This window comes from Marmoricola sp. Leaf446, from assembly GCF_001424755.1.
GTDB lineage: Bacteria > Actinomycetota > Actinomycetes > Propionibacteriales > Nocardioidaceae > Marmoricola.
This window is the reverse complement of record NZ_LMRF01000006.1, coordinates 208,394-320,776: the sequence shown is the minus strand read 5'-3', so window position 1 is coordinate 320,776 and position 112,383 is coordinate 208,394. Positions and strand designations below refer to the sequence as shown.

At 72.7% G+C, this 112,383-nt stretch carries 113 protein-coding genes, 1 tRNA gene, 1 other RNA gene and 1 pseudogene (2 of these 116 only partly in view); 72 read left to right on the top strand and 44 right to left on the bottom strand.

Features of this window, described 5'->3' with window-relative positions; translation table 11 throughout:
* Both ASG49_RS16180 and ASG49_RS16175 read left to right on the top strand, forming a co-directional pair.
* Positions 1-19 carry the 3' portion of a DUF3850 domain-containing protein gene (locus ASG49_RS16180; protein WP_056543885.1) on the top strand. Its footprint begins 305 nt before the window's first position, so 19 of the gene's 324 nt are visible here — the last part of the coding sequence; the start codon falls outside the window, past its left edge; its stop codon occupies positions 17-19.
* Between the two features lie 700 nt (positions 20-719).
* On the top strand, positions 720-1,595 hold the full coding sequence (locus ASG49_RS16175) for a tyrosine-type recombinase/integrase (protein WP_056543882.1): 876 nt from the start codon (positions 720-722) through the stop codon (positions 1,593-1,595).
* 993 nt (positions 1,596-2,588) lie between these two features.
* Here ASG49_RS16175 and ASG49_RS18750 read toward each other — a convergent pair.
* The 4 genes from ASG49_RS18750 to ASG49_RS18745 all read right to left on the bottom strand — a co-directional run bounded on the left by ASG49_RS18750 (position 2,589) and on the right by ASG49_RS18745 (position 5,025).
* Entirely contained in the window at positions 2,589-3,605 is a 1,017-nt protein-coding gene (locus tag ASG49_RS18750) for a hypothetical protein (protein WP_156384391.1), read from the bottom strand.
* Entirely contained in the window at positions 3,571-3,969 is a 399-nt protein-coding gene (locus ASG49_RS16165) for a nucleotide pyrophosphohydrolase (RefSeq protein ID WP_056543876.1), read from the bottom strand. The genes ASG49_RS18750 and ASG49_RS16165 overlap by 35 nt, the downstream gene beginning before the upstream one ends.
* A 466-nt stretch (positions 3,970-4,435) precedes the next feature.
* The gene (locus ASG49_RS16160; protein ID WP_156384390.1) at positions 4,436-4,654 is read right to left on the bottom strand and encodes a hypothetical protein; all 219 of its coding nucleotides are present in this window, start codon (positions 4,652-4,654) and stop codon (positions 4,436-4,438) included.
* Between the two features lie 101 nt (positions 4,655-4,755).
* On the bottom strand, positions 4,756-5,025 hold the full coding sequence (locus ASG49_RS18745; RefSeq protein ID WP_156384389.1) for a ribbon-helix-helix protein, CopG family: 270 nt from the start codon (positions 5,023-5,025) through the stop codon (positions 4,756-4,758).
* A gap of 427 nt (positions 5,026-5,452) precedes the next feature.
* On the opposite strand from ASG49_RS18745, the gene ASG49_RS16155 reads away from it, so the two are divergent.
* From ASG49_RS16155 to ASG49_RS16120, 8 genes are all read left to right on the top strand, one after another.
* A complete protein-coding gene (locus ASG49_RS16155; protein ID WP_082534206.1) occupies positions 5,453-6,232 on the top strand; it encodes a CpaF family protein in 780 nt (259 codons plus the stop codon).
* The gene (locus ASG49_RS16150; protein ID WP_056543870.1) at positions 6,232-7,077 is read left to right on the top strand and encodes a type II secretion system F family protein; all 846 of its coding nucleotides are present in this window, start codon (positions 6,232-6,234) and stop codon (positions 7,075-7,077) included. The genes ASG49_RS16155 and ASG49_RS16150 overlap by 1 nt, the downstream gene beginning before the upstream one ends.
* Positions 7,074-8,000: a type II secretion system F family protein gene (locus ASG49_RS16145; protein WP_056543867.1), complete on the top strand. Its 927-nt coding sequence runs from the start codon at positions 7,074-7,076 to the stop codon at positions 7,998-8,000. The genes ASG49_RS16150 and ASG49_RS16145 overlap by 4 nt, the downstream gene beginning before the upstream one ends.
* A gap of 26 nt (positions 8,001-8,026) precedes the next feature.
* A complete protein-coding gene (locus ASG49_RS16140) occupies positions 8,027-8,206 on the top strand; it encodes a hypothetical protein (RefSeq protein ID WP_056543863.1) in 180 nt (59 codons plus the stop codon).
* Positions 8,178-8,609 carry a TadE/TadG family type IV pilus assembly protein gene (locus tag ASG49_RS16135; RefSeq protein ID WP_235562130.1) on the top strand — a complete coding sequence of 144 codons (432 nt, stop codon included), beginning with the start codon at positions 8,178-8,180 and terminating at the stop codon, positions 8,607-8,609. Before ASG49_RS16140 ends, ASG49_RS16135 begins: the two co-directional genes overlap by 29 nt.
* Entirely contained in the window at positions 8,606-9,043 is a 438-nt protein-coding gene (locus ASG49_RS16130; protein ID WP_056543860.1) for a hypothetical protein, read from the top strand. The genes ASG49_RS16135 and ASG49_RS16130 overlap by 4 nt, the downstream gene beginning before the upstream one ends.
* A complete protein-coding gene (locus tag ASG49_RS16125) occupies positions 9,040-9,474 on the top strand; it encodes a pilus assembly protein TadG-related protein (RefSeq protein ID WP_235562129.1) in 435 nt (144 codons plus the stop codon). Before ASG49_RS16130 ends, ASG49_RS16125 begins: the two co-directional genes overlap by 4 nt.
* A gap of 141 nt (positions 9,475-9,615) precedes the next feature.
* Positions 9,616-10,554: an alpha/beta hydrolase fold domain-containing protein gene (locus tag ASG49_RS16120; protein WP_056543854.1), complete on the top strand. Its 939-nt coding sequence runs from the start codon at positions 9,616-9,618 to the stop codon at positions 10,552-10,554.
* On the opposite strand, the gene ASG49_RS16115 is transcribed toward ASG49_RS16120, so the two are convergent.
* From ASG49_RS16115 to ASG49_RS16090, 6 genes are all read right to left on the bottom strand, one after another.
* Positions 10,551-10,733, bottom strand: coding sequence for a DUF1059 domain-containing protein (locus ASG49_RS16115; protein WP_056543851.1), 183 nt, complete (start codon positions 10,731-10,733; stop codon positions 10,551-10,553). The genes ASG49_RS16120 and ASG49_RS16115 overlap by 4 nt on opposite strands.
* Entirely contained in the window at positions 10,730-11,608 is an 879-nt protein-coding gene (locus ASG49_RS16110; protein WP_056543849.1) for a HAMP domain-containing sensor histidine kinase, read from the bottom strand. Before ASG49_RS16110 ends, ASG49_RS16115 begins: the two co-directional genes overlap by 4 nt.
* Positions 11,609-11,766: 158 nt before the next feature.
* The gene (locus ASG49_RS16105) at positions 11,767-12,495 is read right to left on the bottom strand and encodes an anti-sigma factor (protein WP_056543847.1); all 729 of its coding nucleotides are present in this window, start codon (positions 12,493-12,495) and stop codon (positions 11,767-11,769) included.
* Entirely contained in the window at positions 12,476-13,060 is a 585-nt protein-coding gene (locus ASG49_RS16100) for an RNA polymerase sigma factor (RefSeq protein ID WP_056543844.1), read from the bottom strand. The genes ASG49_RS16105 and ASG49_RS16100 overlap by 20 nt, the downstream gene beginning before the upstream one ends.
* Positions 13,061-13,106: 46 nt before the next feature.
* Entirely contained in the window at positions 13,107-13,748 is a 642-nt protein-coding gene (locus tag ASG49_RS16095; protein ID WP_056543841.1) for a fasciclin domain-containing protein, read from the bottom strand.
* A gap of 104 nt (positions 13,749-13,852) precedes the next feature.
* Positions 13,853-14,653 (bottom strand): SDR family oxidoreductase, encoded by an 801-nt coding sequence (locus tag ASG49_RS16090; RefSeq protein WP_056543837.1) that lies wholly within the window; start codon positions 14,651-14,653, stop codon positions 13,853-13,855.
* A gap of 113 nt (positions 14,654-14,766) precedes the next feature.
* Here ASG49_RS16090 and ASG49_RS16085 point away from each other — a divergent pair, with 113 nt between their 5' ends.
* Together ASG49_RS16085 and prfB are read left to right on the top strand one after the other, a co-directional pair.
* The gene (locus tag ASG49_RS16085) at positions 14,767-15,039 is read left to right on the top strand and encodes a hypothetical protein (protein WP_056543834.1); all 273 of its coding nucleotides are present in this window, start codon (positions 14,767-14,769) and stop codon (positions 15,037-15,039) included.
* A gap of 11 nt (positions 15,040-15,050) precedes the next feature.
* Positions 15,051-16,169, top strand: a complete 1,119-nt coding sequence (gene prfB / locus ASG49_RS16080) for a peptide chain release factor 2 (RefSeq protein WP_056543832.1) — start codon at positions 15,051-15,053, stop codon at positions 16,167-16,169.
* An 11-nt stretch (positions 16,170-16,180) separates the two neighbouring features.
* Here the strand turns inward: prfB and ASG49_RS16075 are convergent, their stop codons facing one another.
* Together ASG49_RS16075 and ASG49_RS16070 are read right to left on the bottom strand one after the other, a co-directional pair.
* Positions 16,181-16,393 carry a hypothetical protein gene (locus tag ASG49_RS16075; protein WP_056543828.1) on the bottom strand — a complete coding sequence of 71 codons (213 nt, stop codon included), beginning with the start codon at positions 16,391-16,393 and terminating at the stop codon, positions 16,181-16,183.
* A gap of 11 nt (positions 16,394-16,404) precedes the next feature.
* Entirely contained in the window at positions 16,405-17,292 is an 888-nt protein-coding gene (locus tag ASG49_RS16070; RefSeq protein WP_156384387.1) for a hypothetical protein, read from the bottom strand.
* 131 nt (positions 17,293-17,423) lie between these two features.
* Between ASG49_RS16070 and ASG49_RS18965 the strand changes: the two genes are divergently transcribed.
* Positions 17,424-17,867 carry a MarR family winged helix-turn-helix transcriptional regulator gene (locus ASG49_RS18965; RefSeq protein ID WP_056543821.1) on the top strand — a complete coding sequence of 148 codons (444 nt, stop codon included), beginning with the start codon at positions 17,424-17,426 and terminating at the stop codon, positions 17,865-17,867.
* Positions 17,864-18,373 (top strand): DUF2306 domain-containing protein, encoded by a 510-nt coding sequence (locus ASG49_RS18960; protein ID WP_056543818.1) that lies wholly within the window; start codon positions 17,864-17,866, stop codon positions 18,371-18,373. Before ASG49_RS18965 ends, ASG49_RS18960 begins: the two co-directional genes overlap by 4 nt.
* Here the strand turns inward: ASG49_RS18960 and ASG49_RS16055 are convergent.
* Genes ASG49_RS16055 through ASG49_RS16040 form a run of 4 tightly spaced genes read right to left on the bottom strand, consistent with a single transcriptional unit; the run spans position 18,370 to position 21,034 of the window.
* Positions 18,370-18,693: a hypothetical protein gene (locus tag ASG49_RS16055; RefSeq protein ID WP_056543814.1), complete on the bottom strand. Its 324-nt coding sequence runs from the start codon at positions 18,691-18,693 to the stop codon at positions 18,370-18,372. The two genes, ASG49_RS18960 and ASG49_RS16055, sit on opposite strands and share 4 nt — an antisense overlap.
* 52 nt (positions 18,694-18,745) lie before the next feature.
* Positions 18,746-19,321 carry an antibiotic biosynthesis monooxygenase gene (locus ASG49_RS16050; RefSeq protein WP_056543811.1) on the bottom strand — a complete coding sequence of 192 codons (576 nt, stop codon included), beginning with the start codon at positions 19,319-19,321 and terminating at the stop codon, positions 18,746-18,748.
* Complete coding sequence (locus tag ASG49_RS16045; protein WP_056543808.1) at positions 19,318-20,379, bottom strand: NADP-dependent oxidoreductase; 1,062 nt, start codon at positions 20,377-20,379, stop codon at positions 19,318-19,320. Before ASG49_RS16045 ends, ASG49_RS16050 begins: the two co-directional genes overlap by 4 nt.
* A 31-nt stretch (positions 20,380-20,410) precedes the next feature.
* Positions 20,411-21,034, bottom strand: coding sequence for a hypothetical protein (locus tag ASG49_RS16040; protein ID WP_056543805.1), 624 nt, complete (start codon positions 21,032-21,034; stop codon positions 20,411-20,413).
* Positions 21,035-21,128: 94 nt separating this feature from the next.
* On the opposite strand from ASG49_RS16040, the gene ftsE reads away from it, so the two are divergent.
* The 10 genes from ftsE to ASG49_RS15995 all read left to right on the top strand — a co-directional run bounded on the left by ftsE (position 21,129) and on the right by ASG49_RS15995 (position 29,175).
* Positions 21,129-21,818, top strand: a complete 690-nt coding sequence (gene ftsE / locus ASG49_RS16035; protein ID WP_056543802.1) for a cell division ATP-binding protein FtsE — start codon at positions 21,129-21,131, stop codon at positions 21,816-21,818.
* Between the two features lie 10 nt (positions 21,819-21,828).
* Positions 21,829-22,746, top strand: coding sequence for a permease-like cell division protein FtsX (ftsX, locus tag ASG49_RS16030; RefSeq protein ID WP_056543799.1), 918 nt, complete (start codon positions 21,829-21,831; stop codon positions 22,744-22,746).
* 52 nt (positions 22,747-22,798) lie between these two features.
* Positions 22,799-24,034 (top strand): M23 family metallopeptidase, encoded by a 1,236-nt coding sequence (locus tag ASG49_RS16025; protein WP_056543797.1) that lies wholly within the window; start codon positions 22,799-22,801, stop codon positions 24,032-24,034.
* 43 nt (positions 24,035-24,077) lie between these two features.
* A complete protein-coding gene (gene smpB, locus ASG49_RS16020) occupies positions 24,078-24,554 on the top strand; it encodes an SsrA-binding protein SmpB (protein WP_056543794.1) in 477 nt (158 codons plus the stop codon).
* Between the two features lie 41 nt (positions 24,555-24,595).
* Entirely contained in the window at positions 24,596-25,465 is an 870-nt protein-coding gene (locus ASG49_RS16015) for a trypsin-like serine protease (protein ID WP_200936355.1), read from the top strand.
* A gap of 68 nt (positions 25,466-25,533) precedes the next feature.
* A complete protein-coding gene (locus ASG49_RS16010; RefSeq protein WP_056543791.1) occupies positions 25,534-26,379 on the top strand; it encodes a trypsin-like serine protease in 846 nt (281 codons plus the stop codon).
* The gene (locus tag ASG49_RS16005; RefSeq protein WP_056543788.1) at positions 26,376-27,320 is read left to right on the top strand and encodes an amidohydrolase family protein; all 945 of its coding nucleotides are present in this window, start codon (positions 26,376-26,378) and stop codon (positions 27,318-27,320) included. Before ASG49_RS16010 ends, ASG49_RS16005 begins: the two co-directional genes overlap by 4 nt.
* 59 nt (positions 27,321-27,379) lie before the next feature.
* Positions 27,380-27,749, top strand: a transfer-messenger RNA (tmRNA) gene (ssrA, locus tag ASG49_RS18405).
* A gap of 152 nt (positions 27,750-27,901) precedes the next feature.
* Positions 27,902-28,318, top strand: coding sequence for a hypothetical protein (locus ASG49_RS16000; RefSeq protein ID WP_156384386.1), 417 nt, complete (start codon positions 27,902-27,904; stop codon positions 28,316-28,318).
* Positions 28,315-29,175 carry a hypothetical protein gene (locus ASG49_RS15995; RefSeq protein ID WP_156384385.1) on the top strand — a complete coding sequence of 287 codons (861 nt, stop codon included), beginning with the start codon at positions 28,315-28,317 and terminating at the stop codon, positions 29,173-29,175. The genes ASG49_RS16000 and ASG49_RS15995 overlap by 4 nt, the downstream gene beginning before the upstream one ends.
* A gap of 35 nt (positions 29,176-29,210) precedes the next feature.
* Here ASG49_RS15995 and ASG49_RS15990 read toward each other — a convergent pair whose 3' ends face one another.
* The 3 genes from ASG49_RS15990 to ASG49_RS15980 form a co-directional block, all read right to left on the bottom strand.
* On the bottom strand, positions 29,211-29,879 hold the full coding sequence (locus tag ASG49_RS15990; RefSeq protein WP_056543781.1) for a methionine ABC transporter permease: 669 nt from the start codon (positions 29,877-29,879) through the stop codon (positions 29,211-29,213).
* Entirely contained in the window at positions 29,876-30,904 is a 1,029-nt protein-coding gene (locus ASG49_RS15985) for a methionine ABC transporter ATP-binding protein (protein WP_056543778.1), read from the bottom strand. Before ASG49_RS15985 ends, ASG49_RS15990 begins: the two co-directional genes overlap by 4 nt.
* 50 nt (positions 30,905-30,954) lie before the next feature.
* Positions 30,955-31,893, bottom strand: a complete 939-nt coding sequence (locus ASG49_RS15980) for a MetQ/NlpA family ABC transporter substrate-binding protein (protein ID WP_056543775.1) — start codon at positions 31,891-31,893, stop codon at positions 30,955-30,957.
* A 347-nt stretch (positions 31,894-32,240) separates the two neighbouring features.
* Here ASG49_RS15980 and ASG49_RS15975 point away from each other — a divergent pair, with 347 nt between their 5' ends.
* On the top strand, positions 32,241-32,873 hold the full coding sequence (locus ASG49_RS15975; protein ID WP_056543772.1) for a PepSY domain-containing protein: 633 nt from the start codon (positions 32,241-32,243) through the stop codon (positions 32,871-32,873).
* 16 nt (positions 32,874-32,889) lie between these two features.
* Here ASG49_RS15975 and ASG49_RS15970 read toward each other — a convergent pair whose 3' ends face one another.
* The 5 genes from ASG49_RS15970 to ASG49_RS15950 all read right to left on the bottom strand — a co-directional run bounded on the left by ASG49_RS15970 (position 32,890) and on the right by ASG49_RS15950 (position 36,329).
* Positions 32,890-33,072, bottom strand: a complete 183-nt coding sequence (locus ASG49_RS15970; protein ID WP_056543768.1) for a hypothetical protein — start codon at positions 33,070-33,072, stop codon at positions 32,890-32,892.
* A gap of 63 nt (positions 33,073-33,135) precedes the next feature.
* Positions 33,136-33,531 carry a Fur family transcriptional regulator gene (locus tag ASG49_RS15965; RefSeq protein ID WP_056543766.1) on the bottom strand — a complete coding sequence of 132 codons (396 nt, stop codon included), beginning with the start codon at positions 33,529-33,531 and terminating at the stop codon, positions 33,136-33,138.
* Positions 33,518-34,513: a metal ABC transporter permease gene (locus tag ASG49_RS15960; protein WP_056543763.1), complete on the bottom strand. Its 996-nt coding sequence runs from the start codon at positions 34,511-34,513 to the stop codon at positions 33,518-33,520. The genes ASG49_RS15965 and ASG49_RS15960 overlap by 14 nt, the downstream gene beginning before the upstream one ends.
* On the bottom strand, positions 34,513-35,349 hold the full coding sequence (locus ASG49_RS15955) for a metal ABC transporter ATP-binding protein (protein WP_235562128.1): 837 nt from the start codon (positions 35,347-35,349) through the stop codon (positions 34,513-34,515). The genes ASG49_RS15960 and ASG49_RS15955 overlap by 1 nt, the downstream gene beginning before the upstream one ends.
* A complete protein-coding gene (locus ASG49_RS15950) occupies positions 35,346-36,329 on the bottom strand; it encodes a metal ABC transporter substrate-binding protein (protein ID WP_056543757.1) in 984 nt (327 codons plus the stop codon). Before ASG49_RS15950 ends, ASG49_RS15955 begins: the two co-directional genes overlap by 4 nt.
* Positions 36,330-36,424: 95 nt before the next feature.
* Between ASG49_RS15950 and ASG49_RS15945 the strand changes: the two genes are divergently transcribed.
* The 5 genes from ASG49_RS15945 to ASG49_RS15925 all read left to right on the top strand — a co-directional run bounded on the left by ASG49_RS15945 (position 36,425) and on the right by ASG49_RS15925 (position 41,203).
* On the top strand, positions 36,425-36,736 hold the full coding sequence (locus tag ASG49_RS15945; RefSeq protein ID WP_056543754.1) for an antibiotic biosynthesis monooxygenase family protein: 312 nt from the start codon (positions 36,425-36,427) through the stop codon (positions 36,734-36,736).
* Between the two features lie 85 nt (positions 36,737-36,821).
* A complete protein-coding gene (locus tag ASG49_RS15940) occupies positions 36,822-38,234 on the top strand; it encodes a glycine--tRNA ligase (RefSeq protein ID WP_056543751.1) in 1,413 nt (470 codons plus the stop codon).
* Between the two features lie 47 nt (positions 38,235-38,281).
* The gene (locus ASG49_RS15935; RefSeq protein ID WP_056543748.1) at positions 38,282-38,950 is read left to right on the top strand and encodes a hypothetical protein; all 669 of its coding nucleotides are present in this window, start codon (positions 38,282-38,284) and stop codon (positions 38,948-38,950) included.
* Positions 38,951-39,065: 115 nt separating this feature from the next.
* Positions 39,066-40,196 carry a tRNA dihydrouridine synthase DusB gene (gene dusB / locus ASG49_RS15930; RefSeq protein ID WP_200936396.1) on the top strand — a complete coding sequence of 377 codons (1,131 nt, stop codon included), beginning with the start codon at positions 39,066-39,068 and terminating at the stop codon, positions 40,194-40,196.
* A 122-nt stretch (positions 40,197-40,318) separates the two neighbouring features.
* Positions 40,319-41,203: an SH3 domain-containing protein gene (locus tag ASG49_RS15925; protein ID WP_156384384.1), complete on the top strand. Its 885-nt coding sequence runs from the start codon at positions 40,319-40,321 to the stop codon at positions 41,201-41,203.
* Between the two features lie 34 nt (positions 41,204-41,237).
* Here the strand turns inward: ASG49_RS15925 and ASG49_RS15920 are convergent, their stop codons facing one another.
* Positions 41,238-41,888 (bottom strand): TIGR03085 family metal-binding protein, encoded by a 651-nt coding sequence (locus ASG49_RS15920; protein ID WP_056543742.1) that lies wholly within the window; start codon positions 41,886-41,888, stop codon positions 41,238-41,240.
* 91 nt (positions 41,889-41,979) lie between these two features.
* Between ASG49_RS15920 and ASG49_RS15915 the strand changes: the two genes are divergently transcribed.
* From ASG49_RS15915 to ASG49_RS15890, 6 genes are all read left to right on the top strand, one after another.
* A complete protein-coding gene (locus ASG49_RS15915; RefSeq protein ID WP_235562127.1) occupies positions 41,980-43,860 on the top strand; it encodes an ABC transporter ATP-binding protein in 1,881 nt (626 codons plus the stop codon).
* A complete protein-coding gene (locus tag ASG49_RS15910; RefSeq protein WP_369814237.1) occupies positions 43,857-45,704 on the top strand; it encodes an ABC transporter ATP-binding protein in 1,848 nt (615 codons plus the stop codon). Before ASG49_RS15915 ends, ASG49_RS15910 begins: the two co-directional genes overlap by 4 nt.
* Before the next feature lie 80 nt (positions 45,705-45,784).
* Positions 45,785-46,156: a phosphoribosyl-AMP cyclohydrolase gene (hisI, locus tag ASG49_RS15905; protein WP_056544933.1), complete on the top strand. Its 372-nt coding sequence runs from the start codon at positions 45,785-45,787 to the stop codon at positions 46,154-46,156.
* The gene (locus ASG49_RS15900) at positions 46,153-46,827 is read left to right on the top strand and encodes a Trp biosynthesis-associated membrane protein (RefSeq protein ID WP_056543739.1); all 675 of its coding nucleotides are present in this window, start codon (positions 46,153-46,155) and stop codon (positions 46,825-46,827) included. The genes hisI and ASG49_RS15900 overlap by 4 nt, the downstream gene beginning before the upstream one ends.
* Positions 46,828-46,864: 37 nt before the next feature.
* A complete protein-coding gene (locus tag ASG49_RS15895) occupies positions 46,865-47,101 on the top strand; it encodes an HGxxPAAW family protein (RefSeq protein WP_056543736.1) in 237 nt (78 codons plus the stop codon).
* Positions 47,102-47,199: 98 nt separating this feature from the next.
* Positions 47,200-47,607 carry a DUF2752 domain-containing protein gene (locus ASG49_RS15890; protein ID WP_056543733.1) on the top strand — a complete coding sequence of 136 codons (408 nt, stop codon included), beginning with the start codon at positions 47,200-47,202 and terminating at the stop codon, positions 47,605-47,607.
* A gap of 41 nt (positions 47,608-47,648) precedes the next feature.
* Here ASG49_RS15890 and ASG49_RS15885 read toward each other — a convergent pair whose 3' ends face one another.
* Positions 47,649-48,158, bottom strand: a complete 510-nt coding sequence (locus ASG49_RS15885) for a DUF4190 domain-containing protein (protein WP_082534202.1) — start codon at positions 48,156-48,158, stop codon at positions 47,649-47,651.
* 168 nt (positions 48,159-48,326) lie between these two features.
* On the opposite strand from ASG49_RS15885, the gene trpC reads away from it, so the two are divergent.
* The 8 genes from trpC to pyk all read left to right on the top strand — a co-directional run bounded on the left by trpC (position 48,327) and on the right by pyk (position 60,532).
* Complete coding sequence (gene trpC, locus ASG49_RS15880; RefSeq protein WP_056543731.1) at positions 48,327-49,121, top strand: indole-3-glycerol phosphate synthase TrpC; 795 nt, start codon at positions 48,327-48,329, stop codon at positions 49,119-49,121.
* Positions 49,118-50,413, top strand: coding sequence for a tryptophan synthase subunit beta (gene trpB, locus ASG49_RS15875; RefSeq protein ID WP_082534201.1), 1,296 nt, complete (start codon positions 49,118-49,120; stop codon positions 50,411-50,413). The genes trpC and trpB overlap by 4 nt, the downstream gene beginning before the upstream one ends.
* Positions 50,410-51,204 (top strand): tryptophan synthase subunit alpha, encoded by a 795-nt coding sequence (gene trpA, locus ASG49_RS15870; RefSeq protein ID WP_056543729.1) that lies wholly within the window; start codon positions 50,410-50,412, stop codon positions 51,202-51,204. Before trpB ends, trpA begins: the two co-directional genes overlap by 4 nt.
* Positions 51,197-51,850, top strand: coding sequence for an SCO family protein (locus ASG49_RS15865; RefSeq protein WP_056543727.1), 654 nt, complete (start codon positions 51,197-51,199; stop codon positions 51,848-51,850). The genes trpA and ASG49_RS15865 overlap by 8 nt, the downstream gene beginning before the upstream one ends.
* The gene (gene lgt, locus ASG49_RS15860) at positions 51,847-52,743 is read left to right on the top strand and encodes a prolipoprotein diacylglyceryl transferase (RefSeq protein WP_056543724.1); all 897 of its coding nucleotides are present in this window, start codon (positions 51,847-51,849) and stop codon (positions 52,741-52,743) included. Before ASG49_RS15865 ends, lgt begins: the two co-directional genes overlap by 4 nt.
* Positions 52,744-52,990: 247 nt before the next feature.
* Positions 52,991-57,439, top strand: a complete 4,449-nt coding sequence (gene gltB / locus ASG49_RS15855) for a glutamate synthase large subunit (RefSeq protein WP_235562166.1) — start codon at positions 52,991-52,993, stop codon at positions 57,437-57,439.
* A complete protein-coding gene (locus tag ASG49_RS15850; RefSeq protein WP_056543719.1) occupies positions 57,432-58,898 on the top strand; it encodes a glutamate synthase subunit beta in 1,467 nt (488 codons plus the stop codon). Before gltB ends, ASG49_RS15850 begins: the two co-directional genes overlap by 8 nt.
* Positions 58,899-59,089: 191 nt before the next feature.
* Positions 59,090-60,532: a pyruvate kinase gene (gene pyk, locus ASG49_RS15845; protein ID WP_056543716.1), complete on the top strand. Its 1,443-nt coding sequence runs from the start codon at positions 59,090-59,092 to the stop codon at positions 60,530-60,532.
* Between the two features lie 37 nt (positions 60,533-60,569).
* Here pyk and ASG49_RS15840 read toward each other — a convergent pair.
* A tRNA-Leu gene (locus ASG49_RS15840) sits at positions 60,570-60,643 on the bottom strand.
* A 247-nt stretch (positions 60,644-60,890) separates the two neighbouring features.
* On the opposite strand from ASG49_RS15840, the gene ASG49_RS19425 reads away from it, so the two are divergent.
* The gene (locus ASG49_RS19425; protein WP_056543713.1) at positions 60,891-62,222 is read left to right on the top strand and encodes an ABC transporter substrate-binding protein; all 1,332 of its coding nucleotides are present in this window, start codon (positions 60,891-60,893) and stop codon (positions 62,220-62,222) included.
* A gap of 679 nt (positions 62,223-62,901) precedes the next feature.
* On the opposite strand, the gene ASG49_RS15830 is transcribed toward ASG49_RS19425, so the two are convergent.
* The 4 genes from ASG49_RS15830 to ASG49_RS15815 are packed head-to-tail and all read right to left on the bottom strand — an operon-like array spanning position 62,902 to position 67,081.
* Positions 62,902-63,846, bottom strand: a complete 945-nt coding sequence (locus ASG49_RS15830) for an ABC transporter ATP-binding protein (RefSeq protein WP_235562126.1) — start codon at positions 63,844-63,846, stop codon at positions 62,902-62,904.
* Positions 63,843-64,790 (bottom strand): ABC transporter ATP-binding protein, encoded by a 948-nt coding sequence (locus tag ASG49_RS15825; RefSeq protein WP_056543711.1) that lies wholly within the window; start codon positions 64,788-64,790, stop codon positions 63,843-63,845. The genes ASG49_RS15830 and ASG49_RS15825 overlap by 4 nt, the downstream gene beginning before the upstream one ends.
* A gap of 34 nt (positions 64,791-64,824) precedes the next feature.
* On the bottom strand, positions 64,825-65,799 hold the full coding sequence (locus tag ASG49_RS15820; RefSeq protein WP_056543708.1) for a branched-chain amino acid ABC transporter permease: 975 nt from the start codon (positions 65,797-65,799) through the stop codon (positions 64,825-64,827).
* Positions 65,800-65,812: 13 nt separating this feature from the next.
* Positions 65,813-67,081: a branched-chain amino acid ABC transporter permease gene (locus ASG49_RS15815; protein WP_056543705.1), complete on the bottom strand. Its 1,269-nt coding sequence runs from the start codon at positions 67,079-67,081 to the stop codon at positions 65,813-65,815.
* Between the two features lie 317 nt (positions 67,082-67,398).
* On the opposite strand from ASG49_RS15815, the gene ASG49_RS15810 reads away from it, so the two are divergent.
* Positions 67,399-68,037, top strand: a complete 639-nt coding sequence (locus tag ASG49_RS15810) for an ANTAR domain-containing response regulator (RefSeq protein ID WP_056543703.1) — start codon at positions 67,399-67,401, stop codon at positions 68,035-68,037.
* A gap of 61 nt (positions 68,038-68,098) precedes the next feature.
* Here ASG49_RS15810 and ASG49_RS15805 read toward each other — a convergent pair whose 3' ends face one another.
* A complete protein-coding gene (locus ASG49_RS15805) occupies positions 68,099-68,866 on the bottom strand; it encodes a DUF554 domain-containing protein (protein WP_056543702.1) in 768 nt (255 codons plus the stop codon).
* Between the two features lie 84 nt (positions 68,867-68,950).
* Between ASG49_RS15805 and ASG49_RS15800 the strand changes: the two are divergent.
* Together ASG49_RS15800 and polA are read left to right on the top strand one after the other, a co-directional pair.
* Positions 68,951-69,538: pseudogene (locus ASG49_RS15800) on the top strand (N-acetyltransferase family protein); the annotation flags it as partial.
* 74 nt (positions 69,539-69,612) lie between these two features.
* Positions 69,613-72,312: a DNA polymerase I gene (gene polA, locus ASG49_RS15795; protein WP_056543696.1), complete on the top strand. Its 2,700-nt coding sequence runs from the start codon at positions 69,613-69,615 to the stop codon at positions 72,310-72,312.
* 26 nt (positions 72,313-72,338) lie between these two features.
* Here polA and ASG49_RS15790 read toward each other — a convergent pair whose 3' ends face one another.
* On the bottom strand, positions 72,339-73,610 hold the full coding sequence (locus ASG49_RS15790) for a lipopolysaccharide biosynthesis protein (protein ID WP_056543693.1): 1,272 nt from the start codon (positions 73,608-73,610) through the stop codon (positions 72,339-72,341).
* Between the two features lie 79 nt (positions 73,611-73,689).
* Between ASG49_RS15790 and ASG49_RS15785 the strand changes: the two genes are divergently transcribed.
* Both ASG49_RS15785 and ASG49_RS18735 read left to right on the top strand, forming a co-directional pair.
* On the top strand, positions 73,690-75,402 hold the full coding sequence (locus ASG49_RS15785) for a hypothetical protein (RefSeq protein ID WP_056543690.1): 1,713 nt from the start codon (positions 73,690-73,692) through the stop codon (positions 75,400-75,402).
* A 67-nt stretch (positions 75,403-75,469) separates the two neighbouring features.
* Positions 75,470-75,616 (top strand): hypothetical protein, encoded by a 147-nt coding sequence (locus ASG49_RS18735; protein ID WP_156384383.1) that lies wholly within the window; start codon positions 75,470-75,472, stop codon positions 75,614-75,616.
* A gap of 46 nt (positions 75,617-75,662) precedes the next feature.
* Here the strand turns inward: ASG49_RS18735 and ASG49_RS15780 are convergent, their stop codons facing one another.
* Positions 75,663-76,817: a glycosyltransferase family 4 protein gene (locus ASG49_RS15780; RefSeq protein WP_056543687.1), complete on the bottom strand. Its 1,155-nt coding sequence runs from the start codon at positions 76,815-76,817 to the stop codon at positions 75,663-75,665.
* A gap of 36 nt (positions 76,818-76,853) precedes the next feature.
* On the opposite strand from ASG49_RS15780, the gene ASG49_RS15775 reads away from it, so the two are divergent.
* Entirely contained in the window at positions 76,854-77,618 is a 765-nt protein-coding gene (locus ASG49_RS15775; protein ID WP_056543684.1) for a class I SAM-dependent methyltransferase, read from the top strand.
* On the top strand, positions 77,615-81,775 hold the full coding sequence (locus ASG49_RS15770) for an alpha-(1->3)-arabinofuranosyltransferase family protein (protein WP_056543681.1): 4,161 nt from the start codon (positions 77,615-77,617) through the stop codon (positions 81,773-81,775). Before ASG49_RS15775 ends, ASG49_RS15770 begins: the two co-directional genes overlap by 4 nt.
* Here the strand turns inward: ASG49_RS15770 and ASG49_RS18955 are convergent.
* Together ASG49_RS18955 and ASG49_RS18950 are read right to left on the bottom strand one after the other, a co-directional pair.
* Positions 81,676-82,890, bottom strand: coding sequence for an acyltransferase (locus tag ASG49_RS18955; RefSeq protein WP_162244537.1), 1,215 nt, complete (start codon positions 82,888-82,890; stop codon positions 81,676-81,678). The two genes, ASG49_RS15770 and ASG49_RS18955, sit on opposite strands and share 100 nt — an antisense overlap.
* A complete protein-coding gene (locus ASG49_RS18950; RefSeq protein WP_162244536.1) occupies positions 82,887-84,644 on the bottom strand; it encodes a hypothetical protein in 1,758 nt (585 codons plus the stop codon). The genes ASG49_RS18955 and ASG49_RS18950 overlap by 4 nt, the downstream gene beginning before the upstream one ends.
* A gap of 285 nt (positions 84,645-84,929) precedes the next feature.
* Between ASG49_RS18950 and ASG49_RS15760 the strand changes: the two genes are divergently transcribed.
* Positions 84,930-85,850 carry a DUF3068 domain-containing protein gene (locus tag ASG49_RS15760; RefSeq protein ID WP_082534197.1) on the top strand — a complete coding sequence of 307 codons (921 nt, stop codon included), beginning with the start codon at positions 84,930-84,932 and terminating at the stop codon, positions 85,848-85,850.
* A gap of 55 nt (positions 85,851-85,905) precedes the next feature.
* On the opposite strand, the gene ASG49_RS15755 is transcribed toward ASG49_RS15760, so the two are convergent.
* The gene (locus ASG49_RS15755; RefSeq protein ID WP_056543674.1) at positions 85,906-86,706 is read right to left on the bottom strand and encodes a class I SAM-dependent methyltransferase; all 801 of its coding nucleotides are present in this window, start codon (positions 86,704-86,706) and stop codon (positions 85,906-85,908) included.
* A 44-nt stretch (positions 86,707-86,750) separates the two neighbouring features.
* Between ASG49_RS15755 and ASG49_RS15750 the strand changes: the two genes are divergently transcribed.
* Positions 86,751-87,650, top strand: a complete 900-nt coding sequence (locus ASG49_RS15750) for a phosphotransferase family protein (RefSeq protein ID WP_056543670.1) — start codon at positions 86,751-86,753, stop codon at positions 87,648-87,650.
* Positions 87,651-87,819: 169 nt separating this feature from the next.
* Positions 87,820-89,304, top strand: a complete 1,485-nt coding sequence (gene rpsA / locus ASG49_RS15745; RefSeq protein ID WP_056543667.1) for a 30S ribosomal protein S1 — start codon at positions 87,820-87,822, stop codon at positions 89,302-89,304.
* 69 nt (positions 89,305-89,373) lie between these two features.
* Here rpsA and ASG49_RS18730 read toward each other — a convergent pair whose 3' ends face one another.
* Genes ASG49_RS18730 through ASG49_RS15735 form a run of 3 tightly spaced genes read right to left on the bottom strand, consistent with a single transcriptional unit; the run spans position 89,374 to position 91,470 of the window.
* On the bottom strand, positions 89,374-89,529 hold the full coding sequence (locus ASG49_RS18730) for a hypothetical protein (protein ID WP_156384382.1): 156 nt from the start codon (positions 89,527-89,529) through the stop codon (positions 89,374-89,376).
* A gap of 43 nt (positions 89,530-89,572) precedes the next feature.
* Positions 89,573-90,178 carry a mismatch-specific DNA-glycosylase gene (locus ASG49_RS15740; protein WP_056543664.1) on the bottom strand — a complete coding sequence of 202 codons (606 nt, stop codon included), beginning with the start codon at positions 90,176-90,178 and terminating at the stop codon, positions 89,573-89,575.
* Positions 90,178-91,470: a class I adenylate-forming enzyme family protein gene (locus ASG49_RS15735; RefSeq protein WP_056543661.1), complete on the bottom strand. Its 1,293-nt coding sequence runs from the start codon at positions 91,468-91,470 to the stop codon at positions 90,178-90,180. Before ASG49_RS15735 ends, ASG49_RS15740 begins: the two co-directional genes overlap by 1 nt.
* A gap of 71 nt (positions 91,471-91,541) precedes the next feature.
* Between ASG49_RS15735 and ASG49_RS15730 the strand changes: the two genes are divergently transcribed.
* Complete coding sequence (locus ASG49_RS15730; RefSeq protein ID WP_056543658.1) at positions 91,542-91,802, top strand: DUF3072 domain-containing protein; 261 nt, start codon at positions 91,542-91,544, stop codon at positions 91,800-91,802.
* An 87-nt stretch (positions 91,803-91,889) separates the two neighbouring features.
* Complete coding sequence (coaE, locus tag ASG49_RS15725) at positions 91,890-92,501, top strand: dephospho-CoA kinase (protein ID WP_200936354.1); 612 nt, start codon at positions 91,890-91,892, stop codon at positions 92,499-92,501.
* Here coaE and ASG49_RS15720 read toward each other — a convergent pair.
* Positions 92,498-93,451, bottom strand: coding sequence for an RNA polymerase sigma factor RpoD/SigA (locus ASG49_RS15720; RefSeq protein ID WP_056543655.1), 954 nt, complete (start codon positions 93,449-93,451; stop codon positions 92,498-92,500). The two genes, coaE and ASG49_RS15720, sit on opposite strands and share 4 nt — an antisense overlap.
* Positions 93,452-93,683: 232 nt before the next feature.
* Here ASG49_RS15720 and ASG49_RS15715 point away from each other — a divergent pair, with 232 nt between their 5' ends.
* Genes ASG49_RS15715 through ASG49_RS15705 form a run of 3 tightly spaced genes read left to right on the top strand, consistent with a single transcriptional unit; the run spans position 93,684 to position 95,876 of the window.
* Positions 93,684-94,394, top strand: coding sequence for a 5-oxoprolinase subunit PxpA (locus ASG49_RS15715; protein WP_056544918.1), 711 nt, complete (start codon positions 93,684-93,686; stop codon positions 94,392-94,394).
* Positions 94,391-95,011, top strand: a complete 621-nt coding sequence (pxpB, locus tag ASG49_RS15710) for a 5-oxoprolinase subunit PxpB (protein ID WP_082534253.1) — start codon at positions 94,391-94,393, stop codon at positions 95,009-95,011. Before ASG49_RS15715 ends, pxpB begins: the two co-directional genes overlap by 4 nt.
* Positions 95,004-95,876: a biotin-dependent carboxyltransferase family protein gene (locus ASG49_RS15705; RefSeq protein ID WP_056543653.1), complete on the top strand. Its 873-nt coding sequence runs from the start codon at positions 95,004-95,006 to the stop codon at positions 95,874-95,876. Before pxpB ends, ASG49_RS15705 begins: the two co-directional genes overlap by 8 nt.
* Here ASG49_RS15705 and ASG49_RS15700 read toward each other — a convergent pair.
* Positions 95,863-97,230, bottom strand: coding sequence for a DNA polymerase IV (locus ASG49_RS15700; protein ID WP_056543650.1), 1,368 nt, complete (start codon positions 97,228-97,230; stop codon positions 95,863-95,865). The genes ASG49_RS15705 and ASG49_RS15700 overlap by 14 nt on opposite strands.
* A gap of 116 nt (positions 97,231-97,346) precedes the next feature.
* Here ASG49_RS15700 and ASG49_RS15695 point away from each other — a divergent pair, with 116 nt between their 5' ends.
* Together ASG49_RS15695 and ASG49_RS15690 are read left to right on the top strand one after the other, a co-directional pair.
* Positions 97,347-98,357 (top strand): DUF4192 domain-containing protein, encoded by a 1,011-nt coding sequence (locus tag ASG49_RS15695; RefSeq protein WP_056543647.1) that lies wholly within the window; start codon positions 97,347-97,349, stop codon positions 98,355-98,357.
* 41 nt (positions 98,358-98,398) lie between these two features.
* On the top strand, positions 98,399-99,877 hold the full coding sequence (locus ASG49_RS15690) for a hypothetical protein (protein ID WP_056543644.1): 1,479 nt from the start codon (positions 98,399-98,401) through the stop codon (positions 99,875-99,877).
* On the opposite strand, the gene ASG49_RS15685 is transcribed toward ASG49_RS15690, so the two are convergent.
* Positions 99,874-100,356 (bottom strand): hypothetical protein, encoded by a 483-nt coding sequence (locus ASG49_RS15685; protein WP_056543641.1) that lies wholly within the window; start codon positions 100,354-100,356, stop codon positions 99,874-99,876. The genes ASG49_RS15690 and ASG49_RS15685 overlap by 4 nt on opposite strands.
* Before the next feature lie 77 nt (positions 100,357-100,433).
* Here ASG49_RS15685 and ASG49_RS15680 point away from each other — a divergent pair, with 77 nt between their 5' ends.
* Both ASG49_RS15680 and ASG49_RS15675 read left to right on the top strand, forming a co-directional pair.
* On the top strand, positions 100,434-100,994 hold the full coding sequence (locus ASG49_RS15680) for an HhH-GPD-type base excision DNA repair protein (protein ID WP_056543639.1): 561 nt from the start codon (positions 100,434-100,436) through the stop codon (positions 100,992-100,994).
* 190 nt (positions 100,995-101,184) lie between these two features.
* Positions 101,185-102,381 carry an RNA polymerase sigma factor gene (locus ASG49_RS15675; RefSeq protein ID WP_235562125.1) on the top strand — a complete coding sequence of 399 codons (1,197 nt, stop codon included), beginning with the start codon at positions 101,185-101,187 and terminating at the stop codon, positions 102,379-102,381.
* A gap of 104 nt (positions 102,382-102,485) precedes the next feature.
* Here ASG49_RS15675 and ASG49_RS18725 read toward each other — a convergent pair whose 3' ends face one another.
* A complete protein-coding gene (locus ASG49_RS18725) occupies positions 102,486-103,100 on the bottom strand; it encodes a hypothetical protein (RefSeq protein ID WP_056543636.1) in 615 nt (204 codons plus the stop codon).
* A 224-nt stretch (positions 103,101-103,324) separates the two neighbouring features.
* On the opposite strand from ASG49_RS18725, the gene ASG49_RS15665 reads away from it, so the two are divergent.
* From ASG49_RS15665 to egtC, 8 genes are all read left to right on the top strand, one after another.
* A complete protein-coding gene (locus tag ASG49_RS15665) occupies positions 103,325-104,689 on the top strand; it encodes a glutamine synthetase family protein (RefSeq protein ID WP_056543635.1) in 1,365 nt (454 codons plus the stop codon).
* A gap of 57 nt (positions 104,690-104,746) precedes the next feature.
* Positions 104,747-106,108 carry an aldehyde dehydrogenase gene (locus ASG49_RS15660; protein WP_082534194.1) on the top strand — a complete coding sequence of 454 codons (1,362 nt, stop codon included), beginning with the start codon at positions 104,747-104,749 and terminating at the stop codon, positions 106,106-106,108.
* Positions 106,109-106,171: 63 nt separating this feature from the next.
* A complete protein-coding gene (locus ASG49_RS15655) occupies positions 106,172-106,951 on the top strand; it encodes a 3-oxoacyl-ACP reductase (RefSeq protein ID WP_056543632.1) in 780 nt (259 codons plus the stop codon).
* Positions 106,951-107,670, top strand: coding sequence for a gamma-glutamyl-gamma-aminobutyrate hydrolase family protein (locus tag ASG49_RS15650; protein WP_056543629.1), 720 nt, complete (start codon positions 106,951-106,953; stop codon positions 107,668-107,670). Before ASG49_RS15655 ends, ASG49_RS15650 begins: the two co-directional genes overlap by 1 nt.
* Positions 107,671-107,772: 102 nt before the next feature.
* Positions 107,773-108,912: an aminotransferase class V-fold PLP-dependent enzyme gene (locus ASG49_RS15645; RefSeq protein ID WP_056543627.1), complete on the top strand. Its 1,140-nt coding sequence runs from the start codon at positions 107,773-107,775 to the stop codon at positions 108,910-108,912.
* Positions 108,913-109,075: 163 nt separating this feature from the next.
* Entirely contained in the window at positions 109,076-110,428 is a 1,353-nt protein-coding gene (egtA, locus tag ASG49_RS15640) for an ergothioneine biosynthesis glutamate--cysteine ligase EgtA (protein ID WP_082534193.1), read from the top strand.
* Positions 110,421-111,779, top strand: coding sequence for an ergothioneine biosynthesis protein EgtB (gene egtB / locus ASG49_RS15635; protein ID WP_235562124.1), 1,359 nt, complete (start codon positions 110,421-110,423; stop codon positions 111,777-111,779). The genes egtA and egtB overlap by 8 nt, the downstream gene beginning before the upstream one ends.
* On the top strand, positions 111,780-112,383 hold the 5' portion of the coding sequence (egtC, locus tag ASG49_RS15630) for an ergothioneine biosynthesis protein EgtC (RefSeq protein ID WP_056543624.1). 89 nt of this gene lie beyond the right edge of the window; only the first 604 of its 693 coding nucleotides appear in the window; the start codon lies at positions 111,780-111,782; the stop codon falls past the right edge of the window.

The window sequence follows — 112,383 nt, the reverse complement described above, 5'->3', positions numbered from 1 at the left end:
GCGACAGGCCACCGCCTGAATCCGGGTTGGATTCGCTAGCGCATCCCTTGCGTGCTGACGAACTTGAGAGTCCGCTGCCTAGTCACTGAGCGCAATCCGAACGCCCAGCCTAGTCGGCCCACTGACCCCGGACGGCGTGATGTCTGCCGCCTGACGAGCCCCTACTGCGCGAGCCAAGCGAGTTGGTGGGCGTAGCGAACGGGTCCGATCTGGAGTTACTCGTGCAGGGCAGCGTGCCGGGTCTCATCGTCGGGAGGGTGAGCTGCGAGAAGGCTGCAGTCCCACGGCAACGTCCTGCGTGCCACGGCGGCGAGACTGAGCTGGTGTCCCCTCCGGGCATCCAGTGCGTGTATGCGTGCCGCCGGCGTCGCCGCGGCATGACCTTCGGGGCGGTGTCGCGGACCACGTTCCCTGGGGACCCTCACACCGGCGTCCACGCCCGCGTTGACCAGGCAAACGCCAGCCCCGTACTGGGCGTTACCGTCCGTTGCGCGTGGACCGTCGAACCGCTCGAGCGGGGCCGTAGCGGAGCGCCGAAACGGGTTCTCCAGTGCCGGAGAATTGACTCTACGGCGAGCAAACGATGACCGCCGTGTGGCCCCGCTCATCGGGATGCTGGAACCCGACCGGAGCGCCATCGCCGTAGTGGCGTCGCGGTCGCGTCTCAGAAACGTGCACGCTCTCTTCCGGTTTTTCGCCGATGTCGTGCCTGCTGGTGCATGACCTATTTCAACGACGCCATCGAAGTCCGCAACGTTTACCTGCTGCCTTACGTAAAGAACACGCGTGAGACCTACACGTATCAGCTCGACCGCTGGCTCCGGTGGTGCGCCGACAACTCGCTCGAGCCACTTCTGGCGCGACGCACTGATGTAGAGGCCTACATCAGGCACCTTCACGAGGGAGAGAATCAAGCGATCTCGAGCGTGCACACGGCCCTGGTCCCGGTGAGGGGGTTCTATCGGTTCGCCTTCAATGAGGAGATCATCGCTAGAGACCCCGCGGCCTTGGCTCGTCGACCGAGGCTGTCCCGGGGTGTGCGTGACACCGTTGGCTTGGACCGGCGTGAGATGAGATCTCTCCTAGACACTGCATTAAGGCGGTCAGGCCGAGATCAGGCCCTCGCCTACCTTCTGACGTGCATGGCGCTGCGATCCAGCGAGGCATGCTCGATCCAGATTGAGGACTACCAGCAGCTCCTGCGAGGGCACCGCATTCTGTGCTTCACAGGTAAGGGGTCTGTGCCCGCGCGCATGCCGATCCCGGTACCGGTTCTCCGGGCGCTTGATGCAGCAGCCGGTGGCCGAACCCACGGCCAGCTCCTATGCGGTCGCGACGGGCAGGCATTCTGTCGGCGAGGTGTGTACCGCGTGATCGCAGCGCTTGCACGGGAGGCCGGCATCACGGCGCGGGTGACGCCGCACCTTCTGCGTCACAGCTCGATCACTAACGCATTAGAGGCCGGCGCCTCACTCCGCAAGGTCCAAGACCTTGCACGACACTCGGACCCGCGAACAACCATGCACTACGACCGCAACCGGACCAGTTTGGACGACCACGCCGTGCACTCACTTGTGGCCTTCATTGCCGGATGAGTCGTCACACCCCACCGGTGCCTCTGGCGCGCGTGAGGATGGTTCTGTTTCTGAGACCGGACCGACAGCCTTTCCCCGCCCGTAACTCGTCCGGCGGGACGAGTGGCATATCCACGTGACTGCCCCATGGTGACATGGCTCCTTGCGCGGAAATTCTCGGTGCTCTGACGTTCTGCGCCCGACACTGCGGGCATGACACGCATTAGAGACTGGGGCATTGGCCGAGGACGACGTCACGGCGTCGCTCGCCATGGGCGCCCGTTGAGCAGATGGAGGCCGCAGACTCGCCATGTGGCGACGTACTGGGCGCGTACATAGCGTCAGCATGAAGTCATGTAGCGCACGGAGTTTGTTGCGAAGTGGCTCGCCTCGGCTTCTAGTCCGCGAGACTCTGGGGGTGGAAACAGCGACTTGGGAGTGCCCGCAGTGTCGTCGGGCAGTTGCCCAACGCCTCAAGACGTGTCCTAGGTGCGCAGGCGCCTCGGCGTCTCAACGCCCGACCGCCTCCCCCGGTGGTCGGGAGGTCCGGCTGCTCACCCTGCACCAGGTCCCCGGCATGACCGCCACGTCGGTGGGGACGACGCTCGCCGCCACGGGCGAGCGAATCTGCGGTGCTTCGAACAGCAGCGACTCGGAAGGGGCGAGAACTGCTGACACCTACGGGGAGGCCATCACTGCTGCTCGTCATGTAGCGGAGTTGGCCCTCTGCAGGCGTGTTGCCAAGGTGGGTGCCGAGTTCGGCTTGGGTCTCACCTTCGAAACGGCGTCGGTCGTAGCTGAGGACGGGTTCCATGTAGCCGTGACGGCATACGCCACCCCTTGTCGGCTGGAGAGAACTGTGGAGAGCCCTGCAGCCAGAGGAGCAGGGCCCCAGCTCAGCCTCGGCCTGGGGGTCAGCTATATCGACCTGTCGTAAATCGCATTCACGGCGGACCAGGAGAGACACGAGTGCGACCAACTGGGCCTGGCAATCGAGGGTTGTACACGTGCGCATTACATTGTGAATGCCCGGGTCCGGTGCCACGCGAAAAATCCGACCCGGTGGGTGTTCGCTGGATCCCACGCACGGCACACTCGCGGGGTGTCTACAAATTGACGGAGGTAGTCCGCCACAGCACCAGTCGCAGGTCCCCGATCGGCCACGATGACCAGGCCGCTGGCGTTGACAGTCAATAAACCCTGTTCGTACAGCTGGTCGCAGCCGAACGTGCAAGCTGCCATACCGATGTCGGTCACCCGATTACGTTCGGCGTCGCTGCACTCGCTCCGCGGCTTGATATGCGCAGCCCACACGAACATCGACGGATAGACGCGTAGGCAAAGAGCGCATTCGGTCTGAGCACCGATCACGACGTGCCTGCGGATGCGTGCCTGCTCGCGACGAGCTCTTGCCATTCGATCGATATCGGTCTGGGTGTCATCCGCATCATCAACCGCCGTGGGCGCTTCAACCGGCACCGGTGCCGCGGTCCGCACGGGAGTCGTAGGAGTCCCGAGTTCCCTTGCCATCGCGGCGGCCCGCGCGTCTGTGATTACGTTCCAAGACTGATTGTCGAACTTGCCGGAGCCGACGCCTAGAAGTCGGGTTTGCATCGTGTCGTAACGAACGGGCCTCGCGAGTGCAACTACGTCGGTCAGGGCATAAATCAACTGAAAGGGCTGCTGGGCACCACCGGACACTTCGAAGGTGCCCCAGTGCATCAAGCCTGCAACGGCTGGGCTCTCCAGTGTGTGCACTACTCGTGCTGTTGCCCTGAAGGCCCCGTTCCAGTTGAAGGCGACGATATCGCCCGGTGAGATCTCCGCGAACTTGGCGCGCTTACCATCTTTGGCTCCCGGGTTAGTCCCGTAGAGCCTGAGAACACCGTTGTCGATCGCCGGCGCCACGAATTTCGAGTCATCGCCGAGCGCTTCTTGCAACGCTGAGTCGAACTGCACACCGCTAAGGACAGTTCGTTGCAGGTTCGCTTGCGCGTCAGCTCTCGCTGCTGGATGGATGATCACGTTCACTGATGGGCCCCTCACCGTAGGTGTCGTACCTGTCGAGCCGTCCGCGCGTCAGGTCCGATGGGTAGCGCGATTCGTTGCGCGAGATCTTCAGGCGCGCCGATTCGACGAGATCTACTCCGAGCCTGTCCGCGAGAAGGTTCAAGTAGATAAAGACGTCAGCAAGTTCGTCGCGGACGGCGTCGGCGCTTGCGCCCTGGGCGCATGCCTCCGCCTCCTCGAAGGTCATCCACTGCATGACGGAGGTCAGTTCGCCCACTTCCCCCGCCAGTGCCATGACTAGATTTTTCGGGTTGTGGAACTGCTCCCAATCCCGATCACGCACGAACTGGTGTAGTTGCCGCGAGAAGTCTGCGTCGGTACTCACCGTCCAAGGCTATGGCGAAACAGCCAGTTCTCTACGTAGGCCGCTCGCCGCAGTCTCCTGGGGTTGCAGACGACACCATCCAGCGGGTAGGTCGGCCTGACTGGTCCTGCTGGACATCACCGGCAAGAAGACGGCCTTTGGCCCATCGACGTCAAGCTGGGTAGGTATGCGTCCCTGCGGAAAGTCGGCGGCCTGGTTCGCCGTCAGCATGGACCGCAAAGGAGCCGGTCTCAACGCGAAGCGCCGGGGGGCGAACGTCGGGACCTCGCAAAACGCCTTCGTTGGACCGCCGAGGCGGCCAACGTGTGCAACGACCCGAGTGCCCCGGACCTGACGTCGCGCGGCCTGAGCATTACGTGTAAGGGCAAAGGGTGTCACGATCTCGATCGCTTGGCCCGGGCCCAATCCCTGGGAATGCGGCCCGGGCGCTAGCGTCAAGACAAGTCAGTTAGGCGGTCGTCGCAGATCATCCACCGTGGTGCTTGATGATGTACTCGATGCCCTCACGCACGACCGCATTGGTTGCCCCGGAGATCATCGCCTTAATGATCTGCCCGGCCCGGAAAGAGTGCCCCAGGTTGTCGGGCAAGCCGGGCGGAGAGGCGTCGGAGTCCTCGATCTTCTTCTCGTTGCTCGCTTCCTTCTCGGTGGGGTTCTTCGGGTTTTCCTGGGTGCGGTCGCTCACGGCCATCACCCCTTCCTTCAGAGGTCAACGCCCTTTACGTCGACCACATTTGTGGGCTGGATCCATCCCTCGCAGCGAGCGCGGCAGGTGGATCACAGCTCTCACGCTGAACGCGCCAGCGTCTCCTCAGCCTCGTTAGTCCCTGCGACCAGCGCTGTGACTGCGGCTCGGACAAGGTCTGACCTACTCAGATCGATACCGTTGTCGCGTGCCTGTGCAACGAGTGCGTCGAGACTCTCTGCCGTCTCATCGGTGACTCGGACCTGAAGCGTGGTCGTCAGCTTTCGGGCAGGTGCGAACGCGCCTAGAGCTGAAAGCACTGCAGAGCTGAATTCCGCCTTCTCGGTCTGTTCGGGTGTCTTGTTGGTCATCGTCTTACCTCTCTGTGGGCCTCTACTGGCCTCATCTATGGACGGAGCTGCAACTCCGTCTCTCTTTCCGGTCACGACGAAGTGTACTACAGATTGCATTGCGCCCGTAGTACGACTCGTCATACGCACGCATCGGCCGGAAGCACCGGAGCACACTTCCCCACCCTGTCGGCCTTCGTGGCCGCGTGGGTCATGCCGCCATCGTCTGCGCTGGCTCGTCCGCGGCGTCCCCCGCGCTCCTCGTGGAACATCGCGAGTTCAAACAGTGGTTGGCGACGCGCCGTGACAAGTTGCGCGCACGGATCGGGCGCCCAAGTCAGCCGGTCCGTCAGTCCGCAGATAGTCCGCAAGACCTTCACAGACCGTCACCAGCACTCAACGAGGTCAACGGTGTTTTCGCAGTTCAGGGCGCTATCGGCCCGCCTCCGTGCAGGTCAGTGCAGGGCTGCGTAATTTCATCCGCAAGTTCGTGCTGCGTGCGGCGCGGCTCGCCGACCTGGTCCGGCTGGGGTCGCTGACCACCCAGGCGGCGCAGTTCCTCGAGGCCGCGGTGCTGGCCGGGCAGAACATCGTCGTCGCCGGGGCGACCCAGGCGGGCAAGACCACGATGCTCAACTGCCTGGCCTCGGCCATCCCGGGCGGCGATCGGATCGTCTCGGCCGAGGAGGTCTTCGAGCTGCGCTTCGGTCACCCCGACTGGGTCGCGATGCAGACCCGGCAGGTGGGGCTGGAGGGCAACGGCGCGGTGACGTTGCGCGACCTGGTCCGCGAGACGCTGCGGATGCGGCCCACCCGCATCATCGTCGGGGAGGTCAGGTCGGCGGAGAGCCTCGACCTGCTGCTCGCGCTCAACTCCGGCCTGCCCGGCATGGCCACGCTCCACGCCAACAGCGCCCGCGAGGCGCTGGTCAAGCTCTGCACGCTGCCGCTGCTGGCGGGTGAGAACATCTCGGCCCGGTTCGTGGTGCCCACCGTCGCGAGCTCGGTCGACCTGGTGGTGCACCTCGGCATCGACCTGGGCGGCACCCGACGCGTCAACGAGGTCGTGGCCGTGCCCGGACGGGTCGAGCACGACATCGTCGAGACCGAGCCCGTGTTCTTCCGTCGCGACGGCGAGCTCGTCCACGCGGGCGGGATGCCCACCCGGCTCGACACCTTCGAGCGCGCCGGCGTCGACGTCCACCGCATCCTCGGGGGAGGCGGCTGATGGGTGCTCTCCTCGGGCTGGTGCTGGGCGTCGGGCTGCTGCTGGTGTGGTCCTCGACGTGGCCGGCCGCGCCGCCGCGCACCCGCGAGCCGCGGTTGCAGCCCCTGCTCGCCCGGGCCGGGCTGCCCGACGTGAGCCCGGCGGGCTTCGTGGTGGTGTGCGTCGTGACCGCCGTGGCGGCCACGACCGTCGTGCTGCTCGCCTCGCGGACGGTGCCGGTCGCCCTGGCCTTCGGTGTCATGGGCGCCTACCTGCCGGTGGCCCTGCTGCGCGGCCGGGCCGAGCGGCGGCAGCGCGAGTTCGCCGAGGTCTGGCCCGAGGCGGTCGACAACCTGGCGTCGGCGGTGCGGGCCGGCATGTCCCTGCCGGAGGCGCTGGCGGCGCTCGCCGAGCGCGGGCCCGAGCCGCTGCGGCCGGCGTTCGCCGGGTTCGCGCTGGACTACCAGGTCGGCGGGCGGTTCGCCGTCGCGCTGGACCGGCTCAAGGAGCGGCTGGCCGACCCCGTCGGCGACCGGGTCGTGGAGAGCCTCCGGGTGGCGCGCGAGGTCGGTGGCGGTGACCTGGGCCGGTTGCTGCGCAGCCTCTCGGGCTACCTGCGCGACGACGCCCGGACGCGCTCGGAGCTGCAGTCCCGACAGTCGTGGACCGTCAACGGCGCCCGCTTGGCCGTTGCCGCCCCGTGGCTGGTGCTGCTCCTGCTGTGCTTCCAGCCCGACGTCATCCAGCGCTACGCGACCGGGGCCGGGGTGGTGGTGCTCGCGACGGGCGGCCTGCTGTGCGCCGCGGCGTACCGGCTGATGGTGCGGATCGGCCGGCTCCCCGTCGAGCGGCGGATCCTGTCGTGACGCCGCTCCTCGGAGGCCTGCTCGGCGGCGCCCTCGGTGCCGGGCTGTGGCTCGTCGTCGTGGCACTGCTCGACGCCCGTCGTACGCCGATCGCGGTGCGCGTGCTGCCCTACGTGCGCGACCTCCCGCGCCCGGCGTCGCTGCCGGCGCCGCCGGCGTCGTCCAACGCCTTCGCCGGGGTGTTCGGACCGCCGCTGCAGGCCGCGGGACGGGCGGTCGAGCGCGTCATGGGCGGCTCGACCTCGGTGCGGCGCCGGATCGAGCGGGCCGGCCTGGAGATCGACGTCGCCCAGTTCCGCGTCGAGCAGGTGGTCTGGGGCCTGGTCGGGTTCACCCTCGCCGCGGTGCCCTCGGGCCTGGTGGCGGCCACCTCGCCGGAACGGTCGGTGCCGCTGCTGGTCTTCTGCGGCATCGCGTTCGTCAGCGGCGTGCTGCTGCGAGAGAACCGCCTGAGCGCCCAGGTCGCGGCCCGCGAGCGGCAGATCCTGCAGGAGTTCCCGACCGTCGCCGAGCTGCTGGCCCTGGCCGTGGCGGCCGGGGAGAGCCCGGTCGCGGCGCTCGACCGCGTCGTGCGCCGCTCCTCGGGAGAGCTGTCCGCCGAGCTGGCGCGCGTCCTCGCCCACGTCCGCACCGGTACGCCGATCACCCGCGCCTTCGACGAGATGTCGGCCCGCTCCGGTCTGGCCGTGGTCTCGCGCTTCGCCGAGGGCGTGGCCGTCGCGGTCGAGCGCGGCACCCCGCTGTCCGACGTCCTGCACGCCCAGGCCGGCGACGTCCGCGAGGCCTCGCGACGCGCCCTGATCGAGACCGGCGCGCGCCGGGAGGTCCTGATGATGGTGCCCGTCGTCTTCCTCGTGCTCCCGACCGTCGTCGTCTTCGCGTTCTGGCCGGGCCTGGTCGGCCTGCGCCTGGTCGTGCCCTGAACCGTCACCACCCACCTGGAGGAACCGTGCGACACCTGCCCACCCCCCTGCAGCGGCTGCGTCGGCCGCGCGACGAGCGCGGCGACGTGCCCGGCTGGGTCCTGATCACGGTGATGACCGCCGGCCTGGTCGCCGGCCTCTGGGCCATCGCCGGCTCGCAGCTGGGCGCGATGCTGCGTGAAGCGCTCGCCTCGGTCTCGGGCTGAGCCCGACCGGTGGCGCTGCGACGAGGCCGGCGCCGCCGTCGTCGACTTCGTCCTGGTCAGCATGGTGCTCGTGCCGCTCGTCCTGGGCCTCGTCCAGGTCGGGCTGGTGCTGCACGTGCGCAACACCCTGACCGCCGCCGCGACCGAGGGTGCCCGTTACGGGGCGACCCTCGACCGGGGTCCGGCCGACGGGGTCGCCCGGACGCGCCAGCAGGTGCGCGGTGCGATCGCCGACCGGTTCGCCCGCGACGTCTCCGCGCGGCGCACGACGACCGGGGGAGTGCCGACCGTCGAGGTCCGGGTGCGGGCCGTCGTGCCCCCGCTCGGGCTGTGGGGACCGGGCGTCTCGCTCGACGTCGAGGGCCACGGGGTGCAGGAGCCGCTGCTGCAGGGCCGGCCATGAGGGCGCGCGACGAGGAGGGGACGGCGGTGATCGAGTTCGTCTGGCTCGCGATCCTGCTGCTGGTGCCGCTGCTCTACGTCGTGCTGACCGTCTTCGAGACCCAGCGTGCGGCGTACGCCGCATCGGCCGCGGCCCGCTCGGCCGGTCGGGCGTTCGTGACCTCGCCCGACCAGGCCTCGGCGTACTCCCGGGCCCAGGCGGCCGCCCGGCTGGCGTACGCCGACCAGGGCCTCACCGACGCGCCTCGGGTGCAGATCACCTGCCGGCCGGCGCCCCGTGACTGCCTCACCCCCGGGTCGGTGGTCCGCGCGGAGGTCCGCTCCTCGGTCGACCTGCCGCTGCTGCCGGCGGTGTTCGGGTCGCAGACGCCGGCGATCCGGCTGCAGGCCGACCACCAGGCGCCGTACGGCACCTTCCGGGAGGAGCGCCCGTGAGCCGGCCTCGCGACGAGCGCGGGTCCATGACGCCGCTCATCATCGGCTTCACGGTGGTGGTCGCGCTCGTGGTGGCCGTGGTCGTCGACGCGTCCGCGGCGTACCTCCGACGTCAGGGCCTCAACGCCACCGCCGACGCCGCGGCCCTCGCGGCCACGGACGGGCTGCAGGGCGAGCAGGTCTACACGAAGGGCCTGGGTCGGCGGGCCGAGATCGACCCGCAGGCGGCCCGGCAGTACGTCGCCACCTACCTCGCCGCCAGCGGCGCGTCGCAGCGCTTCCCCGGCCTGTCCCACTCGGTGCGCACCACCGGTGACACCGTGATCGTCAGTCTCGCCGCCCCGACCGACCTGCCGCTGCGTGTGCCTGGCGTGGGCGAGCAGGTCCGGATCACCGGCCAGGCCGCCTCGGTCGTCGTGGTCTCCGACTGACGCCGCACCCACACCCGAACGACGATCAGTTCAGCACCCTGCGCCGACGCCCAGGCGGGGACCCACACCCGGCGACCGCGAACTGATCGTCGGCCGGGTGCGGCTCGACCGCACCTCACCGGACCGTGGGAGCCTGCGCCCATGAGCTGGCAGATGCGGGGCGTGGGACTGGTGCTGCGGGTGACCCGGAAGCCGCGGATGGCGACCGTGGGCCGAGCCCGGAAGCGGCTCGCCGAGCCCAAGGCCGATCCGTCGCCGCCGAAGCGGTTCCGGGACCGCCACGACGTGCACGAGGCCGAGGTCGGTGGGTTCCGGGTCTACCTGATCGAGCCGGTAGGCCCGCCGGTCAGCACGGTGGTCTACCTGCACGGCGGCACCTACCTGTCCGAGATCGCCCCGCAGCACTGGGCGTTGGTCTCGGCGGCGGTCGACGCCGGCTGCCGCGTCGTGGTGCCCCTCTACGGCCTCGCGCCCGACCACACCTGCGACGACGCCTACGCCTTTCTGCTGCCCCTGTGCCGTGAGCTGGCGACCGATCCGGGGACGCTCGGGAGACCGTGGCGCGTGCCACCCTCTCCCGAGTCCCACCAGGACGCGCCGGTCGACGCCGGGGGAGGACTGGTGCTGGCCGGCGACTCCGCCGGGGGCGGGCTGGCGCTGGGACTGGCGCAGGTGTTGCGCGACGAGGGCGTCGACGTCGCACGGCTGGTGCTCATCGCGCCGTGGGTCGATGCGACGCTGACCAACCCCGACATCGACCGCGTCGACGACCCCTGGCTCTCGACGCCGGGCGCCCGCGAGGTGGCCCGGGTGTGGATGGGTGGCGGCGACCTCCGTGACCCGCGGGTCAGCCCCCTGCTCGGCCGGCTCGAGGGGCTGCCGCCGATGACGGTGTGGATCGGCACCCGCGACTCGCTCCACCCGGACACGCTGCTGCTGGTCGAGCGCTGCCGCGAGGTGGGTACGCCGGTGACGCTGCACGAGGTGCCGGGTGCCGTCCACGTGCACCCGCTGACCCCCACCCCCGAGGGCCGGACCGGCACCCGCGAGGTGGTCGCCGCGCTGGTGGGGAGCCGCTAGGCCGGTGCCTGCACGATCTTGCCGTCCACGGCCGCGAGCACCTCGGGCGTGATCTCGGTGATGCCGTGGTCGGCGGCCGCGTGACGGGCGACCTCCTCGAGCAGCAGGCTCTTGTCGGTGTTCTCGAAGCTGGCGGCGCAGCCGGGCATGACGTCGCCGCAGGCAAGGCGGAAGATCATCGGAGGGTCCTCGGTTCGGGGGAGGGGAGGCGCACCCAGAACACGGCGCGCTCGGAGTCCTGCTCGAGCCCGACGGTGCCGCCGAGGGCGACGCTGAGGGCGCGGGCGAGGTAGAGACCGGTGGAGACGCCGGTCGCGTCATCGTTGCGGTCGAAGGGCTCGAAGAGCGCGTGCAGGGTGCGGGCGGGGATCGGCTCGCCGGTCCGGACCACCCGCAGCTCGACCCACATCCCGGTGTCGCGGACCTGGAGCTCGCGTCGCGTGGGCCGCGGGGTCATCGCCGCGGCCGTCCACAGGTCGCGCACGACGCGCGCGGCCAGGCCGGGGTCGGTGTCGACCCGGGCGTCGAGGTCGCCGCTCGGCGCCACCTCGCCGTCGGGCACCAGCGCGAGGGCCGACACCGCGCGGCGGGTCACCCGCAGCCGCCCCAACGACGCGGCGGCGAGGTACTCCACCTCCTGGGTGCGCTCGGCCAGCAGCGCGAGCGCGGCGCCGAGCTTGCCGACCGTGGAGGCGGTCATGTCCTCGGGGAGGTCGCCGTCGGCCAGGATGTCGGTCCAGCCCTGGGCGACCGCGAGCGGCGTACGGATCTCGTGGGCGAACGCGGCCAGGAAGCGGTCGCGCTGCTGGGCCAGGGTCGGGTCGGGCCGGTTGGCGAGGCCGGCGGCGCCGGCGTCGGTGAACAGCCGCACCCACCGGTGGACCACGGCCGGCTCGAGGCCCGCGCCCCGGGCGACGCCGGCCACGGAGGCGCCGCCGAGCACCTGCAGGACGCAGTCCAGCCGGCCGTCGGCGTCGGCGCCCTCGACCGGTGCGCCGTCGACCGTGGCCCCGTCGTCGGTCGCCAGGGGGCTCGCCGTCCGTGCTGCCGTCATCGCTGCTCTCTCCCGCCTCTCGTCGCCGACCGAGCGTGGCAGCACCCATGCATGCGAGGTGGGTGAACCGACAACCGGGTGGGGGTGGACTAGAGCGTGTCGAAATGCCAGGCATGGCCGAGCGTGAGCGGGGTAAGGCCCGTCAGCCCGTACGCCGCTCAGACGTCGCCCAGTCGTCCTCGCGCCAGGGACCGCCCGGAGTGGGCCGGGTCGCCGTCGTCCTCGAGCGAGACGTCGACCGTGGTGTAGCCCTCGCGCAGCAGTGCGCCGGGGAGCGGGAAGGTGCCGCTCTCGCCGCTGCCGAGCGTGCCCAGCGAGACCAGGCCGCGACCGTCGTCGTGCAGCAGCCACACCTCGTGCCACCCGGCCTCGTCGCCGAGGTCGGCGGCGGAGATCCGCAGCGCCAGCGCGCCGTCGGCGCGCACCACCTCGGCCTGGCCCCGGGACGCGTCGCCGTCGACGGTGGTGAGGTCGGCGAGCGCGACGACCTGGTCCTGCACCCGCGGCGGGTCGGGCACGAGGGTCCGCCCGTAGGCCAGCCCGGCACCGGCGGCCAGCACCAGCGCGGCCGCGCCGGCGAGCAGCCGGAGCGCCCCCCGGCGCCGCGGGTGGTGCCGTCGCGGGGCGGTCGACCCCGGGGCCGGCTCGACGGGCGGTGCGTCGTCGGCGGCGATCTCGCGCTCCACGGAGCGCCACACGCCCGGGCCGACCGGCGGGGCGGAGGCGGGGGTCGCCCGTGCCCGGCGGACGACGGCCTGCAGCGCCTCGACCTCGGCGGCGCAGTGCGCACAGGACTCGGCGTGGCTCCAGGCCGACGGCGGCAGCTCCGTCTCGTGGTCGCCGAGCGCGACGGCCGCCAGGTCGTCGTCATCGAGGTGCGTCGTCATGGCTCACCGCCAACCGGTCGCGCAGCTGGAGCAGCCCCCGGCGGACGTGGCTCTTGACCGTGCCAAGCGGCAGGCCGAGCCGGCGGCTGATCTCGGCGTGGGTCTGGTCCTCGAGGAAGGCCAGCCGCACGACGGTCTGCCGCGGTTCGGGGAGGGCGCCGAGGGCCTCCTCCATGGTGAGCGCCTCGAGGAACTGCTCGGTGCCGAGGACCTCGACCCGGTCGGCCTCCAGCACGTCCTCCTCGGACGCCATCCGGGCCAGGCGGCGGGACTCGCGGGACCGGTCGGCGAAGCGGTCGGCGATGCGGTGCCGGCAGATGCCGACCAGCCACGCGGGCAGGGCGGTGTCGGAGGGGCGCAGGGTCTCGCGCGAGCGCCACGCCGAGACGAAGACCAGCTGGGTGACCTCGTCGGCCTCGTGGGGGTCGCGCAGCGCCTGCCACGCCAACGAGTGGACGAGCGGCGACCACCGGTCGAACAGCTCCTCGAGCGCGTCGTGGCGACCGTCCCGGAGTGCTGTCGCCAGGTCCACCACGGCGCTGCCGCGCAGTCCGCTCCCGGTCATCGACCCAGGGTAGCGATCGCGCGGCAGCGCGCGTGGTGGTCCGGACTCACAGGTCGGCGGGGCGGAGGACCCGGTTGACGGCGTGCGCGATCTGCTTGTTGCCGCGGTTGAGGTCGAAGCGGACGATGCGCGGGTTGTAGGCGTTCGGGTCGCGGTCCAGGAGCACGACGCGTCGCGGGCTGCGGCGTACGTCCACCGTGACGGTCGGGCCGGCGGCGGTCGTCAGCCGGGCGCCGTCCGAGGCCAGCGCCGCGCGACGGTCGATCGTGCTCCCCGGCACCACGTGGTAGAGCAGCACCTGCTCGACCGTGTCGATGCCGAGACCGGCCACGGCCTCGAAGACGTGCCGCTCGCTGCGGACCCACTTCCCGGTCAGCGCGTGGACCAACCGACGGAAGGCGCGGTCGGTCGGCACGAACGCGGTCAGCGGCTGCGACCCGTCGGCCAGGACACCGACAGCGCTGTCCGGCTTGGCCTCGAGCACGGCCAGCACGGCCTCGGTCGTGACGTCGTAGTCATGGGCGTTGCGGTCGAAGCGGTTGCCGTCCGACGTGAGCACGGTGGCGAGGCTGCGGTTGCCGGAGGGCGCCGCGGCGGTGGCCTGGGTCGTGGCGGAGGCGGGCGAGAGGCCCGTGGCCAGCAGGGCGACCGCGACCGTCCCTGCTGCCCGGGTGAGGAGCTTGCTCATGTCGGAGGTTCCTTTCGACGTCAGGTGCCCGGTGGCTCCCTGTCCTGACGTCTCTTCCGACTCCGCACCCCCCGTGGATGCACGCGTGGTCGTCGCCGTCCGCCTCAGTGACCGGCCAGGTTCTTGTTGACCGCGCGCGTCAGCCAGGCGGGGGAGAAGCGCGAGCCGAGCGCCATGGCGCGGGTCTGGGCCCCGACCGTGAAGTGCACCTGCTTGGCCAGCCGGCGGGGCAGCGGCGGGTCGATGGCGCCGACGATCGCGTCGGCGACGTCCTGGGGGCCGAGCTTGATGCCGAGCCGGTCGGTCGTGCCGGTCTTGATGTCGTCGGTCATGGCGGTCTGCACGTAGAGCGGCCAGATGGCGGCGACGCGGATGTCGTGGCGCTTCCACTCGATGTCGAGGGCCTCGGTGAGCCCGCGCACGAAGAACTTGGTGGCGCTGTAGTTCGCGATCTCGGCCTGGCCGTAGATCGCCGAGGCCGAGGCCAGGTTGACCGCGACCGAGCCCGGCGTCGCCTTGAGGTGGCGGAAGGCGGCGTGCAGGCCGTTGACGACGCCCTTGGTGTTGATGTCGATCTCGCGGTGCTGCTTGGCCACGTCGATCTCCTCGAAGCGGCCCGCCAGCAGGATGCCGGCGTTGTTGACGATCGCGTCGAGCCGCCCGGTCTCGGCGACGAACCCGTCGACCCGCTCGGCGAACTCCGCGGCGTCGGTGACGTCGAGGTGGCCGGTGAGGATGCGCCCGGGGAGCCGGCCGGCCTCGTCGGCGAGCGTTGCCAGCCCGGTCTCGTCGAGGTCGAAGGCGCCGACGGTCCAGCCGTTGCCGGCCAGGGTCAGGGCGGTACGACGGCCGATGCCGGCGGCGGCTCCGGTGATGACGACGGTGCGGGTGGTGCGTGCGCTCACGATGTGACTCCTCGGTAGGTTGCCCTTGTCCTACCCCCTCGCCCACGGCCGGCAACGTGAGTCCCGTCTCGTGGACGTCGTGCACGTGTTCGAATCGGTGGCATGATGGTCCGGTGCGAGGCGGCTACGGATCGGGCGACCACGGCACGCTGGCGGACCGGGTCGCCGGCCGGCACCACGAGCCCGCGGTGAGCCCGGCCCCGCCCGTGCCGCAGACCCCTGCCCGGCACTGCCGCGTCGACGGCGAGCCCAGCCTGCTCGTGGAGTGGTGCCGCACCGAGCGCGGGTGGGAGGGGCGGGTCGTCTCGGTGGTCTGGGTCGACGCCGTCGGCTGGGCCACCGTCGCCCGCTGGCTCCCCGCGGCCGACATCGAACCCGTCCCGTAGCCTGTCGGACTGTGGCAGCCACCGACTTCGACTCCGAGATCAAGCAGCTCCAGGCGACGATGAAGACCATCGGCTCCGTCCTGGACGTCGACGAGATGCGCCGCGAGATCAAGGACCTCGGCGAGCAGGTCGCCGCCCCCGACCTGTGGGACGACCAGGCCAACGCCCAGAAGGTCACCGGCAAGCTCAGCCACCTCCAGGGCACGCTCGACCGCTTCGAGAGCCTGTCCAGCCGCATCGAGGACCTCGGCGTCCTCGTCGAGCTCGGTCAGGAGGAGGGTGACGCCGACTCGATGGCCGAGGCCGAGGCCGAGCTGCTCAAGCTCCACAAGTCCGTCGAGGCGCTCGAGGTCCGCACCCTGCTCAACGGGGAGTACGACGTCCGCGAGGCGCTCGTGACGATCCGCTCCGGCGCCGGCGGCGTGGACGCGGCCGACTTCGCCGAGATGCTGATGCGGATGTACACCCGCTGGGCCGAGCGCCAGAAGTACAACGTCGAGGTCTTCGACACCTCCTACGCCGAGGAGGCGGGCCTGAAGAGCGCCACCTTCGCCGTGCACGCGCCGTACGCCTACGGCCACCTCTCCGTCGAGGCCGGCACCCACCGGCTGGTGCGGATCAGCCCCTTCGACAACCAGGGCCGTCGCCAGACCTCCTTCGCCGCCGTCGAGGTGGTGCCGGTGCTCGAGCAGACCGACGAGATCGACATCCCCGACGAGGACATCCGCGTCGACGTCTACCGCTCCAGCGGCCCCGGCGGCCAGTCGGTCAACACCACCGACTCCGCCGTCCGGCTGACCCACATCCCGACCGGCACCGTCGTGTCCTGCCAGAACGAGAAGTCGCAGCTGCAGAACAAGGCCAGCGCGATGGTCATCCTCAAGGCCAAGATCCTGGCGCTGAAGAAGGCCGAGGAACGGGCCCACCTCGACTCGCTGCGCGGCGACGTGCAGGCGAGCTGGGGCGACCAGATGCGCAACTACGTGCTGAACCCCTACCAGATGGTCAAGGACCTGCGGACGGAGTTCGAGGTCGGCAACCCCCAGGCCGTCTTCGACGGCGACATCGACGGCTTCCTCGAGGCCGGCATCCGCTGGCGCCGGGGCGCCGAGCAGGCCGAGAACAGCTGAGGCGCCACCGCTCAGCGGGGGTCGCGCTCCCGACGCAGCTGCTGCCGGTAGGCGCGCGCCGCGCCGCCGGCCATCGCGCTCATCACGGCCGTGGCCAGCACCAGCACCCCGTCCAGCTCGATCAGCCCCACCGCGTCCAGGACGATCGCGGTCACCGGCACCAGCAGCCAGCCGAACGCGATCCAGGCGTAGTCCTGGCGGCTCGGCCGCTCTCGGGTCGCCATGCTTTCCTCCGTCATCGCACGCGTCGGATCACGTAGATGACGAAGTAGAGCACCTGCCGCACCAGCCAGCGCTTGGTCGCTCCGAGCAGGACCTTCCACGCCCAGTAGCCGACCGGGCCCACCAGGCAGGATGCGATGGCATTGAGCACGTAGTCACGCTTGGACGACGCCCGTCCCTTGTAGATGTCGATGAGGGCTGTCGACGCGATGCCCGAGAGGGCGCCAGCCGCGCACTGTCGGGCGGCGGCGGCGATCACGACCGCCCACACCGGGTCGGCGGTGACCGGGTAGGCCACGTCGTCGGCGGCGTCGTGGTCGACGACCTGGCGCAGGGTGGTGCCATCGACCTCGAAGTGGGTCGGCACCGGCGTGCCCTCGGCGTCGACGGCCCACGCGGGTGCGGCGGTGGCCAGGGGCGTCCCCTCGGAGTCCAGGGCCGTGACGGAACCGGTCGGGCTCAGCTGCAGCCGGTCGGTGTCCCCGGTCACCGGGAAGTCGAAGGTCGTGGTGGCCGACTCGTCCTGGATCAGCACCAGGGCCCGGGCGCCCGTCGCAACCGGCTGCACCGCCACCGAGGTGCCGTCGGAGGCACCGTCGTAGAGGGTCGTCACGCCGTCGTCGAGGGTGCTGCCGCCGCCCGTGGCGGGCAGACCAAAACCGAACCTCTCGACTGACGCGGCGATGCGCACGTCCTCGTCACCGGTCAGCGGTTCGAGTACGAGATCGCTCGGAACCGCCTCGTCGGCACCCATCTCGCGCAGGGCTTGGTCGATGGTGGTCTGCTCGGGGGCCGGCAGGTCGCTGGCCGCGGAAGCGGGCAGCTGGGTCGTCGCCAGCGCCACCGATGCCGACAGCAGCACCAGTACGGCGCGCGCAGAAGTTGTCGTGAACAAGGTCATGTCATCCCCCCGGGTCTCAATATGTGGACGGGACAGTAGCGGCCGACTCGTATCTGGCCAGCCCCTGATGTGGTGCGACGTCCATAAGGCGCGATCTTGACATAGCAAGTTGCGAACGCAAGTATGTAGTCATGAGCCCGTACGACGCCGAGCCCGCCCACCAGCTGCACGTGCTGGTCAGCCGGCTGGACCGCAACGCCGACCAGCGGCTGCGCGAGTCGACCGACCTGACCTACCAGAAGTTCCTGGCGCTGCTGACCGTCCGCCGGCTGGGGGAGACGGGGCCGGTGACCCAGCGGGCGCTGGCCGACGCCGTCGGGCTGACCGAGGCGGGCGCGAGCCGGCTGGTCGGCTCCCTGCGCGACGCCGGCTGGACCGACGTACGCCAGGAGCCGGGGACCGGCAACCGCCGCAGCCTGGTGCTCACCGGGCCCGGGTCCGACCAGGTGGACCTCGCGCTGCAGCTGCTGGAGGGGTCGTTCGCGCGGCTGCTGAAGGCGGCCGACGTCGAGCCCGACGAGCTCGCCGGCCCGGTCGGACGCCTGCTCGCCGCCATGGACGGGGGCCCCCGGTGAACGCCGGCTGGACGCTGCTGGTCGGCACCCACGCCTTCGCCGCCACGGTCGCGCTGGTGCTGGGCGGGGTGCAGCTGTTCCGGCCGACCAAGGGCGACCGGCTGCACCGGCTCGCGGGTCGGGTGTGGGTGGTGCTGATGGTCTACGTCGCGGTGACGTCGTTCTGGATCCGCGACATCCGTGCGGGCCAGCTGAGCTGGCTGCACGTCCTGTCCACGGTGACGCTGGTGACCGTCACGCTCGGCATCGTCCACGCCTGGCGCGGCAACGTCGAGGCCCACCGACGCAACATGCGCGGCAGCTGGTTCGGCCTGTTCGGCGCGGGGGTCGGGGCCAGTGCGGTGCCCGACCGCCTGCTGCCGCAGCTCGTGGTCACCTCGCCCGGAGGGGCGCTGCTGGCGCTGCTCGCGGTGCTCGCCACGACGGTGCTGGTGCTGGGGCTGGCGCGGGTCGTGCCCGAGCCGCGGCCCGTCGTACGCCGTCCAGAGCGGCAGCGAGCCGCCTAGCCGTCGAGCGCCTTCTCGAGCTCGGCCTTGCTCATGCCCGAGCGGCCCTCGACGTTCTTCTTGCGCGCCTCCTCGTAGAGCTGGGCCTTGGTGCGCCCGCCCTCGCCGGAGTGCGAGCGCAGCCCGCCTCGACGGCCCGAGGAGATGTCCTCGGTCGAGGTCCGGCTGGCCTCCTCGGACTCACCGGCGCGGGCACGCTCCTTGTTCACGGTGCGGGCCGCGATCTCCTCGGCGGTGGACTCGTCCTTGCCGCGCTCCTCGAGTCCCTCCTTGATGTGCTCGTACTGACGCTCGCGCTTGTCGCTCCAGGCCTTCGGCACGACGGCTCCTCTCGCAGGTGTCACTCGCAGGGTCCGCCCTCGCGGTACCCCGTCAGCGGTGCAACCACCACTCGAACCGCTTGGTCATCCACGGCAGCAGGGCGTAGGTCATGATCGGCGTCGCGACCAGGGTGGTCACGAAGGTGCGCACCACCAGGGCCAGCTCGAGGCCGGTGGCGCTGAGCAGCGAGCCGAGCACCAGCGACAGCGGGAAGAAGGCGAGCCAGATGACGGTGGCCTGCTTCCACCGCGGCGGGGCGGGGGCGGCGGGACGAAGGTCCTCGACGTCGCGCGACGCCGGCTCGTCGAACCACCCCTCGATGCCCGTACGCCGCTCCACCCGCGACTCGCCGACCAGACCCTGCGCGGAGCCGAGCCACCAGGCCCGCTGCGGCGAGGACTCCCACGCCTCCAGCGAGGCGTGGTCGGCGAACCGGTAGAGCATGTGCCAGGCGTCCGACCCGGGGGCGGGTCGCACCCAGCCGGTGCCGAGGAAGCCCTCGAACCGCTCGGCCAACGACGACCCGGCCCGCACCCACGCCACCATCTGGGCGGCGTTCTCGGGGGCGACGTGGCGCACGATCGAGACGGTCACCGCCCCGTTGAGGGCACCGGCGACCTCGCTCACCGGGTCGGGTCCTCGCTGACCTGCACCACGAGCTTGCCGAAGTTCTTGCCGGTCAGCAGCCCGCGGAACGCCTCCGGGGCCGACTCCAGGCCCTGCACGACGTCCTCGCGGTAGCGCACGGTGCCGTCCGCGACCCAGCCCGACATCTCGCGCACGAAGTCGCGACCGTGGGAGGCGGTGAACTCGTTCTGGATGAAGCCGCGGACGGTGAGGCTCTTGCGCAGCACCAGGCCCATGAACCCGGGGAGCCGGTCGGGGCCCTCGGGGGCCGAGGTGGCGTTGTAGGAGGAGACCAGCCCGCAGACGGGGATCCGGGCGTAGGTGTTGACGTGGCGCAGCACCTCGCGGGTGACCGGGCCGCCGACGTTCTCGAAGTAGACGTCGATCCCGTCGGGCACGGCCGCGGCGAGCTCGTCGGCGAAGTCGGGGGAGCGGTGGTCCAGCGCGACGTCGAAGCCGAACTCCTCGGTCAGCGCTGCCCGCTTGGCCTCGCCGCCGGCGATGCCGACCGACCGGGCGCCGCGCGCCTGGGCGATCTGGCCGACCGCCGACCCGACCGGGCCGGTGGCGGCGGCCACGACCACCGTCTCGCCGGCCTGCGGCTTCCCGATCTCCAGCAGTCCGGCGTACGCCGTGAAGCCGGGCATGCCGAGCACGCCGAGCGCGGTCGAGATCGGGGCGCGCGACGGGTCGAGCCGGCGCAGGCCGGTGCCGTCGCTGATCGCGTGGGTCTGCCAGCCGGAGTAGGACAGCGCGACGTCGCCCGCCGACCACTCGGGGTGGCGCGACTCCTCGACGACCACGACGGTGCCGCCCTCCATCACCTCGCCCACCTGGACCGGGGCGGCGTACGACGGGGCGTCGCTCATCCGGCCGCGCATGTAGGGGTCGAGCGAGAGGTAGACGACCCGCAGCAGCAGCTGCCCCTCGGCGAGCGCCGGCAGGTCGACCGGGCCGATGTCGTAGGTGTCGTCCCCGGGCTCGCCGACCGGGCGCTGCGCGAGCCGCACCTGGGTGGAGCGGACGGGGGACGGGGTGGTCTGGTCGGAGGAGGTCATCCCCCCAGGATGCCCCCTGGACGGGGCTCGGTCAGGACGCGGTGTCGAGGGAGTTGACGAGCGTCACACACCACTGCTCGGCCCGCTCGTCCTCCACCTCCGGACCGGTGAGCTCGCAGGTCAGCCAGGTCTGGCCGAACAGGCCCGCGTGGCGCACCCGGCGACCGGAGCCGGTCTCGCAGTCCTGGAGCAGCGACGGCGACCCGAAGTCCGGTCCCTGTGGCGTCTCGCAGCCCCGCTCCCGCCCCGCCTGCCGTACGACGCCGCGCGCCAGCGCGGGCGTGACGGGCCGGGCGAAGACCCACGCCCGGGCGGTCACCTCGCCGCGGGTCCACGCGCAGCCCAGCTCCTGCACCACCTGGGTCGCCTCGGACCCCGACGCCCCCGGAGCGGCCAGGTCGAGGGTGTCCCCGTTGCCCCAGGAGGCGCCGTCCTGGGCGGGTCCGCCCAGCGCCGCGGCGACGTCGGGCTCGGGGACGAGCGAGCAGAACGCGATCCGCGGCAGCTCCACCGAGGCCGTCTCCAGGTCGGAGATCGGGGTGGGGGAGGGTGGGGGCGAGGACTCCGGGGAGCCGGAGGTGCAGGCCGTGGCGAGGAGCAGCGCCGGCACGAGGAGCGCGGCCCCGGCGGCGCGACGGGCCGAGGAAGCGCACATGCGGGCAACCGTAGGGCCCAGGACTTAGCGTTACCAGCGGTCGGACGCAGCGTCTGCGTGCCCCTGACATCCCCGACACCGGCCCACTCCTGCCGTGATCAGATTCGAGAACGTCACCGCCACCTACCCGGGACACCGCGCCCGGGCGCTGGACCGCGTCAACGCCATCATCGACGAGGGCGAGTTCGTCTTCCTCGTCGGCGAGTCCGGCTCGGGCAAGTCGACCTTCCTGCGCCTGGTGCTGCGGGAGATCCGCGCGAGCCAGGGCGAGGTCTGGGTCGACGGTCGCGAGCTGGGCAAGATGCGCGGCTTCCGCGTCCCCCGGCTGCGGCGCACCGTCGGCACCGTGTTCCAGGACTTCCGGCTGCTGCCCAACAAGACCGTGGCCCAGAACGTCGCCTTCGCCCTGCAGGTCATCGGCAAGCCCAAGGCGCAGATCAACCGGCTGGTGCCCGAGACGCTCGAGCTGGTGGGCCTGGACGGCAAGGGCCGCCGGATGCCCGACGAGCTCTCCGGCGGCGAGCAGCAGCGCGTCGCGATCGCCCGCGCCTTCGTCAACCGGCCCAAGATCCTCATCGCCGACGAGCCCACGGGCAACCTCGACCCGGCGACCAGCATCGGCATCATGAAGCTGCTGGACCGCATCAACCGCACCGGCACCACGGTGCTCATGGCCACCCACGACGTGGAGATCGTCGACCAGATGCGCAAGCGCGTCATCGAGCTCGACGGCGGCTCGGTCGTGCGCGACCAGCTGCGCGGCGTCTACGGCCACACCTACTAGGAGTCCGCTCGTGCACCTCCGCTACGTCTTCTCCGAGACCCGCACCGGCCTGCGCCGCAACGTGTCGATGTCGATCGCGCTCGTCGTGACGATCTTCGTCTCGCTCACGCTGGTCGGGATGGGGCTGCTGCTGAACTCCCAGGCCGACAAGGCCGAACGGTTCTGGGGCTCCAAGCTGCAGATCACCGTGTTCATGTGCAACCAGAACAGCCAGGTCCCGACCTGCGACGGCGAGGTGACGCCCGAGCAGAAGGCCGCCATCGAGCAGACCGTGAGCACCAACCCCGAGGTCGCGTCCTACTACCTGCAGACCAAGGAGCAGGCCTTCGAGACCTGGAAGCGGGTCTACCTGTCCAAGGACAAGTCCGAGCAGGAGATCTACTCCACCGTCACGGCCAAGGACATGCAGGAGTCCTACTGGGTCAAGCTCAAGGACCCCAACGAGTTCCAGGGGATCTCCCAGGCGCTGACCGACCAGCAGGGCGTCGCCGCGGTGCGGGACCTGCGCCAGGTGCTCAAGCCGATCTACTTCTGGATGGAGGTCATGAAGTGGGGGGCGATCGCGGTGGCGGCGTTCCTGCTGCTGGCCGCGATCATGCAGGTCGGCAACACGATCCGGATGGCGGCGTACGCCCGGCGCAAGGAGATCGGCATCATGCGGCTCGTGGGGGCCTCGCGGCTCTACATCTCGCTGCCGTTCCTCATCGAGACGCTGGTCGCCGCGCTCGTCGGGGTGGGACTCGCGGCCGGCACGCTGCTGGTCTTCATGTACGTCGTGATCTACGGGATGCTGCGCCCCACCTCCAACATCGTGGAGTGGGTCGACTGGCAGGACTCCTTCCTGGCCATCGGCGGCGTGGCGGCGCTCGGGCTGGCGCTGACGCTGCTGCCGACACTCGTGATGACCCGCAAATACCTCAAGGTCTGAGCCCGGTCGGTTACGGTCGCCGGGCCTACTTCCCCAAAGATCGGCAGACTCGGTGCCTCGTCCCCTTCCCCGGACGGCGCTCACCGCGATCCTGGCCCTGTCCAGCCTCGCCGTGACCGTCCCGCTGGCCTCGGCCGACGACCTGCGCGACCGCGAACGCGACGCGCGGGGCAGCGTCCGCTCGGCCCAGGACGACCTGCAGGAGTCCTCCGACCAGCTGTCCGCGGCGGCCAGGAAGCTCCAGGCGGCACGCGAGCGGCTCGGCGGGGCGCAGCGCAGGCTCGAGACGGCGCAGTCGCAGCTGGGCGAGGCGCGGCGGCTCGACCAGGAGATGCAGGCCCAGCTCGAGGCGGCCGAGATCAGGCTGGAGCGGGCGCAGGCGGCGCTGGAGCAGGCGCGTGAGCGCGTACGCCGGCAGCGGGCCGACATCGGCCGGCTCGCCGCCAACATGTACGTCAACGGCGACCCCCAGCTGATGGGTCTCGCGGTGGTGCTCAACAGCCAGGACCCCGCTGAGGCCACCAGCCAGCTCAACACCGTCGACTCCCTGATGAGCCGCCAGGACAACACCCTCGACGTGCTGCGCGAGGCCCGCGCCGAGATGGTGGCGGAGGAGCAGAAGGTCGAGGCGGCCCGCGCGGTCGTCGCCGAGCAGCGTGCCGCGGCCGCCGACAACCTCGCCCTGCGCCAGGACCTCGAGCAGCAGGCCGCCTCCGCCCGCACCGAGGTGGCCACCCTGGTCAAGGGACGTGCCGCCGCCACCGCCGAGGCCCGGCAGGCGCGGGTCGCCGACGCGGCCCAGCTGCGCGAGGCCGAGCAGCAGGCCCGCAAGATCCGCGAGCTGATCCTCGCCCGGGCCGCCCGCCAGCGAGGCGGCTTCAGCGGCGACGCGGCGAGCTTCCTCCAGCGACCCGTCCCCGGCGGGGTGACCTCGCCCTACGGCTACCGGGTCCACCCGATCTACGGCTACTACGGCCTGCACGACGGCACCGACTTCTCCGCCCCCTGCGGCACCGCCAACGTCGCCGCCGGCACCGGCACCGTGATCTCGCGCGCCTGGTCCGACGTCTACGGCAACCGGCTCTACCTCGACCTCGGCCAGGTCAACGGGAAGAACCTCACGGTGGTCTACAACCACCTCAGCTCCTACGCCGTGGGCACGGGCCAGCGGGTCAGCCGCGGGCAGGTCATCGGCTACTCCGGGTCGACCGGGTGGTCCACGGGCTGCCACCTCCACTTCAGCGCGCTGCTCGACGGGAACCCCGTCGACCCGATGCGCTACCTCTGACACGCAGCGCACCGTCGCTGGCCCGACCTGGGAGGATGGTCGGATGGTCAAGGAGCAGGGTCACAAGCTCGTGGCGCAGAACCGCAAGGCGCGCTACGACTACCACATCGACGACACCCTCGAGGCGGGCCTCGTGCTCGTCGGCACCGAGGTCAAGTCGCTGCGGGCCGGCCGCGCCACCCTGGTCGACGGGTTCGCCGAGGTCGACCACGGCGAGGCCTACCTCCACGGCGTGCACATCCCGGAGTACACCCAGGGCACCTGGACCAACCACGAGCCGCGGCGCGTCCGCAAGCTGCTGATGCACCGCGCCGAGATCGACAAGCTCGAGCGTCGGGTCAACGAGCGCGGCTACACCCTGATCCCGCTGTCGCTCTACTTCAAGGACGGCCGGGCCAAGGTGGAGCTGGCGCTGGCGCGCGGCAAGAAGTCCTACGACAAGCGACACGCCATCGCCGCCCGGCAGGCCGACCGCGACGCGCGCGAGGCGGTGGGTCGGCGGCTGAAGGGGATGGGGTGAAAACGCGCACGCGGGGCTGACCCTTCTGGTTCGCTGGGCGCATGCGAACCCAGCTGCGCCGCCGCGCCGCCGCCGTCCTCACCGCCCTGGTCGCCGCCTCCGGCCTGGCCGTGGCCTCGCCCGGCGGCACCGCCCAGGCGAGCACCAACGGCACCGCCGACGGTGCGGCCCACCCCGCCACGGGGCTGCTGGTGCTCTACTCCGAGGGCTTCCGCGTCCGCTGCAGCGGCACCCTGGTCACCCCGACGGTCGTGCTGAGCGCCGCCCACTGCTTCGACGACGCCGCCGGCGAGGTCGCGGTCACCTTCGACTCCGTCATCGCCGAGGAGCCGCCGCTGCCGATCCCGCCCGCCGCGGACACCGCGGCCGGCTACACCGACGCCGAGCTCGCCGCGGCCGGCCTGCGCAGCGGCACCCACGTCTCCCATCCGCAGTACTCCGGGTTCACCGACCTCAACAACTGGAACGACGTCGCCGTCGTGCTCCTCGACGAGCCCGTCACCGACATCGCCCCGGCCCCGCTGGCGCCGATCGGCAGCCTCGACACCATCGTCAAGAGCCAGCTGTCCTCGACGGTCTTCCGCGCCGTGGGCTACGGCTCGGAGGTGCGCAAGCCGCTCGTGGGTCCCCAGAAGGCCACGCCGATGACCTACCCGCTCCTGCGCCGCACGGTGGACATGCCCGGCCAGAAGCTGACCCCGCAGGTGCTGCAGACCAACGGCACCTCCAACAGCGACGAGCTCGGCGAGACCTGCGTCGGTGACTCCGGCGGCCCGGTCTACTTCGGCGGCGCGATCGCGGCCGTGACCAGCTACAGCAACGGCAGCGGCGAGAAGTGCCGCTCGGTGCAGGGCTTCCAGCGCGTCGACATCTCCGTGGCGCGCACCTGGCTGGCCTGGTTCGGCGTCTAGCGAGGTCGTCGGACCCGGGGGCTAGGGTGCGAGGCCTCGGACTCCTCGGACCTCGGAAGGCAGCACCCATGCACCCACGACACCTCCTCGCGGCGTTCGCCGCCGCTCTCGTCGCCCCGCTGGCACTCGCCGCCCCGGCGTCGGCCAGCACCGGCGGCACCCCCGACGGTGAGCGGCACCCCAACGTCGGCCTGCTCGTCTCCTACACCGACACCGGCCGCTACCGCTGCAGCGGCACCCTGGTCAGCCCGACGGTCGTGCTGACCGCGGCGCACTGCACCGACGGGGTCGACGGGAAGGTCGCGATCGACTTCGACTCGGTCATCGCCGAGGCCCCGCCCTCGCCGCTGCCTGTCGCGGCCGACGTCGACGCGGGCTACACGCAGACCGAGCTCGAGAAGGCCGGCTACTTGTCGGGCACGCCCTCCACCCACCCGGACTACTCCGACTTCACCGATCCCCGCAACTGGAACGACGTCGGCGTCGTCGTGCTTGACCGGCCCGTGTCGGGGATCGCCCCGGCCTCGATCGCGGGCCTTGGCACGCTGGACCGCATCAAGACCTCCGACCTGTCCAAGACGCTGTTCACCGCCGTCGGCTACGGCACCGAGGTGCGCAAGCCGGACAACGGACCGCAGAAGCCGCAGCCGATGAGCTACCCCCTGATCCGGCGCTACGTCGACATGCCGGGCCAGAAGCTGACGCCGCAGATCCTGCAGACCAACGGCAACCCCAACGACAACAAGGGCACCGGCGGCACCTGCTTCGGCGACTCCGGTGGCCCGGTGTTCTACCAGGGCAGGATCGTCGCGGTCACCAGCTACGGCTACACCGACAACTGCCGCTACCTCGGCGGCTACCAGCGGGTCGACATCACCGCCGCCCAGGACTGGCTGGCAACGTTCGGCCTGTGACCGACGGCCTGCCCGCGGAGCTCTTCGCCTCCGACGAGCCCGAGGTCGCACCCGTGTGGCGCGCCCTCGGGCTCCCGGGTCTCTTCGACGTCCACGTCCACTTCCTGCCGCAGTCGATCCAGGACAAGGTCTGGGCGGTCTTCGACCAGGCGGGCCCCAAGATCGGTCGTGACTGGCCGATCCGCTACCGCGAGCCCCACGCCCACCGGGTCGCGCAGCTGCGGGCGCTGGGCGTACGCCGCTTCTCGGCGCTGCCCTACGCGCACCGGCCCGGCGTCGCGACCTGGCTCAACGACTGGGCGCGCGACTTCGCCGCCGAGGTCGAGGAGTGCCTGTGGTCGGCGACGTTCTACCCCGAGGAGGGCGTGGCCGACTACGTCGAGGCGTCGATCGAGGCGGGGGTGGAGGTGTTCAAGCTGCACACCCAGGTGGGGGAGTTCGCCCTCGACGACCCGTTGCTCGACGGGGCGTGGGGCCTGGTCGAGGACGCCGGGGTCCCCGTCGTCACCCACGTGGGGTCGGGCCCGGTCGGCAACGCGTTCACCGGGCCGGCGTACCTCCGACGGCTGCTGGAGCGGCACCCTCGGCTGCCCGTCGTGGTTGCCCACATGGGCGCCCCGGAGTACGCCGATTTCCTCGAGCTCGCCGAGACCCACAAGCACGTGCGGCTGGACACCACGATGGTGTTCACCGACTTCTTCGACGGCGACGCGCCTTACCCCCACGACCTGCTGCCGCGGCTGGCCGACCTCGGCGACAAGGTGCTGCTCGGCAGCGACTTCCCGACCATCCCCTACCCCTACCGCGAGCAGCTCGACGGCCTGCTCGCGCTGGGGGAGCGCCACCCGGGGCTCGGGGAGGACTGGCTGCGCCGGGTGCTGTGGCACAACGGGGTCGAGCTGTTCGGGGCGCCGGCCACGCCGCCGGGCACCCGCCCCTGACCGGTACGGGAATGCCGATGTCGGTCCGCGCGGTTACACTGGCGCTGCACAACTCAAGAGGGGCTGATTGGTTTCGACTGGGGTCGTTGGTCCCAGGAGAAGCGGGTCGAGAAGCCAACGTCATCTCGTAAACGTCCGTTGGAAACCACAAGTGCCGACTCCAATCGCACTGACTTCGAACTCGCTGCCTGAGCAGTGATCGGAGCGTCAGACCGGGCATCTGCCCTCGTCCCGGACCCTGACGTCATCTAGAGGGCTTGCTGATCGACTCCTGTCAGGAGGGTCGATCGGGACTTTTTCCTGACTGGGCCCGTCGGCGACCTGTTCGTGGGAGCGCCGGGGCCGAGAAAAGCGACATCACGAACTGCACCCGGAGAAGACCTGGCACGGCGCTCTAGGACGCGGGTTCGATTCCCGCCAGCTCCACCATCACCACAGCCCTCACGAGGAGACGCCCCACGGCCACCGGCCCGGGGCGTCTCGCACGTCCGGGCACGCGTGGGCCGTGTGTCGAGCCGTCGAGCCCGCGGTTCCGGACCATTGCCCGGCGGCAGGGGCGGCTCGGGACCGATACTGACGTCATGGCCGTGACCGACGCCCGCGATGCAGCCCACGCCGACGCCGCTGCTCGGCGCCGGCCGCGGCCACGGGTCGTGGTGTGGACGACCGTCGCCGTCACCGCGCTGGTGGTCGCTGGCTACCTCGTCGGGCTCCGTTCGCCGTGGTCGGCGCACCATCCCCAGGTCGTGTCCGGGACGGCGTCGCGGGTGGCGGCGGACGTCCCGGTCGCGACCTTCACGACCGAGGGCGGCGAGGACGTCTGGTTTGCGCTCGAGGACGTGGTGTGGAGGTCCGGGGAGGAGACCGGTGACGACACCGTGCCGCCGTGCCTGCGTGAGAGCGGGGTCAGGGTCGAGGTCGAGGTCGGTCTTCTCGAGGTGACGCGTCCGTTCGGGTCCGGGTCCTACCCCCATGTCCTCTCGGTGACGTGCCGGTGACCGACGAGCAGACGACGACCGGCCCAGCACCCGAGCTGGTCGGATCGGGATGGGTCCTGGAGTCGCCGGACCACGGCCCCCAGCTGTGCCTCGGGTTCCTGATGACGTCCAACCCGCCCCAGGGCAGCGGACCCGACATCACCAACTGGGACTGGGCGTCGGTCACCGGCCACGAGACGCTCGACGGGACCACCTGGGGTGACTACACGGTCGTCGGCACCTGTGCCCGCGGCGTGTTCACCCTCACCCGGCCCCCGGTGGCGCGGCCCGTCGCACCGGTCTCCGAGGTCCCGGACGTCGACCCGCACGACTTCGACGACGACCCGGGGCCGACCGCTTCGCCGGTGTCGGACGTGGCCCCGTGCGTGCCGCCGCCGGGCGGGTGGCGGGTCGTCGACCACGCCACCACGACCGCGGAGGCGATGGAGGACACACTGCACGCGGCGAGCCTGCTGCCCGGCTTCGTGGACTCGTGGCTGGAGGACCTCGACACCTCGCTGGACGGCGAGCTCGACGACAGCGGCGAACCGCTCGACGCCGGTCGGTTGCCCGAACCGGACCAGGCCGTGCTGCACGTGGTGGTCTCCGGCGACGCCCGGCAGACAGAGGCGACGCTGCGCCGGACGTGGGGTGGCGCGCTGTGCGTCACCCGACGGGTCGGCATCACCGCCCAGCGGCTCCGACGCATCGTCGAGGAGGTGCACATCCGGCCGGGGGTGCTCACCACCAGCGCCGGCCGCAGCCGGGTCAGTGCCTACGTCGTCCACGACGACGGCAGCCTCCAGGACGAGCTCGACGGTCGCTACGGACCCGGCCGGGTGCACGTGCACTCCGCGCTCCGGCCCTACCGCGGCTGAGGGACACGGACCGGGGGTGCGACCCGGGCGGCCACCTACCGCCGCAGCACCCGGCGGGCGAGGACGTTGCCGAGCAGCTGCACGAGCTGGACGAGGACGACGATGATCAGCACGGCGGTCCAGGTGACGACGGTGTCGAACTGGCGGTAGCCGTACTGCAGGGCGAAGTTGCCCAGGCCGCCGCCACCGACGACGCCCGCGATGGCGGACATGTCGACGATCGCCACGAAGGCGTAGGTGTAGCCGAGGATGAGCGGGCCCAGGGCCTCGGGCACCAGCACGGTGCCGATGATGCGCAGCCGGCTGGCGCCCACCGAGCGGGCGGCCTCGATGACCCCGGGCCGCACGGTGACGAGGTTCTGCTCGACGATCCGGCTGATGCCGAAGGCCGCGGCGAGGGTGAGGGCGAAGATGATCGCCCGGTTGCCGATGCCGATGCCCACGACCACCCGGGCCAGGGGCTGCACGGCCGCGATGAAGATGACGAACGGGATCGGCCGGAAGAAGTTCACCAGCACGTTGAGGGTCAGGTTGGCCGCCCGGCTGGCGTACAGGCCACCGCGCCGCGTCACGTAGAGCGCGAGCCCGAGCAGCAGCCCGAGCAGGCCGCCGAGGAAGAGCGTGATGGCGACGATGTAGAGCGTCTCGAAGGTCGCCTGCCACACCAGCGACCAGAGGTCGGGGAGGTTGGTGTCGAGGTTCATCGGGCCAGCTCCTGGGTGGGGACGAGGTCGGCCAGGGCGTTGACGGCGTCGTCGACCGCAGCGGCGTCACCGTCCAGCGCGAGGGTGAGGTTGCCGAAGGTGTCGCCCTGCACCTCCTCGATGCCGCCGTAGACCAGCTCGAAGCGCACCTCGCGCCGCAGCAGCTCGGCGAACACATCGGCCTGCCGGGTCTCGGAGCCGCGGAAGGCGAGCTTGACGAAGCGGCCGGGGTGGCGCGCCCGGAGCGCGTCGAGCACCTCCGGGGCCGGCTCGTCGTCGATGATCGTGCCGACGAAGCGCCGGGTGACGGGCTGCTGCGGGGCCGAGAGAACCTCCAGCGTGGGGCCCTCCTCGACCACGCGACCGGCCTCCATCACCAGGACCCGGTGGGCGAGCGAGCGCACCACCTCCATCTCGTGGGTGATGACGACGATGGTGATGCCGAGCTCCCGGTTGACCCGGCGCAGCAGCGCGAGGACCTCCTCGGTCGTCTCGGGGTCCAGCGCGCTGGTCGACTCGTCGGCCAGCAGCAGGCTGGGGGAGGTGGCGAGCGCCCGGGCGATGCCGACGCGCTGCTTCTGCCCGCCGGAGAGCTGGTCGGGGTAGGAGTGCGCCTTGTCGGCCAGACCCACGAAGTGCAGCAGGTCCGAGATCCGCCTGGCCTGGTCGGCCTTGCTGACGCCGGCCACCTGGAGCGGGTAGGCGACGTTGCCCCACACCGTGCGGGAGTCGAAGAGGTTGAACTGCTGGAAGATCATCCCGATCCCCAGCCGCACCTGCCGCAGCTCCTTCTCGCGCAGCGTGGTGATCTCGCGCCCGTCGACGCGGACGCTGCCCGAAGTCGTCGACTCGAGCGCGTTGATCAGGCGCACCAGCGTGGACTTGCCGGCGCCGGAGTAGCCGACGATCCCGACGATCTCTCCCGCCTCGACGCTCAGGTCGACGCCGCGGATCGCCTCGACGGCGGTGCCGCCGCGGGTGGCGGGGAAGGTCTTGTGCACGTCGCGCAGCTCGACCAGGGCCATGGTGCTTCCTCNNGGGGCGCCGGCGTCGTGCCGGCGCCCCGCGGCGGGTGCTACTGCTGGGCGGCGGTCTCGGCCTCGACCTCGTCGAGCGTCTTCTGCAGCTCGGACTCGGGGAGCTTGACGAACTCCGCGGTGCCGCCGGAGACCTCGTCGGCGCCGTCGAGCACGGCCTGGGTGTCCTGGTAGATCTTCACGAGCCTGAGGTACGTCGGGTTGTCGCGGTCCTCGGCCCGGACGGCGAAGACGTTGACGTAGGGCAGCGCCTTCGGGTCGCTGGCGTCGTCCTTGGCGATGGCGTCGTCGAACTGCAGCCCCGCCTTCTCCACGAAGTCGTTGTTGATGACGGCGGCGGCGACGTCGGGCAGCGAGGTGGGGGTCAGGTCGGCCTTGATCGCCTTGACCTCGACCTGGGAGGCGCCCTGGTCGATGTCGGCGAGCGTGGAGTAGATGCTGCCGCCGTCCTCGAGCTCGACCAGCCCCTGCGACTGCAGCAGCAGCAGCGCACGGGCCTGGTTGCTGTCGTCGTCGGGGACGACGACGGTGTCGCCCTGCTCGATGTCCTCGACCGAGTCGACCTTGCTCGAGTAGAGCGCCAGCGGGTAGATCGCGGTGGAGCCGAGCGGGGCCAGGTCGGCGTCGTTGCCGGTGTTGTACTCCGAGAGGTAGACGAGGTGCTGGAACTGGTTGACGTCCAGCTCGCCCTCGCTCAGCGCCGGGTTGAGCTGGGCGTAGTCGGCGAAGTCCTTGACCTCGAGGTCGATGCCCTCCTTCGCCGCGGCGTCCTTGAAGGTCTGCCAGTAGGGGTCGCTGGCGCCGACGGTGCCGAGCGTGACCTTGGTGGTCTCCTGGCCGCCGGCCGCGGCGTCGTCACCGCCCCGCACCAGGAAGAACGCCGCGACGAGGGCGGCGACGACGAGGACGGCCAGGCCGACGAGCAGCGGCTTGGTGCGCGACTTCGGCGGGGCGATCTGGGGGAGTGGCTCGGACATGGTGGTGCCTTTCGGGAGGACGTGGAGCGGGGACGGGGCGGCGTACGTGCCCCGGGAGGACGTGGTGACTGGGACGGCTCGTGAGCTGGTGCCGGGCCCGCGCGGCGCGGCTCGAGGCGGCGGGGCGGGCAGGGACTCAGCAGCAGGGGCAGCGCGAGCTAAGACAACAAACCCGAGCGAGAAACTCTGCAATCACGTTCCTGAGAGTAGCCTCGCAAACCCGTGGCCGACGAATCGGGACGGGGTGCCGGGGGTGTGGGCTCCGTCACCGCGCGACCGACGGTGGATGAGAGCCCTCTCATGGTGTCCTCACGAACGGCTCACCGCTGCCCGACAGCATCCACGTCATGACCACGACGACCCTCCGCGCGACCGCTGCGGCCGCCCTCGCCGCCCTGGTGCTCACCGGCTGCGGCGGCGACCCCGCCCCCTCCGACGACGAGCGCCGCGAGGCCGAGGATGCGGCGCTGGCCGCCGTCGGCTCGGGGCGGGTGACCGACGTCAGCGTCGGGGACGACGACGACCGCTACGCCTTCGAGGTGGAGGTCGAGACCGACGACGGCCAGGACGTCGACGTCGAGCTCGACGACTCCTACGAGGTGCTCGACCGGGCCGAGCTCGACGAGGACCTCGCGGCCGCCGGTGGCGACGTGTCCTCCACGCCGAGCCCCACCCCCGGTGACGACGCCAGCGACGACGCCGGCGACGACGCGGGCAACGACGCGGGCGACGACGCTGGCGACGACAGCAGCCCGCAGGCCGGCTCGGGCCGGGTCGACGACGACACCCCGCTGCGGGGCGACGTTCGCCGGCAGGCGACACGGGCCGCGCTCGCCGAGGTCGGGAGCGGACGCGTCACCGAGGCGACGTACGCCGACCGCGACGAGGACCACGCCTACGAGGTCGAGGTGGAGCGCGGCGACGACGACGTCACCGTCGAGCTGGACCGGCGCTACCGCGTCACCCAGGTCGAGGACTGAGCCCCGGAGCCGTGCCTCAGCCGAGCCCGACGGTGCGCAGCAGCCACTCGACGTCGGTGTCGAACTCGCCGCGCTGGTAGGGCAGCGGACCCGGGTCCTGGGTCGCGACCATGTCCTCGGGGGCGATCGGGTCGGGCAGCCGGGCGTACTTGCTGCGCGACGCGACTGCCGGCGACGGTGCGACGACGGGCTCGGCCATGGCCACCTCCTGGGGTCCCACCAGCGTACGCCGGTCCGGCGGACCGCCCACCGGCCGCGACCCTCAGCAGTTGGCGCAGGTGCCGAAGACCTCGAGGGTGTGGCTGACGTCGCGGAAGCCGGACTCCTCGGCGACGCTGCGGGTCCACCGCTCCACCGCGGGACCCTCGATCTCCACGGTGGCCCCGCAGGACCGGCAGACCAGGTGGTGGTGGTGGGTGCCGCTGCAGCGGCGGTAGCTGCTCTCGCCGGCCTCGGTGCGCAGCGAGTCCACCTCGCCGGCGTCGGCCAGCGACTGCAGGGTGCGGTAGACCGTCGAGAGCCCGACCGGCTCTCCCCGGGCCTCCAGCAGGGCGTGGATCTCCTGCGCGGTGCGGAACTCCGCGCTCACCTCGAGCGCCGCGGCGATGGCCCGGCGCTGCCGCGTGGGCCGCCCGAGCGCCGGCTCAGTGCTCGTCATAGTGGCGCCCGTGGACGGCGTGGCGGTGGCCGTCGTGCACGTAGTCGACGTGGTCCCCGTGCTCGACCGCGACGTGCCCGCAGGCGGGGCCGTGGTCGTGGGGGTGCGGGTCGGTCTCGAGGTGGTCGGCCGGGTCCAGCTCCACGAACGGCGCCCGCAGCCGGGCCCGGTGCCGCAGCCACGCGCCCACCGGCCAGGTGGCCAGGAACCCGGCGAGGGACAGCAGCACGATCGCGGGTCCCGGGGCCACCGTGGCGGAGCCGGAGACCAGCGCCGAGAGCGTCAGCCCGCCGACCGAGGCCGCGGTGCCCAGCACCATGGCGGCCGCCAGCGTCGTGCGGAAGGTGCGGCTCAGCTGCTGCGCGGTCGCGACCGGCACCACCATCAGGGCCGAGACGAGCAGCAGCCCGACGGTGCGCATCGCGACGGTGACGGTGACGGCGGCGAGCACCGCGACGAGCAGGTTGTACGCCCGGACGCGCAGCCCGGCGACCCGGGCGAACTCCTGGTCGTGGGCGATCGCGAACAGCTGCGGGGCCAGGCCGACCGCGCACAGCACCACCACGGCCGCCAGCACCATCGTCACCAGGATGTCGCCGAGCGAGATCGTGGTGATCGCGCCGAAGAGGTACTCCTGGAGCCGGGCCGCGCTCTGCCCGCCCAGCCCGGTGAGCAGCACGCCGCCGGCGAGGCCGCCGTAGAAGAGCAGGGCGAGCGCCACGTCGCCGTTGGTGTGGCCGCGCTCGCGGACCAGCTCCATCGCCACCGCGCCCAGGATCGCGACCACGACCGCCGTCCAGGTCGGGGAGGTGCCGGTCAGCAGGCCCAGCGCGACGCCGGTGACCGCGACGTGGCCGATGCCGTCGCCCATGAGGGCCATCCGGCGCTGCACGAGGTAGGTGCCGATGGCCGGGGCGGCCAGCCCGGTGAACAGCGCGGCGATCAGCGCCCGCTGCATGAACTCGTAGGTGAACAGCTCCATCAGCCACGCTCCAGGGGGGCCGCGACGTGCGGGGTGTGGTCGTGACCGCCGCGGTGCCCGGTCGTGCTCGGGTGGTCGTGGTGGTGGTGGGCGTGCGGCTCGCCGAAGGTGGCGTCGTGGACCTCGTGGTCGCCGAGTGGCGCCCCGTCGTAGGCCACCCGGCCGTCACGCATCACCACGGCCCGGGTGACCAGGGGGGCGAGCGGGCCGAGCTCGTGGGCGACCAGCACGATGGTCGCGCCGCGGTCCTTGAGACGACCGAGGGCCTCGGCGAGCGCCACCTGATTGGGCAGGTCGACTCCGGCCGTCGGCTCGTCGAGGAAGAACAGGTCAGGCTGGCCCGCGAGCGCCCGCGCGATCAGCACGCGCTGCTGCTGGCCGCCGGAGAGCTGGGAGATGCTCTCGCGGGAGCGGCCGGCGAGCCCGACCACCTCGAGGGCGTCGTGGATGGCCGCGCGGTCGGCGCGCGAGAGCGGGCGCAGCAGCCGGCGGCGGGTGAGGCGGCCCGAGGCGACGACCTCCCACACCGAGGCGGGCACCCCGCTCCCGGCACCGCTGCGCTGGGGCACGAAGCCGATCCGGTCGCGGTCGGCCAGCTCCTCGGGGGCGTGGCCGAAGACCCGCAGCCGCCCGGCCGTGAGCGGGAGCAGCCCGGTCAACGCCCGCACCAGCGTGGACTTGCCGGAGCCGTTGGCGCCCATCAGCGCCAGGAAGTCGCCGGTGCGCACGGTGAGGTCGACGTGACGCAGCACCGGGCGGCCGCCGAGGGCGACCGCCCCGCCCTCGAGCCGCACCGGCAGCTCGGGGTCGTCCGTGGTCGTGGGGGAGGTGCTCACCGGCAGCCGTTGGCCTTCTGCAGCGCGGCCAGGTTGGCCCGCATCAGCGAGAGGTAGTCATCGTCGGAGGTCTGGTCGGACAGGCCCTCGACCGGGTCGAGCACGGCCGTGGTGACACCCGCGTCGCGCGCCAGCGACTCGCTGAGCCGCGGGCTGACCAGCCGCTCGGAGAAGACGGTCGTGATGCCGTCGCTGCCGATGAGGTCCTGCAGGCGGGCGAGGTCGGCCGGGGTCGGCTCGGCGCCGGGGGACAGGCCGGCGATGGGCTCCATCGTCAGACCGTACTTCTCCAGGTAGCCGAAGGCGTCGTGGGAGACCACCACGGTGTCGCGCTCGCAGCCGGCCAGCCCCTCGGCGTACGCCGTGTCGAGGTCGGTCAGCTCGCCGCGCAGCCGCTCGGCGTTGGCGGCGTACTCCTCGGCGTGGTCGGGGTCGGCCTCGGACAGCTTCGCGGCCACCGCGTCGGCCAGCCGGGCCATCCGCTCCGGGTCCTGCCAGAAGTGGGGGTCGACGTCCCCGTGGTCGTGGCCCTCCTCCTCGGAGTGGCCCTCCTCGTCGGCGTGCTCGGCGTGCTCCTCGGCGCTCTCGCCGGCGTGCTCCTCGTCGGCCGGCAGCAGCTCGACGACGTCGGCCGCGTCGACGACCTCGCCCTGGGCGTTCTGCTCGACCGCGTCGTCCACGGCCGGCTGGAAGCCGGACTCGACGACCAGCACGTCGGCGTCGACGATCTTCGCGGTCTCGGTCGGCGGGATCTCGAGGTCGTGAGGCTCGCCGCCGGGCCTGGTCAGGTTGGCGACCTCGGCCCGGTCGCCCGCGACCTGCTGGCTCACCCAGGCGAGCGGGTAGAACGCCGCCACCACCTGGAGCCCGTCGCTGCTGCTCGGTCCGGACCCGGCGCCGTCCCCGGAGAAGGCGGCGCACCCGCTCAGGGCGGACGCGGTGAGCAGGACGCCGGTCAGGGTGGCGGGGAGCGAGCGCATGACAATGATTCTCAGTTGCAATGAGAATCATTGTCAAACTGAGGCCCGCGACGGGCCCGACCGACGACGCCGCCGGCCGACGTACGCTGCGGCACGTGCTGGTCGTGAACAGGTTCCGGGTGCAGGAGGACGACTCCGCGTTCCGGGGCGACCTGGAGGCGGCGCACGAGGTGATGTCACGGCAGCGCGGCTACGTCTCGGGCGACCTGGGCCGCAACGTCGACGACCCGACGCTGTGGACGATGGTGACCCGCTGGCGCGACGTCGGCAGCTACCGCCGGGCGCTGTCGACGTACGACGTCAAGGTCGGTGCCGTGCCGTTGCTGAGCCGGGCCGTCGACGAGCCCTCGGCCTACGAGCAGCTCGACGGCGAGCTCAACGAGTGGCGCCCCCGAGACCTCGGCTGAGCAGCCCGCCGAGCGTCGTTAGGGTGGACCCTTCGCCCATCGCAGCCAGCGACCGGGCCCGCTTCCTGACCCAGGAGTCCCACCCGTGGCCAAGCCGCCCCCCACGACCGTCGACCACGTCGTCTCGCTCGCCAAGCGCCGGGGGTTCGTCTACCCCTGCGGCGAGATCTACGGCGGCACCAAGTCCGCGTGGGACTACGGCCCGCTCGGCGTCGAGCTCAAGGACAACATCAAGCGGCAGTGGTGGCGCCAGGTCGTCCAGGCCCGCGAGGACGTCGTCGGCCTCGATTCCAGCGTGATCCTGCCGCGCGAGACCTGGGAGGCCTCGGGCCACGTCGCGACCTTCAGCGACCCGCTCACCGAGTGCCAGTCGTGCCACAAGCGGTTCCGGGCCGACCACCTCCAGGAGGAGGCGGCCGAGAAGGCCGCCAAGAAGAGCGGCGCCGAGGTCGACCCCGACCAGGTCTCGCTCGCCGACCTCGCCTGCCCCAACTGCGGCACCCGCGGTGCCTGGACCGAGCCGCGACAGTTCTCGGGCCTGCTCAAGACCTACCTCGGCGTGATCGAGGACGAGAGCGGCCTGCACTACCTGCGCCCCGAGACCGCGCAGGGCATCTTCCTCAACTTCGCCAACGTCGTGACCAGCTCGCGCCGCAAGCCGCCCTTCGGCATCGCCCAGATCGGCAAGAGCTTCCGCAACGAGATCACGCCCGGCAACTTCATCTTCCGCACCCGCGAGTTCGAGCAGATGGAGATGGAGTTCTTCGTCAAGCCCGGCGAGGACGAGGAGTGGCACCAGTACTGGATCGACGAGCGCACCCGCTGGTACGTCGACCTCGGCATCGACCCGGACAACCTGCGCCACTACGAGCACGCGCAGGAGAAGCTGTCCCACTACTCCAAGCGGACCGTCGACATCGAGTACCGCTTCAACTTCGCCGGGTCGGAGTGGGGCGAGCTCGAGGGCATCGCCAACCGCACCGACTTCGACCTCAAGACCCACTCCGAGCACTCCGGCACCGACCTGTCCTACTTCGACCAGGCTGCGGGCGAGCGCTACCTGCCCTACGTCATCGAGCCCGCGGCCGGTCTCTCGCGCAGCCTGATGACGTTCCTGGTCGACGCCTACACCGAGGACGAGGCGCCCAACACCAAGGGGGGCGTGGACAAGCGCACCGTGCTCAAGCTCGACCCGCGCCTGGCCCCGGTCAAGGTCGCCGTGCTGCCGCTGAGCCGCAACGAGGCCCTCACCCCCCGGGCGAGGGCGCTGGCCACCGAGCTGCGCACGCTGTGGAACGTCGAGTTCGACGACGCCGGCGCGATCGGCCGCCGCTACCGCCGCCAGGACGAGATCGGCACGCCCTACTGCGTCACCGTCGACTTCGACACCCTCGAGGACGGCGCGGCCACCGTGCGCGAGCGCGACACCATGTCGCAGGAGCGGATCAGCCTGGAGGGGCTGCGCACCTGGCTGGGCGAGCGACTCCTCGGCTGCTGACCCCGCAATACCGCCCGGAGGGGCGGGCGTGCGGGCACAATGACCGCGTGCCCACGCCCGCCCGCCCGACCCTGCGACCGGCCTCCCGCCTGGTCCTGCCGCTCCTCGCGCTCGCCCTGGTCGCCGCCGGGTGCGGCGGCGGGTCGGAGGCCGGCGACGAGCCGTCGCAGGCCGCGGCCACCCCCTCGACCGACCTGCCCACCGGCGACGTCGACATCCCCGAGGGCGTCACCCCGACCAAGGCCGGCACCGAGCTGGCGTTCGGCGAGACCGCGACGGTGGCCTACGAGCCCAACACCACCAAGGCCTCGGTGCTCGAGCTCACGGTGGCGGAGGTGCAGGCGGGCCGGATCGCCGACCTCGCGGCCTTCCAGCTCGACGCGGCCACCAAGAGGTCGACGCCCTACTACGTCACGGTGCGCGTCGAGAACGTCGGCACCGGCGACCTGGGCGGCGCCGCCGTCCCGCTGTTCGCCGTCGACGGCGCCGACACCCTGATCCAGCCCTCGTCGTTCACCAGCGACTTCGACCGCTGCCCGTCCGAGCCGTTGCCCGAGAAGTTCGGCGAGGGGGCGAGGACGACCGGGTGCCTGGTCTACCTCGTGCCCGACCGCGGCGAGCTGACGGCCGTCAGCTTCCGGCCGCTGCAGACCTTCGAGCCCATCACCTGGGACGGCAAGGTGCTCCCCGCCGCGAAGAAGAAGGCCCGCCGCTGACCGCGTGCGGCCGATTTGAGCGGCTCCCGTCCGGGGCCGCACACTGGTCCCCGTGACGACGTACGCCGCTGGGACCGCCCCGGGGACACCCCTCGGGACCGCTGTCGCCCCGGTGCTGCCGCCGCTGCGCCTCGGCTCTCTCGAGGTGGCGACGCCGGTGGTGCTCGCCCCGATGGCCGGCGTGACCAACGCGGCCTTCCGCCGCCTCTGCGGCGAGCAGGGAGCCGGCCTCTACGTCTGCGAGATGATCACCAGCCGCGGGCTGGTCGAGGGCGACGAGACCACCACCCGGATGCTCGTCTTCGACGAGGCCGAGGAGGTGCGGTCGGTGCAGCTCTACGGCACCGACCCGGCGTACGTCGGCAAGGCGACCGAGATCCTCATCAGCGAGCACGGCGTGGCCCACGTCGACCTCAACTTCGGGTGCCCGGTGCCCAAGGTGACCCGCAAGGGCGGCGGGGCGGCGCTGCCGTGGAAGCGGCGGTTGCTGGCCGAGATCCTCGAGGCGGCCGTGACGGCCGGTGAGCGGCACGGCGTGCCGGTCACGATGAAGACCCGCAAGGGCATCGACGAGGACCACCTGACCTACCGCGACGCCGGCCGCATCGCCCAGGAGACCGGGGTCGCAGCCATCGCGCTGCACGGCCGGACCGCGGTGCAGGGCTACTCCGGCACCGCCGACTGGGACGCGATCGGCGACCTGGTGCAGCACGTCGACATCCCGGTGCTCGGCAACGGTGACGTCTGGGAGGCCTCCGACGCCCTGCGGATGGTCGAGCAGACCGGCGCCGCCGGTGTGGTGGTCGGTCGCGGCTGCCTGGGGCGGCCGTGGCTGTTCCGCGACCTCGCCGACGCGTTCGCCGGGCGCAGCACGACGACGCTGCCGACGCTGGGGGAGGTGGCGGTGATGATGCGTCGCCACGCCGAGCTGCTCGCCGGGCAGCAGCAGAGCGAGGAGTGGGGCTGCAAGGAGTTCCGCAAGCACGTCGCGTGGTACCTCAAGGGCTTCCCCGTCGGGGGTGACCTCCGCCGCGCGTTGGCGCTGGTCAGCGGCCTGGACGAGCTCGACGGCCTGCTCGCGCAGCTCGACCCGGCGGCGCCGTTCCCGGTGCTCGAGCTGGGCACGCCGCGGGGGCGCCAGGGGTCGCCGCGCAAGGGCGTGGCGCTGCCCGAGGGCTGGCTCGACGACACCGACGGGACCGCCTGCGTGGTCCGTGAGGACGCGGCCGAGACCACCGGCGGCTGACCTCCCGGGGCGGGCCCGACGTGGCGAGCCTCACGCCGTGGCCCCGGGACCTCGATTGGCCTCGGGCGTGGGGGCCGTGGTGTCATCGATGCTTGCCCTGACCCCCCACGTGAGGATCCACCGTGCCCCGAGGCCGACACAGCCTGGTGCCCACCACGTCCCGCGGACGCTCCCTCGCGCTCGTGACCGCCCCGCTCGTCACCGTCGCCGTGGTCGCGACCGGCGTCGCCGCCGGCGACCCGGACCGTGCCACCGCCCCCGCGGGCGCCGCCATCAGCGCACCCCAGCAGCAGCGCGTCGCCGAGCAGCCCTCCGAGGAGCGCACCCTCGGCACCTCCCGCTCGCAGGAGCGCGTGCCGCTGGTCGACCAGCGCCCGCCGGAGGTCGCCCGCAAGCTGTGGTCCACCGCCCCGCTCAAGATCCGCGTCAAGCCCACCGAGGGCAGCCGCTCGGTCGCGACCTTCGCCGAGGACCAGCGCATCGGAGTCACCGGGGAGCGTCGCGGCGGCTACGCCGAGGTCGTCTACGACGAGCAGGCACGCTGGGTCACCGCGTCGTACCTCAGCAAGAAGAAGGTCGTGGAGAAGGCCCCGGCCCCGGCCGCGTCCGGCGGGTCCAGCAGCTCCGGCGGCACCGCAGCCGCGTCCGGCGTCAGCGGCGCCCCGTGCCCCGACGGGTCCGACATCGAGGCCGGCCTGCAGCCCGCGGCGGTCAAGGTCTACCGCGCCGTGTGCAACGCCTTCCCCGAGCTCTCGGCCTACGGCGGCCAGGACGGCCACGGCGAGCACGTCAACGGCCAGGCCATCGACTTCATGGCCAGCGGCTCCCTCGGCGAGCGCGTCAAGGACTACCTGTACGCCAACCGTGCGGCGTTCGACCTGTTCGACATCATCTGGTCGCAGACCATCTGGACGATCGAGCGCTCCGGCGAGGGGTTCCGGTCGATGGAGGACCGCGGCTCGGCCACGGCCAACCACTTCGACCACGTGCACATCAAGGTCAACTGACCGACCCCGCGCGCCGGCGGCGACCGGGGGCCTCCTAGAACCCCAGGTCGCTGCCGCGCAGGCGGCGCACACCCTCGGGCGGGCCGTCGAAGCGCAGCCCGCGGTGCTGGTCGCGGCCGAAGAGCAGCAGCGCCAGCTCCACGGGCTCGCCGGTGACCACGACCGGGTCCTGGCCGGCGCGCAGCGTCGTGGTGCGGGCGTCACCGTCGCGGGCGGCACCGGGCCAGCGCAGCTCCACCGGCACGCCGGCGGCGCGGACCAGCCCCTTGCCGGCCACGGCCAGGGACCGCCACACCGCGCGCTGCTCGGCCTCGGCCAGCTCGCGCGGCTCCCAGCCGGGCTGCGCCCGACGCACGTCCTCGTGGTGGACCAGGAACTCCAGGCTGTTGACGGCGCGGTCCAGGGCCGGGACGGACGTCGGCGACCACAGCGGCGGCCCGCCGCGCACCCGCTCGACGAGGGCGGTGAAGTCCTGACGGGCGAGCCGGCGCGAGGTGCGCTCGGTCAGCCCCGCCAGCGGCGGCACCACGATGCCCACGGCGCCGACCGGGTGACGCTCGCGCACCAGCAGATGCACGACGAGGTCCTTCACGTCCCACCCGCCGCACAGCGTCGGGGCCGACTCGCCCGCCTCGAGGGCGGAGTTGCACAGTGCGGCCCGCTCGGAACGGGACAGGGGTTCCATGCCAGGGATCCTAGGGCGGCCCTCGTCGCGGCGGAGGTGGTCGTCGGCGATGTGCGGAATGTCGGGGGGCCTGCCTAGGGTTGGAGACCTTGTGCCCAGTCCCTCACCTGCCGCCGTCCCCGACGCGGCCTCCGCCGCCGGACCCGAGCCGGCGTCCCTCCCGCGACGGGCGGGCTCCAGCCTGGGGTCGGGCTTCCGCGTCCTCGGCGTCGCGATCCGGCGCGAGCCCTGGGTCTTCACCCTCTCCACGCTCGGCAGCGTGCTCTTCGGTGCGCTCACCGTGGCCGACGCGTGGGTGCTCGGCTGGGCCACCGACCACGTGCTGCTCCCGGCCTTCGACACCGGGACCACGACCACCCGGGGTCTGGTGGCCATCGTCGCGCTGTTCGTCGGGGTGGCCATCCTGAGGGCGGTCGGCATCGTCGCCCGACGGCTCGGCGCCGGCATCATGCAGTACCGCATGCAGGCCGCCTACCGGCGCGAGGTGACCCGGCAGTACCTCACGCTGCCGATGTCGTGGCACGGCAAGCACCCCACCGGCGAGCTGCTGTCCAACGCCAACTCCGACGTCGAGGCGGCGTGGGCCCCGATCGCGCCGCTGCCGATGGCGGTCGGCACGCTGGCGATGATGGTGATCGCGGTCGCCCAGATGCTGCTGACCGACCTGGTGATGGCTGTGGTGGGCCTGCTGGTGTTCCCCCTGGTGATGCTGGCCAACGTGGCGTTCCAGCGGCGGTCGTCGCCCATCTTCACGCGCATCCAGGCGCTGCGGGCCGAGCTGAGCGAGGTGGCCCACGAGTCCTTCGACGGCGGCATGGTCGTGAAGACCCTGGGCCGCGAGGAGCAGGAGACCGCACGGTTCGCGGCCAAGGCCTCGGTGCTGCGCGAGGAGGGCATCCGCGCCGGACGCATCCGCGCCGCCTTCGACCCGTTCCTCGAGGGGCTGCCCAACCTCGGCGTGCTCGCGGTGCTCGGCGTCGGCGCGGCGCGTGTCGGCTCCGGTGACGCCGGGGCGGGCGACGTGGTGACGGTGGCCTACCTGCTCACGATCGTGGCCTTCCCGATCCGTTCCATCGGCTGGCTGCTGGGGGAGTTCCCCCGGTCGGTGGTCGGCTACGACCGGGTCCACCGGGTGCTCGACGTGGTGAGCGAGACCTCCTACGGCACCACCCGGCTGGAGCCCTCCGACGCGGGCGCCCGCCTCGAGGTCGACGCCCTGGACTACCGCCACGACCCCGAGCAGCGGCTCCTCGAGCAGCTCAGCTTCGACCTGGCCCCCGGGCGCACCGTCGCGGTGGTCGGCGCCACCGCGTCCGGCAAGACCACGCTGACCTCGCTGGTCACCCGCCTGGTCGACCCGGTGGCCGGCACGCTGCGCCTCGACGGCGCCGACCTGCGCGACCTCGCCCCCGGCGAGCTGGCCGAGCACGTCGCCCTGGTCCCGCAGAGCGCCTTCCTCTTCGACGACACCGTGCGCGGCAACGTGACGCTGGGCGCCGAGGTGCCCGACGAGGAGGTCTGGGCGGCGCTGCGCACCGCGCAGGCCGACGGCTTCGTCGCCGCCCTGCCCCACGGCCTCGACAGCCGGCTGGGGGAGCGCGGCACCTCGCTGTCGGGCGGGCAGCGCCAGCGCCTCTCGCTGGCCCGCGCCCTGCTGCGCAGCCCGCGCCTGCTCGTCCTCGACGACGCCACCTCCGCGGTCGACCCGGAGGTCGAGGCCCGGATCCTGGCGGGCATCCGGCAGCGCGGCGGCGGCACCACGATGCTCGTGGTGGCCTACCGCAAGGCCACCATCTCCCTGGCCGACGAGGTGCTGTTCCTCGAGGGCGGCCGGATCACCGACCGGGGCACCCACGCCGAGCTGCTGGGCCGCAACCCGGCGTACGCCCACCTGGTCAACGCCTACGAGACCGAGGTCCCCGGCGCGCCCGGGAGCCCGGGCGCCGAGCACGCCGAGGAGGTGTCGCGGTGAGCACGACGACCGACGAGCCGACCGCCCCCGAGGAGCTGACCTCGGCCGGCACCACGATGGACAGCGGCGACGACATCGGGGCGTGGGCGACCATCCGCAGCGGCCTCCGGCACTCCCCGGAGCTGGCCCAGGGCTTCCGCGTCACCCTGCTGCTGGCCCTGCTCGGCACGGCCGGGCGCGTCGTCGTCCCGATCTCGGTGCAGCAGACCCTCGACAAGGGCATCAACGCCCCGGGCGGCATCGACTACGGCTTCGTCGCGCTGATGGCGGCGCTCGCCGCGACGGCCATCGTGGTCACCGGCCTCTCGTCCTACCTGATGACCGCCCGGCTGTTCACCGCGGCCGAGCGCGGCCTGGCCACGCTGCGCGTCAAGGCGTTCCGCCACGTGCACGACCTCCCGCTGCTGACCCAGAACACCGAGCGCCGCGGTGCCCTGGTCTCCCGCGTCACCAGCGACGTCGACCAGGTCTCGCAGTTCGTGGTCTTCGGCGGCATCTTCGGCATCATCAGCGTCGGCCAGGTGCTGCTCGCCACCGTCGTGATGCTCGTCTACTCCTGGGAGCTGACGCTGCTGGTGTGGGTGGCGTTCGCGCCGCTGTTCATCTCGCTGCGCTACTTCCAGAAGCGGCTCTCCGCGGCGTACGGCGTGGTCCGCCGCTCGGTCGGCACGATGCTCTCGGTCATCTCCGAGCCCGTCGTCGGCGCCGTCACCGTCCGCAGCTACGCCATCGAGGGCCGCACCCAGGACCGCATCGACGACGCCATCCGCGTCAACCAGGTGGCCGCCACCCGGGCGCAGGGCCTCACCGCCGTCTCGTTCTCGCTGGGCGGGCTGTCGGCCGGCCTGGCCAACGCGGGCGTGCTCGTCGTCGGCATCCTGCTGGGCCTGGCCGGCGACATCACCTCGGGCCAGGTGCTGGCCTTCGCGTTCCTGGTGACGCTGTTCGTCGGCCCGGTCCAGATGGGCACCCAGGTGCTCACCGACGCCCAGAACGCCATCGCCGGCTGGCGCCGGGTGATCGGCATCCTCGACACCCCGGCCGACCTCGACGACCCGGGACCCCGGGGGAGCTCGCTGCCCCGCGGGGCGATGGACGTCGCCTTCGAGGACGTCTCGTTCGGCTACCCCGGCGGACCGCTCGTGCTGCGCGACGTCGACGAGCACCTCGCCTCGGGCAGCCGGGTGGCGGTCGTGGGGGAGACCGGCTCGGGCAAGACCACCTTCGCCAAGCTGCTCACCCGGCTGATGGACCCCACCTCGGGCCGGGTGCTGCTCGACGGCATCGACGTCCGCGAGGTCGAGTTCGCCTCGCTGCGACGACGCGTGGTGCTGGTGCCGCAGGAGGGGTTCCTCTTCGACTCCACGCTGCTCGACAACGCCCGCTACGGCGACCTCGACGCGACTCGTGAGCAGGTCCGCGCCGCCGCGACCGAGCTCGGGCTCGGCGACTGGCTCGACGGGCTGCCGCACGGCCTCGACACCCGCGTCGGCCAGCGGGGTGAGGCGCTCTCGGCCGGCGAGCGCCAGCTCGTCGCGCTGCTGCGCGCCCACCTCGCCGATCCCGACCTGCTGGTGCTCGACGAGGCCACCAGCGCGGTCGACCCGGCGCTGGAGATGCGGATCGCCCGCGCGCTGGAGCAGCTGATGAGCGGGCGCACCAGCGTCACCATCGCCCACCGGCTCTCCACCGCGGAGCAGGCCGACGAGGTGATCGTCTTCGACCGCGGTCGCGTCGTGCAGCGCGGGCACCACGCGAGCCTGGTCGGTCAGCGCACCGACGACGGCGCCCCCTCGGTCTACGCCCGGCTGCACGCCTCGTGGGTCGCGCAGCAGTCGCTGTGACCCGGGCGCACGGGTCCGCGGATACTGGACCGGTGAGCACCTCGTCCCCGACCTCCGCCGACACCTCCTCGGACCCCGCGCTGGACCCCGCGCTGGATGCTGCGCTGGACCCCGCCGTGGCCGCCCTGCTGCGACGCAACGACCAGGGCCTGGTGCCCGCGGTGGTGCAGCAGCACGACACCGGCGACGTGCTGATGCTCGGCTGGATGGACGACGAGGCCCTGCGCCGCACGCTCACCACCGGCCGCGGCACCTACTGGTCGCGCAGCCGCCAGGAGTACTGGGTCAAGGGCGAGACCTCCGGCCACACCCAGCGGGTGGTCGAGGTCCGGCTGGACTGCGACGGCGACACGCTGCTGGTCAAGGTCGACCAGCACGGCCCGGCCTGCCACACCGGCGACCGCACCTGCTTCGACGCCGCGCTGCTGCCCCTCGCGGGCCCGGCCGAGTGAGCACCCCCGCGCCGGGTGCCGCAGGGTCCCCGGCCGGTCGCCGGTCCCGGGGCGGCTTCGGCCCCGTGGTGCTCGCGGGCCTGGCCAGCGCCGCGCTGGCGGCGCTGGCGAGCTCGCGACCCTGGGTGGCCCTGGAGGGCGCCGGGGCTCGCGGCACGACCGACGGGGGAGCGCTGCCGGGCGGCTCGGTGGCGGCCGACGCCGGCACGACGTACCCCCTCGCCTCGGCCGTCAGCCTCGTGCTGCTCGCGGCCTGGGGCGTGCTGCTCGTCACGCGGGGCCGGGTGCGCCGTGGCTTCGCGGTGCTCGCGGCCCTCGCCGCGGTCGGGCTGCTGGCCACGGTCGTCACCGGGGGCCTCACCCTGCCCGGGTCCGCGGGAGACGACCTGGCCACGTCGCTGGGTCGTCCCGGGGCCTCCGCCGGCCTCACCGGGTGGTTCTGGACCAGCCTCGTGGCGGCGGTGCTGGCGGTCGTGCCGGCGGTCGTGGCGGTGCGGCGGGTGCCGTCGTGGCCCGAGATGGGCGCGCGGTACGACGCCCCGGCCGACGCCGCCGAGGCCGCCCGGCAGCGCGGGCCGGCCACGGAGCAGGAGCTGTGGAAGGCGCTCGACGAGGGACGCGACCCCACCGACCCCGAGCGTGGCGTCGGGGACGAGGGCCGCGCCCCCTAGGATGACCGGGTCGTCCCCCGCCCACCTGAGGAGCTCCATGTCCGACAGTCACGGCAACACCCCGGCGGCCTGGACGGCCGTGACGATCGGGCTGATCGCCTTCGCGGTCGGCGGCATCGGGCTGGTCATCGGGAGCATGCTCGTCTTCTGGATCGGCGTCGCCCTGGCCCCGGTGGCGCTCGTCGCCGGCGCCGTGATGACCAAGGTCGGCTTCGGCGGCCGCGACCACAGCACCGAGCGCCAGGTCGACCGCGGCCGGGAGAAGGCGCACTGAGCCACCCGGGGCCCCCGGCGCCGCCGTCGTCCGACGTGCGGCCGTCCGAGGCACCCGGAGCACCCGGAGCACCTGCCGCACCGGGGCCGCCGGGTCGCGTGCGCCGGCTGCGGGCGCCGCTGCTGAGCGCTGGTGCGGTCGGCCTCGCCGTCGCGGCGCTCGCCGTGCGCGACCCCCACACCCGGGGCAGCTGGGGCACCTGCCCCTACCTCGCGGCCACCGGCTTCTACTGCCCCGGCTGCGGGGTGCTGCGCGGCGTGCACGACGTCGCCACCGGCGACCCCGGTGCCGCGCTGAGCAGCAACCTCGTCTTCTTCGGCCTCGTGGCGCCGGTGCTGGTCCTCGCATGGGTGCTGTGGACCAGACGGGCGTGGACCGGTCGGCCCCGCACGGCCGCGCCCCTGGGCCGGGTGGCCCGCACCTCGCTGGTGGTGGCCGCGGTGCTGCTGACGCTCGTCTTCACGGTGGCGCGCAACACCCCCCAGGGTGCCTGGTTGGCTCCCTGAGGGGTGCGGGTGACGCTGGGTGACGCCGGCTGACGCTGGGGTCAGGGAGCGGTCGGCATCTGGCCGAACCCGCCGCTGACGCCGACGGCGTACAGGATCCAGACGATGATGCCGAGCACGATGCCGACGATGCCGAGGATGAAGCCGGCCTTGGCCATGCCGTCACCCTTCTGCGTGCCGCCCGACTCGCGGATCTGCTTGCGACCGATGAAGCCGGTCGCGATCGCGGCGATGCTCAGCACGAAGTAGTTGCAGCACAGCAGACCGACGATGCCGGTGACGAGCGAGATGATCGCCAGCGGCGAGGTCTTCGGCGGCTGGGTGTAGCCACCGGGAGCGCCGTAGCCGCCGCCGGGCGGCGGGGGAGGCGGGGCCTGGCCGTAGCCCTGCTGGCCGTAGCCCTGCTGGCCGGAGCCGGCCTGGTCGTAGCCCTGGGGACCGGGCTGGTCGCCGTAGGACTGCGAGCCGTAGCCGCCGCTGCTGTCGGGGGTGGGGTCCGGTCGCGGGTCAGGGTTGTTCCCCGACCCGGACGGGGGGTAGTCGCTGCTCATGACGAGGCCTTCCGATGGGTGGTCACGACGGGGTCAACCTATGTGATGGGCCGTGTGCGAAACTCGGTATTCGGGCAGGTGTCGCGCCCCGGTGCCGCGTGGTGACGGGCCCCCGCGAGCCGCCCCCCAGCGTCGTACGACGTCCGCACCGCACCGAGAGGCCCCCGCATGTCCGTGCTCGACGACATCGTCGAAGGCGTGCGCGAGGACCTCGCCGTACGCCGTGACGCCGTGCCCGAGGCCGTGCTGCTCGACGCCGCGGCCGAGCTGCCCGCGGCCCTCGACCCGATGCCCGCGTTCCGCGCGCCCGGGCTGTCGGTGATCGCCGAGGTCAAGCGCTCCTCGCCCAGCAAGGGCGCGCTCGCCGACATCCCCGACCCGGCCGCGCTCGCCGCGTCGTACGCCGCCGGCGGGGCCGACGCGATCTCCGTGCTGACCGAGCAGCGCCGCTTCGGCGGCAGCCTCGACGACCTGCGCCAGGTGCGCGCCGCGGTGCCGACCCCGCTGCTGCGCAAGGACTTCGTGGTCACCGGCTACCAGCTCCTCGAGGCCCGCGCCGCCGGCGCCGACCTGGTGCTGCTGATCGTGGCTGCCCTCGACGACCCGCAGCTGCACGACCTGCACCAGCAGGCCCGCGAGCTCGGCCTCACCGTGCTGACCGAGGTGCACGACGAGGCCGAGGTCGATCGCGCCCTGGCCGTCGAGGCCACGCTCGTGGGCGTCAACGCCCGCAACCTGAAGACCCTCGAGGTCCACCCCGAGGTCTTCGGGCGGCTGGTCACCCGGCTGCCCGACCACGTCGTCGCCGTCGCCGAGTCCGGGGTCTCCGGGCCCGACGACGCCGCGCGCTACGCCGCCGAGGGCGCGCACGTCGTGCTCGTCGGCGAGGCGCTCGTGCGCGACGGCGACCCCCGCAGCGCCGTCGCGGCGATGCGAGCCGCAGCCCCAGGAGGCGACCGATGAGCACCACCGTCCCCACCCCCACGCCCACCCCCGTCGGCCCGGTGAGCACGGCCGGTCCCGACGAGGCCGGTCGCTTCGGCGACTTCGGCGGCCGGTTCATGCCCGAGGCGCTGATGGCCGCCCTCGACGAGCTCACCGCGGCTTGGCAGGACGCGATGGCCGACGCGAGCTTCACCGACGAGTTCCACCGCATGCTCCGCGAGTACGCCGGGGTGCCCAGCCGCCTCTACGACGCGACCAAGCTCTCCGAGGTCGCCGGCGCCCGGATCCTGCTCAAGCGCGAGGACCTCAACCACACCGGTGCCCACAAGATCCGCAACGTGCTCGGCCAGGCGCTGCTGACCAAGCGGATGGGCAAGACCCGCGTCATCGCCGAGACCGGGGCGGGCCAGCACGGCGTCGCCACGGCCACCGCGGCGGCGTACCTCGGGCTGGACTGCACCGTCTACATGGGCGAGGTCGACACCCAGCGCCAGGCGCTCAACGTCGCCCGGATGCAGCTGCTCGGCGCCGAGGTGATCCCGGTGACCTCGGGCGCACGCACCCTCAAGGACGCCATCAACGAGGCGATCCGCGACTGGGTCTCCAGCGTCGAGCACACGGCGTACTGCTTCGGCACGGCCGCCGGGCCGCACCCGTTCCCCGCCATGGTGCGCGACTTCTGCCGCAGCATCGGTGACGAGGCCCGCGAGCAGACCCTCGAGCTGACCGGCGCGCTGCCCGACGCGGTGCTCGCCTGCGTGGGCGGCGGGTCCAACGCGATCGGCATCTTCACGGCGTTCCTCGACGACGAGGGCGTCGACCTGCTCGGCCTCGAGCCCGGCGGCGACGGGGTCGACACCCCGCGCCACGCCGCGACCATCCACGCCGGCCAGGTCGGCGTGCTGCACGGCGCGCGCACCTACGTGCTCCAGGACGAGGACGGCCAGACCGTGGAGTCGCACTCCATCTCGGCCGGGCTCGACTACCCGGGCGTCGGCCCGCAGCACGCGCACCTCGCCGACATCGGCCGGGCGACGTACCGCCCGGTGACCGACACCGAGGCCATGGACGCCATGGCGCTGCTGTCCCGCACCGAGGGCATCATCCCGGCCATCGAGTCCGCGCACGCGATCGCAGGGGCGCTGCAGCTGGCCGCCGAGCGTCCCGGCTCCACGCTGCTGGTCAACCTCTCCGGCCGCGGCGACAAGGACATGGGCACCGCCATCGAGTGGTTCGGCCTCGGCCAGACCACGCCCGAGGGCACGCCGGAGCAGGCGAGCCAGGACCAGATCGCCGAGGGCGCCAAGTGAGCACGGACCGGGCCTTCGCCGCCGCGCGCGCCGAGGGCCGCGCGGCCCTGGTGGGCTACCTCCCGGCCGGCTTCCCCGACGTCGAGGGCGCCGTCGAGGCGATCGGCGTGATGGTCGAGCACGGCTGCGACGTGATCGAGATCGGGCTGCCCTACAGCGACCCGGTGATGGACGGCCCCACGATCCAGGCGGCCGCGCAGCAGGCGCTGGAGGCGGGCACGCGCACCACCGACGTGATGCGCACCGTGGAGAAGATCGCGGGCCTCGGCGTCCCCACCGTGGTGATGACCTACTGGAACCCCGTCGAGCGCTACGGCGTGGAGCGGTTCGCCGCCGACCTGGCCTCGGCCGGCGGCGCCGGGCTGATCACGCCCGACCTGACGCCCGACTCGGGCGAGGCGTGGATCGCGGCCGCCGACGCGCACGACCTCGACAAGGTCTTCCTGGTCGCGCCCTCCTCCACCGACGCCCGGCTCGCCTACACCACGGAGGCCTGCCGGGGCTTCGTCTACGCCACCGCCGTCATGGGCGTCACCGGGGCGCGGGCCACCAGCTCCGACCTCGCCGAGCCGCTGGTCACCCGCACCCGGTCGGTGACCGACCTCCCCGTGGGGGTCGGGCTGGGCGTCTCCGACGGCGACCAGGCCGCCGAGGTCGCGTCGTACGCCGACGGCGTGATCGTCGGCTCGGCCTTCGTCCGCGCGCTCCTCGACGCCCCCGACCGCCGCACCGGCCTGGAGCGCCTGGCCGCGCTCACCGCCGACCTCGCCGCGGGCGTGCGCCGTGGCTAGCCGACGCGCACCGGTCGCCCTGGCCGGCGTCGCCACCGCCCTCGCCCTGCTGCTCAGCGGCTGCGGCGGCGCCGCGGACACGGGGGCACCTGTCACCGGCATCACCACCAACGACGACGACGGCTACCGCGGCATCGGCATGGGCGCCGACGCCTACCGCGTCCCCGCGGTGACGGGCCTCACCGACACCGAGGGACGCCCCTTCGACCTGGCCGCGCAGGACCGGCGCACGGTGGTGTTCTTCGGCTACACCAACTGCCCCGACATCTGCCAGGTCGTGATGAGCACCATCGCCTCGGCCACCGCCAGGCTGTCGCCGGCCGAGCGCGAGCAGGTCCGCACGGTCTTCGTCACCACCGACCCGGCCCGGGACACGCGTGAGGTCCTGCGCACCTACCTGGACCGCTACGACCCCTCCTTCGAGGGCGTGACCGGCCCGCTCGCCGACGTCGTCGCGCTGGGCGAGCCGATGGACATCCTCGTCGAGAAGGGCCGCAAGCTGCCCAGCGGCGGCTACGAGGTCGACCACTCCACGGTGGTGGTCTCGGTCAAGGGTGGCCGCGGCGACCTGGTGTGGACCGGCGCGACCTCACCGTCCGACATGGCCGCCGACCTCGAGAAGGTGCTGCGGGAGGACGCGGGATGAGCCTGGAGGCGCTCCAGCTGCTCCCGCTGTCGATCCCCAGCCCCTCCCAGGGGGTCTGGCACCTCGGGCCGGTCCCGATCCGCGCCTACGCGCTGTGCATCATCGCGGGCGTCGTGGCGGCGATCTGGCTCGGCGACCGTCGCTGGGTCGCCCGCGGCGGCCGCCAGGGCCAGGTGGGCGACGTCGCGCTCTGGGCCGTCCCCGCCGGTGTCATCGGCGCGAGGATGTACCACGTCGCCACCGACCACGACCTCTACTTCGGACCCGGCCGCGACGCCTGGGGGGCGCTGGAGATCTGGAACGGCGGCCTCGGCATCTGGGGCGCGATCTCGGGCGGGTTCCTGGGCGCCTACCTCTACTGCCGTCGCCAGGGCATCCTGGTGCGTCCGCTCGCCGACGCCCTGGCGCCGGGACTGCTGCTGGCCCAGGCCATCGGCCGCCTCGGCAACTACTTCAACCAGGAGCTCTACGGCCGCCCCACCACGCTGCCGTGGGGCCTGGAGATCGACCCGGTCAACTGGCCCAGCGGCGCGAGCTTCGCCGACGGCACCACCTTCCACCCCACGTTCCTCTACGAGCTGCTGTGGAACCTCGCCGGCGTCGCGCTCATCGTCGCGCTCGACCGCCGGTGGCGGCTCGGCCGCGGCCGGGTCTTCGCGCTCTACGTGATGGTCTACACGGCCGGCCGCGGCTGGATCGAGACGCTGCGCATCGACACCATCGAGCTCGACGACGTGCTCGGACTGCGCTGGGGGGTGTGGATGTCGATCGGCCTGTTCACCGCCGCGGCGGCGTACTTCGTCCTCGTCGGGCGCCGCCACCGCGGCGACGAGGGCCGCGAGAGCATCCCCTACCGCGACGGGGCGCCCGACCGGTCCCACGCACCGTCCTGACCTCGGGCCGGCCGCTGCCCCTGGGGTAGGCTCGCCGCACCGCATGGGCCAATGTCGTCCCAGCACCAGCATGCTCACCACCGCAGCACCCACGCGGAGCCGCCGGAGCCCGACAGCCCCGGCCGGACTCGCGCGCGTGCAGCGACCGACGACGGGAGAGGGCACCGTGCAGGCAGTCCCACCGCCCCAGGGCCTCTACGACGGCACCCACGAGCACGACGCCTGCGGCGTCGCCTTCGTGGCCACCATGACCGGGGTCCCCAGCCACGAGATCGTGCACCAGGCGCTCACCGCGCTGCGCAACCTGGACCACCGCGGTGCCGCCGGCGCCGAGCCCAACTCCGGTGACGGCGCGGGCATCCTGATGCAGGTCCCGGACCGGTTCTTCCGCGAGGTCGTCGACTTCGAGCTGCCCGGCAAGCACGCGTACGCCGTGGGCACCGCCTTCCTTCCCGGTGACACCGACGCGGTGGCCGCCACGCGCGCCCGCATCGAGGAGATCGCCGTCGAGGAGGGCCTGAAGGTCCTCGGCTGGCGGGAGGTCCCGCTGGACCCCTCCTCGCTGGGCCGCACCGCCCTGGACTGCATGCCCACCTTCAGCCAGCTGTTCGTGGCCTCGACCGGCCGCCTGCTGGGGCTGGGCCTGGAGCGGCTGGCCTTCTGCCTGCGCAAGCGGGCCGAGAAGGAGACGGACGTCTACTTCCCGTCGCTGTCGAGCCGCACCATCGCCTACAAGGGGATGCTCACCACCGACCAGCTCGACCACGTCTTCCCCGACCTCGTCGACGAGCGGGTGGAGAGCTCCATCGCGGTCGTGCACTCGCGGTTCTCGACCAACACCTTCCCGAGCTGGCCGCTGTCGCACCCGTTCCGGTTCATCGCCCACAACGGCGAGATCAACACCGTCATGGGCAACCGCAACTGGATGCGGGCCCGCGAGGCGCTGCTCAAGTCCGACCTGATCCCGGGCGACCTGGGCCGGCTGTTCCCGATCTGCACGCCCGGCGCGAGCGACTCTGCGTCCTTCGACGAGGTGCTCGAGCTGCTGCACCTCGGCGGCCGCAGCCTGCCGCACTCGGTGCTCATGATGATCCCGGAGGCCTGGGAGAACCACACCGAGATGAGCGCCACCCAGCGCGCCTTCTACGAGTTCCACTCCGCCCTGATGGAGCCCTGGGACGGCCCCGCCTGCGTGGTGTTCACCGACGGGTCCCAGGTCGGCGCCGTGCTCGACCGCAACGGCCTGCGCCCCTCGCGCTACTGGGTCACCGACGACGGCCTGGTCGTCCTCGCCAGCGAGGTCGGCGTGCTCGACATCCCGCAGTCCAAGATCGTGCGCAAGGGCCGGCTGCAGCCGGGCCGGATGTTCCTGGTCGACACCGAGGAGCACCGCATCGTCGAGGACGACGAGGTCAAGGAGGCCCTGGCCGCCGAGCACCCCTACGACGAGTGGCTGCACGCCGGGCTGATCAAGCTGCCCCAGCTGCCCGACCGCGAGCACGTGATCCACTCCCACGCCTCGGTCACCCGCCGCCAGCAGATCTTCGGCTACACCGAGGAGGAGCTGCGCGTCATCCTCACGCCGATGGCCAACACCTCGGCCGAGCCGATCGGCTCGATGGGCACCGACACCCCGGTCGCGGTGCTCAGCGACCGGCCGCGGTTGCTCTTCGACTACTTCGCGCAGCTGTTCGCCCAGGTCACCAACCCGCCGCTGGACGCGATCCGCGAGGAGCTCGTCACCAGCCTCAACGGCACCATCGGGCCCGAGGCCAACCTGCTCGACCCGACCCCGGCGTCCTGTCGCCAGGTGGTGCTGCCGTTCCCGGTGATCACCAACGACGAGCTGGTCAAGATCCGCCACATCAACCGTGACGGCGACATGCCCGGCTTCATCGCCCACGTCTCCCGCGGCCTCTACGAGGTCGAGGGCGGGGGAGAGGCGCTCGCCGCGCGGCTCCAGGAGATCTGCGAGGAGGTCAGCGCCGCGATCGCCGAGGGCGCCCGCGTGATCGTGCTCTCCGACCGCCACGCCGACGCCACCAAGGCGCCGATCCCGTCGCTGCTGATGACCGCTGCGGTGCACCACCACCTGGTGCGCGAGAAGACCCGCACCCAGGTCGGCCTGGTCGTCGAGGCCGGCGACGTGCGCGAGGTCCACCACGTCGCGCTGCTCATCGGGTACGGCGCCGCCGCCGTCAACCCCTACCTCGCCATGGAGACCGTCGAGGACCTCGCCCGCGACGGGTTCTACGTCAAGGTCGAGCCCGAGAAGGCCGTGGCCAACCTGGTCAAGAGCCTGGGCAAGGGCGTGCTGAAGGTGATGTCCAAGATGGGCGTCTCCACCGTCGCGTCGTACACCGGGGCGCAGATCTTCGAGGCGCTGGGCCTCTCCCAGGAGCTGGTCGACCGCTACTTCACCGGCACCACCTCCAAGCTCGGCGGCATCGGGCTCGACGTCGTCGCCGAGGAGGTCGCCAAGCGGCACCGCGTGGCCTACCCGGTCGGCGGCATCGCCCCGGCGCACCGCGAGCTCGAGGTCGGCGGGGAGTACCAGTGGCGCCGCGAGGGCGAGCTGCACCTGTTCGACCCCGAGACGGTCTTCCGGCTGCAGCACTCCACCCGTGCCGGCAAGTACGACGTCTTCAAGCAGTACACCTCCCGGGTCAACGAGCAGTCCGAGCGGCTGCTGACCCTGCGAGGGCTGTTCCGCTTCAAGGACGGCGACGCCACCGGCCGGCAGCCGATCGACATCTCCGAGGTCGAGCCCGTCGAGGCGATCGTGAAGCGGTTCTCGACCGGCGCGATGTCCTACGGGTCGATCTCGCAGGAAGCCCACGAGACGCTGGCGATCGCGATGAACCGGCTGGGCGGCAAGTCCAACACCGGCGAGGGCGGCGAGGACGCCGAGCGGCTGCACGACCCCGAGCGACGCTCCTCGATCAAGCAGGTCGCCTCCGGGCGGTTCGGCGTGACCTCGGAGTACCTCACCAACGCCGACGACATCCAGATCAAGATGGCGCAGGGCGCCAAGCCCGGCGAGGGCGGCCAGCTGCCCGGGCACAAGGTCTACCCCTGGGTGGCCAAGACCCGGCACAGCACGCCCGGCGTGGGCCTGATCTCCCCGCCGCCGCACCACGACATCTACTCCATCGAGGACCTCGCCCAGCTGATCCACGACCTGAAGAACTCCAACCCCGCGGCGCGCGTGCACGTCAAGCTCGTCGCCGAGGTCGGGGTCGGAACGGTCGCGGCGGGCGTGTCCAAGGCGCACGCCGACGTGGTGCTGATCTCCGGCCACGACGGCGGCACCGGCGCCTCGCCGCTCACCTCGCTCAAGCACGCGGGCGGTCCCTGGGAGCTCGGCCTGGCCGAGACCCAGCAGACGCTGCTGCTCAACGGGCTGCGCGACCGGATCGTGGTGCAGACCGACGGGCAGCTCAAGACCGGCCGCGACGTCGTCGTGGCGGCGCTGCTGGGGGCCGAGGAGTACGGCTTCGCCACCGCGCCGCTCGTGGTCTCTGGCTGCGTGATGATGCGGGTCTGCCACCTCGACACCTGCCCGGTGGGCGTGGCCACGCAGAACCCCGTGCTGCGCGAGCGCTACACCGGCAAGGCGGAGTACGTCGTCAACTTCTTCACCTACATCGCCGAGGAGGTGCGCGAGCTGCTCGCCGAGCTCGGCTTCCGCACGCTCGACGAGGCCATCGGCCGCGCCGACGTGCTGGACTCGACCGAGGCGGTCAACCACTGGAAGGCCGCCGGGCTCGACATCGCGCCGATCTTCCACGTGCCCGAGCTGCACGAGGACGAGGCGCGCCACCACGTCCGCCCGCAGGACCACGGGCTGGAGAAGGCGCTCGACAACGAGCTGATCCGGCTCAGCGCCGACGCCCTCGAGCGCGGCGAGCCGGTCCGGGCCCAGGTAGCGGTGCGCAACGTCAACCGCACGGTCGGCGCGATGCTCGGCCACGAGGTGACCAAGCGCTACCGCGGCGAGGGGCTGCCGCACGGCACCATCGACATCACGCTGCTCGGCTCGGCCGGCCAGTCCTTCGGCGCGTTCGTCCCGCAGGGGATCACGCTGCGGCTGGAGGGCGACGCCAACGACTACGTCGGCAAGGGGTTGTCGGGCGGCCGGATCGTCGTACGCCCGGACCGCGAGGTGACCTTCGACCCGAGCAAGCACATCATCGCGGGCAACACGATCGCCTACGGCGCCACGTCGGGGGAGATCTTCATCCGCGGTGGCGTCGGCGAGCGCTGCGCCGTACGCAACTCCGGGGCCCACCTGGTCACCGAGGGAGTCGGCGACCACGGCTGCGAGTACATGACCGGGGGCCGCGTCGTCGTCCTCGGCAAGACCGGGCGCAACTTCGCCGCCGGCATGAGCGGCGGCGTGGCCTGGGTGCTCGACCTCAAGGACTTCCGGGTCAACCAGGAGCTCGTCGAGCTCGGCCCGGTCACCGAGGACGCCGCGCTGGAACTCGAGGCGCTGGTGCGCACGCACCTGGAGGAGACCGGGTCCCAGGTGGCGCAGGACCTGCTGGACGACTGGGAGCAGTCGCTGACCCGCTTCACCGAGGTGATCCCGCGCGACTACCGCGTGGTGATGGAGGCCAAGGCCAAGGCCGAGGCCGACGGGCTCGACGACCGCGAGATCGCGAACAAGATGATGGAGGCCCTCCATGGCTGACCCCAAGGGGTTCCTCAAGGACGGGCGCCAGGTCGCGGACCGGCGCCCCGTCGAGGAGCGCACGAAGGACTGGAACGAGGTCTACCCCGGTGGGCCCGGACGCGCGCTGCTGCCGATCATCAGCACCCAGGCCGGGCGCTGCATGGACTGCGGCATCCCGTTCTGCCACCAGGGCTGCCCGCTGGGCAACCTGATCCCGGAGTGGAACGACCTGGTCTGGCGCGACGACTGGGACGCCGCCATCGAGCGGCTCCACGCGACCAACAACTTCCCGGAGTTCACCGGGCGGCTGTGTCCCGCGCCGTGCGAGACCGCGTGCGTGCTGGGCATCAACCAGGACCCCGTGACCATCAAGAACGTCGAGGTCGCCATCGCCGACCGCGCCTGGGAGTCCGGCGCCGTCCGGCCGCAGCCCCCGGAGTGGCTGACCGGGCGCACCGTGGCCGTCGTCGGCTCCGGCCCGGCCGGCCTCGCCGCCGCCCAGCAGCTGACCCGCGCCGGCCACACGGTCGCGGTCTACGAGCGGGCCGACAAGATCGGCGGCCTGCTGCGCTACGGCATCCCCGAGTTCAAGATGGAGAAGAAGGTCCTCGACCGCCGTCTGGACCAGATGCGCCGCGAGGGCACGGTGTTCCGGGCCGGCGTCGCCGTCGGCGACAGCCTCACCGGCCAGCAGCTGCGCGAGCGGTACGACGCGGTGGTGCTCGCCATGGGCGCCACCGAGCCCCGCGACCTCGACCTTCCCGGCCGCGACCTCGCCGGCATCCACCAGGCGATGGAGTTCCTGCCGCAGTCCAACCGCACCGCGCTCGGCGAGGAGGTCGAGGGCCAGATCCACGCCGGCGGCAAGCACGTGGTGATCATCGGCGGCGGCGACACCGGAGCTGACTGCCTCGGCACCTCGACGCGTCACGGCGCGGCGTCGATCACCCAGCTGGAGATCATGGGCCAGCCCGGTGAGTCACGTCCGGCCAACCAGCCGTGGCCGACGTACCCCATGACGTTCCGGGTCTCCTCGGCCCACGAGGAGGCCGGCGACCGCGTCTACTCGGTCTCGACCCAGGAGTTCCTCGGCGACGACACCGGCCACGTCCGGGCGCTGCGCCTGGTCGAGGTCCACTTCGTCGACGGGAGGTTCGAGGAGGTCGAGGGCAGCGAGCGCGAGATCCCGGCCGACCTGGTGCTCTTCGCGATGGGGTTCACCGGTCCCGAGAAGCCCGGCCTGGTCGAGCAGCTCGGCGTCGAGCTCGACGGCCGCGGCAACGTGGCCCGCGACAACGGCTACCTCTCCTCCGTCGAGGGCGTCTTCGTGGCCGGCGACGTCGGCCGCGGCCAGTCGCTGATCGTGTGGGCCATCGCCGAGGGCCGCGCGGCCGCCGCGGCGGTCGACGCCTACCTGGCCGGCTCGACCAACCTGCCGGCGCCCATCCCCCCGACGGAGCGCCCCCTCACCGCCTGACCTGCTGAGGGTGGCCCGGCACGGTCGGGCGGGATCCGGTTTCCCAGGTGATGAACCCGAGCTGCCTCTTCACACACGTCGCACCGTGTGTGAGGAGGCAGCTTTCCTTCATCACCTGGGAAACCGGCTGTCCGTGCGTGACGGACCGCCGCGCCTTGGAACGTTCAAGTGCCGCCCGCTAGGGTCGTGGGGTGCGGAGAGCAAAGATCGTGTGCACCCTCGGCCCTGCGACCCAGAGCCTGGAGAAGATCCGGGAGCTGGTCGCCGCCGGCATGGACGTCGCCCGGATGAACCTCTCCCACGGGTCCTACGAGGACCACGAGGAGGTCTACCGCAACGTCCGGCGGGCGGCCGACGAGTCCGGCCACGGCGTCGGCGTGTTCGTCGACCTCCAGGGCCCCAAGATCCGGCTGGCCAAGTTCGCCGAGGGGTCGGCGCAGCTGACCAAGGGCCAGGCCTTCACCATCACCACCCGCGAGGTCCCGGGCGACGGCCAGGTGGCCGGCACGACGTACGCCGGTCTGCCCGGCGACGTGGGCCCCGGCGACCAGGTTCTCATCGACGACGGCAAGGTCCGCCTGCGGGTCACCTCGGTCGAGGGCCAGGACGTCCACACCGAGGTCGTGACCGCGGGCCGCGTCAGCAACCACAAGGGCATCAACCTGCCCGGTGTCCCGGTCAGCGTCCCGGCGATGTCGGAGAAGGACATCGCCGACCTGCGCTGGGCGCTGCACCTCACCGTCGACTTCATCGCGCTGTCCTTCGTCCGCAACGCCCAGGACGCCGAGGACGTCCGCGCGATCATGCGCGAGGAGGGCGTGATGCTCCCCGTCATCGCCAAGATCGAGAAGCCCCAGGCGATCGACAACCTCGACGAGGTGGTCAAGGCCTTCGACGGCTTCATGGTCGCGCGTGGCGACCTCGGCGTGGAGTGCCCGCTCGAGGACGTGCCGTTCCTGCAGAAGCGGGTGGTCGAGAAGGCCCGCCGCAACGCCAAGCCGGTCATCGTGGCCACCCAGATGCTGGAGTCGATGATCAGCAACCCCGCGCCGACCCGGGCCGAGGCCTCCGACGTCGCCAACGCCGTCCTCGACGGTGCCGACGCGGTGATGCTCTCGGGCGAGACCAGCGTGGGGGAGTACCCCATCGAGACCGTCGAGACGATGGCCCGGATCATCAGCTCCACCGAGAACCACGAGCTGCACCACATGGCCGCCATCGACTGGCAGCCCCGCACCCGGGGCGGGGTGATCGCCAAGGCGGCCGCCGAGGTCGCCGAGCGGGTGGGGGCGGCGTACCTCGTGGCCTTCACGCAGAGCGGTGACTCCGCGCGCCGGCTCGCCCGCTACCGCGGCGCGATCCCCGTGCTCGCCTTCACCCCCGAGGCGCGGGTGCGCTCGCAGCTGTCGATGACCTGGGGCGTGGAGACCTTCAAGACCGACGCCGTGGAGCACACCGACGAGATGGTGCGCCAGGTCGACGAGCAGCTGCTGCGGATCGGCCGGGTCGCCGAGGGCGACCTCGTCGTCATCATCGCGGGCAGCCCGCCGGGCATCCCCGGATCGACCAACGCGCTGCGCATCCACCGGATGGGTGACGCCATCAACGAGGTCGCGCCGGCCTACCGCCGCTGAGCCGGCGCGCCGCCCGCCCCGGAGGGCGGGACGGGCGTGCCCCGGGTGGGACTCGAACCCACACTGGACGGTGTTTGAGACCGCTTCCTCTGCCGATTGGGATACCGGGGCGCCTGTCGTCCGAGCCTCGCGCTCGTGAGCAGGGAGACGCTATCCCACAAGGCGAGCGGGTCACCGGTCCAGCCCAGTGGTGTCCGATTTGCTCGCATCCTCGCGGGGTTCGTCACAACTCGGTCACGAGGTACGCGCGCCGCTGCCGCCTGACCTGCACCGGAACCTATGTTGTGCTCACTCCGGTGGCCTCACGCGTGGTGGGTGCGCTCTCTCCCGGAGCCTGAATCCCGATCACGGAGGTCACATGTACCGTCCCAACCGCCTTACCCGACTCGCGGTCCTCGCGGTCGCCGGCTCGTTCGCGGTCTCCGCGTGCGGCAGCAGCGACAGCGACAGCAGCAGCGGCGGCAGCTCCGACGAGGGCTCGTCCTCGTCGGAGAAGAAGGGCACCCAGCTCTACTTCGTCGACGGCAACACCGCCAACTACACCGAGGACTTCGACCCGGGCACCCTCAAGGGCGTCAAGGCGACCTACCCCGGTGCCGAGCTGGGCGACGAGTTCCGCGAGCGGCTCCTGGGCGTCAACAAGGACCTCAAGGACTTCACCTACGGTCCCGAGTCCTACGACGCCACCATCGTGACCGCGCTGGCCGCGATCGCCGCGGACAACGACTCCGGCAAGGCCATCGCCGGCGAGATGGCCAATGTCTCCGGCGAGGGCGAGAAGTGCACGGAGTTCAAGCAGTGCGCCGACCTGCTCGCCGACGGCACCGACATCGACTACGACGGCGTCTCGGGTCCGCTGGACCTCAACTCCACCGGGTCACCCTCGGCCGCCACCATCGGCATCTTCGAGTACGGCGAGGACAACAACTACAAGAACCTCGACTTCATCACCGGCGAGATCCCCGACGAGTCCGACGTCAAGGCCAACCAGAAGGTCTCCGGCGGCGCCGGCCAGGGGGACGGCACCCTGACCATCGGCACGCTCCTCCCGGCCACGGGTGACCTCGCGTTCCTCGGCCCCCCGGAGTTCGCGGGCGTCGACCTCGCGGTCCAGGAGATCAACGAGGGCGGCGGCGTCCTCGGCAAGGACGTGGCCCAGGTCAAGGCCGACTCGGGTGACGGTTCGCCGAACATCGCCCCGTCGGAGACCGACAAGCTGCTCCGCGGGAAGGCCGACGCCATCGTGGGCGCCGCGTCGTCCTCGGTGTCCCTCTCGGTGATCGACAAGATCACCGGCGCGGGCGTCCTGCAGATCTCGCCGGCCAACACCTCCACGGCGTTCGACACCTACGCCGACAAGGGCCTGTACTTCCGCACCGCTCCCTCGGACGTGCTGCAGGGCCAGGTCATGGCGCAGACGCTGTCCTCGGACGGCTACCAGAACGTCGCGATCCTCGCCCGTCAGGACTCCTACGGCGAGGCGCTGGCCAACAACGTGGAGAAGTTCTTCACCGAGTCCGGCGGCAAGATCGTGGCCAAGACCCTCTACGACGCCAACGCGGCCAACTACACCGCCGAGGTCGAGGAGATCAAGGGTCAGGACCCCGATGCCATCGTGCTGATCGCGTTCGACGAGACCAAGAAGATCGTCCCCGAGCTGATCAAGGCCGGCATCGGCCAGAACGGCTGATCCACCCCGCACCACACCACCCGACCCCCCGAGCCACCGGCTCGGGGGGTCGGGTGCGTCGTAGGGGTCTCCGGGGGGCTCTTGGGTGGCTCGGGGGCGGCTCGTGGGCGGCTCGTGGGCGGCGGAGCGGTTCGGGGGCGGTGGAGCGTCATACGTCCTCGTCGTCCAGGCGACGACCTCGTATGACGTCCAGGGGCGTCATACGTCTTGGTCGTCCAGGCGGCCACTTCGTATGACGTCCAGGGGCGTCATGCGTTCTGGTCGTCCAGGCGGCCACGTCGTATGACGTCGGGAGGGACCGCGCGTGCCTCGTACGCCGTGTACTCGCTCCGCCGGAGAGCCTGCTGCTTCGCCGGCGTGGACGGTGACCTTGGGACGTCAGCGTCGACGTCGGCCGGGCGGAAGGACGCGGGTGTCCCGAGGTGGGGCTGGAGCTTGCCGCATCGACGGCGTACGGCCGGCTCCGTCGTACGCCGCGCGCTCGCTCCGCCGGAGAGCCTGCTGCTCCGCCCGAGACGTAGCTCCGGCGCAGTGACGGTGTCCCAGGCGACCTGGAGAAACCGCCGACCGCCACCCGCCGACCGCCACCCACCGACCCGGCGGCCGGCACCGACACCACCCAGCTACGACGACGCCCCCAGCGCAGCAGCGGTGGGGGCGTACGACGGGCAGGGCGGGGCTACTTGTTGGACTCCGCCAGCGTGCCGAGGTAGAGCTCGATGACCTTGGGGTCCTTGGCCAGCGAGGCGCCGGACGCCGTGTAGGCGTTGCGTCCCTGGTCCAGGACGTAGCCGCGGTCGCAGATCTGCAGGCAGCGGGCGGCGTTCTGCTCGACCATGATCACCGAGACGCCGGCCTTGTTGATGGCACGCGTCTGCACGAACACCTCGTCCTGCATGGCGGGGGAGAGGCCGGCCGACGGCTCGTCGAGCAGCAGCACCGACGGCTCCATCATCAGGGCCCGGCCCATCGCCACCATCTGCCGCTCACCGCCGGAGAGCTGGCCCGCGCGCTGCTTGCGCCGCTCGCCCAGGGCGGGGAAGAGGTTGGTGACGAACTCGAACCGGGAGGCGAACTTGGAGGGGGCCTGGTAGCAGCCCATCTGGAGGTTCTCCTCGATGCTGAGCGAGGGGAAGACGTTGTTGGTCTGCGGCACGAAGCCGATCCCCTTGGCCACCAGGCTGTCGGCGCGCTGGTTGGTGATCTCCTCGCCACGCAGCGTGACGGTGCCGGAGTTGATGTTGACCAGGCCGAAGAGCGCCTTGAGCAGCGTCGACTTGCCGGCGCCGTTGGGGCCGATGATGCCGACCAGCTCGCCCTCCTGGCAGTAGAGGTCGGCGCCGTTGAGGATGTTGACACCCGGCAGGTAGCCCGCCAGCAGGTCGTCGGCGCGCAGCACGGCGCCCTCGGCGGCCTGCAGGTGGACGCGACGCGCCTCCTCGTCGATCTTCGGCGCGAACGGGTCGGCCTCGGCGACGATCTCGCCGTCCTCGCGGACCACGGCCTCCTCGGTCGGCTTGTTGAGCTCCTCGAGGAGCTTCTCCGACTCGGCGGCCGACAGGGTCGGGCCGGACCCGGCCGGGTCGGTGGGCCCGCCGGCGCGGTGCTGCGGGGACTCGCTCACGCGGTCTCCTCCTTCGGCTGCTGGTGCTCGGCGGTGACGACGTGCTCGAGCTCGCTGATGTCGGTGTCGTGGTGGGCGCCGAGGTAGGCGTCGATGACGCGCTGGTCGGTCATGATCGAGCGCGGCGGCCCCTCGGCGATCACCTTGCCCTGGGCCATCACGATGACCCAGTCGGAGATGTCGCGCACCATGTCCATGTCGTGCTCGACGAAGAGCACGCTCATGCCCTCCTCGCGCAGCGACTTCACGTGGCCGAGCAGCGACTGCTTAAGCGCGGGGTTCACCCCGGCCATGGGCTCGTCGAGCATCACCAGCTCGGGGCCGACCATCAGGGCGCGGGCCATCTCGAGCAGCTTGCGCTGGCCGCCGGAGAGCGAGCCGGCGAAGTCCGACTCCTTGGCGTCGAGCTTGAAGCGCCCCAGCAGCTCGCGCGCCCGGGCGGTGATCTCCTGCTCCTGGCTCTTCCACAGGAACGGCAGCGCCCCGGCCCAGAAGCGCTCGCCGCGCTGACCGGTCGCGCCCATGCGCATGTTCTCCAGCACGGTCAGCTTGGAGAGCACCTTGGTGAGCTGGAAGGTGCGGACCATCCCGAGGCGGGCGACCTTGTACGCCGACTTGCCCTTCAACGACGTGCCGTTGAACGTCCAGGACCCCGAGTCGGGCTGGTCGAAGCCGGTGAGCAGGTTGAAGAACGTCGTCTTGCCGGCGCCGTTGGGGCCGATCAGCGCGGTGATGACGCCGCGCTGGATCTCGACGTGCTCCACGTCGACGGCGGTGAGACCGCCGAAGGTGCGGCGCACGTCGGTCGCGACGACGATCGGGTCCTTCTTCTTGACCCCGGGCTCGGTGGCCAGGCCCTGCAGGTCGGCCCGGCCCTGGTCGGCGACCGACCGGGTGGTGCCGGTCGACCCGGTCGCGGGGGACGAGGGCGTCGAGGCGGACATGCTGGTCGCCCCGGTCGCAGGGGTGGGAGAGGTGTCAGCGGGCATCGAGCGCGATCTCCTTCCGGTCGCCGAAGATCCCCTGGGGTCGGTAGATCATCAGCAGCATCAGCACCAGGCCGACCAGCATGAGCCGGACGTTGGAGGCCTGGTCGGCGTTCATGAACTGCGCCACGGTGGGGTTGGCCGAGAGGTCGGACAGGATCGACCCGAGGAACGACAGCACGGCCCAGAACAGGATGGCCCCGACGACGGGACCCAGCACGCGGGCCGCACCGCCCAGGATCAACATGGTGAGTGCGATGAAGGTGAAGTCGAGGTTGAAGGTGTCGGCCTGGACCGACGCGGCGCCGAAGGCACCGATGAAGCCGCCGATGCAACCGATCACGCCGCCGAGGACGAGCGCCTGCATCTTGTAGCCGTAGACGTTCTTGCCCAGCGAGCGGACGGCGTCCTCGTCCTCGCGGATGCCGCGCAGCACGCGGCCCCAGGGCGAGCGCATCAGGGCCCAGACCAGCACGCAGATCAGGATCACCACGATCCAGCCGACGATGATGGTCCACAGCTCGTTGCGGCTGTAGGTGAGGAAGAAGCCGTCGTACTCCGGCAGCGGGTTCAGGCCGCGGAAGCCGTCGGCGAACCCGGTGACGCCGTCCTTGCCGCGGAAGTACTCGCGGAAGGAGGTGCCGAAGACGAGCCGGAGGATCTCGGCCGCGGCGATCGTGACGATCGCGAGGTAGTCGGCCCGCAGCCGCAGCGTCGGCACACCCAGGATCAGCGCCAGGGCCACCGCGAAGAGGATCGCGATGAGCATGGCCGGGATGGTCGGGATGCCGCTGGTCGCGATGGCGGCACCCATGATGTAGCCGCCGATCGCGAGGAACGCGGCCTGGCCGAAGTTGAGCAGGCCCGAGTAGCCGAACTGGATGTTCAGGCCGATGGCGGCGAGGCAGTAGGAGATGGCCACGTAGCCGAACCCGTCGTGGAGGGCTCCGGTGAATGCGTCGATCATGTCGAGTCCTTCCTCAGCCGATCCTCTGGGCCCGACCGAGCAGGCCCTGTGGCCTGAACAGGAGGACGATGATGAGCAGGATCATCGCGCCGGCGTACTTCAGCTCCGACGGGATCAGCAGCGTCGAGGTCTCGACGAAGAGGCCGATGATGATCGACCCCAGCATCGCGCCCCAGATCGAGCCGAGACCGCCGACGCAGGTGGCGGCGAAGATGAGCAGCAGCACCTGCGCGCCGAGCTGGTAGGTCACCGACTGGGAGAAGCCCAGGAAGGCGCCGCCCAGACCGGCCAGCGCGGCCCCGAAGATCCACACGGTCGTGATGACCCGGTTGACGTTGATGCCGGTGGACGCGGCGAGCGCCGGGTTGTCCGACACCGCGCGGGTGGCGCGGCCGAGCCGCGTGAACTGCAGCGCCAGCGTCACCGCGATCAGCGTCAGCAGGCTGACCAGGATGATCACGACGTCGCGGGTGGTGTAGGTGAACAGGCCGAAGGCGTCCTGGCCGGCCGGCGTGACGTACTCGCGGTAGGTCAGGGCGCGGCCGCCGGTGAAGTACTGGTAGAGGTTGCGCAGCAGGAACTGCAGGCCGATCGAGACGATCATCATCGCGATCAGACCGGTGCCGCGGCGGCGCAGCGGGGCCCACAGGCCCTTGTCGTTGAGCCAGCCGAAGCCCGCGGAGAGCACCACCGCCAGCAGCACCGAGACCATGATCGGCAGCCCGAAGACACGGTTGCCCATGTAGGTCATCACCGCACCGAAGGTGACCAGCTCGCCGTGCGCGAAGTTGGTCAGGCCGGTGGTGCCGAAGACCATCGAGAGGCCCAGCGCGCCGAGCGAGAGCACGATGCCGAACAGCAGGCCGTTGTAGAGCAGCTGCGGCACCTGGTCCCACTTGGTGGAGACCTGGCGGTCGTCCGGGCCGAGGGCGAAGTTGGCCGTCACCGTGCTGAGGCTGCCTGTGGGCCGCAGGGTGTCGGGCGCTCCCTCGCGGAGGTCGACGCCGTCGGGGAGGGTGTCGGTGTCGAGGGACACGGTGAGGGTGCCGGTGTCGGAGGCCGGCACGGCCACCTCGAAGCGTCCCTCCTCGTTGCTCTCGGCGGTGTACTGACCGCCGTCGCTGGTCTCCACGTCGACGGTGACACCGGGGACCGGCGCGTTGTCGTCGGCGGAGTTGCGCAGCGTGCCCACGACCGTGCGGTCGCCGTCGGCGGCCTGCGCCGTCCCGGACAGCGCCAGCACCGCGAACAGGCTGGTCGCCAGCAGCAGGAGCAGCGTCACGGCGGGGCCGCGGCGACGCGCCCCCTGGGGCGCTCGTCGACTCGAGGGCGACATGGTCCTCCATTCAGCAAAGGGTCCGGGCGTCTGGGCACCCGGCGCGAGCCGGGCCGGCAGACGACTCGGCTGCGGGGGTGAGCATAGGGCGTGGGGTGATCTCCAGCACCGTCACGTGGAGCCTGCGGCACGGCCGTTACCGGACTGTTTCCTTCCGGCGTCGTCCAGGCACCCCCTGGAGCGGGTCCAGGATGATCCTGCAGGCCGGAGGTGGTCCACGGGTCCTCGTGACCGGTCTGGTCCACGACGGCTAGCCTCGTGCCGTGACCGAGCAGAGCGGGGTGCCCACGGCGACGACCGGCCGACCGCGGGTCGTCATCGCCGAGGACGAGGCCCTGATCCGGATGGACCTCGCCGAGATGCTCGACGAGGAGGGGTACGCCGTCGTCGGCCAGGCCGAGGACGGGGAGAAGGCCGTCGCGCTCGCCACCGAGCTGCGTCCCGACCTGGTCATCCTCGACGTGAAGATGCCGCGGCTGGACGGCATCGCGGCTGCCGAGCAGATCGCCCGGGCGCGCATCGCCCCGGTGGTGATCCTGACCGCCTTCAGCCAGCGCGACCTGGTCGAGCGCGCTCGCGACGCGGGCGCGATGGCCTACCTCGTCAAGCCCTTCGACCAGGGCGACCTCGTGCCCGCCGTGGAGATGGCGATGAGCCGCTTCGCCGAGCTGCGCCAGGTGGAGTCCGAGGTCGCCGACCTCACCGAGCGGCTGGAGACCCGCAAGGTCGTCGACCGCGCCAAGGGCGTGCTCCAGGAGAGCCTCGGCCTGAGCGAGCCCGAGTCGTTCCGCTGGATCCAGAAGACCGCGATGGACCTGCGGCTGTCGATGCGCCAGGTCGCCGAGGGCGTGGTCACCCACGGTCCTGCGGTCGGCGGCGGCGACGCCCCGACCGGCGACTGAGCGACCCCCTCGGCGGCGGGCCTCGCCACAGGGCCTCGCCGCAGGGCCTCGCCGCAGGGCCTCAGCGCAGGGCGACGACCAGGGCGGTGAGCAGCGGTGCCACCACCAGCGCTGGCAGCAGGTCGGCGACCTTGACCTGCTTGACGTCGAGCAGCCGCAGCGCGACGCCGACCAGCAGCAGCCCTCCCGTCGCGGTGAGCGCGGCGAGGTGGGGGTCGGGCACGAAGCTGCCGAGCCCCGCCCCGAGCGCGGTCAGCCCGCCCTGGATCGCCACCAGCGAGACCACGCTCGCGCCGACGCCCCAGCCGAAGGACGCCGCGAACGCGATCGAGGCGAAGCCGTCCAGCGCGCTCTTGAGCAGCAGCTGGTCGGCGCCGTTGCCCAGCCCCTCGTTGATCGACCCCAGGATGGTCAGCGGCCCCACGCAGAAGACGAGGGAGCTGACCACGAAGCCCTGCACGAAGCGCTCCCGCGCGGCGGCGTCGGCCGGCGCGCCGGACCGGGCCACGCGGCGCACGGCGGCCCGCTGGAGCACGCCACCCAGGGCCTCGATGCGGTCCTCGAGCCGCAGCAGCGAGCCCACGATGCCCCCGACCAGGACCGAGCCCAGGACGATCAGCATCGGGGCGGCCCCGCCGACCGCGTCGGAGAGCACCTCGTCGCCGACAGCCGCCGCCGAGGTGCCCGCGATCAGGAGCGTCACCAGGCCCAGCCCGTCGGTGACCACCGTGCGGGTCCGCTCGGGCAGGCGGTGCCCGACCAGCGTGCCGACGAGGGCCCCCAGGAGCACCGTCGTGGCGTTGACGAGCGTGCCGAAGCCGGGGAACACTCCGAACTCCTTTACGAGTGAACTACGAGGCGGGCTAGTCTCTCACCGTCCCTCTCCGCCGCGCGTGGTCGCCACGAACGGCAGTCCCGCCACGGAGGTCCCATGCCGCGTCTCGCGCCCGTCATCCGCGAGGCCACGCCGTCCGACGCCGACCTGCTGCTGCAGCTGTGGGCCGAGACGACGCGGACCGGGGAGGCCGACGACCAGGCGCGCCGCGACGCGGTGCAGGCGCTGGCCAACACCGCCGCCGACCCCGAGGCCATGCTCCTCGTGGCCGAGGGCGACGACCGGATCGTCGCGGCGCTCTTCCTCGCGCGCGGCCCGATCTCGCCGCTCTCGCTCGACCACGCGGTGCACACCTCCTACCTGGTGGTCGCCCCGAGCCACCGCCGGCACGGCTACGCCCACGCGCTGATGGAGGCCGCGGTCTCCTGGGCCGAGGAGAAGGGCGTGGAGCAGATGAGCGCCTTCACCGACGGCAGCCGCGAGACCAACCGGTTCCTCGCGCGGCTGGGGCTCGGCACGGTCGCGACCGTCCGCCTGGCCAGTACCGCCGCGCTGCGCAAGAAGCTCTCGGTCGAGCGGGCCCGGAGCGCCGCCGGGAGCAACCGTCACCTCGTCGAGGTGCTGGCCCAGCGTCGTACGGCACGACGCCGCCAGGCCGGGGCCTGACCCCTCCTCCCGGGGTCCCGCGGCCGCGGGCCACCGCCCCGGGCGCTGTCGGTGCGGCGGGTTAGGGTCGGCGCGTGGCCGAGTCAGCACCGATCCAACGTCCGCGCCTGCTCCTCCTCGACGGGCACTCGCTGGCCTACCGGGCGTTCTACGCGCTGCCGGTGGAGAACTTCTCGACCACGACGGGGCAGCACACCAACGCGGTCTACGGCTTCACCGCGATGCTCATCAACGTGCTCCGCGACGAGGAGCCCACGCACCTCGCCGTCGCCTTCGACGTCTCCCGCGAGACCTTCCGCGCCGCGGAGTACGCCGAGTACAAGGCCAACCGGGCGACCTCGCCGAGCGAGTTCTCCGGTCAGGTCGGGCTGATCAAGGAGGTGCTCGACGCCCTCAACGTGCCGTTCGTCGAGAAGCCCGGCTTCGAGGCCGACGACGTGATCGGCACCCTGGCGACCCAGGCCGTCGCCGATGACTTCGACGTCCTGATCTGCTCCGGCGACCGCGACTCCTTCCAGCTGGTCAACGAGCGCACCACCGTGATCTACCCGATGCGCGGGGTGTCGGAGATGAAGCGCATGACCCCGGCGGCGGTGGAGGAGAAGTACAAGGTCCCGCCGAGCCGCTACCCCGAGCTGGCCGCGCTGGTAGGGGAGACCTCCGACAACCTCCCGGGCGTCCCGGGCGTGGGTGCGGGCTTCGCCGCCAAGTGGATCAACCTCTACGACGGCCTCGACAACGTCATCGCCCGGGCCGACGAGATCACCGGCAAGAAGGGTGAGGCGCTGCGCGAGCACCTCGGCCAGGTGATGCGCAACCGCCAGCTCAACGCCCTGGTCACCGACCTCGACCTGCCGCTGGCGCCCGACGAGCTCGCGCTGCGCCCGTGGGACCGCCAGCAGGTCCACACGCTCTTCGACAGCCTGGAGTTCCGGGTGCTGCGCGACCGGCTCTTCGAGACGCTCTCCTCGCCGGAGGAGATCGACGGGTCCGGGTTCGAGCTCGACGGCACCCGGCTCGAGCCCGGTCAGGTGGCCGACTGGCTGGGCGCGCACGCCCAGGGCGGCGACCGGGTCGGCGTGCACGTCGAGGGCAGCTGGCGCTCGGGCACCGGCGAGGTGCTCGCACTGGCCCTGGCCACGGGGTCGGGCAGTGCCGCGCACGTCGTCGTGGCGACGCTGACCCCCGAGGACGACGCCGCCCTGACGACCTGGCTGGGCGACCCGGCGTACCCCAAGGTGCTGCACGACGCCAAGGGCCCGATCCTGGCGCTGACCGCCCGCGGCTGGCTGCTCGAGGGCCTCGAGCGCGACACCGCGCTGTCGGCCTACCTCGCCCGCCCCGACCAGCGCTCCTACGACCTGGCCGACCTGACCGTGCGCTACCTCAAGCGCGAGCTGCGCCAGGGCGCGGTCGACGACGGCCAGCTGAGCCTGGAGGGCCTCGACGACGACACCGCCGACGAGGCCTCGCAGACCGCGATGCTGCACGCGAGCGCGGTGCTCGACCTCGCGGCCGCCCTCGACGAGGAGCTGGAGGACCGGGGTGGCACCCGGTTGCTCTCCGACGTCGAGCTGCCGCTGATCGGCGTGCTGGCCCGGCTCGAGCAGGTCGGCATCGCCGTGGACCGCGACCTGCTCGACGGCCTGGAGCAGGAGTTCGCGGCCGGGGTGCGCGAGGCCGCCGACGACGCCTACGAGGTGATCGGCAAGGAGATCAACCTCGGCTCGCCCAAGCAGCTGCAGGTCGTGCTCTTCGACGAGCTCGACATGCCCAAGACCAAGCGCACCAAGACCGGCTGGACCACCGACGCCGACGCGCTCCAGGGCCTGTTCGAGAAGACCGAGCACCCGTTCCTCCAGCACCTGCTTCGCCACCGCGACGTGATCCGGCTGCGACAGACCGTCGAGGGGCTGCTCAAGACGGTCGCCGACGACGGCCGCATCCACACCACCTTCAACCAGCTGATCGCCGCCACCGGCCGGCTCTCGAGCACCGACCCCAACCTGCAGAACATCCCGATCCGCACCGAGGCCGGCCGCCGCATCCGTGAGGGGTTCGTGGTGGGCCCGGGCTTCTCGGAGCTGCTGACGGCCGACTACTCCCAGATCGAGATGCGGATCATGGCGCACCTCTCCGAGGACGTCGCGCTGACCGAGGCCTTCCGCTCGGGCCACGACTTCCACTCGGTGACCGCGGCGCGGGTCTTCGACGTCGAGCCCGCCGAGGTCACCTCGCAGATGCGGGCCAAGATCAAGGCGATGAACTACGGCCTGGCCTACGGCCTGTCGGCCTTCGGGCTCTCCCAGCAGCTGCGCATCGACACCAGCGAGGCGCGCGGGCTGATGGACGAGTACTTCGAGACCTTCGGCGGGGTGCGGGACTACCTCGGCGGCATCGTCGACGAGGCGCGCCGCTCCGGCTTCACCGAGACGATCCTCGGTCGGCGCCGCTACCTGCCCGACCTCACCAGCGACAACCGTCAGCGACGCGAGATGGCCGAGCGGATGGCGCTGAACGCCCCCATCCAGGGGTCGGCGGCCGACCTCATCAAGGTGGCCATGCTCGGGGTGGACCGCGAGCTGACCCGCCAGGGCCTGGCCTCGCGGATGCTGCTGCAGGTGCACGACGAGCTCGTCTTCGAGGTGGCCGAGGGGGAGCGCGAGCAGCTCGAGGACCTGGTGCGCCGCGAGATGGGCGCTGCCGCCGAGCTCAGCGTGCCGCTGGACGTCTCGGTCGGCACCGGCCACAGCTGGCACGACGCCGCCCACTGACCCCGCAGGGTCCCTGCCGCAGCAGGTCAGGCCGAAGCGGCCGGCGTCGCCGTGCGGTCGCGCGACTCCGGGGCGCCGGGTCGCAGCCGGTGCAGGCTGGTCACCAGCAGCGCCACGAGGACGGCGGTGTCGATCAGCGTGACCACGACGGCCAGCCCGGTGGCGTCGTCGACCCCGCGGGTGGCCACGACCAGGGCGAGCAGGCCGGCCCACACGAAGTAGACCGACCAGCGCGACTGCCGGGCGACCACGCTGTAGACGAGCAGCTGCACCACCGAGAGCACGGTGCCGAGGATCGCGAACAGCCACAGCTGGTCGCGGATCTCGGCGTACTCCGGTCCACCGACGAAGACCAGGGCCAGCCCGCTCAGCAGCCAGGCCCCGAGGGTGCTGACGACCCCCAGTGCGAGGACGAGCGCGATGCTCCGCACCAGGGCTCCCCGGCGGTTCTCGCTGTCCGACATCGAGGGGAACGCCACGATCACCACGAACTGCGGCAGGAACAGCACCGCCTTGACCAGGATCAGGCCGCCGGCGTACAGGCCCGACTGGTGGTCGCCGAGCACGTCGCGCGCCACGATCACGTCGGCGTTGGACAGGGCGAAGAAGGCCAGCAGCGCGTGGGAGTTGCGGAACGTCTCGCCCAGGATGCTCCGCTCGTCGTGGTGCCCGGTGACGGGCCCGCGGCGGTGCGGCGAGGAGCGGCGCAGCGCCCACCACCCGACGGCGACCGGGGCGAAGAACGCGATCAGCACGGCGAGGACGGCGACCGTCTCGGTGGGGCGCCACGCCAGCAGCGCGCCGCCCACCAGCAGCCGGGAGACCCCGGCGGCGAGGTAAAGGGCGGCGAGCGCGCGCCACCGCCGCTCGCCCTGGAGGATCCCGGCCTGCGCCCCCATCAGCGTCATCGGCAGCACGGTGAACGCGACGAGCACCGCCGTCGGCACGCTGTCGAGGTTGAGCAACCGGTCCAGGACGGGGGAGAGCAGCAGGCACAGCAGCGCCAGCACCGCCGCCGTCCCGACCGCCACCCGCAGCAGGGCGCGCTCGACCTCGCCGACGCTCTCGGGGTGGGCGGCGATGCGGCGTGCGCCCACGGTCTGCAGCCCGAGCTGCAGCACCCCGAGCACCAGCAGCAGGCCCATCACCGCGGCGAAGGCGCCGTAGCTGCCCGGGCCGAGCAGCCGCGCCGCCAGGATCGTGTAGCCGTAGGTGGTGACGTTCATGACCGCCATGGCCACGGCGATGACGCTGCCCCCGCGGGTCCAGTCGTCCCGGGGCTCGGGCTGCTCGGTCACCCGGTCGAGACTACGGGGGGCACGTCCGGTCGCGGTGTAGGTGGTTGGATCTGCTCGACCGCACGGCAGGAGGTGAGCCATGGCGACCCACCCGCACGCCGGCGCCCGGAGCCGCACGCTGCTGCCGGACCTGTGGGTCGTCCTGCTGTCGGTGCTGCTGCTGGGACCGGTGCTCTCGCCCGGCTTCGTGCTGACCTACGACATGGTGTGGGTGCCCGACCTGGCCCTGACGCGCGACGCGCTCGGTGTCGGCTCGGCCCTCCCGAGGGCCGTCCCGTCGGACGCGGTCGTGGCCGTGCTCGACGAGGTCGTGCCCGGGGCGCTGCTCCAGAAGGTCGTGCTGCTCGGCTGCCTCCTCGGCGCCGGGACCGGGGTCGCGAGGCTCGCCCGCCCGTCGGTGGTGGTGCGCCTCGTGACGGCCTCGGTCTACCTGTGGAATCCGTTCGTGGTGGAGCGGCTGACCATGGGTCACTGGCCCGTGCTGGTCGGCTACGCGGTGGCGCCGTGGGTGGTGCTCGCGCTCCGGTCCTGGCGCCGCGACGGTCGGCTGCCCCTGCGGCTGCTGTGGCTGCTGCCCCTGGGGAGCCTGTCGGCCAGCACCGGGGTGGTGCTGGCGGTCCTGGCCGTGGTGCTGGCGCTCGTGCTGCGGGTCCGCCGCGCGGCGTACGTCGTGGTGGTGGTGGTGCTCGCGAACGCGCCGTGGCTGGCGTCCGGGTTGCTGCACGTGGGGGTCGCGACCTCCGACGCCGGCGGTGCGGCGCAGTTCGCCCTGCACGACGAGGGCGCCGTGCCCGGTCCCCTCGCGGCGCTCACGCTGGGCGGGATCTGGAACGCCGAGGTCGTGCCCGACGCCCGGACCGGCGCCCTGGGCTGGCTGGCGTTGGTCGTGCTGGTCGGCCTGGCCGCGCTCGGCGTCGCCGGCCTGCGGAGGCACCTGGGGGGTCGCGCCGCAGCGGGTCTGGCGGCCTGCGCCGTGCTGGGCTGGGCGGTCGCGGTGCTGTCGTGGGCGGCGCCGGGGGCCGTGGGCTGGCTCGCCGCGACGGTGCCGGGTGGCGGCCTGGTGCGGGACACCACCCGGCTGCTGGCGCTGACGGCGCCGGTGCTGGCGCTGCTGGTCGGCGAGGGTGCCGGCCGGCTCGTCCAGGTCCTGCCCCGGCCGGCGAGGCCGGGGGCGGGCGTCGTCGTGGCGCTGCTCCCGATCGCGCTGCTCCCCGGCGTCGCCTGGGGCGCGGGCGGTCGCCTGGTGCCCACCGACTACCCGCCGGACCACGCCGTGGCTCGGGAGGCCGTGCGGGACGCGGTGGCGTCGAGGCAGGACGGCGACGCGGTGCTGCTGCCGTTCTCGAGCTACCGGCAGCCCGCGTGGAACGGCGACCGGAAGGTCCTGGACCCCACCGGTCGTTACCTCGGGATCGACGTGGTCGCCGACGACGCGCTCTCGGTCGACGGCGTCGAGCTGCCGGGGGAGGACCCCCGGGCCGCGCGGGTGGGGCGGGCCCTGGAGGAGGCGGACCCGCGCGGGCGGGCGATCGCCCTCCGTGAGGAGGGGGTGGGCCTCGTCGTGGTCGAGCGCGGTGCCGGTGCGGCGCCGGTGGTCACGGGGCGGGTGGTGCACCACGGGCCGGAGCTGCAGGTGCTCGCCCTCGGGCCGGTGACGCCCGCCCCGCCCCCGCGTGGCTGGTGGGCCGTGATGGCGGTCGCCTGGGCGGCGTACGTCGTGGTGGGGCTCGGCGGAGCGGTGGCCGGCCTGGTCCAGACCTGGCGCCGGCGCCGCGCACGGGTGGATGCGTGAGAAGTCCGACTTCCTTGCTACGGTCTGCCCTGACTCAGGGAGGTCAAAAATGGTGGGTTCGTCGCTCGTGACGACCGTTGTCAGTGTTCTCGCAGGCGGCGCCGTCGCCGCCGTCAGCGTCGTCGGTCTGGTGAGCTCGCAGACGAGCCCCCCGGCCAAGTCGCCGGTGGACGTCACCGCGCCGGTCGCGATCGACTACGGCAGCAACACCTGATCCACCCCTGACCCCCGAGCCCGACCTGCTGGCCGACGACGGACGCTCACGTCTCGTCGGGGTCCTGGCTCTCGATACGCCGACCGGCCAGCACCTCGCGGAGGACCACCGCAAAGGACTCCTGTGCGTGCTCCCAGGTGTAGGCGTGGCTCATCCGCTGTGCCCCCTCGCCCAGCCTCGCGCGCAGGTCTGCGTCCTGCAGCACGCGACGGAGCGCGCCGGTGAACTCCGCGGGCTCGTCGACGAGCAGTCCGGAGACGCCGTCGGCGATCGACTCGCGGGTCCCGCCCGCGCTCGCATAGGCGACCGCCGGCGTGCGGTGCATGCCGGCCTCGCCCACGACGAGGCCCCACCCCTCCTTAAGCGACGGCAGGGCCAGGACCCACGCCTCCTGGTAGACCTCGTGCTTGCGCCGCTCGTCGACGTGGCCCTCGAAGACGGCGAGCCCGGGCGCGTGCGCGGCGGCGTACTCGTGCAGCTCGCCCTCCCACCAGCCGCTGCCGACGACGTGCAGGCGTAGCCCCGGGAGCTCTGCCTGCAGCGCGGCGACCGCGTCCACGGCGTGCTCCACCTGCTTGTGGGGCACCAGCCGGCCGACCACCGCGACCACCGGCTCGGGCGCCTTGCCCTGCCCGGTCGGCACGAGCGGGTCGGTGCCGTTGTGCACCACGGCGATGCGCGGGCCGCGCACCCCGAGCTCGCGCAGCTCCGAGCGGGTGGCGCGGGACACGGCGACGTACTGGCTGCGTCGGTACAGGCGCGGTGCCAGCCGGTGCTCGATCCACCACCCGACGCGGCCGACGAGGCCCGGGTAGACGACCGGCCACTGCTCGCGGTGCACGTGGTGCACCAGGACGACGACGGGTGCCCGGGTGGCGAGCCGGGAGAAGAAGGGCAGGCCGTTCTGGACGTCCACGACCAGGTCCGGTCGGCCGAGGTCGCCACGGCGCAGCGCCCGCACGCCGGCGGCGTACACCGAGAGCTTGGAGCCGCGGCGCACGAACCTGATCCCGTCGACCACCTCGTCCGGGGGAGCTGCGGCGTGCGCGGCGCAGAAGATCGTGACGTCGGCGCCGCGGTGCACGAGCCCGGCGGCAATCTGCTCGAGGTAGCGCTCGGCCCCTCCGCCCTCGGGGTTGCGGGTGTCACGCCAGCTCAGGAAGACGACGTGAGCGCCGTCGAGGGGTTCCAGGGCTGACATGCGCGCCACGGTAGACCCCCGGGTACGCTCGCCCGCGTGTCCACCCCCCGAGACGCCGTACGCACGCCTCAGGGCGGTGGGTGGCGGCCGACGACGTCGCGCGCGGTGCGTCTGCTCGGGGAGTTCCGCCACGAGCAGACCGACCCCGCGCGCTTCTACGGGGCCCTCGCCGAGGACTCGGCCGCCCAGCTCGACCACTTCGCCGACCTGCGGGGCGCGCTCATGCTCGACGTGGGGGGCGGCCCGGGATACTTCCGGTCGGCCTTCGAGGGGCGGGGCGCCAGCTACCTCGCCCTCGACGCCGACGCGGGGGAGCTCGCGGGTGCCGGTGACGTGGACCGGGGCACCGTCCTGGGCAGTGGCATGCGGCTGCCCTTCCGCGACGCCGCCTTCGACGTCTGCTACTCCAGCAACGTGCTCGAGCACGTGCCCGACCCCTGGCTCATGGCCGACGAGATGGTGCGGGTGACCCGGTCCTCGGGCACCGTCTTCCTCAGCTGGACCCTGTGGTGGGGCCCGCACGGCGGCCACGAGACCGCACCGTGGCACTTCCTGGGCGGGCGCCACGCCCGCCGCCGCTACCTGCGCCGCCACGGGCACGAGCCCAAGAACCGGTACGGCGAGTCGCTGTTCGCGGTGACCGTGCGCGACGCCCTCCGGTGGGTCTCCCGCCAGCAGGACGCCGAGGTGGTCGCACTCCTGCCGCGCTACAACCCGCGCTGGACGTGGTGGCTGCTCCGGGTGCCCGTCCTGCGCGAGGTCCTGACGTGGAACCTCGTGATCGTGCTGCGCAAGCGGTGAGCGCCGCGGCACCCGCGGCGTCGCGCACGGCAGCAGGCCCGACTCGCCTGCGCCTGCTGGCCGGCTGCGCCCTGCTCGCGGGCCTGGCGTTCGTGCAGTCGCCGGGACTCCTGGTCGCCGACACCAAGTTCGACCTGGCGGTCGACCCCGGCGGCTTCCTGGCCCGCTCGCTGCACCTCTGGGACCCGGCCGGGACGTTCGGCCAGCTGCAGAACCAGGCCTACGGCTACCTGTGGCCGATGGGGCCGTTCTTCTGGCTGGGCGACGTGCTCGGCGTCCCCGGGTGGGCCGTGCAGCGCGGCTGGTGGGCGCTGGTGCTGTGCGTGGCCTTCGTCGGGTGCTCCAGGCTCGTGCAGGCGCTCGGTGTCCGGTCGGACCTGGCGACCCTGCTCGCCGCGTTCGCCTACGCCCTCTCGCCCCGCATGCTCACCACCATCGGGCCGATCTCGATCGAGGCGTGGCCCAGCGCGGTCGCCCCCTGGGTGCTGCTGCCCCTGGTCCTCGGGTCACGGTCGGGATCGCCCCGCAGGGCCGCGGCCCTGTCGGCGCTGGCCGTCGCCATGGTCGGCGGCGTCAACGCGGCGGCGACCTTCGCCGTCCTCCCGCTCGGGGTGGTCTGGCTCCTCACCCGCTCGCGGGGCCGGCGTCGCCGCGAGCTGCTGCTGTGGTGGCCCGTCTTCACGCTGCTCGGCACGCTGTGGTGGCTGGTGCCGCTGTTCACGCTGGGTGCCTACAGCCCGCCGTTCCTGGACTTCATCGAGAGCAGCTCGATCACCACCTTCCCGACCACCCTCTTCGACGCCCTGCGGGGGACCAGCAACTGGGTCCCCTACGTGTCGGCCGAGTCGCGTGCAGGCAACGAGCTGCTCACCCAGGGGTACCTCGCGGTCAACGGTGCCGTGCTCGTCGGGCTGGGGCTGGCGGGCATCGCCTGGCGACGCAACCCGCACCGGCTGTTCCTCTCGCTCTCGGTGCTCGTGGGCCTGCTCATGGTGACCGCGGGCCACCAGGGCAGCGTGCAGGGCCTGGGTGCGGCGTGGCTGGGCGACCTCCTGGACGGCGCGCTCGCGCCGCTGCGCAACGTCCACAAGTTCGACCCCGCCGTGCGGTTGCCCCTGGTGGTCGGTCTCGCGGTCGCGGTCGAGGGGCTGTGGGCAGGAGCGCGGGCTGCTGGCAGGGGGACCGCCCCCCGGTCCGAGCGCATCAACCGCGGCATCGCGGTCGGCGTGGCGATGCTCTCGGTGGTGGTCGCCGCCAGCCCGGCTCTCGCGACCCGGCTGGCACCGTCCAACCCGGTGCTGGAGGTGCCGGGGTACTGGCGCGCGACGGCGGCCTGGCTGGACGACAACGCCCAGCAGGGGACCACCTTGCTGGCTCCGGGGTCTGGCTTCGCCAGGTACCTGTGGGGCACGCCTCGGGACGAGCCGCTCCAGTACCTCACCGGTGTGGACTGGGCCGTCCGCAACGTGATCCCGCTGACGCCCCCGGGCAACATCCGGATGCTCGACCGGATCGAGGCGGCCCTCGCCCAGGGCGAGGGGTCGGCGGCGCTGGTGCAGTACCTCCAGCGAGCCGGTGTCCGCCACCTCGTGGTGCGCAACGACCTGGTGCCCGGCGACGACGTGCCCGACCCGGTCCTGGTCCACCAGGCGCTCGACGACAGCCCCGGGGTGGAACGGGTGGCCCGCTTCGGCCCGGCCGTGGGGTCGCGTGCGTTCCTGTTCGACGGCGAGACGCGGTTGGTCGTGGACGGCGGCTGGCAGCGGGAGTACCCCGCGGTGGAGGTGTTCGAGGTCCCTCCCGGTCCGGCTGGTCGTACCGGCCCGCCCGTGGTCGTCGCAGGTGGACCCGAGGACCTGACCGACCTGCTCGACCTGGACGTGGTCGGCGCCGGTCCCACCGTGCTCGCCGCTGACCTGCCCGAGGACCGCGTGCAGGCATCGGCGACCGCGGGTCTCGTGCTGACCGATGGTCTGCGTGCCCGGGAGCGCGACTTCGCCCGCCTGCACGACGGGGCCTCGCCCACCTCGACCCCGGGGGACTCTCGACGAACGGGCAACCCGAGGCGGGACTACCTGGCCGCAGGCCAGGACCGGTGGTCGACGCGAGCTCGGCTCGTCGGGGCCAGGAGCGTCTCCGCGTCGTCGTCTGCCAGTGATGCGGGGGCCGCCGGTGGGTCGCGCCGCGGTCAGCTGCCCTACGCCGCCCTCGACGGTGACCCGACGACGGAGTGGACGTCCGACCGGGCCGCCACCGGACGCGACCGGTGGCGCCTGCAGCTGTCGACGCCGCGTTCCGTCGACGAGGTGCGGCTCATCGGCGGGGCGAGCGGTGAACCCGGCACCCAGCTGCGGGTGCGCACGCAGGGAAGTGTCTCGGCACTGGTGAGCCTGGACCCGGGCGAGCGACGTCGGGTCGAGCTGGACGGTGGGGTGACCGACTGGGTGGGGGTCGAGACCGTGGGCGATACCGGGGGCCTGGCGCTCGCCGAGGTCGAGGTCGACGGCCTCGACGTCGATCGCCGCCTCGACCTCCCGGCCCTTCCGGAGGCTGCCGGTCCTGTGGACGCCGTCGTGCTCCGTCCCGACCTCGACCCCCGCACCGGGTGCGCCGAGATCGACGAGCAGGTGCGGTGCCGTCCGGATCAGGCGGTGGCCAGCGAGGAGCCGGGGGTGGCCCACCGCCGCGTGCGCCTCCCGGTCGGGGCGCAGTACCGACCCGAGCTGAGCGTGACTCCCCGGCCGGGAGCAGCACTCGACGCACTGCTCTCCTCGGCGCAGCCGGTGAACGTGACGGCCTCGTCGACGGGCGTCGCCGACCTGCGGGCGTCGGCGGCGGCGGCCGTGGACGGCGATCCCGGCACGAGCTGGTCGGCCGACGCGGACGACGAACGCCCGGCGCTGTCCTTCGGGTGGTTGCGCCCGCAACGCATCACCGGCGTGCGGCTCTCGCTTCCCGACACGGTCCCGGCTGCACGCCCCCTCCGGGTGACCCTGACCTGGCCCGACGGGGAGCGTGCGGTGAGACTGGGCGAGGACGGGGATGCACGCTTCCCCGCGATCCGCGTGCGGCAGCTCCGCGTGTCCGTGGACGAGGTCGAGGCGGTCGAGGACCTCGCCGCGTCCGACGACGGACGTGTCGGTGTCGGTATCTCCGAGATCCGCTTCGACGGTGAAGGCCTGTTGCCGCTGCGCCCGTCGGAACGGGTGCTCGACCGCGGCTGCGGGAGCGGACCTGCCGTTGGTGTGGGAGGCGTGACGCGTCCCTCGAGCGTGCGGGCCTCCGACGCGGCCATCTACCGGAACGAGGCGTTGCCGGCAGTGCTCTGCCGCCCCGGGGCGGTGCTCGGCACCTCACCCCGAGGCCGGACCACCGGCACCGTGGGTCTTCCGCCGGGAGCCACCGATGTGGTGCTGACGCCCTCGTCGACCTTCCGAGCCCGCGCTCTCGTACTGCGTCGCGACGGTTGGCAGCCCCCCGCCGCCACGGCGTCGGTGGTGCGGCGTGACGGGCCGGTCCAGGTCGCTGCCGAGTCGTCAGTCCCGACCGGCGTCCTCGACCTGCAGCAGAACGTCAACTCGGGCTGGTCGGCGACCCAGGACGGGCGGCAGCTGCGCCCGGTCACGGTCGACGGCTGGCGGCAGGGCTTCGAGGTGGCCGGCAGTGGGCCGGTACGTGCTCGGTTCGCCCCCGACACCACCTACCGGCTCGGCATGGCCGGGGGGCTGCTGGCCGCTCTGGTCCTGGTCGGGGCCGTGTCATGGCTCCTGGGCGTGGGCCGACGAGGGCCGGGATCCCGCCTGCCCGAGCTGCGGGCCGCCACCCTCCCGCCTGTGGCGGGCGGCACGATCGCCGTGCTGGCCGGGGCCCTGCTCGCAGGAGCCCCGGGTGCCGCGGTGGGCCTTGCCGTGGCCGTTGCCGGGTGGTTGCTGCCGCAGACCGGTCGTGCTGTCCTTCTGGTCGTGGCCGGGGCGCCCGTGATGGTCGCGTCGGTGGCCTACCTGCTGCTTCCCTGGGGCCAGCTCGGGCCCTGGGCCGGGACACTGGCCTGGCCGCACTACCTCGCGCTCACCTCCGTGCTCGCAGTGCCCGTGGCAGCCTGCCGGCCGGGGCGCCAGCTGCGCAGGCGCATGGCCGGCCGCTCGACGCACCTGTAGGCGATCTCGGCCGCGACCAGGCTCGCCACGACGGTGAGCAGGAAGATGCCGGCGAGGTTGCCCTGGAAGAGCTTCCACCCGGTCAGCCACATCACCAGGTGCAGGACCGGGAGGTGGAGGCAGAACAGGCTGTAGGAGGTCAGCCCCAGGTGGCGGAGGGGCCGCGAGGAGAACACCTGCCGGAACAGGCCGTCCTCGCAGAAGACGCCGGTCAGCACGACGACCGTGCCGATGCCTGCGTAGACCAGGTGCTTGAAGACGCCTTGCCCTGCGGTGGCGGGGGCCAGCATCGACGGACCGGCGAGTGGCGTCGCGCTGAGCAGCAGCAGCCCGCCTGCCAGGGCCCAGCAGACCCCCGGCTGCCGGCCGAGAGCCACCACCGGGGCCGTCAGCCGAGGCCAAGCGCTGCGGGTGTGGAGATCGTGCACCAGAGCGAGCCCGATACCGGCGGCGAACCAGGTCAGGTACGCCGGCAGCCACTGACCCGGCTGGCCCGGGACCCGATCGGTGAGGGCGGGCGCCACCCAGAGGTGCCACGCCACCGATGTCGCGAGCAGGGACGCCAGAAGCACGAGCAGTCGCGCGGGGCGCCACCCGGGACGTCGGCCCGTCCGGCGACGACGTCCCAGGCCGATCGTCATCAACAGGGGGAGAGCGAGGTAGAAGGTCGCCTCCACGGCCAGGCTCCACATCTGCGTGAGGCCGTCGGGGAGGCGGGGGCCGGTGAAGGTGTCGAGCAGCAGCAAGGTGCCCAGCCAGTCGAGGGGACCGCGTCCGGAGTTGGCCCGGATCAGGCCGAGCGCGAGCACCACCGTCACGGCGTACACGGGCAGGATGCGCAGCAGCCGTCTCCACAGGTAGCGGCCCACCGCTGGGGCGGGCGTGTCCTCGGTCGCCGCGGCGATCCACCCGCGGGAGAGCAGGAAGCCGGAGAGCACGAAGAAGATCGCCACGCCGACGTCGAGTCGGGCAAGGACCGTGCCCCAGACACCGTGCGCCGTGTAGGAGCCGGCCCAGAAGGCGGTGTGCGTGGTGAGCACCGCGAGAGCCCCGACGGCGCGGAGCGAGTCGAGGACCGGGAAGTCGTGGCGCGGGGCCGCGACGGTGCCGCTCACGCCGGTCCGAACGGCACGAGGTCGCCCACCTCGACGACGTCGACGCACAGGTTCGTGCCTGCGGGCAGGCCCGTCAGCCGGATCTCGTCGAAATCGCCGTTGTGGCGCACGAACAGGCTCTGCAGACCGGCCTCCAGGTCCACCTCGACCGCAACGCCACCCGCGACCAGCGTGGCCGAGGTGTCGCTCCCGAGGAGGTAGCCGACACGCAACCACGACAGCCCAGCGGGTGCCGTGCCGTCGAGGGGAACGGTCAGGGCAGGACCGTCGACGAGCCATCCGCACCCGGGAACGGGACCAGGCGCCGAACGCACCGTGGGGTCGACCGCGGCCTTGGACAGGGCACCGTCGTCGTCGACCACGTGCAGGTCGTCCGACACCGGCGGGAACGACACGTCCCCGGACAGCGGCGCGGCAAGGGTGCGCGTGTTGTTGCGGGGGAACACGAGCTCGGAGAGCACCCCATCCCGGGTGCGCAGCTCGGCCACGTCGACCGGGCCGGCGGCGGACAGGTCGGCTGCGAGCCGCCGCACGAACGGCTCGCTGTCGTTGCGGGTGTGCCACACGTGCGCGTACGTCGCGGCGCTCCAGGTGCCGCCCAGCACGACTGCCGTGGTCAGGGCAGCCACCAGGACTCGAGGGGGCGGCGCGACGAGCGGACGCTGTCGCGCCGAGCTGCTCTCCACGGCACCCGGTAGCGGCATCGTGGCCAGGCCCAGGCCCAGCGCGAGCAGCACCCCGGCCTCGGTCAGGAACCGGTACTCCAGGCCTGCCACCTGCGCGGCGGACGACCGGGTGCTGGCCACCAGCCAGACCAGGGCGGCGACGTAGCCGACCAAGGGGACCCACGCCCGCAGGGTCCGGCTGCGTCGCAGCGCGATCCACGCGACCACGACGAGGAGGACGCACCACGTGAGTGCCACCAGCAGCGGGGGAGGGTCGGCGAGCGCCGTCGGTGGCGCGGGGTCGTACCAACGCCACGGTCCGCCGAGGATCCCGGTCGGCAACGTCCGGCCGTACACGTCGCCGGCGAGGGCTGCGACCACGGAGACGGACGGGCGCGTGGTGATCTGCTCCACCTGCGTGAGGTAGTAGGCGGTGTAGGCACCCCCCAGGGCGGCCAGCACGGCGATCGCCGGACGGCGTGCACCGAGGACGACGGCCGCACGACGCAGCGGACCGCCGTGAGCGAAGTACGCCAGGGAGACGAAGGCGAGCACGGGAAGCGTCAGCACCGCCCGGACGTCGAAGCACAGGCCCAGCGTCACCCATGCCGCGACCAGGATGACCCAGCGCGGTTCCCGGGTGCGCATGGCGCAGACCCACGAGCCGACAGCGAGGGTGAGCGCGACCTGCACGGGCACCAGGTTGATCGCCGCGGCCCACCAGACGAAGCCCGGCACGGTGATCGCCGTGCTGAGGTAGACGGCCAGCGGCACGAGGACACCTGGACGCGGTCCGAAGACGCGGACCAGGGTCCAGAGCATGGCCAGGCCTGCGCAGGCCTGGAGCACGAGCGACGTGGTGGCTGCGAGCGGCCAGTCGACCGGTCCGCCGCGTGCCACGAGCATGATGAGCAGCCGGGCACCCGGCATGACGTGGCCGTTGTACGGCTCGGCCAGCCACGCTGGACCGAGGTCCGCGCTGCCGGCGTCGTCGAGGTAGACGTAGTCGTCGAGGAAGAAGAACGCGGGGTAGACGACCCAGGCGCGGAACCCCACGGCCGCCACCACGAGAGCGAGTCCTGCTCCCACGACGCCGGCCGGGGTGCGGACGCGGCCCGCCGCACGGGCCAGCGTCCGAGCCGTCGTCCGGCTTCGGTCCCGGCCCGGCCCCGAGTCGTCGTCGTCCCGTGCCGGACCGTCGCCCGCCCGGGTGTCGACAGAGGCGGCGGACGTCATGGAGCGCATCCTCCCACCCGCCCGGACACGGAGGCGGCCCACTGGTACGGACCAGTTGCGTAACGACACGGTGACGGGTGCTGCCCCTGTGTTACCGGCGGGTTAAGGTCTCGAGACAAATCCTTGGGAGGGGACAGAATGCGCAAGTTGGCGCCGTTGTTGTTCGCGCTGGGCGCGTTCCTGCTCGTGGCCGGGTTGGTGGCCCTGATCTGGGCGCCGGGCGTGGTGAAGAAGACCCCGCTGGACGTGGACTCGACCACGCGCCTCGAGGGGCAGGTCGAGAAGCTGAACACCTCGACCGGCGAGCTGGAGCAGAACCCCGCCAAGGCCGAGAGCATCACCAAGGCCGACAGCGAGAACTCCACGGACTCCGTCGTGCTGTTCGCCAGCAGCCAGTGCCTCGTCATCGACGTCGACGACGCCCCCGACTGCGTGGACGGCGACGACCCTCGGCTGGTGACGGCCTCGACCGACACCTTCGCCACCGACCGCAAGACCGCCCTGGCCGTCGACAGCGACGCGCTGCCGGCCGACGCGGTGCCGCACTCCGGCGTCATCAACAAGTGGCCCTTCGACGCGGCCAAGAAGACCTACCCCTACTGGGACGGCGCCGTCGGCGACGACGTGCCGGCCGTGTTCGACCGCACCGAGACGGTGCGCGGCCTCGAGGTCAACGTCTACGAGGTGTCGGTCCAGGACGCGGAGATCCAGATCGCGGAGGGCGTCGACGGCACCTACGACGACGCCAAGGAGATCTGGGTCGACCCCGCGACGGGGTCGATCATCAACCAGATCGATGACCAGCAGCGCTACCTCGCCAGTGGCGACAAGGTGCTCGACCTGCAGCTCGCCTTCACCGACGCGCAGGTGGCCGCCAACGTCGAGGACGCCAAGGACAACGCCGCCAGCCTCAAGCTGATCACCTTCTGGGTGCCGATCATCGGCATCGTCGCCGGGCTGCTCGTCATCCTCGCCGGCGTCCTGCTTCTGCGGCGCGGCCGCCGCTCGGGTGGCGCCCACGTGGCCGACGCGGACGACCGCGAACCGACCCGCGTCTGACGGGTGGTTCGGGGCCCGGCGCGAGCCGGGTCCGCGGTCGCGCCCGGCCGCAGCCTCAGGCCCGGCGGGCCCGGAAGATCGCCGTCCCCGGGGTGAGCACCCCGCGCACCCGTGACCAGCCGCCCCAGGTGCGGTCGTGGTCCTCGGGCCACTGGGGCTCGAGCAACGCGGTGAGGTGCAGCCCGTGGCGGGTCAGGGCCGCGACCCAGTCGCCCAGGGTGCGGTGGTGCTCGACGTACCGCGTCTCGCCGGTCTCGTCGTCGACCTCGACGTAGGGCGTGCGGTCCCAGTAGGACTGCGAGGCCACGAGGCCCTCCTCGCCGGGGTCGTCGGGGAACATCCACCGCGTGGGGTGGGTGACGGAGAAGGCGAAGATGCCGCCGGGCCGCAGCACCCGCGCCACGTCTCCCACCAAGGCGCTCGCGTCGGCGACGAACTGCAGCGCGCCGAAGGCGGAGAAGACGATGTCGAAGCTGTCGTCGCGGAACGGCAGCCCGGCCGCCGAGGCGCACAGGCTGGGCACCGCGACGTCGTGCTCGAGGTCGATGCGCCGACTGTGCTGCAGCTGTCGCATCGAGACGTCGATGGCCACCGGTCGACCGCCGTGCTGCAGCACCCACCGCGAGCACTGGCCGGCGCCACTGCCGATCTCCAGCACGTCGCGCCCGACGACCTCGCCGAGCACGTGCACGTCGTCCTCGCGGACGCCCTCGGGCCCCCAAAGGAAGCCGGCGTCGCCGAGGAACTCCCCGTGGGTCGACTGGTACTCGTCGGCGTAGGCGTCCCAGTCGGCGCGGTTGGCGCGCAACGACTCGGCCTCGTCGACGGGACGGCGCTCAGGTCGGACTCCGGACACCCGCCGACCCTAGACGGGACCGCACCCCGTGGCAGGCTCGGCCCGTGCAGGACGACGACGGCTCCCCGGGCTTCCCGACGTCGCTGACGCCGCTGCCCGGGGGCGCGAGCGGCGAGACCTTCCTGGCCGGGTCGGGCGGCGAGCACACCGTCCTCCGCCTGTACGGCGCCCGCTCGGCCGCCCGTGGCCCGTTGGCCCCCGAGATCGACGCCGCCGTCCTCGAGCTCGTCCGCGGGGTGCTGCCCGTCCCGACCGTGCTGGAGGTCCGTCGGGGCGACCCGGCGCACGACCTGCCCGGGCTGCTCGTCACCTCCCACCTGCCCGGGGAGCAGCTCAGCGAGGTGGTCCCCGACCTCGACGGGGCGGCCCTGCGTCGGGTGGGGGAGCAGCTGGGCGTGATAGCCGGACGCCTCGGGCTCGCGGTGCAGCCCCGCGCGGGCCGGTTCACCGACCGGAGGCTGGCGGCCGAGGAGCCGCTGCCGGGCCTGGACCGGTTGCTGGAGGCGGCGGCGCCCGCGCTGCCCGACGGCCTGGCCGAGGCGCTCGCGCCGGTCGTGGACGACGCGGAGGACCTGCTGGCGGGGGAGACCCGTCGGGTGCTGGTGCACGGCGACCTCAACCCGCACAACGTGCTGCTCGAGCGCAGCACCCTCGAGGTGACCGGCCTGGTGGACTGGGAGTTCGCCCACGCCGGCGGTCCCTGGGAGGACCTCGGCAACCTGCTGCGGCACGCGACCGAGCCGGTGCTCCGCGAGGCGGTGCTGGCGGCGTACGCCTCGATCGTGCCGGGGGTGCCCGACGACGTGGTGGCCCGGGCGGAGGCCGCCGACCTGGCGGCCCTGATCGACCTGGCGGGGCGGGCTGACGGCACCGGGGCGTGCCTGCGGGCCACCGCGCTCCTGGCGCGAGCCGCCGGTTGGACGCTCGGACCCGGGGGCGCGTAGACTCGCACACTGCGCCAGAGGTCTGCGTCGTCTCGGACAGAGCAGACACTCGCTCGCTCACGGCCCAGGCGGTGACCGTCACGGTCCTCGGTCCTGGAGCCCGGTGGTGAAACCGACCTCTGTGCGTGCCCGCACGACCCATCATCCACCCGAAGGTTCCCATCACCTCATGACGAGCACCCCCACTCTCTCCTCCGACGCCCCGCAGGTCGCAGTCAACGACATCGGGAGCGAGGAGGACTTCCTCGCCGCCATCGACGCGACGATCAAGTACTTCAACGACGGCGACATCGTCGAAGGCACCATCGTCAAGGTCGACCGCGACGAGGTCCTGCTGGACATCGGCTACAAGACCGAGGGCGTCATCCCCTCGCGCGAGCTGTCGATCAAGCACGACGTCGACCCCAACGAGGTCGTCTCCGTCGGCGACCTGGTCGAGGCCCTCGTCCTCCAGAAGGAGGACAAGGAAGGCCGCCTGATCCTGTCCAAGAAGCGCGCCCAGTACGAGCGCGCCTGGGGCACCATCGAGCAGGTCAAGGAGGAGGACGGCGTCGTCGAGGGCACCGTCATCGAGGTCGTCAAGGGCGGCCTCATCCTCGACATCGGCCTGCGCGGCTTCCTGCCCGCCTCGCTGGTGGAGATGCGCCGCGTGCGCGACCTGCAGCCCTACGTCGGCCAGACGCTCGAGGCCAAGATCATCGAGCTCGACAAGAACCGCAACAACGTGGTCCTGTCGCGTCGCGCCTGGCTCGAGCAGACCCAGTCCGAGGTCCGCCACGGCTTCCTCACCCAGCTCCAGAAGGGCCAGATCCGCAAGGGTGTCGTGTCCTCGATCGTCAACTTCGGTGCCTTCGTGGACCTCGGTGGCGTCGACGGCCTGGTCCACGTCTCCGAGCTGTCGTGGAAGCACATCGACCACCCGTCCGAGGTCGTCACCGTCGGCGACGAGGTCACCGTCGAGGTGCTCGACGTCGACATGGACCGCGAGCGCGTGTCGCTGTCGCTCAAGGCGACCCAGGAGGACCCCTGGCAGCACTTCGCCCGCACCCACCAGATCGGTCAGATCGTGCCCGGCAAGGTCACCAAGCTGGTGCCCTTTGGCTCGTTCGTCCGTGTCGAGGAGGGCATCGAGGGCCTGGTGCACATCTCCGAGCTGGCCGAGCGCCACGTGGAGATCCCCGAGCAGGTCGTCCAGGTCAACGACGACGTCATGGTCAAGATCATCGACATCGACCTCGAGCGTCGCCGGATCTCGCTGTCGCTCAAGCAGGCCAACGAGACCGCCGCCGCGACCGAGGTCGAGGAGTTCGACCCGACGCTCTACGGCATGGCCGCGACCTACGACGACCAGGGCAACTACATCTACCCCGAGGGCTTCGACCCCGACACGGGTGAGTGGCTCGAGGGCTTCGAGGACCAGCGCAAGGTCTGGGAGGACCAGTACGCCCAGGCGCACGCCCGCTGGGAGCAGCACGTCAAGCAGCAGGCCGACGCCAAGGTCGCCGAGGCCGAGGCCGGCGAGGCCACGTCGTACTCCTCCGGCGGCGACGACGTCACCGGTGGCGACACCGACGGTGGCGGCGGCAGCGGCTCGCTCGCCTCCGACGAGGCGCTGCAGGCACTGCGCGAGAAGCTCACCGGCGGCGGCAACTAGCCTCCGCTCGCACCGCACACCTCAGCCCGGTCCCCGCGTGGGGCCGGGCTGAGGTGCGTCCGGGGCGGGTCAGAGGCGGCGCGCGCCCGAGAACGGGTCACGCGGGTGGCTGCGCGGCGGCTCGTGGCGGCGGCCGGGGCGGTCGGTCACCACGTCGTGCACGGCGACGCCGATGACGGCGAGGGCGGTGAGGAACAGGATCCAGATCAGCAGTGTCTCGGCCATGGCAGTAACTCTGCTACCGCTCGATCTGTGCCACGAGTGGCAGTCAGGTCACTGACCGGTTATTTCCTGCCAGTGGCGGCAGCAGACCGGCGGCGCGTGCCGGGGCGGCGTACGCCTGGGCCAGGGTGGCCGTGGTCTCGTGCGCGTTGAGCCCACTGGGGTTGGGCACCACCCACAGCTCGGCCCCCTCGAGCGGCTCGGGCTGAGGGCCGACCTGGGCGGTGCGGACGCCGAAGGCCTGGCGGTACGCCGTGACGCCGGCCACCGCGACGACGGCGGGTCGCCGCGAGCGCACCAGCTCGCGCAGCCGCGCCCCTCCCGCCCGCAGCTCCTCGGTCGTCAGCTCCGACGCCTTGGCCGTGGCGCGGGGCGCGAGGTTGGTGATGCCGAGCCCGCGGGAGGTGAAGCGGACGCGGTCGGCGTCGGTCATGCCCGCCGAGGGGTCCACGGGCTGCTCGAGCACCCCGGCCCGCAGCAGCGCGGGGTAGAACCGGTTGCCCGGGTGGGCGAAGTGGGTCTGGGTGGCAGCGGTCCACAGGCCGGGGTTGATGCCGACGAAGAGCAGTCGCAGCGGCACGTCGGGGCGGGGGAGCAGGTCGGGCACCACCGCGTCCTGGAACGACGCGAGCTCGGCGCGGGTGAAGCCCATCAGGCGTCCCCGCCGGACTCGGTCAGCCCGGGCAGGTCGAGCCGACGGACCTTGCCGGTGGGGGTGCGGGGGAGCTCGCCGAGGTGGTGGTAGTCCTTGGGTCGCTTGGCGGGGGCGAGCCGCGTGCGGGCGTGCTGCCGCAGGGTCGCCTCGTCCACGTCGCCGACCACCGCCGCGCAGACCCGCTGGCCCCAGGTGTCGTCGGGCACCCCGAAGACCGCGACGTCGACCACGCCCTCGACCTCGGCCAGGGCGCGCTCGACCTCGGCGGGATAGACGTTGACGCCGCCGCTGATGACCAGGTCCTCGCGCCGTCCGTCGAGCCGCACGTGGCCGTCCTCGTCGACGTGTCCGAGGTCCCCGACGGTGAAGGCCGGGCCGTCGGGCGTCTCGCGCCACGCGGCCGCGGTCTTCTCGGGCGCGTTGAGGTACGCGAACCGTGCGTGGGGCGGGACCACGCACCACAGCCGGCCGTCGTCGTCGACCGTCATCGTCCGTCCGGGACGAGCCGGTCCGAGCGTGCCGGGGTGCTCCAGCCACTCCTCGCTGCGGCAGGCGGTGAACTGGCCCTCGGTGGACCCGTAGAACTCCCACGTGCTCCTCGGCGGGAACAGCTCGACCAGCCGCCGCTTGACGTGGTCGGGGCAGGGTGCGCCGGCGTGGGCCACCAGCCGGAAGCTGCCGAGGTCCGGAACCCCGACCGCGTCCCAGTGGGCGAACAGCCGCTGCAGGTGCGCCGGCACGCAGAACATGGTCGTCGGCCGCTCCTGCTCGATCGCCCGCGTCACCCGTCCGGCGTCGAACGGCCCGGGCACCACGACGCGGCCCCCGGCCAGTCGGGTGCCCAGCGCGAAGCGCAGCGGGGCGGAGTGGTGCAGCGGGCTGAGCACCAGGTTGACGTCGTCGACCGCGAAGCCCCACAGGTCGCGCTCCTCGGCGGCCAGCGCCGCGCCGTCGGTCGCGTCGAGCAGCCCCGACCAGACGCCCTTGGGTCGTCCGGTGGTGCCGCTCGTGAGGTGCACCGGCCGCCCGCGGGGCGGCCCGAGCGCCGGGTCGTCGGGGTGGGCCGCCAGCAGCGCCTCGAGGTGCTCCTGGTCCTCGACGACCAGCACCGGATCGACGTCCTCCAGGAGGGGCGCGCGCTCGGCGGGGGTGAGTCCGACGTCCATCGGCACGCAGAACACGCCGCGGCGCAGCAGCGACAGCACGAGGTCGACGTACGCCGGGGAGCCGGTCAGCAGCAGCGCGACCCGGTCGCGGGGCCGCAGGGTCGGGAGCTCTCTCGCAGGCACGCCCCGATCGTCTCAACCCCGTTCAGCAGCGCCGGGGAGTGGTGTCGGACCGGGTGGGTACTCTCGAACACATGAGCGAACAGCACCCCGAGACCGACACCCACGACCGCCGCGAGGGCGAGACCCTCGGCAGCCCCACGCCGGAGTCCGGCGCCGAGCGCGACCCCCAGGAGTGGGTCACCGGCGACGAGCCGATGACCGGCCCGCAGCGCAGCTACCTCGACAACCTGGCCCGCCAGGCGGGCGAGGAGATCCCGGCCGACCTCAACAAGGCCGAGGCCTCCGAGCACATCGAGCGGCTGCGCGAGAAGACCGGCAGCGGCGACAGCTGACCCGTGCCACGCCCCGGCGCCACCGGCGCCGGGGCGACGCGCGCGTCCGGGCGTGGTCCGCGCCTCGGTCTGGGCCATGATCGGCCCATGACGACGCGCGTGGGACTCACCGGGGGGGTGGCGTCGGGCAAGAGCACCGTCGCCGCGATGCTGAGCGAGCTGGGTGCGGTCGTGATCGACGCCGACGTCCTCGCCCGCGAGGTCGTCGAGCCCGGCACCCCCGGGCTGGACGCCGTCGTGGCGGAGTTCGGCCAGGACGTGCTGACCGAGGACGGACGGCTGGACCGTCCGGCCGTCGGCCGCCTGGTCTTCGCCGATGCCGACGCGCGACGGCGGCTGGAGCGGATCGTCCATCCGCTGGTCTACGAACGCATCGTCGAGCTCGAGGCGCAGGCGCCCGCCGGGGCGGTGGTGGTGCACGACATCCCGCTGCTGACCGAGAACGACCGCGGCGGCGACTTCGACCACGTGGTGGTGGTCGACGTCCCCGAGGAGCTGCAGCTCGAGCGGATGGTGCAGGACCGCGGCTGGACGCACGACGACGCTCGCAGCCGGGTCGCCGCCCAGGCGACCCGGGAGCAGCGGCGCGCCATCGCCACGCACGTCATCGAGAACTCCGGGACGCGCGAAGACCTCCACGACCGGGTCGTGGAGGTCTTCGAGGCGGTGCGTCCGGACCAGGGCCCGGGGACGAGCTAGGCGGCCAGGTCGGGGTCGGCGATCTTGCGGAGCTTGGTGATCGCCTCGCGCTCGAGCTGACGCACGCGCTCGGCCGAGATGCCGTGACGGGCTCCGATGTCGGCCAGCTTGTGCTGCCGGCCGTCGACCAGGCCGTAGCGCGAACGCACGATGTCTGCCGACCGGTCGTCGAGCAGCCCGACGAGGTTGCTGAGCCGGTCGCGCGACTCGGTGTCGAGGACGGTCAGGTCAGGACCCGGGGCGCTCTCCTGGGCGATCAGGTCGCCCAGCGAGGTGTCGCCGTCCTCGTCGACCGGGGTGTCGAGGCTGACGTGGTCACGACCCCACGACATCAGGTCGAGGACCCGGTCGAGGTCCATGTCGAGTTCGGCAGCGATCTCCTCGGGCTCGGGGTCGCGGCCGAGCTGACGCTCGAGCGTGCGGCGGGCCGAGCCGACCTGGTTGAGCTCCTCGACCACGTGGACGGGGAGCCGCACGACGCGGGCCTGCTGGGCGATGCCGCGGGTGATGGCCTGCCGCACCCACCAGGTGGCGTAGGTGGAGAACTTGTAGCCCTTGGCGTAGTCGAACTTCTCGACCGCACGGATCAGGCCGGTGTTGCCCTCCTGGATCAGGTCGAGCATCGGCATCTGGCTGCGGCCGTACTTGCGGGCGATCGAGACCACCAGGCGGAGGTTGGCGTTGATGAAGCGCTGCATGGCGCGCTCGCCCTCCTCCATGATCCAGCGGAGCTCGGCCTCGTTGGCCGTCTTGGGGGCACCGCCCTTGCGTCGGCCGATGCGGCCCTCCTCGAGGAGCTTGGCCGCGAACAGCCCGGCCTCGATGGTCTTGGACAGCTCGACCTCGGTCGCGGCGTCGAGCAGGGGGGTCCGTGCGATCTCGTCCAGGTAGAGCCCGACGCTGTCGCGGCCCTCGATCTCACGGTCGTTGCGGATGCTGGTGGTCGTCATCTGGGACTCGCTTCCCTTCCTACAGGCGGGACGGCGTTGCCGGCCCTGTGCTGTCCAACGTCGGGGGAGGGGGTGCGATTCCCACCGGAGTCGGGTTGGGGCCTCGTCCTGACCCCTCGGTGCTACAGACGCTCGGGTACCCCGGGGAGTTGCGGTCCAGTCGACTTCTCAGTCACTTCTCAGTGACGTGTTCCCGCCGTGGCGCGGAGGGCAGACTGGCCCCGTGCGCTGGCTGCGGGACGTCGACCTGAACGCCGACCTCGGCGAGGGGGTCACCGACGACGAGGGACTGCTCGCCGTGGTCACCAGCGCCAACGTGGCGTGCGGCTTCCACGCCGGCGACGTGCCCACGATGCGCGCGGTCTGCGAGGGCGCGGCGCAGCGTGGCGTGGTGGTGGGGGCCCAGGTCTCCTACGACGACCGCGAGCACTTCGGCCGCCTCCGCCTCGACGTCGCCTCCGAGGTGCTGCGCGGGTGGGTCGAGGAGCAGGTCGGCGTGCTGTCGGGGCTGGCCCGCGCGGCCGGGACCGAGGTGGCGTACGTCAAGCCGCACGGGGCGCTCTACAACCGGGTCGTCGACGACGAGGAGCAGGCCGCGGCCGTGCTGGCCGGCAGCGGTGAGCTGCCCGTGCTGGGCCTGCCCGGCTCGGCGGTGCTGCGTCAGGCCCGGGCCGTCGGCCGGGTCGCGGTGCCCGAGGGGTTCCCCGACCGCGGCTACACGCCGGAGGGCCGGCTGGTGCCCCGCGACCAGCCGGGTGCCCTGGTCGAGGGTGCCGACGCGGTGGCCGCCCACGCGGTGGCCCTGTCCGGAGCCGGGGGCGAGCGCGCGGTCGCCTCGCTGTGCGTCCACGGCGACTCTCCCGGCGCCGTGGCGGCCGCCCGTGCGGTGCGGGAGGCGCTGGCCGCGGCAGGCGTCCGCGTCCGCCCGTGGACGGCGCCGTGACCGGGCTCCCGACACCGCTGCGGGTCGGCCGCGACGCCCTGCTGCTCGAGTGCGCCGGGCCGGAGCAGGTCCGCGCCACCGCCGCCGCCGCGCGGGCACGTCGCGAGGCCGGGCTGCTGGTGTGCGACGAGGTCGTGCCGGGTGCTGCGACGGTGCTGCTCGACGGGGTTGTCGACCGTGAGGCGGTCCTCGCGGACCTGGCCGCATGGGCCGACGTCGAGCTCGGCGCGGAGCAGGAGCGGGCGGTCGAGCTGGCGGTGACCTACGACGGTGCCGACCTCGACGAGGTGGCGCGGCTGACCGGGCTGTCGACCTCGGAGGTGGTCGAGCTGCACCAGGGGGCCGAGCTGCGGGTCGCCTTCTGCGGGTTCGCGCCGGGGTTCGCCTACCTCGCGGGCCTGCCGGAGGTGCTGCACGTGCCCCGGCGTGACGAGCCCCGGACCCGGGTCCCGGCCGGAGCGGTGGGCCTGGCGGGCGAGTTCTGCGGCGTCTACCCGCGGGAGTCGCCGGGCGGCTGGCAGCTGCTCGGCACCACGCGGGCGACGCTGTGGGACCCGACGTCGGCCGAGCCCGCGCTGCTGCGCCCCGGCACGGCGGTCAGGTTCACCCGTGCCTAGGCCGGGCGCCGACCCCTCGCTCACGGTCGAGCGGCTGGCCGGCCTGGTGCTGGTCACCGACCTGGGTCGCGTCGGCCACGCCCACCTCGGGGTGCCGCGGTCGGGTGCGCTCGACCTGCCCGCGCACCGCCTGGCCAACCGCCTGGTCGGCAACGACGAGGCCGCCGCGACGCTGGAGTGCCTGGGCGGCGGCCTGCGGGTGCGCGTCGGCGCGGCCACCACGGTCGCGGTCACCGGGGCGCAGGTCCCGCTCGTGGTCGACGGGCGACCGCGCGACTGGGGCGACGCCGTCGCGGTCCCGCGCGGCGCGGTCGTCGAGCTGGGGCGGGTCGTGGTGGGCCTGCGGGCCTACCTCGCGGTCGCCGGTGGGGTGGCGGTCGAGCCGGTGCTGGGCTCGCGCTCCTCCGACCTGCTCTCGGGGCTGGGGCCGCCCCGGGTCGAGGAGGGCGACGAGCTGCCCGTGGGGGAGCGTCCCGGCGCGCCGCGGCCCGTGGGCGTGGCCGTCCCGCCGCGGGTGGGCGACCCGCTCGAGCTGGCGGTGGGACCGCGCGAGGACTGGCTCGACGCTGCCGCCCTGGAGACGCTCGGCCGGGCGGCGTACGTCGTGAGCAGCGCCTCCAACCGCGTCGGGCTGCGCCTCGAGGGGCCGGCCCTGACGTGGGCCCGGCGGCAGGAGCTGCCCAGCGAGGGCATGGTGCTCGGCGCCGTGCAGGTGCCGCCCGGGGGGCAGCCGGTGGTGTTCCTCGCCGACCACCCCACGACGGGCGGCTACCCCGTGGTCGGGGTGCTCGACGCGGCCTCGGTGGCCCGGTGCGCCCAGCTCGCGCCCGGCGACGAGGTCCGGTTCCGGCTCACCCGTCCGTGACGTCGGGCGCGACGTCCGCCGGGTCGTGCGCGGGGTCGTCGGGCGGCGGTCGCACGTGGGCCCGGAGCGCCGGGTCGTCGGCCTTGAGGCTCAGCACCCGGCCCGGACCGGTGGCCGCGGTCTCGAAGCGGACCGTGACCACCCCGCGCCCGGCGCCCCACACCCAGCCGCGGCCGTGGTCGTCGTGCTCGACGTCCATGCCGGGCCACCAGCCGCGGCCGCGCGAGGCGGCGTCCAGCGCCGCCTGGGTGTCGGGATCGACCTCGACCGGGGTCTGCTCCTCGTCGGCGAACAGGTCCTCCTGGATCCAGTCGGCGAGCCCGGAGACCCCCACCCCGAGCAGGCGTACGCCGGCCGAGGTGTCCAGCTCGCGCAGCAGCTGGCGGGCCACCCGGGCGATGACCCGGCCGTCGTCGCTGGGACCCGCGAGCGTGGCGGACCGGCTGACGGTGGAGAAGTCGTGCAGCCGCACCTTGATCGAGACCGTCCGCCCCGACAGCCGCGCCTTGCGCAGCCGCTCGGTGACCTTGGCCGACTGCCGGTCGAGCAGCGCCGAGATCAGCCGCGGGTCGACGTGGTCGGTGTCGTAGGTGTCCTCGACGCTGATCGACTTGGCTTCCCGGGTGTGCTCGACCGGACGCGGGTCCTCGGCCCGCGCCATGGCGTGGAGCGCGGCGCCGTGGGCCCGGCCGAGCAGGCTCACCAGCTCCTCGGCGGAGAGCTGCTCGAGGTCCTCGACGGTGTGGACCCCGGCCCGGCGCAGCCGCTCGGCGGTGGCCGGCCCCACGCCGGGGATGACCACCACCTGCATCGGCCGCAGCACGTCGCGCTCCAGGCCCGGGGGCACGACCACCAGCCCGTCGGGCTTGTCGAGGTCGGAGGCGATCTTGGCGACGAGCTTGGAGGTGCCGATGCCGACCGAGGCGGTCAGCCCGCCGGTGACCTCCGCGACCCGGGCCCGCAGCGTCCGCGCCAGGGCGCTGACCGAGGCCACGGACCGGTCGGGCAGGTCGGCGGCCTCGAGGTCGACGTAGGCCTCGTCGAGGGACAGCGGCTCCACCACCGGGCTGACCTCGCGGAGCGCGCGCATCACCGCGGTGCTCGCCTCGCGGTAGGCGTCGAACCGGCCCCCGAGGAAGGCCGCGTTGGGGCACCGCCGGCGCGCCTCGGCGGTCGACATGGCCGAACCGACGCCGAAGGCACGTGCCTCGTAGGACGCGGTGGCGACGACACCGCGGCCGCCGGTGCCCCCCACGACGACCGGCTTGCCCCGTAGCGAGGGCTTGTCGCGCTGCTCCACCGCGGCGTAGAACGCGTCGAGATCCAGGTGCAGGATCGTCGGCTCGGCACGCACAGTCAGCGATCGTCGCACGCGCCACCCCGCCTCCACAGGCCGTCCGGCCGAGCCCGTCGTCCACAGGCCGCGGCACGGGGCCCCACGAGGCCCCCGCCGGGGCGAGGGTCGCGGCCATGACGACCTCTCACGAGCCCGCCGCCCGCCCCGACCCCGCGCCGTACGTCGCCCGCTCGACCACCGACCTGGTCGTGATGGCGCCGCTGGTGATGGGCTTCCACCCCCGCGACTCCGTCGTGCTGCTGACGTTCGGGGACGGCGGCCCGGGGTTCCACGCCCGCGTCGACCTGCCGACCGACCTGGGCTCGCAGCAGGAGGTGGCGGCGACGCTGCTGCCGCCGTGCGTCGAGCACGGCACCCGTCGCGCCGCCGTGCTGCTGCACACCGACGACGCCGAGGCGGCCCGGTCGCAGGCGGTGCTGCTGGTCGAGGCGCTCCTCGCCGTGGGTGTCGACGTGCTCGACGTGGTGAGGGTGGAGGAGGGGCGGTGGTTCCCGGTGCCCGAGGACGGCGACCCGGGCACGGCGTACGACCTGAGCACGCACCCGTTCACCGCCCGCCACGTCTTCGAGGGCCGCACGGTGCGACGCGACCGCGACGAGGTGGCGGCGTCCCTGGTGGGCTCCGACGACGCCGACCTGACGGCGGTGACCCTGGCCGCCACCCGGGCCGCCGACGACCTGCTGCTCAGCACCCGGCCGGTGCGCGCGGTGCTGCGGCCCGAGGGGCGCTGGCTGCAACGACGGCTGCGCCGCTCGGTGCTCGACCGCGAGCCGATGTCGGCCGCCGACGCCGGGCGGGTGCTCGCCCTGGTCGGCGTCGCCGAGGTGCGCGACGTGGCCCTCGCCGAGGTGGAGCGCAGCAACGCGCAGCACCACGTCGAGGTGTGGCGGGCGCTGGTGCGGCGCTGCCCCGAGAGCCTGCTGCCCGGGGCGTGCGGGGTGCTGGCGCTCGCCGCCTGGCAGGCGGGCGACGGGGCGCTCGCGTGGTGCGCGGTGGACCGCGCGGTGGAGGTCGATCCCGACGACCCGGTCGCCGAGTCCGTCGCCCAGCTGCTGCTCGGAGCCGTGTCACCGGTGACCTGGCGCCCGCCCCGCGGCGAGGAGCTGCCGCTGTTCCGCGGCTGAGCGGGGCGGCGGGCCGGGCCGGTTGCGTCTAGGGTCGCGGCATGGGAGAAGAGGTCGACCTTCAGGAGTTCACCCGGGGCGACCGGACGCGCCACCGCGAGAAGGTGCGGCGCTGCCTCGACGTGCTGGCACGGATGCTGCGCGAGTCGCGCTTCGACGCCGAGGACCCGATGACCGGGATGGAGATCGAGTTCAACCTCGTCGACGACGCGGGGCGCCCCTCGCTGAAGTCGGCCGAGGCGCTGGAGGCCATCGCGGACCCCGCCTTCCAGACCGAGCTGGCGCAGTTCAACCTCGAGATCAACATCCCGCCGCGACCGCTGCACGCCCGCGGCGCGACGCAGTACGAGCAGGACCTCCGCTCCAGCCTCAACCACGCCGAGGAGCGCGCCAACGAGGTCGACGCCCACATGGTGATGATCGGCATCCTGCCGACCCTGGAGCCGGGGCACCTGAGCCCGTCGAAGATCAGCCCCAACCCGCGCTACAAGCTGCTCAGCGACCAGATCCTGGCGGCGCGCGGCGAGGACCTCGTCATCGACGTGCAGGGCCGCGAGCGGCTGCAGACGACCTCGGACTCGATCATGCCGGAGGCGGCGTGCACCAGCACGCAGCTGCACGCCCAGGTCAGCCCCGACGACTTCGCGGCCTACTGGAACGCCTCGCAGGTGATCAGCGGCATCCAGCTCGCCGTCGGCGCCAACTCGCCGTTCCTGCTCGGCCGCCAGCTGTGGCACGAGACCCGGATCCCGCTGTTCGAGCAGGCCACCGACACCCGCAGCGAGGAGCTCAAGGAGCAGGGCGTGCGCCCCCGGGTGTGGTTCGGGGAGCGGTGGATCACCTCGATCTTCGACCTGTTCGAGGAGAACGTCCGCTACTTCCCGGCGCTGCTGCCGATCACCGAGGACGAGGACCCCGTCGAGGTCCTCGAGCGGGGCGGCACGCCATCGCTGGCCGAGCTCAAGCTGCACAACGGCACGATCTACCGCTGGAACCGCCCGGTGTACGACGTCGTCGACGACGTCCCGCACCTGCGGGTCGAGAACCGCGTGCTCGCCGCCGGCCCGACGGTCGTGGACACCATGGCCAACGCGGCGCTCTACTTCGGGCTGGTGCGGGCCCTGGCCGAGGACGACCGGCCGGTGTGGTCGCGGATGTCCTTCTCGGCCGCCGAGGAGAACTTCCACGTCGCCGCCCAGCACGGCATCGACGCCCGCGTCTACTGGCCGGGGGTCGGCGAGGTGCCGGCCACCGAGCTGCTGCTGCGCCGGCTGCTGCCCGTCGCTCGCGACGGGCTCACCCGGTGGGGCGTCGACGGCGACGAGGCCGACCGGCTGCTGGGGATCATCGAGCAGCGGTGCGTGCTCCAGCGCAACGGCGCCTCCTGGACGATCGACCGCGTGGCCGCCCACGAGGCGTCCGGCACCGACCGCCACGAGGCGCTGCGACTGACGCTGCTGGAGTACCGCGAGCGGATGCACGCCAACGAGCCGGTGCACACCTGGCCGGTGCCCTCCTAGGTCCGTCCGGCCCCGCCGCCGGACCGGGAGGACCGCACCCGGGACCACTCGTGACCGGCCTCGTGGAGCAGGTCGACCCAGCCGTGGCGGCCGATGACCAGGAAGCATGGCAGCACCAGCCCGTGCCGGGCGAAGCCGCTGTGCGCCGCGCGCACCCAGGCGAGGTCGGTGTCGCCGGCCCGGAGCTCGCCCGAACGCACCACCCAGGCGATCACCGGGAGGCCGGTCGCGTCCGGTGGCGGGGCGAGGTGGTCGAGCCCGTCGAGCGCCCGCTCCACCAGGTCGGCCAGCAGGCCGGCGTCGGACGCGTCGGCCTCCGCGGGCAGCTCCACCGCCTGCCCGCCAGGTCGACCGACCCGGCAGCGCGCGGGCAGCAGCCGGCGGCGCCCGGCCGCGGTCACGCTCCGACGGGCCTCGGCGCGCAGCAGCGCCCGCGGGAGCGCGAGGGCCGGGGAGTCGGCGGGGGAGGGGTCGCTCACCGGCCCACCCTGCCCCGGTCGCGCGGTCGGTGTCGGCGCCCGTCCACAGGCTGCGGGCCGGTGGCAGGATGACGGGCATGGCCATCCACATCACCGGCGACGACCACGCCGACCAGGTGCTCGAGGACAGTCCCTTCGCGCTGCTCACCGGCATGCTGCTCGACCAGCAGTTCCCGATGGAGCGGGCCTTCGCCGGTCCGGCCACGGTGCTGGAGCGCTTCGGGTCGCTGGAGCCGGCCGAGGTGGCCGCTGCCGACCCCGAGCAGTTCGCCGGCATGGTCGCCGAGCCGCCCGCGGTGCACCGCTTCCCCGGGTCGATGGCCGGCAAGATCCAGGACGTCGCCCGCATCGTCGTCTCGGAGTACGACGGCGACACCGCCCGGCTGTGGAACGAGGCCGCCGACGCCCGCGAGCTGCTCCGTCGCGTGAAGGCGCTGCCGGGCTTCGGCGAGCAGAAGGCGCGCATCTTCGTGGCGCTGCTGGCCAAGCAGTGCGGCGTGCGGCCGGAGGGGTGGGAGGACGTCGCGGGGGACTACGCGTTGGAGGGGCACCGCTCGGTGGCCGACGTCGTCGACGCCGACTCGCTGGCCCGGGTGCGGGCGTTCAAGAAGCAGAAGAAGGCCGCCGCCCAGGCGTAGGACCCCGCTCGGCCGGGCAGTCTCCCCGGACGCCCACGCACCGGATAGCACGTCGCGTCGCGCCCCACCTCCCGTTTTCAGGATCCCTTGGGGGGCGTGACATGATGAAGCCGAGTCATTGACACCAGCGGGTCGAGTCGCGCCTCCGCGATTTCCTGAACATTCCCTGAACGCTTTGGAGAGTTGGTTCGTGTCCCCTACCTCAGCAAGTTCGACCGCCAAGAAGACGGCGGCGAAGAAGGCCCCCGCCAAGCGGGCTGCCGCCAAGGCTCCGGCCAAGACAGCTGAGCAGATCCAGGCCGTGGCCGCCGCCGTGGGACCCGACGGCAAGCGTCTCCTCGCCGACGTCCCGGACGAGCAGTTCGAGAAGGACGTGAAGAACGACCCCTCCATCAAGGAGGACGAGAAGGACGCCACCTTCATCGTCTCCTCGGCCGACGAGACCGACGAGCCCGAGCAGCAGGTCATGGTCGCCGGCGCCACCGCCGACCCGGTCAAGGACTACCTCAAGCAGATCGGCAAGGTCCCGCTCCTCAACGCCGAGATGGAGGTCGAGCTGGCCAAGCGCATCGAGGCCGGCCTGTTCTCGGAGGAGAAGCTCGCCAAGGGCGGCAAGATCACGCCCAAGGTCCACGAAGAGCTGGAGTGGATCTGCCAGGACGGCCGTCGCGCCAAGAACCACCTGCTCGAGGCCAACCTGCGCCTCGTGGTCTCGCTGGCCAAGCGCTACACAGGACGCGGCATGCTCTTCCTCGACCTCATCCAGGAGGGCAACCTCGGCCTGATCCGCGCGGTCGAGAAGTTCGACTACACCAAGGGCTACAAGTTCTCGACGTACGCCACCTGGTGGATCCGGCAAGCCATCACCCGCGCCATGGCCGACCAGGCCCGCACCATCCGGATCCCGGTGCACATGGTCGAGGTCATCAACAAGCTGGCCCGCGTCCAGCGGCAGATGCTGCAGGACCTGGGTCGCGAGCCCACGCCCGAGGAGCTCGCCAAGGAGCTCGACATGACCCCCGAGAAGGTCATCGAGGTGCAGAAGTACGGCCGCGAGCCGATCTCGCTGCACACGCCCCTGGGCGAGGACGGCGACTCGGAGTTCGGTGACCTCATCGAGGACTCCGAGGCCATCGTCCCGGCCGACGCGGTGTCCTTCACGCTGCTCCAGGAGCAGCTGCACGCCGTGCTCGACACCCTCTCCGAGCGTGAGGCCGGCGTGGTCTCGATGCGCTTCGGCCTCACCGACGGCCAGCCGAAGACCCTCGACGAGATCGGCAAGGTCTACGGCGTGACGCGTGAGCGCATCCGTCAGATCGAGTCCAAGACGATGTCCAAGCTGCGCCACCCGAGCCGCTCGCAGGTGCTGCGCGACTACCTCGACTGAGTCCTCCCGCACCGACGCACGCAGCCCCCGGCCATCTCGTGGCCGGGGGCTGCGTCGTGTCCGGGCTGTGTCGTCCCCGGGAGCTGGTTCGTGTGCTGCGGTGCTCAGGGGGCGATCGGCTGGGTGCTGGTGGGGGGTGCGCCCGCGCCCGGAGGCACCGGGACCGGGACGACGGGGGCGGGGGTCGCGGCCGGGGCGGTGGCCGGGGCGCAGTCCTCGAGCGCGTCCTGCGCGGTGTGCAGCGCCTTCTTCGCGGTGTCCCAGACGGCCTTGAGCCGGGCCCGCTCGACCTTGACGGCGGCCTGGAGCTGGCGGTCGCTGGCGCGCTTGGCGGTGGCGGCCTCGCGGGCCTCGGCCTTCGCCTTCGCTGCGGCGGCGCGGGCGGCGTCGCGCGCCGCCCGGCCCTCGGCGCCCTTGGTGCGGGCCGCCTCGCGAGCCGCGTCGCGGGCGGCCTTGGCGGCGTCGCGGGACTCGCGCGCCTGCGTGGCGCGGTGGCGGTCTGCCTGCTGGTGGGCGGTGCCGCGGGTGTGCTCGGTGAAGGCCTTCTGGGCGGCGCGGGCGGTGACGCCCGCGGCGTCGACGCCCGCGGTCAGGGCCGCGACGTCGCAGGTCGGCGCGGGGGCGGGGGCGTCGTCGGCCAGGGCCGGGGCGGCAGCGCCACCCAGGACGAGCGCGGTCAGGGCGCCGGCTGCCGCCAGGCGGGTGAGGGTGTGGCTCATGGTGGTCCTCCGGGGGAGACGGGCGCGCCCGGTGCGCGCCCACCGATGACTATGACAAATCGGACATCATGTCGTCCTGGGAACGCCGAGATCCGTGAGGACGGCGGGCCGGGGTCGACATCACCCCGTCGTGGCAGCAGAGTTCGACCACCACCGTGCGTGCTCGGGCGCCCACGACGGCTCGGTCCCGCCGGGACCGACCACCCTGACGACACGGAGACCCCATGACCCGCAACGACCGGCACCTGTCCACCGAGGACCTCGTCACCCGGATCGACGCGGGCACCATCGACACGGTCGTGGTGGCCTTCACCGACATGCAGGGCCGGTTGCAGGGCAAGCGGCTGCACGCGGCGTACTTCCGCGACCAGGTGCTCGGGCACGGCACCGAGGGCTGCAACTACCTGCTCGGCGTCGACATCGACATGAACACCGTCGAGGGCTACGCCATCACCTCGTGGGAGCGGGGGTACGGCGACATGGAGTTCGTCATCGACTACGACACCATCCGGCTGCTGCCGCACCTGCCCGCGACCGCGCTGATCCAGTGCGACCTGGCCTGGCCCGACGGCTCTCCGGTGGTGCAGAGCCCGCGCTCGATCCTGAAGAAGCAGATCGACAAGGCGGCCGGGAGCGGCTGGGGCGCGGTGGCGGGCACCGAGCTGGAGTTCATCGCGTTCGACGACACCTACGAGCAGGCGAGCCGGCTCAACTACACCGGGCTGACACCGGTCAACCAGTACAACGTCGACTACTCGATCCTCGGCACCACGCGGGTCGAGCCGCTGCTGCGCGACATCCGCAACACGATGTACGCCGCGGGGCTGGACGTGGAGAGCGCCAAGGGCGAGTGCAACCTGGGCCAGCACGAGATCGGGTTCCTGTTCGCCGAGGTGATGGAGACCGCCGACAACCACGCGGTCTACAAGACCGTGGCCAAGGAGGTCGCCGCGCTGCACGGCCAGTCGCTGACCTTCATGGCGAAGTACGACGAGCGCGAGGGCAACTCCTGCCACATCCACCTCTCGCTGCGCGGCCTCGACGGCGAGATCGTCTTCTGGGACGACGAGGCCGGGGCCCGTACGCCGCTCTACGACTCCTTCGTGGCGGGCATCCTCGACGGGCTGGCCGACTTCACGCTGCTCTACGCCCCCAACGTGAACTCCTACAAGCGCTTCGCCGACGGCTCCTTCGCCCCGACCGCGATCGCGTGGGGCGAGGACAACCGCACCTGCGCGGTGCGGCTGGTGGGCCACGGAGCCGGCGCCCGGATGGAGAACCGCGTGCCCGGCGGCGACGTCAACCCCTACCTCGCGATCGCCGCGATGCTGGCCTGCGGCCTGGACGGCATCGAGCGCGGGCTGGAGCTGGAGGACCCGACCGAGGGCAACGCCTACACCTCGGGCAAGCCGACCGTGCCGCGCACGCTGCGAGCCGCGCGTGAGGCGTTCGCCACCTCCGAGCTGACCCGGCGCACGCTCGGCGAGGACGTGGTGGAGCATTACACCAACATGGCCGACGTCGAGCTGGCCGCGTTCGAGTCGGCCGTCACCGACTGGGAGCGCCGCCGCAGCTTCGAGCGCATGTAGCGAGGCGCTCGGGACCGCCTCACCGCCCGCACCACCACGCACCGCAGGAGCGCCCGCATGTCCACCTACACCGTGGTCGACCCCACCACCGCCGAGGCGGTGACCGAGGTCGAGATGGCCGACCTGGCCGCCACCGACGCCGCGATCGAGCGGGCGCACGAGGCGTTCGCCTCCTGGCGCGCGGTCTCCCCGGGCGAGCGCGCCCGGTTGCTGCGGGCCTTCGCCGCCGTGGTCGACGCCCACGTCGAGGAGCTGGCCGCGCTCGAGGTGCGCAACGCCGGGCACACCCTGGGCAACGCCCGCTGGGAGGCCGGCAACGTCCGCGACTGCCTCAACTACTACAGCGCCGCCCCGGAGCGGCTGCACGGCCGCCAGATCCCTGTCGAGGGCGGCATCGACGTCACCTTCCACGAGCCGCTCGGCGTGGTCGGCATCATCGTGCCCTGGAACTTCCCGATGCCGATCCTGGCCTGGGGGACGGCCCCGGCGCTGGCCGCGGGCAACACCGTGGTGCTCAAGCCCGCCGAGCTGACCCCGCTGACCGCTATCCGGATCGGCGAGCTGGCCCGCGAGGCCGGCCTGCCCGAGGGCGTGCTCACGGTCCTGCCCGGCGAGGGGCCGGTCGTGGGGGAGCGGTTCGTGACCCACCCGCTGGTGCGCAAGGTCTGCTTCACCGGCTCCACGCGGGTCGGCAAGCAGGTCATGGCCGGCGCCGCCGACCAGGTCAAGCGGGTGACCCTGGAGCTGGGCGGCAAGAGCGCCAACATCGTCTTCGACGACGCCGACCTCGCCGCGGCGGCCGCCAGCGCGCCGTACGCCGTGTTCGACAACGCCGGCCAGGACTGCTGCGCCCGCTCGCGGATCCTGGTGCAGCGCTCGGCGTACGACGAGTTCCTGGGACGTCTGGAGACCGCGGTCCGCGGCATGCGGGTCACCCACCCCGGCGAGGACCCCGACAGCGAGATGGGGCCGCTGATCTCGGCCACCCAGCAGCAGCGGGTGCAGGGCTACGTCGACGGCGCCCGCGAGGTGGCCTTCACCGGCGACGTGCCCGACCTGCCGGGCTTCTGGGTGCCGCCGACGGTCGTGCTCAGCCACGACGTCGCCGAGCCGGTGTGGCGTGAGGAGGTGTTCGGACCCGTCGTGGCGGTGATGCCCTTCGACGACGAGGCCGAGGCGGTGGCGCTGGCCAACGACAGCGAGTACGGCCTCTCCGGGTCGATCTTCACCCGCGACGTCGGCCGCGCGCTGCGCGTGGCCCGCGGCGTGGAGTCCGGCAACCTCAGCGTCAACAGCCACTCGGCGGTGCGCTACTGGACGCCCTTCGGCGGCTTCAAGCAGTCCGGCCTCGGCCGCGAGCTCGGTCCGGACGCCCCCGAGGCGTTCACCGAGACCAAGAACGTCTTCATCAGCTACTGACCGACCCCTCCGTGCGAGGGGACCACGAGACTCGACCGGGGACGGTCGGGGGAGGAGCACCACATGGCGGGACGTCTCGACGGCAAGGTCGCCGTCGTCACGGGCGGCTGCAGCGGCATCGGCCTGGCGACCGTGAAGCGGTTCGTCGAGGAGGGTGCCAAGGTCGTCATCGGCGACCTCGACGACCAGCGCGGCCACGAGGTCGTGGGCCAGCTCGGCGGCACCGACCTGCTGAGCTTCGTCCACGTCGACGTCACCGACGCCGAGCAGGTCGACGCGCTGTTCCAGACGGCCAAGGACACCTACGGCTCGGTCGACGTCGCCTTCAACAACGCCGGCATCTCCCCGCCGGAGGACGACTCCATCCTCACCACCGACCTCGAGGCCTGGCGCAAGGTGCAGGAGGTCAACCTGACCAGCGTCTACCTGTGCTGCAAGGCCGCGCTGCCCCACATGATCGAGCAGGGCAAGGGCTCGATCATCAACACCGCCTCCTTCGTCGCGGTCATGGGCGCGGCCACCAGCCAGATCTCCTACTCCGCCTCCAAGGGCGGCGTGCTGTCGATGAGCCGCGAGCTCGGCGTGCAGTTCGCGCGCCAGGGCGTGCGCGTCAACGCGCTGTGCCCCGGACCGGTCAACACCCCGCTGCTGCAAGAGCTGTTCGCCAGCGACGCCGAGCGCGCCGCGCGCCGGCTGGTGCACGTGCCGATGGGCCGGTTCGGCGAGCCCGAGGAGATGGCCAACGCCGTGCTCTTCCTCGCCTCCGACGAGTCCAGCTTCATGACCGCCTCGACGTTCCTCGTGGACGGCGGCATCAGCGGGGCCTACGTCACGCCGGTCTGATGACGACCGCGCCGCTCGTCGGGCTCACCACCTACCGCGAACCCGCGCGGTGGGGGGTCTGGGACCAGTCCGCCGACCTGCTCCCGTCCTCCTACGCCCGCGCCGTCGAGGTGGCCGGGGGCGTGCCGGTGCTGCTCCCGCCCACGCTGCCGTACGCCGCGGCGGCCGAGGCCGTCGTGGCCCGGCTCGACGCCCTCGTGGTCTCCGGTGGCGCCGACGTCGAGCCGAGCCTGTACGACGAGGCGCCGCACCCGGCGACCGGTCCGCCCCGGCGCGACCGCGACGCCTGGGAGCTGGCCCTGCTGACGGCAGCCGAGGAGCGCGGCCTGCCCGTCCTGGGGGTCTGCCGGGGCATGCAGGTGATGTCGGTGGCGGCCGGCGGGTCTCTGGTGCAGCACCTGCCCGAGGTCACCGGCACGCCGGCGCACGACCCGGGCGGCGACGGCTTCGGCGCGGTCGAGGTGCGGCTGCAGCCCGGGAGCCGGCTCGCGGACCTGCTGGGCGCCGAGCGGACCGGCGTACGGTGCCACCACCACCAGGCCGTGGCCACCCACCCGGGCCTCACCCCGGTCGCCTGGGCCGACGACGGCACCGTCGAGGCCGTCGAGCGGCCCGGCGACGACTTCTGGGTCGGCGTGCAGTGGCACCCCGAGGTCCACGGCGACGCGCAGCTCTTTCGGGCGCTGGTCGAGGCCGCCACGCTCGCGACCAGGGGCTGACGCGCCGCGGGAGTCCGCGACCTCGGGACGTGAGCGTCCCTGGGACGCGGGTGCGACGACGCTGGTGTCCCGAGGTGGGTCCGTGCGTGGCAGGTTGGGCCCGTGACGACCTCGATCCCCGACCCCTGGGCGGCCTGGCGGGAGCGGCGCCCACCGGCCCGGCTGGTGCACCTCGACAGCGCGTCGGCCGGGCGGTCGTCGTACGCCGTGCTGGAGGCGGTCGGCGACCACCTGCTGCGCGAGGCCGAGGTGGGCGGCTACGTCGCCGCCGAGCAGGCGGCGCCCGCCCTGGCGCGGGCGCGCACCGACCTGGGCCGGCTGCTGGGCCTCGGGGCCGACGACCTGGCCTTCGTCGAGAGCGCGACGGCCGCCCTCGACGTGGTGCTCGACGTCTGGCCGCTGCCTGCCGGGGCCCGCGTCGGGGTGCCGCCGTCGGCGTGGGGCCCCAACGTCGAGCTCGTACGCCGCCGCGGCCACCGCCCCGTCGCGCTGCCCGTCGACGGGGCCGGCGTGCTGACGCCCGACCTGCTCGACGCCGCGCTCGGGACGGACCCGCCCGACCTGGTGCTGCTCGACCTGGTCGCCGCCCACCGCGGTCTGGTGCAGCCGGCACGGGAGCTGGCCGCGGTGGCACGTCGTCACGGCGTCCCGCTGTGGGTCGACGTGGCGCAGGGCCTGGGGCACGTCGGCGCGGACACCGGTGCGGACGCGGTGGTGGCCACCAGCCGCAAGTGGCTGACCGGACCCCGCGGCGTCGGGCTGGTCGGCGTCGCCGCCGCGCACCACGAGCGGCTCCGGGTGCCCGCGCGGGCCAAGCACCCGGGCACCGGGCCGGTCGCCCTGCTCGAGTCCGACGAGGCGCACGTCGCCGGCCGGATCGGCCTCGGCGTCGCGGCGGCCGAGCTGCTGGCCGTCGGGCCCACGGCGGTCGCGGCGCGGCTCGCCGAGGTGGGCCGCGAGCTCCGCGACCGGCTGGCCGAGGTGCCGGGCTGGCGGGTGGTGGCGCCCGACGCCCCCGCGGGCGCGATCACGGCCGTGGCGCCCACGGCCGGCCAGGACCCCGCCCGGGCCCGGGCCGACCTGCTCGACGCCGGTGTCCTGACCACCCTGTGCCTGCCGTGGCGCGCCCCCGGTGAGATGTCGGTCGACGACCCGGGCAGCCTGCGCGTCAGCCCGCACGTGGACGTGACCAGCGAGGACCTCGACGCGCTCGTCCGGGGGCTCGCCGCGACCGGGGGGTGAACCCCCGGTGGCCACTTGGACCGACGGGTCCCGTGTGCCAGTGTTGAGCAGCGGCTGCTCGAGCACGAGTGGCAGCCGCTGACGAGGACGGCCCCCGCGGCCGGCCCCGCACCGACCCGCGGTCGCACGAGGCGACCGGTCCGGACCAGGAGGGGCAGCACCGATGACCAGCCAGGAGACCCGTCCCGAGGGCCTCACCACCCCGACCACCACCGACCGGGACGGCGAGGCCCCCTCGGTCCTGGCCCGCCGCCGGCTCCCCGACGTCTCCAGCGACCCGCTGCTGCGTGCGGCGGACCCCGTCGCCGCCGCCGAGGAGCACGTCGCCGCCACCGCCCTGCGCGAGACGCCACCGGGCCCCGAGGGCGGCGGCCGCGTCGGGCTCGAGCTCGAGATGCACCTGGTCGACCTCGAGCGCCCCGGGCGCCGGCCCATCTGGGACGAGGTGCGCCGGCTCGTCCACGACCTGCCCGCGCTGCCGATGGGCAGCTCGGTCACCGTCGAACCCGGGGGCCAGGTCGAGCTCTCGACCCCGCCCGCCGACGACGTCGTGCTCTCGATCGCCGCGCTCGGCATCGACCGCGACCACCTGCGTCGTGGTCTCGCCGCCGCCGGCTTCGGGGCCGCCCCGCTCGGCACCGACCCCGCCCGGCCCGTGCGCCGGGTCAACCCCGCCCCGCGCTACAGCGCGATGGAGCGTCACTTCGACGCCCTCGGCTGCGCCGGGGCCGGCAAGGCGATGATGAGCGCCACCGCGGCGCTCCAGGTCAACCTCGACGCCGGGCCCGAGGCCGAGTGGTCGTGCCGGATGGCCCACCTCCGGGCGCTGGTGCCGGTGCTGGTCGCGGCCTCCTCGACCTCGCCCTACCTCGCCGGCGAGGCCAGCGGCTGGCACTCGATGCGCCAGGGCGTGTGGCAGGGCATCGACCACGGTCGCAGCGACCCGTTCCCGGCCGGCCCCCCGGCGGCCGCGTGGGCGGCGTACGCCCTGGACGCGCCGGTGATGCTGATCCTGGACGACGGCGTGCTCCGCCCGGTGACCGAGCGGGTGCGCTTCCGCGACTGGCTGAGCGGGGACGCGCCGTTCTCGCGGCCGGCGGTGCAGGCCGACCTCGACTACCACCTGACCACGCTGTTCCCGCCGGTGCGTCCGCGCGGCTACCTCGAGCTGCGCTGCCTCGACGCGCTGCCCGACCGCTGGTGGCCGGCCATGACGGCGCTGACCGTGACGCTGGTCGACGACCCGGTGGCCGCCGACCTCGCGGCCGAGATCGTCGCGCCCGTCCACGACCGGTGGGAGACGGCGGCCCGCGAGGGCCTCGCCGACCCGGCGGTGCGACGCGCGGTGCTCGGGTGCGTCGAGCTGGCGGTCAGCCGCGGTCCGGTCGAGCTGCGCAGCGAGCTGCTGGCGCTGCACGAGGTGTTCGCCCGCGGCAGCAGCCCGGCCGAGGAGCTGCGGTCCCGCGTCGAGGCCGTCGGCCCGCTGGCAGTGCTGCTGGAGGAAGCCCGTGCCTGAGCCCCGGACCACCCTGACGACCCCCTCCTCGCCCACCGAGGTGCCCGGCGGCCGCGAGGCCGCCGCCCGGGCCCTCGACGAGGCGCGGCGGCGCACGCTCGCGCTCACCGACGTCGACGAGCCCGAGCTGACCGCCCAGCACAGCCCGCTGATGAGCCCGCTCGTGTGGGACCTCGCCCACATCGGCCAGCAGGAGGACCTCTGGCTGCTGCGCGGCGGCGACAGCGCGGCGCAGGGAGTCCTCTCCTGCCGCGTCGAGCAGCTGTACGACGCCTTCGAGCACCCCCGCGCCTCGCGGGTCTCGCTGCCGCTGCTCGGGCCCGACGAGGCGCGGCGCTACCTGGCCGACGTCCGCAGCCGCGTGGTCGGCGGGCTCGACGCGATCGCCGACGACAGCGCCGACGCGCTGTTCCCCACGCACATGGTGCTGCAGCACGAGCAGCAGCACGTCGAGACCATGCTCGCGACCCACCAGCTGCGCGACGGCGCACCGCTGCTCGGCACCGGCACGCCGCTGCCGCCCGGTCGCGACGTGGCGCACGACGCCGTGCTCGTGCCCGCGGGGCCCTTCGAGCTCGGTGTCGACGGCCACGCCGAGCCGTGGTCGCTCGACAACGAGCGCCCGGCCCACGTGGTCGATCTCCCGGCCTTCCGGATCGGTCGGGTGCCGGTGACCAACGCGGAGTGGCAGGGCTTCGTCGACGCGGGCGGTTACGCCGAGCCCCGCTGGTGGTCGGTCCGCGGCTGGGCCCACCGCCAGGAGGCCGGCCTCGAGCGCCCGCTGTTCTGGGCCGGCGACGGCTCCCGTCGCCGCTTCGGCCACCACGAGGAGCTCCTCCCCGACGAGCCGGTGCAGCACGTCTGCTTCTTCGAGGCCGAGGCGTACGCCGCCTGGGCCGGCGCCCGGCTCCCCACCGAGCAGGAGTGGGAGAAGGCGTGCACCTGGGACCCCGCCCTGGGCCGTCGGCGGCGCTGGCCGTGGGGCGACTCGGTGTGGACCCGCGAGCTGGCCAACCTCGGCGGCGAGGCGCTGCGACCGGCCCCCGTGGGGGCCTACCCCGCCGGCGCCTCGGCCTACGGCGTGGAGCAGCTGATGGGCGACGTGTGGGAGTGGACGTCCTCCTCCTTCGAGCCCTGGCCCGGCTTCGAGCCGATGCTCTACGCGCAGTACAGCGCGCCGTTCTTCGGCGGCGACTACCGCGTGCTGCGCGGTGGCTCGTGGGCCGTGGGGGAGGGCGCGGTGCGGCCGTCGTTCCGCAACTGGGACCACCCGGTGCGGCGGCAGATCTTCACCGGCCTGCGCCTGGCGTGGGACGTCGAGGACGACGGCCGTGCCGAGGGGGGCGCCTGAGTGTGCCGGCACCTCGCGTGGCTCGGTGAGCCACGCACCCTCGACGCGCTCGTGCTCGCCCCCGAGCACGGCCTGCTCCGGCAGAGCCACCACCCGCGACGCCAGTCGCACGGCACCATGAACGCCGACGGCTGGGGTGTGGGCTTCCACGTTCCCGGCCGCGAGGAGCCCGCCCGCTGGCGCTCGGCCCGGCCGCTGTGGAGCGACGCGTCGTTCGCCTCGGTCGCGCCGACGATCGCCTCGGGCTCGGTGCTGGCCGCGGTCCGGTCGGCCACGCCCGGCATGCCGGCCGACGAGTCCGCGGCGGCGCCGTTCGCCGGCGGCCGCTGGCTGGTCTCGCACAACGGCCGCGTCGAGCGGTCCGTCCTCCCGTCGTACGCCGAGGCGGAGTCGGTGTGCGACGCCGCGGTCCTGGCGGCGCACGTGCTCGCGAGGGGGGTCGACCGGCTGGGGGAGACCGTCGTCGAGGTGGCCGGCCTCGACCCGACGGCGCGGCTGAGCCTGCTGCTCCTCGACGGGGAGCGGGTCCTCGCGACGACCTGGGGCGACGGGCTGTCCTACCGCCACACCGCCGAGGGCGTCGTGGTGGCCAGCGAGCCCTACG

What these genes read in the sequence shown, in the direction of transcription:
- ASG49_RS16175 (WP_056543882.1), top strand. Translation starts at nt 720, where the DNA reads ATGACCTATTTCAACGACGCCATCGAAGTCCGCAACGTTTACCTGCTG.
- ASG49_RS18745 (WP_156384389.1), bottom strand. Translation starts at nt 5,025, where the DNA reads ATGACCAACAAGACACCCGAACAGACCGAGAAGGCGGAATTCAGCTCT.
- ASG49_RS16150 (WP_056543870.1), top strand. Translation starts at nt 6,232, where the DNA reads ATGGGTGCTCTCCTCGGGCTGGTGCTGGGCGTCGGGCTGCTGCTGGTG.
- ASG49_RS16130 (WP_056543860.1), top strand. Translation starts at nt 8,606, where the DNA reads ATGAGGGCGCGCGACGAGGAGGGGACGGCGGTGATCGAGTTCGTCTGG.
- ASG49_RS16120 (WP_056543854.1), top strand. Translation starts at nt 9,616, where the DNA reads ATGAGCTGGCAGATGCGGGGCGTGGGACTGGTGCTGCGGGTGACCCGG.
- ASG49_RS16115 (WP_056543851.1), bottom strand. Translation starts at nt 10,733, where the DNA reads ATGATCTTCCGCCTTGCCTGCGGCGACGTCATGCCCGGCTGCGCCGCC.
- ASG49_RS16110 (WP_056543849.1), bottom strand. Translation starts at nt 11,608, where the DNA reads ATGACGGCAGCACGGACGGCGAGCCCCCTGGCGACCGACGACGGGGCC.
- ASG49_RS16105 (WP_056543847.1), bottom strand. Translation starts at nt 12,495, where the DNA reads ATGACGACGCACCTCGATGACGACGACCTGGCGGCCGTCGCGCTCGGC.
- ASG49_RS16100 (WP_056543844.1), bottom strand. Translation starts at nt 13,060, where the DNA reads ATGACCGGGAGCGGACTGCGCGGCAGCGCCGTGGTGGACCTGGCGACA.
- ASG49_RS16095 (WP_056543841.1), bottom strand. Translation starts at nt 13,748, where the DNA reads ATGAGCAAGCTCCTCACCCGGGCAGCAGGGACGGTCGCGGTCGCCCTG.
- ASG49_RS16075 (WP_056543828.1), bottom strand. Translation starts at nt 16,393, where the DNA reads ATGGCGACCCGAGAGCGGCCGAGCCGCCAGGACTACGCCTGGATCGCG.
- ASG49_RS16070 (WP_156384387.1), bottom strand. Translation starts at nt 17,292, where the DNA reads ATGACCTTGTTCACGACAACTTCTGCGCGCGCCGTACTGGTGCTGCTG.
- ASG49_RS18965 (WP_056543821.1), top strand. Translation starts at nt 17,424, where the DNA reads ATGAGCCCGTACGACGCCGAGCCCGCCCACCAGCTGCACGTGCTGGTC.
- ASG49_RS16045 (WP_056543808.1), bottom strand. Translation starts at nt 20,379, where the DNA reads ATGACCTCCTCCGACCAGACCACCCCGTCCCCCGTCCGCTCCACCCAG.
- ASG49_RS16040 (WP_056543805.1), bottom strand. Translation starts at nt 21,034, where the DNA reads ATGTGCGCTTCCTCGGCCCGTCGCGCCGCCGGGGCCGCGCTCCTCGTG.
- smpB (WP_056543794.1), top strand. Translation starts at nt 24,078, where the DNA reads ATGGTCAAGGAGCAGGGTCACAAGCTCGTGGCGCAGAACCGCAAGGCG.
- ASG49_RS16015 (WP_200936355.1), top strand. Translation starts at nt 24,596, where the DNA reads ATGCGAACCCAGCTGCGCCGCCGCGCCGCCGCCGTCCTCACCGCCCTG.
- ASG49_RS16010 (WP_056543791.1), top strand. Translation starts at nt 25,534, where the DNA reads ATGCACCCACGACACCTCCTCGCGGCGTTCGCCGCCGCTCTCGTCGCC.
- ASG49_RS16000 (WP_156384386.1), top strand. Translation starts at nt 27,902, where the DNA reads ATGGCCGTGACCGACGCCCGCGATGCAGCCCACGCCGACGCCGCTGCT.
- ASG49_RS15990 (WP_056543781.1), bottom strand. Translation starts at nt 29,879, where the DNA reads ATGAACCTCGACACCAACCTCCCCGACCTCTGGTCGCTGGTGTGGCAG.
- ASG49_RS15985 (WP_056543778.1), bottom strand. Translation starts at nt 30,904, where the DNA reads ATGGCCCTGGTCGAGCTGCGCGACGTGCACAAGACCTTCCCCGCCACC.
- ASG49_RS15980 (WP_056543775.1), bottom strand. Translation starts at nt 31,893, where the DNA reads ATGTCCGAGCCACTCCCCCAGATCGCCCCGCCGAAGTCGCGCACCAAG.
- ASG49_RS15975 (WP_056543772.1), top strand. Translation starts at nt 32,241, where the DNA reads ATGACCACGACGACCCTCCGCGCGACCGCTGCGGCCGCCCTCGCCGCC.
- ASG49_RS15970 (WP_056543768.1), bottom strand. Translation starts at nt 33,072, where the DNA reads ATGGCCGAGCCCGTCGTCGCACCGTCGCCGGCAGTCGCGTCGCGCAGC.
- ASG49_RS15965 (WP_056543766.1), bottom strand. Translation starts at nt 33,531, where the DNA reads ATGACGAGCACTGAGCCGGCGCTCGGGCGGCCCACGCGGCAGCGCCGG.
- ASG49_RS15960 (WP_056543763.1), bottom strand. Translation starts at nt 34,513, where the DNA reads ATGGAGCTGTTCACCTACGAGTTCATGCAGCGGGCGCTGATCGCCGCG.
- ASG49_RS15950 (WP_056543757.1), bottom strand. Translation starts at nt 36,329, where the DNA reads ATGCGCTCGCTCCCCGCCACCCTGACCGGCGTCCTGCTCACCGCGTCC.
- ASG49_RS15920 (WP_056543742.1), bottom strand. Translation starts at nt 41,888, where the DNA reads ATGGAACCCCTGTCCCGTTCCGAGCGGGCCGCACTGTGCAACTCCGCC.
- ASG49_RS15895 (WP_056543736.1), top strand. Translation starts at nt 46,865, where the DNA reads ATGTCCGACAGTCACGGCAACACCCCGGCGGCCTGGACGGCCGTGACG.
- ASG49_RS15885 (WP_082534202.1), bottom strand. Translation starts at nt 48,158, where the DNA reads ATGAGCAGCGACTACCCCCCGTCCGGGTCGGGGAACAACCCTGACCCG.
- trpC (WP_056543731.1), top strand. Translation starts at nt 48,327, where the DNA reads ATGTCCGTGCTCGACGACATCGTCGAAGGCGTGCGCGAGGACCTCGCC.
- trpB (WP_082534201.1), top strand. Translation starts at nt 49,118, where the DNA reads ATGAGCACCACCGTCCCCACCCCCACGCCCACCCCCGTCGGCCCGGTG.
- lgt (WP_056543724.1), top strand. Translation starts at nt 51,847, where the DNA reads ATGAGCCTGGAGGCGCTCCAGCTGCTCCCGCTGTCGATCCCCAGCCCC.
- gltB (WP_235562166.1), top strand. Translation starts at nt 52,991, where the DNA reads ATGACCGGGGTCCCCAGCCACGAGATCGTGCACCAGGCGCTCACCGCG.
- ASG49_RS15850 (WP_056543719.1), top strand. Translation starts at nt 57,432, where the DNA reads ATGGCTGACCCCAAGGGGTTCCTCAAGGACGGGCGCCAGGTCGCGGAC.
- ASG49_RS19425 (WP_056543713.1), top strand. Translation starts at nt 60,891, where the DNA reads ATGTACCGTCCCAACCGCCTTACCCGACTCGCGGTCCTCGCGGTCGCC.
- ASG49_RS15825 (WP_056543711.1), bottom strand. Translation starts at nt 64,790, where the DNA reads ATGTCCGCCTCGACGCCCTCGTCCCCCGCGACCGGGTCGACCGGCACC.
- ASG49_RS15820 (WP_056543708.1), bottom strand. Translation starts at nt 65,799, where the DNA reads ATGATCGACGCATTCACCGGAGCCCTCCACGACGGGTTCGGCTACGTG.
- ASG49_RS15785 (WP_056543690.1), top strand. Translation starts at nt 73,690, where the DNA reads ATGGCGACCCACCCGCACGCCGGCGCCCGGAGCCGCACGCTGCTGCCG.
- ASG49_RS15780 (WP_056543687.1), bottom strand. Translation starts at nt 76,817, where the DNA reads ATGTCAGCCCTGGAACCCCTCGACGGCGCTCACGTCGTCTTCCTGAGC.
- ASG49_RS15760 (WP_082534197.1), top strand. Translation starts at nt 84,930, where the DNA reads ATGCGCAAGTTGGCGCCGTTGTTGTTCGCGCTGGGCGCGTTCCTGCTC.
- rpsA (WP_056543667.1), top strand. Translation starts at nt 87,820, where the DNA reads ATGACGAGCACCCCCACTCTCTCCTCCGACGCCCCGCAGGTCGCAGTC.
- ASG49_RS18730 (WP_156384382.1), bottom strand. Translation starts at nt 89,529, where the DNA reads ATGGCCGAGACACTGCTGATCTGGATCCTGTTCCTCACCGCCCTCGCC.
- ASG49_RS15740 (WP_056543664.1), bottom strand. Translation starts at nt 90,178, where the DNA reads ATGGGCTTCACCCGCGCCGAGCTCGCGTCGTTCCAGGACGCGGTGGTG.
- ASG49_RS15730 (WP_056543658.1), top strand. Translation starts at nt 91,542, where the DNA reads ATGAGCGAACAGCACCCCGAGACCGACACCCACGACCGCCGCGAGGGC.
- coaE (WP_200936354.1), top strand. Translation starts at nt 91,890, where the DNA reads ATGACGACGCGCGTGGGACTCACCGGGGGGGTGGCGTCGGGCAAGAGC.
- ASG49_RS15720 (WP_056543655.1), bottom strand. Translation starts at nt 93,451, where the DNA reads ATGACGACCACCAGCATCCGCAACGACCGTGAGATCGAGGGCCGCGAC.
- ASG49_RS15695 (WP_056543647.1), top strand. Translation starts at nt 97,347, where the DNA reads ATGACGACCTCTCACGAGCCCGCCGCCCGCCCCGACCCCGCGCCGTAC.
- ASG49_RS15690 (WP_056543644.1), top strand. Translation starts at nt 98,399, where the DNA reads ATGGGAGAAGAGGTCGACCTTCAGGAGTTCACCCGGGGCGACCGGACG.
- ASG49_RS15680 (WP_056543639.1), top strand. Translation starts at nt 100,434, where the DNA reads ATGGCCATCCACATCACCGGCGACGACCACGCCGACCAGGTGCTCGAG.
- ASG49_RS18725 (WP_056543636.1), bottom strand. Translation starts at nt 103,100, where the DNA reads ATGAGCCACACCCTCACCCGCCTGGCGGCAGCCGGCGCCCTGACCGCG.
- ASG49_RS15665 (WP_056543635.1), top strand. Translation starts at nt 103,325, where the DNA reads ATGACCCGCAACGACCGGCACCTGTCCACCGAGGACCTCGTCACCCGG.
- ASG49_RS15660 (WP_082534194.1), top strand. Translation starts at nt 104,747, where the DNA reads ATGTCCACCTACACCGTGGTCGACCCCACCACCGCCGAGGCGGTGACC.
- ASG49_RS15655 (WP_056543632.1), top strand. Translation starts at nt 106,172, where the DNA reads ATGGCGGGACGTCTCGACGGCAAGGTCGCCGTCGTCACGGGCGGCTGC.
- ASG49_RS15650 (WP_056543629.1), top strand. Translation starts at nt 106,951, where the DNA reads ATGACGACCGCGCCGCTCGTCGGGCTCACCACCTACCGCGAACCCGCG.
- egtA (WP_082534193.1), top strand. Translation starts at nt 109,076, where the DNA reads ATGACCAGCCAGGAGACCCGTCCCGAGGGCCTCACCACCCCGACCACC.